This is a genomic window from Streptomyces sp. ISL-43, from assembly GCF_018614195.1.
Taxonomy (GTDB): Bacteria; Actinomycetota; Actinomycetes; order Streptomycetales; family Streptomycetaceae; genus Streptomyces.
On sequence record NZ_JAGGOT010000002.1, the window covers coordinates 1 to 92477 of the forward strand.

The 92477-nt window shown below is 69.9% G+C and carries 69 protein-coding genes and 1 pseudogene; 32 read left to right on the forward strand and 38 right to left on the reverse strand.

Annotation, left to right across the window (positions count from 1 at the left end; genetic code table 11):
* Positions 1–9 precede the first annotated feature (9 nt).
* Entirely contained in the window at positions 10–1029 is a 1020-nt protein-coding gene (locus J7F03_RS00710) for a serine hydrolase (protein ID WP_214946639.1), read from the reverse strand.
* 266 nt (positions 1030–1295) lie between these two features.
* Positions 1296–1523 (reverse strand): hypothetical protein, encoded by a 228-nt coding sequence (locus J7F03_RS00715; RefSeq protein WP_214946640.1) that lies wholly within the window; start codon positions 1521–1523, stop codon positions 1296–1298.
* Positions 1524–2002: 479 nt separating this feature from the next.
* Between J7F03_RS00715 and J7F03_RS00720 the strand changes: the two genes are divergently transcribed.
* Both J7F03_RS00720 and J7F03_RS00725 read left to right on the forward strand, forming a co-directional pair.
* Positions 2003–3214 (forward strand): pyridoxal phosphate-dependent aminotransferase, encoded by a 1212-nt coding sequence (locus J7F03_RS00720; protein WP_214946641.1) that lies wholly within the window; start codon positions 2003–2005, stop codon positions 3212–3214.
* 111 nt (positions 3215–3325) lie between these two features.
* The gene (locus J7F03_RS00725; RefSeq protein WP_214946642.1) at positions 3326–3718 is read left to right on the forward strand and encodes a hypothetical protein; all 393 of its coding nucleotides are present in this window, start codon (positions 3326–3328) and stop codon (positions 3716–3718) included.
* A gap of 184 nt (positions 3719–3902) precedes the next feature.
* Here the strand turns inward: J7F03_RS00725 and J7F03_RS00730 are convergent, their stop codons facing one another.
* Positions 3903–4364, reverse strand: a complete 462-nt coding sequence (locus tag J7F03_RS00730; protein ID WP_214946643.1) for a hypothetical protein — start codon at positions 4362–4364, stop codon at positions 3903–3905.
* Between the two features lie 137 nt (positions 4365–4501).
* Here J7F03_RS00730 and J7F03_RS00735 point away from each other — a divergent pair, with 137 nt between their 5' ends.
* The 4 genes from J7F03_RS00735 to J7F03_RS00750 are packed head-to-tail and all read left to right on the forward strand — an operon-like array spanning position 4502 to position 9004.
* Positions 4502–5581 (forward strand): substrate-binding domain-containing protein, encoded by a 1080-nt coding sequence (locus J7F03_RS00735; protein WP_214946644.1) that lies wholly within the window; start codon positions 4502–4504, stop codon positions 5579–5581.
* Between the two features lie 9 nt (positions 5582–5590).
* The gene (locus J7F03_RS00740; RefSeq protein WP_214946645.1) at positions 5591–6775 is read left to right on the forward strand and encodes a toxic anion resistance protein; all 1185 of its coding nucleotides are present in this window, start codon (positions 5591–5593) and stop codon (positions 6773–6775) included.
* Positions 6772–8385, forward strand: coding sequence for a VWA domain-containing protein (locus tag J7F03_RS00745; protein WP_214946646.1), 1614 nt, complete (start codon positions 6772–6774; stop codon positions 8383–8385). Before J7F03_RS00740 ends, J7F03_RS00745 begins: the two co-directional genes overlap by 4 nt.
* Positions 8372–9004, forward strand: a complete 633-nt coding sequence (locus J7F03_RS00750; protein WP_214946647.1) for a hypothetical protein — start codon at positions 8372–8374, stop codon at positions 9002–9004. The genes J7F03_RS00745 and J7F03_RS00750 overlap by 14 nt, the downstream gene beginning before the upstream one ends.
* Positions 9005–9070: 66 nt before the next feature.
* On the opposite strand, the gene J7F03_RS00755 is transcribed toward J7F03_RS00750, so the two are convergent.
* Positions 9071–10912: a phosphoenolpyruvate carboxykinase (GTP) gene (locus tag J7F03_RS00755; protein ID WP_214946648.1), complete on the reverse strand. Its 1842-nt coding sequence runs from the start codon at positions 10910–10912 to the stop codon at positions 9071–9073.
* Positions 10913–11133: 221 nt separating this feature from the next.
* Here J7F03_RS00755 and J7F03_RS00760 point away from each other — a divergent pair, with 221 nt between their 5' ends.
* Complete coding sequence (locus J7F03_RS00760; protein ID WP_251071230.1) at positions 11134–11820, forward strand: hemolysin III family protein; 687 nt, start codon at positions 11134–11136, stop codon at positions 11818–11820.
* A gap of 47 nt (positions 11821–11867) precedes the next feature.
* On the opposite strand, the gene J7F03_RS00765 is transcribed toward J7F03_RS00760, so the two are convergent.
* Both J7F03_RS00765 and J7F03_RS00770 read right to left on the reverse strand, forming a co-directional pair.
* The gene (locus tag J7F03_RS00765; protein WP_214946650.1) at positions 11868–13943 is read right to left on the reverse strand and encodes a thioredoxin domain-containing protein; all 2076 of its coding nucleotides are present in this window, start codon (positions 13941–13943) and stop codon (positions 11868–11870) included.
* Between the two features lie 825 nt (positions 13944–14768).
* Positions 14769–15212 carry an ATP-binding protein gene (locus J7F03_RS00770; RefSeq protein WP_308378866.1) on the reverse strand — a complete coding sequence of 148 codons (444 nt, stop codon included), beginning with the start codon at positions 15210–15212 and terminating at the stop codon, positions 14769–14771.
* A 145-nt stretch (positions 15213–15357) separates the two neighbouring features.
* On the opposite strand from J7F03_RS00770, the gene J7F03_RS00775 reads away from it, so the two are divergent.
* From J7F03_RS00775 to J7F03_RS00785, 3 genes are read left to right on the forward strand one after another with little or no spacing between them, the layout of a single operon-like run.
* Entirely contained in the window at positions 15358–15612 is a 255-nt protein-coding gene (locus J7F03_RS00775; protein ID WP_214946651.1) for a hypothetical protein, read from the forward strand.
* Positions 15584–16099: a DUF6879 family protein gene (locus J7F03_RS00780; RefSeq protein WP_214946652.1), complete on the forward strand. Its 516-nt coding sequence runs from the start codon at positions 15584–15586 to the stop codon at positions 16097–16099. Before J7F03_RS00775 ends, J7F03_RS00780 begins: the two co-directional genes overlap by 29 nt.
* A 14-nt stretch (positions 16100–16113) precedes the next feature.
* The gene (locus J7F03_RS00785; RefSeq protein WP_214946653.1) at positions 16114–16962 is read left to right on the forward strand and encodes a helix-turn-helix transcriptional regulator; all 849 of its coding nucleotides are present in this window, start codon (positions 16114–16116) and stop codon (positions 16960–16962) included.
* Positions 16963–17394: 432 nt separating this feature from the next.
* On the opposite strand, the gene J7F03_RS00790 is transcribed toward J7F03_RS00785, so the two are convergent.
* From J7F03_RS00790 to J7F03_RS00800, 3 genes and pseudogenes are all read right to left on the reverse strand, one after another.
* On the reverse strand, positions 17395–19053 hold the full coding sequence (locus J7F03_RS00790; RefSeq protein ID WP_214946654.1) for a recombinase family protein: 1659 nt from the start codon (positions 19051–19053) through the stop codon (positions 17395–17397).
* A gap of 55 nt (positions 19054–19108) precedes the next feature.
* Positions 19109–19909 (reverse strand): annotated as a pseudogene (locus J7F03_RS00795) (thioredoxin domain-containing protein); the annotation flags it as partial.
* A 77-nt stretch (positions 19910–19986) separates the two neighbouring features.
* On the reverse strand, positions 19987–20736 hold the full coding sequence (locus tag J7F03_RS00800; protein WP_214946655.1) for a DUF4344 domain-containing metallopeptidase: 750 nt from the start codon (positions 20734–20736) through the stop codon (positions 19987–19989).
* Positions 20737–20860: 124 nt separating this feature from the next.
* On the opposite strand from J7F03_RS00800, the gene J7F03_RS00805 reads away from it, so the two are divergent.
* Entirely contained in the window at positions 20861–24220 is a 3360-nt protein-coding gene (locus J7F03_RS00805) for an ATP-binding protein (RefSeq protein WP_214946656.1), read from the forward strand.
* Between the two features lie 122 nt (positions 24221–24342).
* Here the strand turns inward: J7F03_RS00805 and J7F03_RS00810 are convergent, their stop codons facing one another.
* Both J7F03_RS00810 and mca read right to left on the reverse strand, forming a co-directional pair.
* The gene (locus J7F03_RS00810; protein WP_214946657.1) at positions 24343–24561 is read right to left on the reverse strand and encodes a hypothetical protein; all 219 of its coding nucleotides are present in this window, start codon (positions 24559–24561) and stop codon (positions 24343–24345) included.
* A 2-nt stretch (positions 24562–24563) separates the two neighbouring features.
* Positions 24564–25445 (reverse strand): mycothiol conjugate amidase Mca, encoded by an 882-nt coding sequence (mca, locus tag J7F03_RS00815; protein WP_214946658.1) that lies wholly within the window; start codon positions 25443–25445, stop codon positions 24564–24566.
* A gap of 123 nt (positions 25446–25568) precedes the next feature.
* Here mca and J7F03_RS00820 point away from each other — a divergent pair, with 123 nt between their 5' ends.
* Together J7F03_RS00820 and greA are read left to right on the forward strand one after the other, a co-directional pair.
* On the forward strand, positions 25569–25982 hold the full coding sequence (locus J7F03_RS00820) for a DUF4307 domain-containing protein (RefSeq protein WP_214946659.1): 414 nt from the start codon (positions 25569–25571) through the stop codon (positions 25980–25982).
* A 184-nt stretch (positions 25983–26166) separates the two neighbouring features.
* Positions 26167–26664, forward strand: a complete 498-nt coding sequence (gene greA, locus J7F03_RS00825) for a transcription elongation factor GreA (RefSeq protein WP_214946660.1) — start codon at positions 26167–26169, stop codon at positions 26662–26664.
* Positions 26665–26754: 90 nt separating this feature from the next.
* On the opposite strand, the gene J7F03_RS00830 is transcribed toward greA, so the two are convergent.
* The 3 genes from J7F03_RS00830 to ilvA form a co-directional block, all read right to left on the reverse strand.
* Positions 26755–27612: an ABC transporter permease gene (locus tag J7F03_RS00830; RefSeq protein ID WP_214946661.1), complete on the reverse strand. Its 858-nt coding sequence runs from the start codon at positions 27610–27612 to the stop codon at positions 26755–26757.
* On the reverse strand, positions 27609–28631 hold the full coding sequence (locus J7F03_RS00835) for an ATP-binding cassette domain-containing protein (protein WP_214946662.1): 1023 nt from the start codon (positions 28629–28631) through the stop codon (positions 27609–27611). Before J7F03_RS00835 ends, J7F03_RS00830 begins: the two co-directional genes overlap by 4 nt.
* A gap of 184 nt (positions 28632–28815) precedes the next feature.
* Entirely contained in the window at positions 28816–30048 is a 1233-nt protein-coding gene (ilvA, locus tag J7F03_RS00840) for a threonine ammonia-lyase (RefSeq protein WP_214946663.1), read from the reverse strand.
* A 211-nt stretch (positions 30049–30259) separates the two neighbouring features.
* On the opposite strand from ilvA, the gene J7F03_RS00845 reads away from it, so the two are divergent.
* From J7F03_RS00845 to J7F03_RS00855, 3 genes are read left to right on the forward strand one after another with little or no spacing between them, the layout of a single operon-like run.
* Entirely contained in the window at positions 30260–30781 is a 522-nt protein-coding gene (locus J7F03_RS00845) for a MarR family winged helix-turn-helix transcriptional regulator (RefSeq protein WP_214946969.1), read from the forward strand.
* A 57-nt stretch (positions 30782–30838) separates the two neighbouring features.
* Positions 30839–31318: a sigma factor-like helix-turn-helix DNA-binding protein gene (locus J7F03_RS00850; RefSeq protein ID WP_308378871.1), complete on the forward strand. Its 480-nt coding sequence runs from the start codon at positions 30839–30841 to the stop codon at positions 31316–31318.
* On the forward strand, positions 31315–31566 hold the full coding sequence (locus J7F03_RS00855; protein WP_214946665.1) for a hypothetical protein: 252 nt from the start codon (positions 31315–31317) through the stop codon (positions 31564–31566). The genes J7F03_RS00850 and J7F03_RS00855 overlap by 4 nt, the downstream gene beginning before the upstream one ends.
* An 85-nt stretch (positions 31567–31651) precedes the next feature.
* On the opposite strand, the gene J7F03_RS00860 is transcribed toward J7F03_RS00855, so the two are convergent.
* Positions 31652–32809 carry a cystathionine gamma-synthase gene (locus J7F03_RS00860; RefSeq protein WP_214946666.1) on the reverse strand — a complete coding sequence of 386 codons (1158 nt, stop codon included), beginning with the start codon at positions 32807–32809 and terminating at the stop codon, positions 31652–31654.
* Between the two features lie 103 nt (positions 32810–32912).
* Here J7F03_RS00860 and J7F03_RS00865 point away from each other — a divergent pair, with 103 nt between their 5' ends.
* A complete protein-coding gene (locus J7F03_RS00865) occupies positions 32913–34019 on the forward strand; it encodes a hypothetical protein (protein WP_214946667.1) in 1107 nt (368 codons plus the stop codon).
* A gap of 97 nt (positions 34020–34116) precedes the next feature.
* On the opposite strand, the gene J7F03_RS41845 is transcribed toward J7F03_RS00865, so the two are convergent.
* The gene (locus tag J7F03_RS41845; RefSeq protein ID WP_214946668.1) at positions 34117–38391 is read right to left on the reverse strand and encodes a ricin-type beta-trefoil lectin domain protein; all 4275 of its coding nucleotides are present in this window, start codon (positions 38389–38391) and stop codon (positions 34117–34119) included.
* 782 nt (positions 38392–39173) lie between these two features.
* Between J7F03_RS41845 and J7F03_RS42220 the strand changes: the two genes are divergently transcribed.
* Entirely contained in the window at positions 39174–45995 is a 6822-nt protein-coding gene (locus tag J7F03_RS42220; protein ID WP_214946669.1) for a polymorphic toxin-type HINT domain-containing protein, read from the forward strand.
* Positions 45983–46462 carry a hypothetical protein gene (locus tag J7F03_RS00880; protein WP_214946670.1) on the forward strand — a complete coding sequence of 160 codons (480 nt, stop codon included), beginning with the start codon at positions 45983–45985 and terminating at the stop codon, positions 46460–46462. The genes J7F03_RS42220 and J7F03_RS00880 overlap by 13 nt, the downstream gene beginning before the upstream one ends.
* A gap of 141 nt (positions 46463–46603) precedes the next feature.
* On the opposite strand, the gene J7F03_RS00885 is transcribed toward J7F03_RS00880, so the two are convergent.
* The 7 genes from J7F03_RS00885 to J7F03_RS00915 form a co-directional block, all read right to left on the reverse strand.
* Positions 46604–47899 carry a site-specific integrase gene (locus J7F03_RS00885; protein ID WP_214946671.1) on the reverse strand — a complete coding sequence of 432 codons (1296 nt, stop codon included), beginning with the start codon at positions 47897–47899 and terminating at the stop codon, positions 46604–46606.
* On the reverse strand, positions 47899–48123 hold the full coding sequence (locus tag J7F03_RS00890; protein ID WP_214946672.1) for a helix-turn-helix domain-containing protein: 225 nt from the start codon (positions 48121–48123) through the stop codon (positions 47899–47901). The genes J7F03_RS00885 and J7F03_RS00890 overlap by 1 nt, the downstream gene beginning before the upstream one ends.
* Positions 48123–49568: a zinc finger-like domain-containing protein gene (locus J7F03_RS00895; protein ID WP_214946673.1), complete on the reverse strand. Its 1446-nt coding sequence runs from the start codon at positions 49566–49568 to the stop codon at positions 48123–48125. The genes J7F03_RS00890 and J7F03_RS00895 overlap by 1 nt, the downstream gene beginning before the upstream one ends.
* A gap of 149 nt (positions 49569–49717) precedes the next feature.
* Positions 49718–50503, reverse strand: a complete 786-nt coding sequence (locus tag J7F03_RS00900) for a DUF2637 domain-containing protein (protein ID WP_214946674.1) — start codon at positions 50501–50503, stop codon at positions 49718–49720.
* A gap of 37 nt (positions 50504–50540) precedes the next feature.
* Entirely contained in the window at positions 50541–51953 is a 1413-nt protein-coding gene (locus tag J7F03_RS00905; RefSeq protein ID WP_214946675.1) for a cell division protein FtsK, read from the reverse strand.
* 1 nt (position 51954) lies between these two features.
* Positions 51955–52143 (reverse strand): hypothetical protein, encoded by a 189-nt coding sequence (locus J7F03_RS00910; RefSeq protein ID WP_214946676.1) that lies wholly within the window; start codon positions 52141–52143, stop codon positions 51955–51957.
* Positions 52140–52493, reverse strand: coding sequence for a hypothetical protein (locus tag J7F03_RS00915; protein ID WP_214946677.1), 354 nt, complete (start codon positions 52491–52493; stop codon positions 52140–52142). Before J7F03_RS00915 ends, J7F03_RS00910 begins: the two co-directional genes overlap by 4 nt.
* 163 nt (positions 52494–52656) lie before the next feature.
* On the opposite strand from J7F03_RS00915, the gene J7F03_RS00920 reads away from it, so the two are divergent.
* From J7F03_RS00920 to msrA, 5 genes are all read left to right on the forward strand, one after another.
* Positions 52657–53541, forward strand: a complete 885-nt coding sequence (locus J7F03_RS00920; RefSeq protein ID WP_214946678.1) for a GntR family transcriptional regulator — start codon at positions 52657–52659, stop codon at positions 53539–53541.
* Between the two features lie 599 nt (positions 53542–54140).
* Positions 54141–55388 carry a helix-turn-helix domain-containing protein gene (locus J7F03_RS00925; protein ID WP_214946970.1) on the forward strand — a complete coding sequence of 416 codons (1248 nt, stop codon included), beginning with the start codon at positions 54141–54143 and terminating at the stop codon, positions 55386–55388.
* A 155-nt stretch (positions 55389–55543) separates the two neighbouring features.
* Positions 55544–55879: a hypothetical protein gene (locus tag J7F03_RS00930; RefSeq protein ID WP_214946971.1), complete on the forward strand. Its 336-nt coding sequence runs from the start codon at positions 55544–55546 to the stop codon at positions 55877–55879.
* Positions 55880–56362: 483 nt separating this feature from the next.
* Positions 56363–56830 (forward strand): hypothetical protein, encoded by a 468-nt coding sequence (locus J7F03_RS00935; protein ID WP_214946679.1) that lies wholly within the window; start codon positions 56363–56365, stop codon positions 56828–56830.
* Between the two features lie 2009 nt (positions 56831–58839).
* Positions 58840–59505, forward strand: coding sequence for a peptide-methionine (S)-S-oxide reductase MsrA (msrA, locus tag J7F03_RS00940; RefSeq protein ID WP_214946680.1), 666 nt, complete (start codon positions 58840–58842; stop codon positions 59503–59505).
* Between the two features lie 68 nt (positions 59506–59573).
* Here msrA and J7F03_RS00945 read toward each other — a convergent pair whose 3' ends face one another.
* Together J7F03_RS00945 and J7F03_RS00950 are read right to left on the reverse strand one after the other, a co-directional pair.
* Positions 59574–62327, reverse strand: a complete 2754-nt coding sequence (locus J7F03_RS00945; RefSeq protein WP_214946681.1) for a PKD domain-containing protein — start codon at positions 62325–62327, stop codon at positions 59574–59576.
* Positions 62328–62594: 267 nt separating this feature from the next.
* A complete protein-coding gene (locus J7F03_RS00950; RefSeq protein WP_214946682.1) occupies positions 62595–63644 on the reverse strand; it encodes an NAD(P)-dependent alcohol dehydrogenase in 1050 nt (349 codons plus the stop codon).
* A 162-nt stretch (positions 63645–63806) separates the two neighbouring features.
* Between J7F03_RS00950 and J7F03_RS00955 the strand changes: the two genes are divergently transcribed.
* Positions 63807–64706, forward strand: a complete 900-nt coding sequence (locus tag J7F03_RS00955) for a helix-turn-helix domain-containing protein (RefSeq protein WP_214946683.1) — start codon at positions 63807–63809, stop codon at positions 64704–64706.
* 12 nt (positions 64707–64718) lie between these two features.
* On the opposite strand, the gene J7F03_RS00960 is transcribed toward J7F03_RS00955, so the two are convergent.
* The 5 genes from J7F03_RS00960 to J7F03_RS00980 form a co-directional block, all read right to left on the reverse strand.
* Positions 64719–65696, reverse strand: coding sequence for a GNAT family N-acetyltransferase (locus tag J7F03_RS00960; protein ID WP_214946684.1), 978 nt, complete (start codon positions 65694–65696; stop codon positions 64719–64721).
* 35 nt (positions 65697–65731) lie between these two features.
* Complete coding sequence (locus J7F03_RS00965) at positions 65732–66409, reverse strand: ABC transporter ATP-binding protein (RefSeq protein ID WP_214946685.1); 678 nt, start codon at positions 66407–66409, stop codon at positions 65732–65734.
* A 96-nt stretch (positions 66410–66505) separates the two neighbouring features.
* Positions 66506–68002 (reverse strand): ABC transporter permease, encoded by a 1497-nt coding sequence (locus J7F03_RS00970; RefSeq protein WP_214946686.1) that lies wholly within the window; start codon positions 68000–68002, stop codon positions 66506–66508.
* A 143-nt stretch (positions 68003–68145) separates the two neighbouring features.
* Positions 68146–69420: an Ig-like domain-containing protein gene (locus tag J7F03_RS00975; RefSeq protein WP_214946687.1), complete on the reverse strand. Its 1275-nt coding sequence runs from the start codon at positions 69418–69420 to the stop codon at positions 68146–68148.
* A 115-nt stretch (positions 69421–69535) separates the two neighbouring features.
* Positions 69536–69877, reverse strand: a complete 342-nt coding sequence (locus J7F03_RS00980) for a hypothetical protein (protein WP_214946688.1) — start codon at positions 69875–69877, stop codon at positions 69536–69538.
* Positions 69878–70131: 254 nt separating this feature from the next.
* Between J7F03_RS00980 and J7F03_RS00985 the strand changes: the two genes are divergently transcribed.
* A complete protein-coding gene (locus J7F03_RS00985) occupies positions 70132–70431 on the forward strand; it encodes a hypothetical protein (protein WP_214946689.1) in 300 nt (99 codons plus the stop codon).
* A 116-nt stretch (positions 70432–70547) separates the two neighbouring features.
* Here the strand turns inward: J7F03_RS00985 and hutH are convergent, their stop codons facing one another.
* The 5 genes from hutH to J7F03_RS01010 all read right to left on the reverse strand — a co-directional run bounded on the left by hutH (position 70548) and on the right by J7F03_RS01010 (position 76764).
* The gene (gene hutH, locus J7F03_RS00990) at positions 70548–72089 is read right to left on the reverse strand and encodes a histidine ammonia-lyase (protein WP_214946972.1); all 1542 of its coding nucleotides are present in this window, start codon (positions 72087–72089) and stop codon (positions 70548–70550) included.
* Between the two features lie 279 nt (positions 72090–72368).
* Positions 72369–73541, reverse strand: coding sequence for a GGDEF domain-containing protein (locus J7F03_RS00995; RefSeq protein ID WP_214946690.1), 1173 nt, complete (start codon positions 73539–73541; stop codon positions 72369–72371).
* Positions 73542–73664: 123 nt separating this feature from the next.
* Positions 73665–74447, reverse strand: a complete 783-nt coding sequence (locus J7F03_RS01000) for an enoyl-CoA hydratase/isomerase family protein (protein ID WP_214946691.1) — start codon at positions 74445–74447, stop codon at positions 73665–73667.
* Between the two features lie 89 nt (positions 74448–74536).
* Entirely contained in the window at positions 74537–75748 is a 1212-nt protein-coding gene (locus J7F03_RS01005; RefSeq protein WP_214946692.1) for an adenylate/guanylate cyclase domain-containing protein, read from the reverse strand.
* Positions 75749–75885: 137 nt separating this feature from the next.
* Positions 75886–76764: a biotin--[acetyl-CoA-carboxylase] ligase gene (locus J7F03_RS01010; RefSeq protein ID WP_214946693.1), complete on the reverse strand. Its 879-nt coding sequence runs from the start codon at positions 76762–76764 to the stop codon at positions 75886–75888.
* Between the two features lie 131 nt (positions 76765–76895).
* Here J7F03_RS01010 and J7F03_RS01015 point away from each other — a divergent pair, with 131 nt between their 5' ends.
* The 4 genes from J7F03_RS01015 (at position 76896) to J7F03_RS01025 (ending at position 79774) form a co-directional block, all read left to right on the forward strand.
* A complete protein-coding gene (locus tag J7F03_RS01015) occupies positions 76896–78491 on the forward strand; it encodes an acyl-CoA carboxylase subunit beta (RefSeq protein WP_214946694.1) in 1596 nt (531 codons plus the stop codon).
* 22 nt (positions 78492–78513) lie between these two features.
* On the forward strand, positions 78514–78723 hold the full coding sequence (locus J7F03_RS01020) for an acyl-CoA carboxylase epsilon subunit (RefSeq protein WP_214946695.1): 210 nt from the start codon (positions 78514–78516) through the stop codon (positions 78721–78723).
* Between the two features lie 132 nt (positions 78724–78855).
* Complete coding sequence (gene mmpB / locus J7F03_RS41855) at positions 78856–78990, forward strand: morphogenic membrane protein MmpB (RefSeq protein ID WP_285440370.1); 135 nt, start codon at positions 78856–78858, stop codon at positions 78988–78990.
* Positions 78991–79144: 154 nt separating this feature from the next.
* Entirely contained in the window at positions 79145–79774 is a 630-nt protein-coding gene (locus J7F03_RS01025) for a nucleoside triphosphate pyrophosphatase (RefSeq protein ID WP_214946696.1), read from the forward strand.
* Here J7F03_RS01025 and J7F03_RS01030 read toward each other — a convergent pair.
* Positions 79755–80294 (reverse strand): hypothetical protein, encoded by a 540-nt coding sequence (locus J7F03_RS01030; RefSeq protein ID WP_214946697.1) that lies wholly within the window; start codon positions 80292–80294, stop codon positions 79755–79757. The two genes, J7F03_RS01025 and J7F03_RS01030, sit on opposite strands and share 20 nt — an antisense overlap.
* A 443-nt stretch (positions 80295–80737) precedes the next feature.
* Between J7F03_RS01030 and J7F03_RS01035 the strand changes: the two genes are divergently transcribed.
* Positions 80738–82492 (forward strand): biotin carboxylase N-terminal domain-containing protein, encoded by a 1755-nt coding sequence (locus J7F03_RS01035; RefSeq protein WP_214946698.1) that lies wholly within the window; start codon positions 80738–80740, stop codon positions 82490–82492.
* Between the two features lie 95 nt (positions 82493–82587).
* Here J7F03_RS01035 and J7F03_RS01040 read toward each other — a convergent pair whose 3' ends face one another.
* Positions 82588–83043 carry a hypothetical protein gene (locus tag J7F03_RS01040; RefSeq protein WP_214946699.1) on the reverse strand — a complete coding sequence of 152 codons (456 nt, stop codon included), beginning with the start codon at positions 83041–83043 and terminating at the stop codon, positions 82588–82590.
* Between the two features lie 2 nt (positions 83044–83045).
* On the reverse strand, positions 83046–90326 hold the full coding sequence (locus tag J7F03_RS01045) for a ricin-type beta-trefoil lectin domain protein (RefSeq protein ID WP_214946700.1): 7281 nt from the start codon (positions 90324–90326) through the stop codon (positions 83046–83048).
* Between the two features lie 558 nt (positions 90327–90884).
* On the opposite strand from J7F03_RS01045, the gene J7F03_RS01050 reads away from it, so the two are divergent.
* The coding region (locus J7F03_RS01050; RefSeq protein ID WP_214946701.1) for a DNRLRE domain-containing protein at positions 90885–92477 on the forward strand (1593 nt) is incomplete at its 3' end.

Genomic DNA, 92477 nt, shown 5'->3' on the forward strand with positions numbered 1-92477 from the left:
GCTCAGTCTCTAGGAACGGTTGTGGGCGTAGACCAGCCGGCGCCCGGCGTGCTCGGTGGCGAAGACACCGCTCGACCAGCCCGGGCCGGAGCCCGTCTTGCCCCAGACCGTGGTGCCGGCCGTGTCGAAGCGCATCAGGCCGCCCGCGCTGAAGCATGCCTTCGGTGACAGGCAGGTGTTCTGCGGGGCGTTCGGCACGTCGGGGACCTCGTACAGGTGCCGCTGCTGGGCGGGGGGCAGCAGCCGGCCGCCCAGCAGCGCCGTGATGAAGCGGTCCAGGTCCGCCGCGGTCGAGACCAGGCCGCCCTCCGCCCAGAACCAGGCCATCCTCGGATCCGCCGACAGCCGGGTCTGGCGCAGGCCCAGGGGGCGCAGGACGTGGCGCTGCAGCTCCTGCTCGTAGGTCCGGCCGGATATCCGCTCCACGAGCAGGCCGGCGACGAAGCTGTTCAGCCCGTTGTACTGCTGGACGGTGCCGGGGGCGGGTATGCGGTCCGGGCGGGTGGCCGCGTCCGCCGCGAACGAGGCGAGCAGCACGGCGCGCGGCTCGGCTGGGCCTCCCTCGACGGGCGGCAGGTCACTGGTGTGGTCCATGAGCTGCCGTACGGTCACTTCGGCGTACGCGGCGGGGATCAGGTCGGGCAGATAGCGGCGCACCGGCGCGTCGATCGCTATGCGGTGCTCGGCGGCGAGCCGCAGCACCAGGGTGTTGGTGAATATCTTGGTCACGCTGCCGACCGGCAGCTCCGCGTCCGCGGCCACCGGCCCGGCGGTCCCGGTCCACGGCGTGCGCAGCCCCTCACCGGACACCCGCGCCAGGGCCCCCCGCGAGACCTCGTCGGGCAGCCGGGCCAGCAGCGCCCGCAGGGCGGCGGGGTCGTGAGCGGCCGCCCGCTCGGCGCGGGCCGAGGACGCGGCGGACACGACGGGCGCGGCGAAGGCGGCCGGGGCGCCCACGCCGACGGTGAGAGCAGCCAAGGCGATGCCGGCGACGGCGATCCGGTGGACGGTGCGGGGACGTGCGTTCATCGGTGGCTCCTGGAGAAGGACGACTCGGCGGGCTCTGACACCAACTCTCCGCCACCCTCCGGACGTTGCCCATCGGTGATCACCCTGACCGGACCCCGAAGCCACCCCGACGCGGACCGCCCCGACCCTGGGGGCCTCCCCGTCAGGGCTCCCCCGGGCCCCCCGGGCCCCCCGGGCCCCTTGGACCCCCGGCTCATTCCGCCGCACCCGCCGGTCGCACCCGGCCCGCCACCCACGACCCGCCACCCACTACCCACCCGGCGCGGCTACAGGTACTCCCGCGCGAACTCCACCGCCCACTCGACCGCGGCCACGGGGATGGAGCCCGAGTGCGGGTCGACGGTGAGGCGGGCGGACTCCCAGTCCTGCTCGCGGTGGATGACGAAGACGGCCGGCGCCTCGGCGCCCTGCGGGGTGGCCAAGAACTCGATCGCCCGGTCGTCCCCGTCCGAACCGAGCGCCTCGATCACCATGTCCCCGACCGTGAACTCCACTGCCCCACCCCTCACGTCCTCGCGCCCTCGCGCCCTGATCGGTTCCGGCGCGGCGTCCCCCGGACGCGTGCGCACGCACCACCCTCCATCGGGGCGGGCCGCGCCGCATGAGTGCGCGTACTCAGGCCCGTACTCACGCCCGCGCCGGGGCTCCCGCCAGTGCCCATGCCGTTCCCCGCCGTACCGTCCGCCTGCCGCGCCCCCGCCCTCCTTGATCACCGTCAGGCGCCGCGCACGCCGTACGCCGTCCGGGCAGGACCTGGAATCCGACAGGGTGACGAGCGCAACACCGGTCCGGCCACCTCCCGCACCCCCACCCATTCCGCAGGCCGGAGCCACGCGCCGGCCCCCGTTTCCAAGGGCACTCGGCGCCCGCACCCAAGCATTACGCGAAAGGGGACATATCGGTCCACCGTCCACTCCTCGGATCCGGGGCAAATACCCGAGCGCGCCCGCATCCGGCCCCGTAAGCTCCCGTCATGCAGGTGATCCAGTCAACGAAACTCGCCAATGTCTGCTACGAAATCCGCGGCCCCGTGCTCGAAGAGGCCATGCGACTCGAAGCAGCAGGTCATCGCATCCTCAAGCTCAACACCGGCAACCCCGCGGCCTTCGGCTTCGACTGCCCGCCGGAGATCCTTGAGGACATGCTCCGCAACCTGGGCAACGCCCACGGCTACGGGGACGCGAAGGGGCTGCTCTCGGCGCGCCGCGCGGTGATGCAGCACTACCAGACCAAGGGCATCGACCTGAACGTCGAGGACATCTACCTCGGCAACGGCGTCTCCGAGCTGATCCAGATGTCGATGCAGGCGCTGCTCGACGACGGCGACGAGGTCCTGGTGCCCGCACCGGACTACCCGCTGTGGACCGCCTCCGTATCGCTGGCCGGCGGCACCGCCGTGCACTACCGGTGCGACGAGCAGTCCGACTGGATGCCGGACCTCGCGGACATCGAGCGCAAGGTCACCGACCGCACCCGCGCGATCGTGATCATCAACCCGAACAACCCGACCGGCGCCGTCTACGACGACGAGATGCTGCGCGGGCTGACGGACATCGCCCGCCGCCACAACCTGATCGTGTGCTCGGACGAGATCTACGACCGGATCCTCTACGACGGCACCACGCACACGAACACCGCCGCCATCGCCCCGGACCTGCTGACGCTCACCTTCAACGGGCTGTCCAAGAACTACCGCGTCGCCGGCTACCGGGCCGGCTGGATGGCGGTCTGCGGCCCCAAGAAGAACGCGTCCTCGTACATCGAGGGCCTGACGATCCTGGCGAACATGCGGCTCTGCGCCAACATGCCCGCCCAGCACGCCATCGCCACCGCCCTCGGCGGCCGGCAGTCGATCGTCGACCTGGTGCTTCCCGGCGGGCGGTTGCTCGAGCAGCGCGACACGGCCTACGACCTGCTGACCCGGATCCCCGGCATCACCTGCGTGAAGCCCAAGGGCGCGCTGTACCTCTTCCCCAAGCTGGACCCGTCCGTCTACAAGATCAAGGACGACCGGCAGATGGTCCTCGACCTGCTGCGCGAGGAGAAGATCATGGTCGTGCACGGCACTGGCTTCAACTGGCCCGACCCCGACCACTTCCGGATCGTGACCCTGCCGAACGCGAAGGACCTGGCCGACGCGGTGACCCGGATCGGGAACTTCCTCGACGGCTACAGCCAGCCGTAGGGGGCCTCGCGACGCCCTAGGGGTTGCGTCGACACGCACGAACAGGAATCAGCTCAACTTTAGAACGGATCCAATGTAGGATGGTCTCCTGACCACGCAGGAGGCCTCCGCATGTACGAGCCGATTCGCACCAAGTCGGTCGACCCCCGCATGGGCGGCCACCGCACCGACTACCCCCGCAGCAGCCGTTCCGAAGCGCTGGACATCCAGCTCGCCGGTCACCTCGCCGCGCTGCTCACCGTCACCGACGAGCTCGGCCTCGACGAGGCCGCGGCCCGTATCGCCGTCGAGGTGGCCCGCCTGCGCGGCGCGCAGCCCACGCGCGCGCCCCGGAGTCCCGGCCACGACGCCGAGGCCGCCTCCTCGCTGCACCAGCGCGCCCACGACCTCGCCGCCCGCGCCCTGCTCGTCGCCGCGTCCCGCGCCGACACCACGGTCGCGATCCTCGCCGCCGAGCGCATGGACGCGCACGCCGCCGCGCTCGACCTCGTCGGCGCCCACTGACGGCCCCGGTCCGGGGCCGCGGAGGCTCCGGACCGGGTGCCCTTTCCCCGCGGCGCCGAAGCCGCGACGCACCACCGCCCTGCGGCGCTGAACCCGCACCCGCCCCTGCCCCGCGGCGGCGAAGCCGCAACCCGCCTCACTCCCCCGCCCGGCGGATGAACCCCGCGCGGCGGGGCCTGGCGACCTACGGGGCCAGGGTGAAGTCGGCGGCGGCGATACCGCACCAGGGGACCGTGGCCGGGGGCCAGACCGGCCCGAGTGCCTCGGCGCGCTCCGTCGCGGCCGGGGGGACACCAGGGATCCTCACCAGCGCCTGGGGGCCCCCGGCGACCGAGGCCGCCGGGCCCGGGGTCCGGCCCGCCCCAGCCGGATCCGCGTCCGGCTGCTCGCGGAACTCCACCGTGACGACGTAGGCCCCCTCGCCCGGGAAACGGTTCACCGCCTCGACCGAGGCCGTCACCCGCCGACTTGCCGGATCGATTCGGCAGTCCGTGATCCGTACGTCCTCCCACGCGGCCCCGGCCGGCCGCTCGGCCGGCGCGCCGCCGGCCCATACGTACAGCCCCAGCGGGGCGAAGACCAGCAGTCCCGCCACGACCACCAGGGCGACCAGCCAGCCCTGCCATTTCAACGCACTCACGCCCATGGCACGATCCTCCCGGCCGCCCGCTCCGCTCACCAGCACCCACGGGCCCACACAGCATTTCGAAGTGGGACCGCCTGGTCACCTCCCGTTCACTCAACTCGGCGCGGAATGTGGGTTTCCGCGAGCACTCTGCACCCGTGAGACGCATCCTAGGAATCGCCCTGGCGGCCCTCCTGATCGGCGGCGTTACAGCCGTCATCGTCATGGGGGGCAAGAAGCCGGAGGGCACGGCAACGAAGACCGTGCGTGGCGTCATCGGTTCGGAGAAGTCCGAGTTCTTCCGCGACCCCGACGTCGTCAAGGCCCTTGCGGACAAGGGCTACACCGTGAAGGCGGAGACCTCGGGCTCCTGGGCGATGGACCAACTCGCCCTCAAGGAGTTCGACTTCGCCTTCCCCAGCAGCAGTGAACCCGCCAAGGAGATCGAGACGGCGGCCGGGGTGAAGGGAGCCCAGAACACCAAGCCCTTCTTCTCCCCGCTCGTCGTCATCGCCCGCTCCAACGCCGCCAAGGTCCTCGCCGACCACGGCCTCGTGAAGATGACCGGCAAGAACTCCGGCACGCTCCTCCTCGGCCCCTACCTGAAGGCCGCCGGCGAGGACAGGAAGTGGCAGGAGCTCCAGGGCGGGACCACCGCCTACCCCGAGCTGACCGGCACGGTGTTCATCAAGACCACCGACCCGGCCACCTCCAACTCGGGCGCGCTCTTCCTCGCCACCGCCTCGAACGTGGCCAACAACTCGACCGTCGTCTCCGACGACGCCGGCATCGAGCGGACCGCGCCCCTGATGCGCAAGCTGATCTCCGTGCAGGGCGCCCTGGAGCCGAGCACCGACGACCCCTTCCGGGCCTTCATCAGCGGCAGCGGCGAACCGCTCATCCTCGCCTACGAGTCCCAGGTGGCCAGCCTGCTCCTGCAGAAGCAGCCGCCGGACGACATGGTGGTCCTCTACCCGGACACCACCGTCAACTCCCCGCACACCTTCGTGCCGATCAGCGAGAAGGCCAAGGAGCTCGGCGGCCTGCTGGCCACCGACCCGAAGCTGCGCGAGCTCGCGATCCGCCACGGGTTCCGGCCGCAGGAGGGGGTGGCCGAGTTCACCGCCGCCACCGCGCCGCAGGCCGCGTACCTCAACCCGGGCCTGACCGGCATCCGCCAGGTCGGCGCGCCGACCGTCAAGATCCTGATGGCGCTGGCCGCGCGCGCCAAGGGATAGGGGGACCACATGATGACACCGACACCACCGCAGGACGGCCCGCTCGTCCTCACCGCTCCCGAGCCCGTCGCCCCCGTCAAGCGGGAGCAGGCCGCCGGCCTCGTACCGCTCCAGGACGGGGTGCGCGAGGAGATGGCCCGCCGGGCCGGGGAGTACGTCGGCTCGCTGGCCGGCATCGACAGCCGCTCCCCCGAGTTCGCGACCCGGATCGGGGAGATAGCGGGCCTCGGCTCCGCCGACATCCGGGGCGCCGCCCAGCAGTCCAACCGGATGCTGGAGCGGGCCGTACGCTCCCTCGGCTCGGACGGCGGCGGCGACGCCCAGGCCCGCGTCGCGACCTCACTGGTCGAACTGCGGCGCACCGTAGAGGACTTGGATCCGCGCGACACCCCGGCCAAGGGGGTCCGCAAGTTCCTCTCCAAGCTGCCAGGCGGCAACAAGCTCCAGGACCACGTGGCCAAGTACGCCTCCTCGCAGACCACCCTCAACCGGATCGTCGGCGCGCTGCGCGGCGGCCAGGACGAACTGCGCCGTGACAACGCCGCCCTGCACACCGAGCGCGCCCGCCTGTGGGAGACCATGGGCAAGCTCCAGGAGTACGCGGTGCTCACCGAGGCCCTGGACGCGGCCGTGGAGCAGCGGATCGCCGGGCAGGCCGACGCGCGGCAGGCGGACGCGCTGCGCGTGGACGTGCTGTTCCCCGTGCGGCAGAAGCACCAGGACCTGCTGACCCAGTTGGCCGTCTGCGCGCAGGGCTACCTGGCGATGGACGTGGTCCGGCGCAACAACGACGAGCTGATCAAGGGCGTCGACCGGGCCGCGACCACGACGGTGTCCGCGCTGCGGATCGCCGTGATGCTGGCCTCGGCGCTCGACAGCCAGAAGAAGGTGATCGAGCAGATCAACACCCTGCGCGACACCACCGAGGACCTGATCCGGGGCAACGCGGAAATGCTGGCCACGCAGAGCGGGGAGATCCAACGGATCGCCGCCGACCCGGCGGTCGGGGCGGAGACGCTGCGGACGGCCTTCGCCCAGATCTACAAGACGCTGGACGCGATCGACACCTTCAAGGCGCAGGCCACCGAGAACATGGCGGCCACCGTGGAGTCCCTGACCGGCGAGCTCCAGAACGCCTCGGCCTACCTGGCGCGCACCCGCACCGCGAGCGCCCTGGAAGGCGGCGACCGATGAGCATCCGCAGCGCTGTGATCCGCAGACGGCTCGCCGCGGCGGTGGCGCTCGCCGCCACCCTGCTCGGGGCGAGCGCGTGCATGGCCCAAAAGCATCCGGACCGGCCGGAGCGGTCGGTGTACCAGGAGGGCAAGCTGCGCGTGCTGGCCTCCAGCGAACTGTCCGACATGGACGAGGTGTTGAAGGCGGCGAAGACCGCCACCGGGGTCGGCGTGGAGCTGACCTTGTCGGGCACCCTCGACGCGGTCGAGCAGATCGCCTCCGGCAAGGCGGACGGAAAGTACGACGCCGTCTGGCTCTCCTCCAACGACTACGTGCGGCTGCGGCCCGAGGCGGCGGGGAAGCTGTCGAGCGAGACCCCGGTGATGTCCTCGCCCGTCGCCGTCGGCGTGAAGCCGCAGGCGCTGGCCCGGCTGGGCTGGAAGCCCGGGGAGGTCACCTGGTCGGCGGTGCACGAGGCCGTGGCCGCCGGGAAGCTGACGTACGGGATGGCCGATCCGGTGCGCTCCAACTCCGGCTTCTCCGCGCTGATATCCGTCGCCTCGGGGCTCTCGGGGGCACAGGCGGCGCTGACCGACGCGGACGTGGCGAAGGCGCAGCCGAAGCTGAAGGAGTTCTTCGCCGGGCAGAAGCTGACCTCGGGCTCCTCGGGCTGGCTGGCGGCCGCGTACACCAAGCGCGGGGACGTCGACGCGCTCGTGAACTACGAGTCGGTGCTGCTGTCCATGAACCGGGACGCGAAGACGGACCTGACGGTGATCCGGCCGCTCGACGGCGTGGTCACCGCCCACTACCCGCTGACCCTGCTGACCTCGGCCCCGGCCGGGGCCCGCGAGTCGGGGCGGGTGCTGACCGACCACCTGCGCGGCGCCGAGGCCCAGAAGGCGATCACCGAGAAGACCTTCCGGCGGCCCGTCGCGGCCGGGGTGACCCCGGCCGCCGGGCTGAACGCGGACAAGCGGCGCGAGCTGCCCTTCCCGGGCACCCGGTCGGTCGCGGACGGGCTGCTGGCCAGTTACGAGAACGAGCTGCGCCGGCCCTCGCGCACGGTGTACGTCCTGGACACCTCGGGCTCGATGGCCGAGGGGGACCGGATCGGGCGGCTGAAGGCGGCGCTCACCGACCTGACGGGGAGCGGGACTTCGGGGACCGGGCACCGGTTCCGGGACCGCGAGGAGGTGACGCTGCTGCCCTTCGGCGACAAGGTGAAGAAGGTACTGACGCACGTGGTCGAGCCGGGAAATCCGGGACCGGCCCTGGACGCGATCCGGGGTGACGTGAAGTCGCTGCAGCCGGAGGGGGGTACGGCCGTGTACGGCAGTCTGAAGGCCGCGTACCAGCACCTGGGGCAGGGCAACGGGGACGCCTTCACCTCGATCGTGCTGATGACCGACGGGAAGAGCGGCGACCGGGCGAAGGACTTCGACGCCTTCTACGCGGGGCTGCCGGAGGCGCGGAAGCGCACGCCGGTCTTCGCGGTGCTGTTCGGCGACTCGGACCGCGAGGAGCTCACCCACATCACCGAACTGACCGGCGGCCGGCTCTTCGACGCCACCGACGGCAACGGTTCCCTGGACGGCGCCTTCGAGGAGATCCGTGGCTACCAGTAGGACGGCCGGGAGGGCGCTCGGCGCGGGTCTGCTCACGTACCTGGAGTCGAAGAAGAACCTGGCGGGCAGCGCCTGCGGCGTGATCGGGGTGGGCCTGACGCTGACCGGGGTGGCCGGCACGTACTGGCCGGCCGTGATCGCCGGGCTGTACGCGGCGGGCGCGCTCATCGCCCCGCCGGACGTGCCGCCGCCCCCCGCGGTCCCGGAGCCCGCCGAACAACTGGGCTTCGTACGGGAGGACTTCGCGCGGCTGCGGGAGTACGTCGGCGAGGTGGACCTGCCGTCGGAGCCGGCCGGGGTCCTGGCCGGGCTGCTGGAGCTGTACGCGGCGATGCTGGAGCCGGGCTGGGTGGCCGGCGTACTGGCCACCGAGCCGGAGGCGGTGCACGCGCTGACGCGGGCGATCCGGACGGACGTCCCGGAGTGCGTGGACGCCTACAACCGGACCCGCTGGTGGACCCGGCTCACGGCGGGCGGGGAATCGCCCGAACGCCATCTGGAGCGGCAGCTCTCGCTGCTGCGCGAGGAGGCGGAACGCGTAACGGCGGGCCTCCGTGAAACGGAGGCCCGCCGTCAGCAGACGCACACGACCTATTTGGAAGGTCGTAGGGAATCCTAGGTCGGGACATCCCGCGTCGTTCCTACGGCCGGGGACAGCCGGCCGCCGGTTCTTGGGGGGCTGGGGTCAGCCCAGGCGCTCGACGAGCGCGTCGTACTGGTCCCACAGTTCCTTCGGCGTGTGGTCGCCGTAGGTGTTCAGGTGGGCGGGGACCAGCGAGGCCTCGTCGCGCCAGACCTCCTTGTCGACCGTGAGCAGGAACTCCAGGTCGGCGGCGGGCAGGTCCAGGCCGTCGGTGTCCAGGGACGCGACGGTCGGCAGGATGCCGATGGGGGTTTCGACACCCTCGGCGGTGCCCTCGAGGCGCTCGACGATCCACTTCAGGACGCGGCTGTTCTCGCCGAAGCCGGGCCACACGAACTTGCCCGCGTCGTTCTTGCGGAACCAGTTCACGTAGTAGATCTTCGGGAGCTTGGCCTGGTCCTTGCCCTTGGCCACGTCGACCCAGTGCCCCATGTAGTCGCCCATGTTGTAGCCGCAGAACGGCAGCATGGCGAAGGGGTCGCGGCGCAGCTCGCCGACCTTGCCCTCGGCGGCGGCGGTCTTCTCGGACGCGATGTTCGAGCCGATGAAGACGCCGTGGTTCCAGTCGAAGGACTCGGTGACCAGCGGCACGGCGGAGGCGCGGCGGCCGCCGAAGAGGATCGCGGAGATCGGGACGCCCTTGGGGTCCTCCCACTCGGGGGCGATCGTCGGGCACTGCGAGGCCGGGACGGCGAAGCGGGCGTTGGGGTGGGCCGCCGGGGTCTGCGACTCCGGGGTCCAGGCGTTGCCCTTCCAGTCGACGAGGTGCGCGGGCGCCTCTTCGGTCATGCCCTCCCACCAGACGTCGGAGCCGTCGGGGGTGAGCGCGACGTTGGTGAAGACGGTGTTGGCGTACATCGTCTTCATGGCGTTGGCGTTGGTGTGCTCGCCGGTGCCGGGCGCGACGCCGAAGAAGCCGGCCTCGGGGTTGATCGCGTACAGGCGGCCGTCCTCGCCGAAGCGCATCCAGGCGATGTCGTCGCCGACGGTCTCGACGGTCCAGCCGGGGATCGTGGGCTCCAGCATGGCGAGGTTCGTCTTGCCGCAGGCGGAGGGGAAGGCGGCGGCGATGTACTTCGACTCGCCCTGCGGCGGGGTGAGCTTGAGGATCAGCATGTGCTCGGCGAGCCAGCCCTCGTCGCGCGCCATGACGGACGCGATGCGCAGCGCGTAGCACTTCTTGCCGAGCAGGGCGTTGCCGCCGTAGCCCGATCCGTAGGACCAGATCTCGCGGGTCTCGGGGAAGTGCGAGATGTACTTGGTGGTGTTGCAGGGCCACGGCACGTCGGCCTCGCCCTCGGCGAGCGGAGCACCGAGGGTGTGGACCGCCTTGACGAAGAACCCGTCGGTGCCGAGCTCGTCCAGGACGGGCTTGCCCATGCGGGTCATGGTGCGCATGGCGACGGCGACGTAGGCGGAGTCGGTGATCTCGACGCCGATCGCGGAGAGTTCGGAGCCGAGCGGGCCCATGCAGAAGGGGACCACGTACATGGTGCGGCCCTTCATGGAGCCGCGGAAGATGCCGCCCTCTTCGCCCTTGCCGGCGAAGAGCTCCTTCATCTCGGAAGGGGCCTTCCAGTGGTTGGTCGGGCCCGCGTCCTCCTCCTTCTCGGAGCAGATGAAGGTCCGGTCCTCGACGCGCGCGACGTCGGAGGGGTCGGATGCGGCGTAGTACGAGTTCGGGCGCTTGGCCGGGTCCAGCTTCTTGAAGGTGCCCTTGGAGACGAGCTCCTCGCACAGGGCCTCGTACTCGGCCTCCGAGCCGTCACACCAGACGATGCGGTCCGGCTGGGTGAGGGCCGCGATCTCGCCGACCCAGGAGACGAGCTCCTGGTGGTTCGTCGGGACGTCGGAAGTGGTGGGAGCCGCGTTGTCGCGCGCCACGATTGCTCCTTGTTAATGGTTTCGTTTGGTTTTGTGCCCCGTGGGGGCTGCGACCCGGACGCTTCGCGCTCCGCTCATCCGGTGCCGACCGCACTCATCTGATCATCCGGTGCGTGTGCGCATATGTCCAGGGGGCCTCTCACGTGAGCATTGCCACTCCGGTCAATCTTCCGTAAAGCGCACTAACGGAAACCTACGCAACCGTAGGTAGCATGGTCGGCATGACTTCTGACGCCGCTGCCGTGGCCGCTCCGGTGGTCGAACCGGCCGATCCGGAGGCCAAGCCGCTCATGCGCGGCTGGCTGCACACCGGCATGTTCCCCGCCGTGGTGATCGCCGGTCTCGTCCTCATGGCCTTCACCGACTCGACCCGGGCCCGCGTGGCGTGCGGGGTGTACATCCTCACCGCGTGCCTGCTCTTCGGCGTCAGCGCCGTGTACCACCGCGGTACGTGGGGCCCTCGCGGCGAGGCCGTCCTGCGGCGGCTCGACCACGCCAACATCTTCCTGATCATCGCGGGCACGTACACACCGCTGACGGTGCTGCTCCTGCCGGATTCCAGCGGGCGGACCCTGCTGTGGGCGGTCTGGATCGCGGCCGCGGCCGGCATCGCCTTCCGCGTCTTCTGGGTCGGCGCCCCGCGCTGGCTGTACACGCCCTGCTACATCGCGATGGGCTGGGCGGCGGTCTTCTTCCTCCCCGAGTTCATGCGGACCGGCGGGATCGCGGTCCTGGTGCTCGTCATCGCCGGCGGCCTCCTCTACAGCGCGGGAGGGGTCATCTACGGCATGAAGCGACCCAACCCCTCCCCGCGCTTCTTCGGCTTCCACGAGGTCTTCCACTCACTGACGCTCGCCGCGTTCGTGGCCCACTACGTCGGCATCTCGCTGGCCGCGTACTCGCACTGAACCCGGCGGGGTCCCCGCCGGGTTGGCCCGCCGCCGCCCCGGACCGGTCAGGGGCGGGCCGGGCCCAGCTGTCCGGCCAGCTCGGCGGGGTCCGTCGTGGGGCGCGCGCAGACGAAGTGCCGGCACACGTACGCCGCCGGGAAGCCCTCCACGAGGGTGCGGTCGGCCAGGAGGGGGAACTCCCCGCCGCTGCCGTCCGCCGCGCGCGGCGGACCGGTCGCCACCACCGCCCCGGGAGCCGTCCCCAGCAAGGCGGTGCGGTGCAGACCCGCCGTCGCCGGATCGTCCGGGTGCCCGACGACGGCGACCTCGCGCGGGCCGTCGACGAGCGCCTCGGCCACCGCCAGCCCGTGCCCGATGAAGCGCGGAGCGCGCGGACCGAGCGCGTGCACCACCGCGAGCGCCCGCTCGGCCGCCGTGCGGTGCGGCTCCGAGCCGGTGTGCGCGGCGTACGAGAGCAGCGCGCCGGCGGCGGCGGTCCAGCCGGAGGGGGCGGCGGTGTCGGTCGGATCCTGGGGCCGGCGGATCAGCCGTTCGGCGTCGTGCGCGGTGTCGTACAGCGATCCGTCCTCGGCGGTGAACCGGTCCAGGACCAGGTCGACGAGGAACCCGGCGAATTCCAGCCAGACCCCCTCGCCGGTGACGGCGGCCAGCGCGAGGAAGCCCTCGGCCACGTCCCCGTAGTCCTCCAGCACCCCGGCGTTGGCCCCGACGTGTCCGTCCTTGCTCGTCCGCGCGAGGCGGGCCCGCCCGGCCGCCGCGTCGAAGTGGACCCGTACCAGGAGGTCGGCGGCCTCGGTGGCCCGATCGACCAGATCGGGCCGGTCGAAGAAGGCCCCGCACTCGGCGAGGGCGGCGACGGCCAGCCCGTTCCAGGCGGCGACGATCTTGTCGTCCCGTCGGGGCGCGGGCCGCCCGGCGCGGGCGGCGAGCAGCCTCTCCTTGATGCCGGTGAGCCGCTCCGGCTCGATGTCCGGCCCGTCCGCGGGGAGTTGCAGTACGGACGTCCCGTGCTCGAAGGTCCCCTCCTCGCTCACCCCGAAGCAGGCGGCGGCCAGTGATCCGTCCTCCTCGCCCAGCACCTCCCGCAGCTGCGCGGGCGTCCAGGCGTAGTAGGCCCCCTCCACGTGCTTCCCGGTGACCTGGTCCTCGCTGTCGGCGTCGAGCGCGGAGGCGAAGCCGCCCTCGCCGGTGCGCAGTTCGCGGACCATGAAGTCGGCGGTCTCCAGGGCCACGCGCCGGGCGAGCTCCGATCCGGTCGACCGCCACAGGTGGGCGTAGACCCGGCACAGCAGCGCGTTGTCGTAGAGCATCTTCTCGAAGTGGGGTACCAAAGGCCCATCGCTCTTCGCGCGCAGCACATAGCGATGGAACCCGCCTCCCACCTGGTCGAACAGGCTCGATCGCACCATGGCCTCGCAGGCGCCTTCCGCCATCTCCCTGGCACCTTCGGAGCCGGTCCGGGCATGGTGGCGGAGGAGGAATTCGACGACCATGCTCGGCGGGAACTTCGTATCACCTCCGCCGAACCACCCGCTCGCCGGGTCGTAGTCCCGGGTCAGCTGAAGGAGGGCATTGCCCTGGGACTCGGCGGTCGGCAGGCCCTCGCCCCCTGCTCCGAGTGCACGGCCGGCGAGGTCGCGGGTGATCTTCTGCGCGACCTCGGCCACCTCCTCACGTCGGCCGACCCACGCGGTCCGTACACCTTCGAGCACCTGCATGAACGAGGCCGTCCCGTGCCGGGGCTCGGGCGGGAAGTAGGTACCGAAGTAGAAGGGCTCCCCCTCGGCCGTCATGAAGACGGACATCGGCCAGCCCCCTTGCCCTGTCGCCGCCTGGACCGCCTCCATGTAGACGGCGTCGACGTCCGGCCGCTCCTCCCGGTCCACCTTGATGTTCACGAAGTGCTCGTTCATGTAGGCGGCCGTCAGCTCATCCTCGAAGGACTCGTGCGCCATCACATGACACCAGTGGCACGAGCTATAGCCAACACTCAGGAACACGGGAACACCGCGCCGCCGGGCCTCCTCGAACGCCTCGGCCTCCCAGGGCCGCCAGTCGACGGGGTTGTCCGCGTGTTGGAGGAGATACGGGGACGTGGCCTGCGCAAGTCGGTTGGACATCCCCCCATCCTTGCGCACCCGCCTCCGCCCCGCCCAAGCGCCACGGGGCAGCGCGCGGGTGGGGCTCTGGAGGAGCAGCGTCGACAGGATGGCCCTCTGGACTCCGGCCGGTCAGGCCCAACCGACCGAGAGAGGCCCCAACAGGACCACCTGGATAACGTTGTCCCGGGCCAAGGGGTCAGCTGCCCGCCTCCACGGGATACAACGTCTCCGCCCCCGAAAGGGTCGGCAACGGGTCGCACTACCGCCTCGTGCCAGCCGTCGTGTCCGGGTTCCCGCAGGCACTCGACAGAGTCCCGAGGGGGCCCGTGTACCTGGGCTCACCCCAGAGGCCGCGCCTTAGCGCCCCGATGTGCCCAATGCCCAGGAGCGCCCAGGCTCCGCAGTGGGTTCGTTCTGTCCGGCGGGCAACAAGGGGCACTGCCACTTCGGGACTCCCGTTCCTGGTAGCACCACTTCGAGCATGTGCCGAAGCGTCCGGACGCTGACACCGACCCGTACGGCGATCTCCTCGTGCGTCTCACCGTCCGCCAGGCGCTGCCGGAGCTTCAGTTCATGGCTCCCGATGTACTGGCGCGCCTCCCACGCCTCCCGCGCGCTGAGCCTGGCCATTCGTCACCGCCTCCGCTGACGGGTCAAGACTTGCCGCCACTGCCGTCAGCAGGCCCGGAAGCGCCTGGATGACAGCAGCGGTCAGTTCGTCGTCCGCTCGTACGCCTGCCGTCTGACTGAGGTCCGGGGTAGGGCCGAACCGGCGGGCCAGGATGCGCGTGAGTCCCTCATCGAGGAACGCACGCTCCTTGGGGCCCCACTCCGGGACAGTGCTCACATTCGCTCCGCCGCGAGCTCAACCCAAACCGTCTTGCCGACGACCCGGTCGGTCACTCCCCAATCGGCGGCGAATGCCGTGATGAGCTGCAACCCGTAGCCGCTCTCCCCGGCGCCGGACGACTGGATACGCGGGAGCCTCTCGCCCCGCGCGTCCGTTACCTCCAGACGGAGAACGTCACCGGACATGGCCATGCACAGCTCGAAGTCACGCCCGGAAACGTGCCCGTGCCGCACGGCGTTCGACGCCAGTTCCGCAATGACCAGCCCGGCCGTATCCGAGGCGTCAGAGCCAAGGGGAATGCCCCAGTCAGCCAACTCGATCAGCGCAAACTGCCGGGCGAGGCGGGCACCCCGCGCGGTCGCGCTGAATCGCTGAGCAAAGCCCGTACCAGCGGCAGTCATGGAGCCGTCCCCCTCACGTGGTCCGATGCCGAACACGCTAGGGAGACTGGTCTCACACACTCAAGGAACTTGCATGAGCTTGCACACCAATTTGCTTGGTCTATACGGGTATTGACGCTGCTGCGACAGGTCAGCCAAGCTCGTGCAAGCCCAAGCAAGCACCTCGACCAGGGAGCCGGCCATGGCCGTAGAGTTCGTGGGAATCGACCCCAACACCGACCGGGATCACTGCCCCACCGTATGGGCCGACACGGAAGCTCAGGAGATCCTTTTGCAGGGGTGGAAGCCGAGTCCCGAGACTCAGACCGAGTGCGAGGAAAACAGCCCAGCGAACGGCTCCGTACCGGAGGGTGAAGCCATCGTCAGGATTCCCGCCCGGATGATTCCGATGATCAGGGAGGCGTGCGATGCCGTCGAGCGTGCCCAGCTTCGCTGAGCTGCTTGGCCGGTGCGAACGATCCGCCGTTCACCTGGAGTTGCGCGACTCCTACATGCCGACGGACAGGTTCGAGGCGTGGAAGCGGGGCGAGCGGATCAGGTGGGACGACCGCGCATCCTGGTGGCACCCCTACGATCAATTGATCATGGACACCGTGACTCGGGGCGTGTCGATCCGCAGGGCCCGGGTGGTCTCCGAACCCGTGTCCGAGTACATCCGGTGGGAGCACTACGTCACTCACGCCAACGTCACAGCGGGTGAAGAGGTGCGGTGGCTGCCACGCCGACGCGCTACGGGCATCCCCCTGCCAGGGAATGACTTCTGGCTCTTCGACGGCACGTTGCTCCGGGTCCACCACTTTTCCGGTGACGGTGTGGTGGTCGAGGATGAGATCACGGACGACCCAACGACAGTGAAGCTGTGCTCCACCGCCTTCGAGGCGGTCTGGGAGCAAGCGCTCCCGCATCACCTGTACGAAATCTGACGAAGGCCGGCTCCTTGCCCCCCCATCCCTCTTCGAATGTCCAGAAGGCCCGCGAGGATCTGGCGAGTCGCCTGCGCGAGATCCGGAAGGACGCGAGGATCACCGGACGGGAGCTGGCCGTCCGGTGCGGCTGGTCGGAGTCGAAGTCCTCCCGCATCGAGCACGCCAAGACGCCACCCTCGGACGCGGACATTCGGGCGTGGTGCCGAGCCTGCGGCGGTGACGACCAAATCTCCGACTTGATCGCGGCGAACAGGCAGTCTGACGACGCACACGTCCAGTGGAAACGACTCCAGCGGAGCGGGCTCCGCCGCCTGCAAGAGTCCACAGAGGACCTCTACCGGCAGACCCGCATATTCCGGGTCTACGTCTCGGACGTGATCCCTGGCTTTCTCCAGACACCCGGATACGCCACCGCGCTGCTGTCCTCCATCGCGGACTTCCGGGGGACCCCGGACGACGTGAGCGATGCCGTAGCGGCGCGCATGCGGCGCAACGCGGTGGTGAGAAACAGCGCTCACCAATTCTCCTTCGTGCTGGAGGAGTCGGTGTTGCGGTACCGACTGTGCAGCGCCGAGACCATGGCGGCACAGCTTGGCCACTTGCTCGGAGCCATGGACCTTCCGAACGTCGCCGTGGGCATCATCGGGTTCTCGGCGCAACGGACCGTGTGGCCCATGCCAACCTTCACGATCTTCGACGACACCAGGGTTCACGCCGACTCTCTGGACGCTGCCTCCACGCTCACCCAGCCGAGCCAAGTCGAGCTATACACCCGAGCTTTCGATCGGCTCTCGCACGGCGCGACTCGGAGCGCGGCGACGCGTTCCCTCATCGCAAGTGCACTGGCAGCCCTGGACTGAACGATAGCCGTGACGCCAGGTCGTTTGTCTGGGCTCTCCCTTCGGGACACGTTGACACCAATTTCCGGGCGCTTACGACCCCCTCAGCGGCCCCTATCTGACGCATCCGAAGCGGGGTTTCCCCAGTCGCCCCAGGGGGCGCGTACCCAAAAATGGAGCCGAACCCAGCGCGCGTTCCCCGAGCTGGGGACGGGATCGCCACGAGGAACGCGCAGGAACTTCCGGGCCGCCCCCGCTCGCCGTGAGAGCGGCGGGAAGCGCGAGCGGTCACGGAGTGATGAAGTGGCCCTGAATCCGGGTTACCTCTTATAGATGGTGTTTTTAGTTCTATGCATGGAATAGAAGCAAACCGTCATTCCGTCACTTCGTCACCACGTCGAGAGGCAGGGGGCCCGTCCGCCGGGCCCTAAGGCCTGGCCTTCCGCTTCGAACTCACTTCTCGGTGGTGGTGTCCTTCTTCGACAGCCAGCCGAACTCAAGCCGTTCCAAGATCGGGGTGTGGTCCCCCTGTCGCGCGGCGGGCCTGACCGTGATGCCCTTCTTCCCAAGGGCGCACTTCAGAAGCATCCGCTTGTCCGCCATGTCCGCCGCTTCCCACGCCTCACGCAGGGTGTCGATCTGCGTGAGGGGCGAGAGGTCTGCCTCTGCGTCCAGCGCCTCAAGGGTCGCGGTGGTGCTCTCGATAACGGCGCGCTGCCCCTCGCTCAGCTCCTCGAAGCGCTCTTCGTCCATCTTCCCGTACACGTAGAAGTCGTCTTCGAGCTTCTTCACGCGTCTCAGGGCGGCCTCAAGGGCCTTCTGAGCCTCGTCCTTCATCGCCTGCGTTTCGGGGTCCGCGAAGGCGAGCCACCGGCGGGCTATCTCTACGACCACCGGGTCACCAGGTTCAAGGGCCGTGATGTGGTGGACCCAAGCCTGTCCAACTGCGTGGTCGATGCGGTCGGCAAGGGTCACCACCCCCTCACAGATGGACTTGCCCCGCGTCTGGCGGACCTCACACCGGTAGCGTCCGCCACGGTGACTCATTGACCCACCGCACGATTCAAGCTCTCCCGTGCCCCTCTTGTCCCGCAGACGTCCGCATCGGTAGCTCCCGGTGCCCAGGTACTTCGCTTCCGGCTTCCCCTTCGCCCATCGTTCATCGGTCCGCTCGGCGATGAGTGCCTTGATCTTGAACCACTCGCCTGGCGTCACAACGCCCGTGCCGCACCTGATGGCTTCGCCCTCCTCGTTGCGCAGAGGCTCGCCGTACCCCTCCCAGACGTCCAAGGGGTTGCCGTGCTCGTCCGTCTTGCGCCGACGGATCGGGACCATGCCCGCGAAGAGCGGGGACTGAGCCAGCTTGCTCACCGCCGTGGGCGACCAGGTAGCACCGCTCCGGGTCCGGTGGCCCTCCTCATTGAGTTGATGGGCCGTGTCCTTCGTCGTCTTCTTGTCGAGCAAGAGGTCCGCCAGCCTGCGGGCTGTGCCGTACTCATCGGGATGGGGTTCGACCTTCCCGCTTCCGGGCGCGCTGTAGAGACCGAACGGGGGTCTGCCCGTTCCCCTTCGGCCTTCCGCCTTGTGCGAATCGTGGCCGATCTTCACGCGCTTCGCGATGTCCCTCGCTTCCTCCCTGGCGCGCTCGCTCAGGATCGCGAAGACCATGCGACCGCCCTGTGCCGAGTCCAGCCCTTCGGAAACAGAGACGAGCCGCGATTGCCGGCGGTCGAACTCGTCGAGCATCCGGCCTACCGCCCCCATGCCGCGCCGGTCGAAGCGGTCGGTCTTCCACACACCGAGCGTCTTGGACCTGCCGTCCATGACCGCTTGCGTGGCCTTCTCGAACTCCCGTCGTCGCACGTGCGTCTTGGATGCCGAGAGCTGTTCGAACCAGACGTGTCGAATCTGAAGTCCGTTCGCCTGCGCCCAGCGCGCCACGTCCCGCAAGTGTCCCCGCAGCGTGGCCAGGTCTTCCTTCCTGTTGCTTCGTCGCAGGTAGGCGTCCATGAGTCCGGACGGCTTCGCCGTCGCGGGCTTGCCCAGTCCCAGGGCTTCCAGTTCCTCGGGGCTGAGCCCCAACCCGACCAGCGTCGAGTGATCCTCGCGCACCACAACCCCCTCTGCTCTCAGGGAAAGGGTACGGAAACGATGGACCTTAGACCGCTACTTTCTCGAAGTGCGGTACGACCCACTCCCGGTCCACGGAGTACCGCGCGAACCCGCCGCCGAGCTGGTCGTAGATCCCGCCCCGGGCCATGGCCTCGCACGTCTCGGCGGCCATCTGCAGCGCCCCCTCGGCGCCGGTCCGGGCGTGGTGGCGCAGCAGGAACTCCAGCACCATGGACGGCGGGAACTTCGGCGCACCGCCGAACCCGCCGCGCACGGCGTCGAACTCCCGCGTCAGGCCCAGCAGTGCCTGCGCGAGCTCCTCGGGGCCGGGCGTGCCCGCCTTCCCGTAGTCGAGCTTGCGTCCCGCGAGGTCCCGTACGATCCGCTGCGCGACCTCGGCAACCTCCTCGGGCCGCCCCACCCACGCGGTCCGCACGCCTTCGAGGACCTGCATGAAGGAGGGCATGCCGTGCTTGGGCTCGGGCGGGAAGTAGGTGCCGAAGTAGAAGGGCTCGGCGTCGGGGGTCAGGAACACCGTCATCGGCCAGCCGCCCTGCCCGGTGGCCGCCTGCACGGCCTCCATGTAGACGGCGTCGATGTCGGGGCGCTCCTCGCGGTCCACCTTGACGTTGACGAAGTGCTCGTTCATATAGGCGGCGGACAGTTCGTCCTCGAAGGACTCGTGCGCCATGACGTGGCACCAGTGGCAGCTCGAATATCCGACGCTGAGCATCACCGGCACCCCGCGCTCCCTCGCCTCCGCGAACGCCTCGGGCGACCAGGGCCACCAGTCGACGGGGTTGTCGGCGTGCTGGAGCAGGTACGGCGAGGTCTCGTTCGCGAGGCGGTTCGGCATGGGGACATCCTGCCGCACGGGGTCACCGCGCCTCACGACCCGGCGCCGGTGTCCCGTCGTGGGTCCGGCCCCCTGTGTCATCGCCGCAGGAGCGGGGCCAGGTCACGGGTCCAGGTGTCGCGGGTGCCGGCCCAGGTGGCGGCGCAGTCCGAGCGCGCCGGGGTCGCCAGGTCCTTGTGGCGGTCCGGGGAGTGGCCGTAGACCGCGCAGCGGTGGGACTCGGCGCGGACGGCGTCCGGGGCGTGTTCGTCCGACGGGTCGGGCTCGCGCTCGGCGGCGGCCGCCCGTTCGTAGGCCCGGGCCGCCACCAGGAGGGTGTCGTCGCCCTCGGGGTCGCGGAGCAGCATCACCTGGGCGAAGCGGTCGGCGGCGTCCTCCTCGGCGCGGCCCTCCTCGGTCGGGAGGTCCAGCGCGTCGATGAGGGCGTGGCCCGCCTCGTGGTACAGCGTCTCGCGGACGATCTCGGCGAGTCCCTCGCTGCCGCGGGTGACCAGCTCACTCTGCTCGGTCAGATCGTCGTAGCAGAGCTCGATGCGGCGGGCGTCCGGGTCGTAGCCGGTGCCCTCGCCGTGGCAGGACCGGGCGACGACGGTGACCAGGTGGGGGAGGTCGACGTACGCGTTGAGGTCGGCGACGACGAGTCCGGGGAGGTTCCAGTCCCTCAGGAACCGGTAGTTGAGCTTGTCCGCCGCCACGGGCTTCTCGTAGCGGAGCCCGAAGCCCCGTTCGGGCAGCGGTTCTTCCGGCAGCGACCCGCATCCGGCCACCGCCGGCAGCAGCAGCGCCACCACCACACACGGTCCCGCAGTCCCCCGGAGTCTGCCCACCGGGTCACCCTATGCGACCGGTTGCGCGTCAACTCCCTCTGAACTAGCTCAGATTCCCTCGCGCTCGCGACCGTACCGAAGGACACTTGTGACACGTTTCCGGAACTCTCTGAGGGGGATGCCGATGCGGGACAGCCATCGCGGTGAGGCCGAACGGATGCTGGAACGGGCCGTGGACGAGGAGGCCCGGCGGGGAGCGGGCGGGGCCGCCGGCACTCCGGAGGCCAAGGCGGCGCTGCTCGCACGCGGCAAGGAGGCCCTGGACGCGCTCGCGGCGAGCGCGGCCGCCGAGTACGAGGCGTACGTGCGGGCCCTGGACGAGGCCGCGGCCGGGGACGAGTCGCTGGGCGAGGCCTTCCGGCGCGCGAACACCTCGACGGCGCTGCTGGTGACGGCCGTCGCGGCGGCCGCCGCCATCGGCGCCGACCTGGCCTTCGGCGTGGAGCTCGGCACGGCGCTGACCGCCGGGGCCGTCGCGGGCGTGGCCGGGGCGACGGCGACCGTGGCCAAGGTGACCGCCCTGCACCTGCCGGCGGCGAACCGGCGCGCCGGGGAGCAGGGCCGCCCGGGCGGTCCCGAGCAGCTGAAGCTGACGTGGCTGTCGGCGCTGGAGGTGCGCGGGATACGGCCGTTCCTGGAGCAGCAGCGCAAGATGGCCGCGGCCGCCCGCAGCTCCCTCACCACCCACACCGCGCACACCACCGCGAACGGGAGTGGCGGCGGCGTCCTGCTCCAGACCCGCGCCACCAACCGCAGCGCCGAGGCCCGCCGGCGGAGCATGCTGGAGCAGTCCTTCGGCCAGCTCCCCGAGCTCGACGGGGTGTTCGTGGGCCGGCGGGCCGAGCTGACCCGCATCGCGCAGTGGGTGCAGAGCGCCCGGGCCAGCACCGAGACCCGCCCGGTGGTCGTGGTCCTGCACGGCGAGCCCGGGGTCGGCCGCACCACGCTGGCGCTGCGCGCCGCGCACGCGCTGCGGGACCAGTTCAAGGGCGCCTGCGTGGTGGACCTGCGCGGCGGCGCGGCCGAGACCCCGCTGCCGACCCGCGAGGCGCTGCTGCACCTGATGAACCGGCTCGGTGCCCCCCGCGAGCAGCTGCTCTTCCGGGAGGGCTCCTCGGCGGACCAGCAGGTGCGCAGGCTCGGCGAGCTGTACCACCAGCACTTGCAGGGCACCCCGGTGACGGTGGTCCTGGACGACGCGGTCGATGCCGCGCAGGTACGGATGCTCGTGCCCGAGCGCTCCGAGAGCCTGGTCCTGGTCACGGCGCGGGAGCCGCTGGACCTGCCCGACGATCCGGCGGCCTGGGTGTACCAGCTGCCGGTGTCCCGGCTGACGGAGGAGACCGGCGCCGGGCTGGTCCGGGCGGGCGCGGGGGCCGCGGGGGCCGCGGGGGCCACAGTGACCTCCGGGGCCGCGGGGACCCCGGAGCCCGCCGGCGCCGAGCCGGACGCGGCGGGCGCCGACGGGGCCGCGTACCGCGAGGAGACCTTGCGGGGGCTGCTCGCGCTCGGCGCCGGCCTGCCGCTGGCCCTGCGCGTACTGGCCCCCCTCGGGGCCGGGCGGCGCCCCGAGGGCCTCGGCGCCCCCGAGGACCCCGCGGACTCCTTGGACGCCGCGCTCGACCTCGCCTACGCCGCCCTGCCCGAGGAGCGGCGCCGACTGCTGCGCCGGCTCACCTTGGCCGGCCGGGCCTCGCTCGGAGCGGCCGCGGCCGCGGCGCTGATCGACGCGGACCAGGTGGAGGCCGGGCGGCTGCTGCGCGAGCTGGCCGGGGCCGGCCTGCTGGACCACGTACGCGGGGACCGCTTCCGGATGCACGACGCGGTGCGCTCGTACGCGGCGGCCCGGCTGACGCGGGACGAGGACCGGGCCGGGGCCGCGGCGGCGCACGAGCGGCTGATCCGGACGTACGCGCAGCTCGCCGACTCGGTGATCCGCATGGTCGACGGGAAGATGTCGACGCGCGCCAACCACTTCGGGAGCCACGGCTTCGCCTCCCTCGACGCGGCGCTGCGCTGGCTGGACGAGGAGTCGAGCTTCATCACGGCGGCGCTGCGGCACTCGGAGGGCGTGGACCAGCAGGCGGTGCTCGACCTGCTGGGCGCGCTGTGCGACTTCTGCCTGCTGCGCGGGGACCTGTACCGGCTCGGCGAGATCAACGAACTGACACAGGCCGTCGAGGCGGGGCAGCAGGCACAGACGGGTCAGCAGGGACAGCCCGGGCGCATGGTCCGCTCGGTGCAGTGGCGTACGGGTATCGCGGCCCGCCAGCTCGGCGAGCTCGACAAGGCCCGCACCACCCTGACCTCGCTCGTCGACCAGTACATGGAGGCCCACCAGGAAGCCGGCGCGGGCATGGTCCTGGTCTCGCTCGGCATCACCCTGCACCACCAGGGCAACCTCCCCGAGGCCGCGGCCCGCATCCGCGAGGCGCTCGTACTCCAGGCAGCGGACGAGCTGGCGGGCGACCGGGCGTGGGCGCTGCACGCGCTGGGCGCGGTCGAGCGCGATCGCGCGAACCTCGCGGAGGCGCTGCGGCTGCTGCGGCAGTCCCTGGTCCTGCACCGCGAGAGCGAGAGCGTGCACGGCGAGGCCTGGGCGCACCTCCAGCTCGGCCAGGTGTACCTGCGCCTGGGCGAGGTGGGGCGCGCGGAGGCGGAGCTGCGCCTGGCCCTGGAGCTGTACGGGCGCACGCGCGACGACCGCGGGCAGGCCTGGGCGCTGACCCAGCTGGGCCGGGCCCGGGTCGTCGACGGGGATCCGGGCCCGGCGCTCGAGCGGCTGCGCGACGCGCTGGCCCGGCACCGGGAGGCGGAGGACGCGCGCGGCGAGGCCTGGACCCTGTACTACCTCGGGCAGGCGCTGGAGGAGGCCGGGGAGCGCGACCGGGCGGTGCGGGAGCTGGAGCGGGCCCGCACGATGTTCTCCCGGATGCGGGACGTCTACGGGCTCGCGCACGCCCGCCACCACTCGGGCCGGGTGACGCGCGACCAGCGGGCGGCGCAGACGGGGAACCTGCGCAACTCCGGCTTCGCCCGCCAGCTCCTGATGGACGCCCGGGCGGACTTCCGGAGGATCGGGCTGGCCCACGGGGAGGCCTGGACCTGCCTGGAGCTGGCGGTGGTGGACGCGGGCAACGGACGCGTCGCGCAGGCGGTGGGCCTGTGCGAGGAGGCGGTCCGGCTGTTCATCTCCTACGGGGACCGGCGCGGGGAGGACTGGGCGCGCTTCCTGCGCTGCACGCTCCTGCCGTACGCGCTCCCGGGAGCCGCGGACGAGGCGCGGACGGAACTGTCGAGGCTGGCGGCGGCCCCGCACCCGATGCGGGACGGGCGGCTGGAGGACTGTCTGGAGTCCTACGCGGTGATCCTGGCGCGCGGCGTCGACCCGTCGGAGGGCTGGCAGGCGTGGCGGCTGTCGCTGGTGCCCGATCCGCAGTCGCGGGAGATCATGGGCGTCTCGGTCCCGCTTCCCCCGCACTAGGCGGCGGCTTCCCCGCACGGCGGGCGCCGCCCGGCGGCCGGGGCGCGTGCGAAATCCCGCCGCCCCGCCGTTTCACGGCTGGGCGGCGGTCGCACGAAGCGGCGTAAGGGGGTCGTGGGCCCCTACGGGGCGCGCGTACCGTCCGCCGGGGTGGGCTCGGGGGCTTCCTTGAAGTCGACCCGGCCCATGTGCCGGCTCATCGACTTCATCAGGCCCCACACGCCCAGGGCGAGGGCCGCGAACACGATGAAGCCCAGGATTCCGGGGGTCACCTTGTTCTTGTCGAAGGTGTCACCCGCCAGCGGAAGAAGCTCGTTCAGTGCTGCCTGCGTAGCGCTCATAGCTACGCATTCTCCCGGATGCCCGCGAAGAGGTCGGACTCGGGGAGGGAAGTGTCCACGAGCGACTTCGCCAGCTCGTACTCCTCGGTCGGCCAGACCTCCTTCTGGATCTCCATCGGCACGGTGAACCAGCCGCCGTCCGGGTCGATCTGCGTGGCGTGCGCGATGAGCGCCTTGTCACGGATCTCGAAGAAGTCGGCGCAGGGCACGTGCGTGGTCAGGGTCCGCTCGGCGCGCTGGAACTCCTTCCACCGCTCCAGCCACTCGCCGTAGGGGGACTCCAGGCCGCGCGAGAGGAGGGCCTCGTGCAGGGCGATGGTGCGCGGCTTGTTGAAGCCCTGGTTGTAGTAGAGCTTCTGCGGCTGGTACGCCGGGCCGAACTCGGCCTCCGGGTACTTCTCGGTGTCGGCCGCGCCTTCGAAGGCCACCATGGAGATCTTGTGGGTCATGATGTGGTCGGGGTGCGGGTAGCCGCCGTTCTCGTCGTAGGTGGTGATCACCTGCGGCCGGAAGGCGCGGATCTTGCGCACCAGGCTGCCGGCGGCCTCGTCGAGGTCGGCCAGGGCGAAGCAGCCCTCGGGCAGCGGCGGCAGCGGGTCGCCCTCGGGCAGGCCGGAGTCGACGTATCCCAGCCACTCCTGGTCGATGCCGAGGATCTCGCGGGCCTCGTCCATCTCCTTGGCGCGCACCTCGTGGATGTGCTCCTCGATGTACTTGTCGCCCTGGAGCTTGGGATTGAGGATGGAGCCGCGCTCACCGCCCGTGCAGGTCACCACCAGCACGGACACCCCCTCGGACACGTACTTGGCCATGGTGGCCGCGCCCTTGCTCGACTCGTCGTCGGGGTGGGCGTGGACGGCCATCAGTCGAAGCTGCTCGGTCAAGACAGGATCCTCTTTGAGTCGTCAGGGCGTACGCGTCCTATAGTGACCGAATCGGGGGGCGGAAAAATTCCGGGGGGTCGCCCCGGGATTTCCGGTGTTCGCCCATCTCGAAGGGAACGATCGATGAGCGCGGTGCGCGAAGGACTGCCCGAGGGCCGCTACGGCCGGTCGGCGGACGAGCGGGCCGATCGCAAGCTCAAGATCGTCGGTTCGGTGCTGGGCGTCGGGCTGCTCGGTGTGGTCGGCTGGATCGGCTGGGACTACGTCGCCGGGCAGAGCGTCAGTGCCGAGGTCATCAAGTTCCAGGTGGTCTCCGACAGCGCGGTCGACGTGCACCTGGAGATCCGCAAGGACGCCTCGGTCACCGGGGTGTGCACGCTCAGCTCGCAGGACGAGGAGCACGGCGAGGTGGGCCGCGCCGACTTCACCTTCGCGCAGAAGGACAAGCGCGTGGACGAGCTCGTCACGTTGAAGACCACCGGCCGGGCCACGATGATCGAACTGATCGGCTGCCGGGCGGCCGGCTCCGCGAACTGAGGGGCAACACGCCGGACGGCGGAGTGGTTCCTTCCGGCGGATCCCCGTTTCCAGGCTTCGCCGCCGCGCTCTGACGCACTTCACACACTTCGTGTCCTCCCCCTTCCCTTCCCGAATTGTTAGGCTCGTGGTTTCGTCCGCCGCTGGCGGCTTTTGTAGTCCCCTGTACCGACGAGGAGCACCCGTGACCCAGACGAGCGAAAGCGTCACCTGGCTGACCCAGGCGGCGTACGACCAGCTGAAGGCGGAGCTGGACTACCTCTCTGGTCCCGCACGCACGGAAATCGCGGTCAAGATCGCGGCCGCCCGCGAAGAGGGCGACCTGCGTGAGAACGGCGGTTACCACGCGGCCAAGGAGGAGCAGGGCAAGATGGAGCTCCGCGTCCGCCAACTGACGCAGCTCCTGGAGAAGGCCAAGGTCGGCACCGCGCCCGCGTCCGAGGGCGAGGTCGCCCCCGGCACGCTCGTCAAGATCGCCTTCGACGGCGATGTGGACGACACCATGGAGTTCCTGCTGGCCTCGCGCGAGTACGCGTCCTCGGACTTCGAGACCTACTCCCCGCAGTCCCCGCTGGGCACCGGTGTGATGGGCAAGAAGATCGGCGAGGACGCCGAGTACGAGCTGCCGAACGGCAAGAGGGCCTCGGTCAAGATCCTTGACGTCAAGCCCTTCACCGGCTGATCACCCCCCTTCGCAAGATTTCGCCCCGCCGGGCTGCTGCCCGGCGGGGCGAAGCGCTTTTCCGCTCCTGCGGACCGTGCGGTCAGGAGGTCACGCGGTCGCCGAGCGGTACTTGCGCACCGCCAGGGTCCGGAAGACCACGATGATCAGCACCGACCAGAGGATGGACGCGATGACCGGGTGCTGCATCGGCCAGGCCTCGGGGACCGGGTAGCCCGGCGGCAGGTTGCCGAAGAGCTGGCGGGCCGCCTGGACGGTGGCGCTGAAGGGGTTCCACTCCGCGATGTGCCGCAGGAACGTCGGCATGTTGTCGGAGGGGACGAAGGCGTTCGAGATGAACGTCAGCGGGAAGAGCCAGATCAGCCCGCCCGAGGTGGCCGCCTCCGGGGTGCGCACCGACAGGCCGATCAGGGCGCCGATCCAGGAGAACGCGTAGCCGAGCAGGAGCAGCAGGGCGAAGCCGGCGAGTACCTCGCCGATGTTCGTGTGGGTGCGCCAGCCGACGATCAGCGCCACGACCGCCAGGACGACGAGCGTGAGGGTGGTCTGCACGAGGTCGGCGAGGGTGCGGCCGGTCAGGACCGCTCCGCGGGCCATGGGCAGGGAGCGGAAGCGGTCGATGAGGCCCTTGTGCATGTCGTCCGCGATGCCCGCGCCCGCGCCGGCCGTGGCGAAGGTGACGGTCTGGGCGAAGATGCCCGCCATCAGGAACTCGCGGTAGGCGGCGGGCGAGGTGTTGCCGCCGACGGATATGGATCCGCCGAAGACGTAGCTGAACAGGACGACGAACATCACCGGCTGGATCACGCCGAAGATGATCATCTCGGGGATGCGGGACATGCGGATCAGGTTCCGCTTGGCCATGACCAGGGAGTCCTTGACTCCCTGGACGATCCCGCCGCTCGGTCGGGGTGCCAGCGGCTCCGGGGTCGTGGAGGTGAGGGTCATTTCGTCGCCTCCTTACGGGCCTTGCGGCCGCCCTTGGGCTTCGCGTCGGCGGGGCCCTCGCCGTTCTCTTCGGCCGCCAGCTCCGCCGCGTGGCCGGTCAGCGAGATGAACACGTCGTCCAGGGTCGGCCGGCGCAGACCGATGTCGTCGATCTCGATGCCGCGCCCGTCCAGCTCGCGGATGACCTCGGCGAGCAGCTTGGCGCCGCCGGAGACCGGCACGGTCAGCTTGCGGGTGTGCTCCTCGACGGTGGTCTCGCCCTTGCCGAATCCCGCGAGGACCTCACGGGCGCTCGCTATGTGATCGCGCTCGTGCACGACGACCTCGACGCGCTCGCCGCCCGTCCGGGCCTTGAGCTGGTCGGAGGTGCCGCGCGCGATGACCTTGCCGTGGTCGACCACGCAGATGTCGTGCGCGAGGTGGTCGGCCTCCTCCAGGTACTGCGTGGTGAGCAGCAGGGTGGTGCCGCCCGCGACGAGCTCCTGGATGATCGCCCACAGTGCCTGGCGGTTGCGCGGGTCGAGGCCGGTGGTGGGCTCGTCCATGAACATCACGGGCGGGCTGACCACGAGGGCCGCCGCGAGGTCGAGGCGCCGGCGCATGCCGCCGGAGTACGTCTTGGCGGTGCGGTCCGCGGCGTCGCCGAGGTTGAAGCGCTCCAGCAGTTCGGCGGCACGGACCTTCGCGGCCTTGGCGCTCATCTGGTAGAGCTGGCCGACCATTTGGAGGTTCTCACGGCCGGTCAGATATTCGTCCACGGCGGCGAACTGGCCGGAGAGGCCGATGGCGCGGCGGACTTCGTTGGGGTGCTTGAGGACATCGATGCCCGCGACGACGGCCTTGCCACTGTCGGGCTGGAGGAGGGTGGTCAGGACGCGCACGGTCGTGGTCTTGCCCGCGCCGTTGGGGCCGAGCAGGCCCAGGACGGTGCCTTCGGGGACATCTAGGTCCACGCCGTCCAGAGCCCGTACATCGCCGAAGGTCTTGACCAGACCTTCGGCGTAGATGGCGCCTGGCATATGGATTCTCCCAGTGTGGATCGGGCCAGCAGAATCGGTGCATTCCTACGCGAATCTTATGAGCGCGGGCCTGGGCCCGCCGTCCGGGCGACACCGTAATGCGCTATATCGCGTGCCGCTACGGAATTTCCCGGGCCGCGCGGAGGACCGAGGACCCGCCGGGATTCGCGTGCCCCGACCAGTACTAGCTCATGACCCTGTATCCCGCGCTGTGCAGCGACCGCGCGACCTCCGCGCAGTGCTTCGGCCCCTTCGTCTCCAGGTGCAGCTCCACCTCCACCTCCGTGAGCCCGAGCCGCGGGTCGGTCCGCACGTGGCTCACGTCCAACACGTTCGCATCCACCACTGACAACACCCCGAGCAGGCCGGCCAGCGCCCCCGGCCGGTCGGTCACGCGCAGCCGCAGGGACAGGTAGCGGCCGGCCGCCGCCATGCCGTGGCGCAGGATCCGCTGGAGGAGCAGCGGGTCGACGTTGCCGCCGGACAGGACGGCCACCACCGGGCCGCCGCCGTACAGTTCGGGCTCGCTCAGCAGGGCGGCCACCGGGCTGCACCCGGCCGGCTCGACGACCAGCTTCGCCCGCTCCAGGCAGAGCAGCAGGGCGCTGGAGAGCGCGTCCTCCGACACCGTACGGACGTCGTCGAGCAGCTCGCCGATGATTTTGAAGGGGATGTCGCCGGGCCGCCCGACCCTGATGCCGTCCGCCATCGTGACCGGGTTGTCGATCGACACCGGGTGCCCGACCTTGAGCGAGGGCGGGTACGCGGCCGCGCCCGCCGCCTGTACGCCGATCACCCGGACGTCCGGGCGCAGCGCCTTCACCGCGACCGCCACACCGGCCGCGAGCCCGCCGCCGCCGATGCCGACCAGGATCGTGCGGACCTCCGGGCACTGCTCCAGGATCTCCAGGCCGACCGTGCCCTGGCCCGCGATGATGTCGCGGTGGTCGAAGGGGTGGATGAACACCGCTCCGGTGCGGTCCGCGTACTCCTGGGCGGCGGCCAGCGTCTCGTCCACGACCTGCCCGTGCATCCGCACCTCGGCGCCGTAGTCCTGGGTCGCGGCCACCTTCGGCAGCGGCGCCCCCATCGGCATGAACACGGTCGAGCGGACCCCGAGGAGCGAGGAGGCGAGCGCGACGCCCTGCGCGTGGTTGCCCGCGCTGGCGGCGACGACGCCGGCGGCGCGCTGCTCGGGGCGCAGGCCCGCGATGCGCACGTACGCCCCGCGCAGCTTGAAGGAGCCGGTGCGCTGGAGGTTCTCGCACTTGAAGTGCACCGGAGAGCCCGTGAGCGAGGAGAGGTACCGGCTGCCCTCCATCGCGGTCACCCGGGAGACGCCGGAGAGCATCTTCTGGGCCCCCCGGACGTCGTCGAGGATGACCTGCGGCACGGGCTGCGGCACTCGGTAGTTCATACGGCCAGTCTCTCAGCCCGCGCGGATCGCGGCGCAGGGCGAAAGCCCCGGAGGACGGGCCCGGGCGGTCGATATCCGGCCATCCGGGACGGCCTCTGTCCGGGCTCCCGCACCGGTCGTATCAGTTCTCGTACGAGGAGTACGAGCCGCCGCACGGCCGCGTACTCTGTCCCCCATCCTTGTCGGCCCCATGCGAAGAGAGCTCACGGCCATGCCCTCCACCTCGGCCAGTTCCGACCTGCCCGCGCCGGCCGGCGCGCCCGCCGAAGCCGGTCTCCTCGACGCGCTCCAGCACCAGGTGGCGGTCTTCGCCCGGCGCGCGGAGCAGACCCGCCTGGGCGGGGTCGGCCAGGCCCGCAATTCCATGGACCGGGCCGCGTACCTGCTGCTGAACCGTCTCGACCTGGAAGGTCCGATGGGCGTCAAGGCGCTCGCCGGCGGCATGGGCATCGACTCCTCCACCGTCACCCGGCAGGTCGCGCCGCTCGTCGACAGCGGCCTGGTCAAGCGGACTTCGCACCCGGAGGACGGGCGGGCCGTGGTGCTCGCCCTCTCTCCGCGCGGGCTCGCCCGGCTGGAGGAGGTCCGCTCCTCGCGGCGCGAGCTGATGGCCCGGGTGACGGACGGCTGGAGCCAGGACGAGCGCGAGGCGTTCACCGGTCTGCTGACCCGTTTCAACATCTCGCTGTCCGAACTGATGTCGGCGGGCTCCGAGGCCGGCCCCGCCTCCTGATCCGGGTGCGACCGACCCCTTGACCGGGATGGTCCCGCAGACCGCACTATGTGGACTGTGGACCAAGGGCCGGGCCCCTACGCCGAGTTCGAAGCCTTCGTCGCGGGTGCGGCGGGGCGGCTCCTGCGCGTCGCGATCCTGCTCACGGCCGAGCCTGAGGAGGACGCGCCCGCCGCACGCGGGCTCCTCGGGAGCGCGCTGGCCCGTACGTACGCGAACTGGCGCAGGCTGCGCGGGGACGATCCGTACGACTACACGCGCCAGGAGCTGTGCGCCGCCTTCGCCCGCGCCGGCCGCCGCCACCACGGCGGCAGCGGGGTCCTGGCGCGGCTGGGCCCGCTGGAGCGGCTCGTCCTGGTCCTGCGGATCTACGAAGGGGTCGCGGAGGAGGTCACGGCCGCGCAGCTGGGGCTGCCGCCCGAGCGGGTGCGGGCGCTGTGCAACCGGGCCGTGGCCGGGCTGCGCCCCCGGCACGCGGGCGTACTCGACTCGGGCTCCGACGCCCGGACCGATCCCCATCGGCGGGAGGCCGCATGAGCCGTCCGGATCCCAAGGAAGTCCAGGTCAGGCAGCTCATGGAGGGCCCGTACCCGACGCTGCCGACCGGGTTCGCGGCGGGCGCGGCAGCGCGCGGCGACAAGCTGCTGCGGCGCCGCGCGGTGGTGCGCAAGATCGGCTGGACGCTGCTGGCCACGGCGGTGGTGGCCTTCGTCGTGTGGGCGTCGCTGACGCACGCGTGGACGACTCCGTCGAGCGAGGTCTCCCCGCCCTGGCAGGACTGGTGACGCGGCGCCCTGGCGAAAGACGGACGCCGCCCGGCCGCTCCCCGCAGGGTGCGGCCGGGCGGCGCCGACTACCGGCCGGGGGCCGCTAGCCCAGCGCCTGCGTCAGGTCCGCCAGCAGGTCGTCGACGTTCTCGATGCCGACCGACAGGCGGACGAGGTCCGCCGGGACCTCCAGGGCGGAACCGGCCACCGAGGCGTGGGTCATGCGGCCCGGGTGCTCGATGAGGGACTCGACGCCGCCGAGGGACTCGCCCAGGGTGAAGAGCTTGGCCCGGTCGCAGACCGCGACGGCCGCGTCCTCGCCTCCGGTGACCTGGAAGGAGATCATGCCGCCGAAGTTGCGCATCTGCTTGGCGGCGATCTCGTGGCCCGGGTGCTCGGGCAGGCCCGGGTAGAGGACCTTGTGGACCTTGGGGTGGCGGGTCAGCAGTTCCGCGACCTTCGTGGCGTTCTCCGCGTGCCGGTCCATCCGTACGGCCAGCGTCTTGATGCCGCGCAGCACGATCCACGAGTCGAAGGGGCCGGCCACGGCGCCCATCGCGTTCTGGTGGTAGGCCAGTTCCTCGCCCAGCGCCGCGTCGGCGGTGACGAGAGCGCCGCCGACGACGTCGGAGTGGCCGCCCATGTACTTGGTCAGCGAGTGCACGACCACGTCCGCGCCCAGCGCGAGCGGCTGCTGGAGGTAGGGGGACGCGAAGGTGTTGTCGACGACCAGCTTCGCGCCGGCCGTGCGCGCGATGTCGGCGACGACGGCGATGTCGGTGATGCCGAGCAGCGGGTTGGAGGGGGTCTCGACCCAGATGACCTTGGTCTTCGGGGTGAGGGCTGCCCGTACGGAGTCCGGGTCGGAGGTGTCGGCCACCGACCACTCGACACCCCAGCGGGAGACGACCTTCGCGAAGAGGCGGAAGGTGCCGCCGTAGGCGTCGTTCGGGATGACCACGTGGTCGCCCGGGGAGAGCAGCGTACGCAGCAGGCAGTCCTCGGCGGCGAGCCCGGACGCGAAGGCGAGGCCGCGCCGGCCGCCCTCCAGCGCTGCGAGGTTCTCCTCGAGCGCGGTGCGGGTCGGGTTGCCGCTGCGGCTGTACTCGTAGCCGCCGCGCAGGCCGCCGACGCCGTCCTGCTTGTACGTGGAGACCTGGTAGATCGGGGGCACGACCGCGCCGGTCAGCGGGTCCGCCGTATTGCCCGCGTGGATGGCACGGGTCTCGAAGCTCTGGTGCTCGTGGCTGTCGTCGCTCATGGCCCGATGCTATGCCCCGTCCGGGCCCCGCGCGGCCCTGTCCCCACCATCCCGCCCGGCCCCCTATTGGCCTTTGCGCGGGTACGTCTGGTTCGCTGGGGGCATGGAGATTCTGTGGTTCCTGCTCGCGGTCGGCCTGCTCGTGGCCGTCGTCGGACCGTATGTACGGCGCAGGCGCGGGGGCCTGCGCCTGGTCGCGCCCGGCAGCCCCGACGCCGCCGACCCCTCGGACTACGGATTCGCCCGCCAGGAGGACCTCGACATCCGGATTCCCGGCCCCGACCATGACCTGATGGACGCCCTGGCCCATGTGCAGCACACCGGGCAGTGGCAGGCCGCCTCCCAGCTGCTGGCCGGCACCCCGAAGGAGGGCGAGGTGCGCTGGCAGCGCGTCCAGGCCTTCGCCGGCTCGGCGGCGCTGGAACTCGCCCGGGAGCCGGGGGCGGGCGCCCGGTGGCTGAAGGCGTGGCGGCTGGAGGCGCCGAAGGACGCGGGCGGCGCGCAGGTGCACGCCGAGCTGCTGGCGCAGCAGATGTGGAGGCGCCCGGAGGGCATGAGCGACGCCGACGTCCGGATCGTCGCGGAGGAGGCCCGGGAGTCCTGCCGCACGGCCGCGCTGCTGGCCCCCGGCGACCCGGTCCCGTACATCGTCGAGCTGGCCGTCGCCCGGATGCTGCACTACTCGGAGGCCGAGTACGACGCGCTGTGGGCGCAGGTCATGGACCGGGCGCCGCAGCACATGGGCGCGCACCTGGCCGCGCTGAACTACTGGTGCGAGAAGTGGCACGGCTCCCGGGAGAAGGCCGACGCCTTCACCCACCACGCGGCCGCCCGCGCCCCGCAGGGCTCGCTGCTGGCGGCGCTGCCGCTGTTCGCGCTGTACGAGCACGTCCCCGACGTCGTCCTGATCAGCAGCTTCCACCGGAGCGCGGCCGTGACGCGGGCGGTGGAGGGCGCGCTGTACGCCGTCCACAGCGCGCGGCCCGACGACCCGATGCTGGCGCACGTGCGCCACCTGCTGCTGCTGTTCCTGGTCGGCGGCGAGCGCTGGGCGGAGGCGATGGAACAGGTCCGCCACATCGACGGCTACGTGGGCGCCCTCCCCTGGTCGGCCGACCCGGACCCGGCGGCCTCGTACGCGGTCTACCGCGCCCTGGCGGTCGCCGGCTACGAGGCGAACGGCGGCTCCCCGGCGACCCTGCCGCACTGACGGCTCCGCGCTGTCCAGCGGTTCTACGGCGGCGGCCGCCCCTCCGATGGAGGGACGGCCGCCTTCATGCTGTGGTGGTGCAGGAGGTAGTGGCTGGTCAGGGCGCCGCGTCGAGACTCGGCAGGGGCAGGGGCGCGGTGCCCAGGGTCATGACGGTCCAGCGCTGGGCGCTGGAGGGGTTGCAGTCGAACAGCCAGAGCTGTCGGCCCGGAGTGGTGTCGAAGTTTCCGAGGTCCACGCAGCGACCGGAGACCGGGTTGTAGATCGAGCCGTCGGCACGGGGCAGGAACTTCTGAGCCGGGGTCGGACCGTTGCAGGTCCTCAGTTCGAGCGGGGTGGTGTTGACGGTGCCCGCGTTGGTCGCGCTCACGCACTTGCCCTGGATCCGCAGGGATCCGTCGGCCTTTACCTCGAAGCTCTGAGCGGTGGTGCCGTTGCAGGTCGCGATCTGGATCTTGTTGCCGTCCTGGGTGCCGGCGTAGTCGTTGTCCGCGCACATGCCCGGGGCCTCGGTGAGCGAGATTCGACCCATGGCCCCGGGGGCGGTGGGGGTGGCGGCGTACGAATAGGAGGCGAAGTTGCTGACGCCGCCGTTGAAGACGTCCGAAACCTGCCCGGCGACCTTGTACCGGCCGAAGACGATCGGACCGCTGGGCACGGGGCTGGACGCCGCCGGATGATGGCCGGTGCTGGCGAGGACGCCGTTGACGTAGAGGCTCATCAGGCCGCTGCCGGCGTTGTAGACGGCGGTCAGGCGGGTCCAGGCATCAGGGGTGAACCGGGCCGCCTGATTGGCCACGCCGGTGTGGTCGAAGGGCCACGCGCCGCCCTGGGCGCTGGCCAGGGCGAAGTGCCACTGACCGGTCTTGTGGTCGGCGTAGATCATGAAGGAGCTGTTCTGGGTGCCGTCCTGGCTGACGACCAGGCTGTTCTGGTTCGCCGGGGTCGTGGCAGAGCGCTTGGCCCAAGTGGTGAGGGTGAAATCCTGGCGGGTGTCGATACCCGGACCGCTGGTGGTGATGGTCGACCCGGCGCCCTGGAACGCCGCGTACGTCGTGCTACGGCCTTCGATGGTTCCGGTGGGCCAGGTGATGCCGGCGGTGGTGGCGGGGTGGTTGGTGCCGCCGGCGCTGGGTGTCGTGTTCGTGGTGCCCGTCAGGCCGGTCAGCTTCCACTGATACGTAGGGGTGTTGAGGTTGCCCTGGAGGGTGAAGGTGGGGGCGATGCCGGTGACGGTGGGGTAGGGGATCGTGGTGCCGTTGGGGGCGGTGCCGATGCCGTTGAAGACGACGAGCTGCTGATCCTTGTCGACGGCCCAGAGGTCAGGGATGTTGTCGCCAGTGAGGTCGCCGTCGGAGCCGACGCGGGAGTAGCGGATCCGGTCGATCTTGCCGTCGAAGAGACCGGCGGACGGGTCGGTGAACCCGGTGAGCACGGGGGCCTCAGGGGTGCCCTTGATGCTGAAGGCGTGGAGGGTGCCGTCAGTCTTGGAACGGGCCCACAGAGTGGGAAAGTTCGTGCCCTGGGCCCGGCCGGGGGTGATCAGGTCGTAGCCGTCCCAGCGAGTGTCGTTTGCCGAGAGCAGGATTGCCGTGTCATCGAGCCTGTTGGGTTTGATGCCGGGAAGAGCCAGCCACAGACGCCCGTTCTCCACGAACAGGAGGGAGGTCTGGGGGAGGGAGTTCGGGCTCCCGGGGACGCTGTCACCGGTGAGGGAGCCGAATGCGGCAATCTGAGTGACCTTGCTCCAGTCAGCGCCGAAGTCGTGGGTGGAGCAGGTAATGGCTTTCGCGTCGGGGCCGACGCAGCGGGTGGGCTTGACCACGTTGGTGGGAGCCTGTCCGTCGACCAGTCCGGTGCCGTTGTTGGTGAAGACGTAGAGGTTGGGCTTGGCGGGTTCATGTGCGAAGAGGTCGTCGACGGGCTTGTCGCCGAGGTTTCCGCGGTGGGTGAGCTGGATGCCGCTCCAGCCGTTGCCGCTCAGGCTGGAGCGGGCGAGAGCGACGGGCGAGGTGGCGGGGTCGCCGCCGCCGTTGATCTGGCGAATGTTGCCGGCGGCGTCGGCGAGGACGACGTCGGCCTTGCTGTCGCCGTTGATGTCACCGAAGATCGGGGCGGGGCTCTTGGGGTTGGACGGGACGTAGAAGCTGTAGGCGACCGGCTGGGACATGTTGCCCGCGTTGTCCTGGGTCTGCAGGTAGAGGTAGTTGGTGCCCCAGGCCTGCGGGGTGAAGTTGACCGTCGCCTTACCACCGGTGAGCTTGGTGATCCGGCTGTCGGTGTCGGAGCAGTTCCAGTCGGAGGCGGCCTTGACCGGGTCGGTCGTCCAGCGGGCGCAGGCCAGACCGGAGCTGCGGGTACTGCCGTTGATGGGGGCGTTGTCCGCACCGGCGAGGGTGAAGGTGCCTGGCTCACCCACACGCTTGGGGTGACCGCCGGTCGTACCGGAGGCCGGGAAGTCGACGGAAGTCACAGCCGCCGACGGCGGCGTCCCGTCGACCCGGAAGTAGCAATACGAAGTCTCGGCACTGACCAGAGTCCCGTCCGTGGCGACGGAGGTCCAGCCGTACTGGTGACCGTCGATGAGCTTTCCGACATCCACGACAGCGTCGCCGGAGGAGCCGTTCCAGCCGGTCTGGCTCCACGTGGCGGTTCCCGCGTCGTCGTCCCAGAGCTTGAACGTCGTCTGGAGCTGGCGACCGGTGGCCGAGTTGGTGGCAGACGTCAAGTGGACGTTGGTGTTGGCTCCGAGCCAGCCCGGATTGTCGGAAGGGTTGGTCGTACCGGGAGTGCGGCAGGCGGAGTAGGCGCCAGTGCCGGCGAAGCCGGGGGTGGGGCTGGTTCGGGGGTTCCCGACGGTGGGAGTGATGTCGTACGTGACGACGATGTGGGGGGTGTTGCTGAACCGCTGCCGGTAGTGCATGTTGCCTTCGTCGTCCGGCGCGAAGCCGAAGGTGAAGGTCGGCCAGCGGTTCCAGGCAGCGCTCTTCATCTGGGTGGTGACGTCGTACTCGATTTCACCGGTGCCCGAGATGCTCGCGCCGCCGATCTTGGCGCAGCCACCCATGCGCGAGGCCCGGTCGCAGGGCTGGTTGTTCCACGTAGTGGGATTACCGATCCCCGTGGGGCTGTGGTATAGACCCATCGGCGTGGCCGTGCTCGGACTGGATGAGGAAACGACCGTGGCGTGGAGCCGGGCGTCGATGACCTCGGTACCGTGGATGGTCGAGTTGATCCCGACCTGGAAGTAGGCGCGCTCCCGACCCTTCTTGGTACAGGTCGAGTAGCCGCAGTAGCCGGCGGCCGGCGTGTCCTGGCCGTCCGAGGTCCCGTTGAACTCATTGGTGTCGCTGTAGGCCTCCTGGACCTGCGCCCACGCCTGGTTGGCGCTGTCGGCCGAGGGGTTGACGCCGGGGTCGATGTACCAAGGGCCGGTGCCCTGGCCGAGCAGAGCTGTGTCGGGGATCAGCTCGATGGCGGTCGCGTCGGCCTTGACGGCGAGCGGCTTGACGTTGGCGCCCTCGCCCGGACCATCCGCGCTGGAAACAGCCGGCCGATCGGTGGCGGGTGCCGCGGACCACGCGCTGTCCACGCTCGCTGACTTGCCCGCGAGCGCGGCCGCGGGCGCGGTTGCTGCGGAATCCCACATGAAGGAGGTGGGGCTTGAGAAACGCGCCGTGCCCTGGGCGTCCTTGAAGATGATGTTGCCCGCGGCGTCGGCGGAGGTGCTCAGTGCCGGCGCATCGACATCGAGGCGGATCGTCTTCAGGGCCGGGTTCGCCGCAGCTTCGGCCGTACGCACGATGAGTACCTGGCTCCAACCGCCCAGCTGCGTGGCGCTCAGGCGCAGGTCCACGTCCGGCATGACGTTCTTGTAGAGGGCGTCGTTGCCGTCGAGTGTCGGTTTGGGGAGTGGGAAGGGGGCTTTGACGGCCAGCTTCTTGCCGTCGGCCGTGGTCATCGTCGCCATCGGGCCGGTGCCGCCGCCCGATATGGTGAGCGGGGAGGGAACGGCCCTCGGGGACAACGTGCCGTCGGCGTTCACACTCAGCGCGGTGTCGACCCCGCGCCAGGAGCCGTCCGCCTGCTTGACCCGCTCCGGAGCGGGACCGGCCTCAGTGGTGAGCGTGCCGCCCGGGTTGGCGAACGTCTGCGAGTTTCCAGTCGTCAGGCGGTCGATGGCCACCGGCTTCCCCATGGCCCTGGCCTGCCAGAGCGCCTCGTCCACGGCCTTCTCCAGCGCAGAGGGGGCGGGCTTGGCGGTGGGGGCCGGCCAGCCCTGCGCGGCAGGCTCGTTCCCCGCGAAGGCGGGAGGGGCGACGACCAAACCCGCCGCGAGCGACAGCACAACAGCGCCTATCGCGGGGAGCATCACGGTGACGGATGCCCGACGACGCCGGGGTGTACCCGGCCTGGGAATGAGTGATGAAGATTCTGGCCCCATGGGCGGAAGTCCTCGCAATGCGTCGCATCAGTTAACGGGTAGTCAGCCGCACGTTCCTTGGCGTCCGCAAACTTGTCAACATTTTATAAGATCCATATGTCCCATTCGCCACGCGAACCACCACATTGCCCGACGGGTGACATTGATCATGTGATGGAATGTCAGAAAATCCTGCGCGAATAGACCCGTCCTCCTTAAGGTGCGCTTGATCCGGACCCCTGTCGGTCCGGACTCTCTCGTTCCTTTCCTGTGGGGGGATTTTGTTGTCTCGTCGGAGTCGGTTCCTAGCGCGTTCGCGCGCAGGCCGACCACGTATAGCGATGGTCGCCGCGCTCGCGGTGCTCGTCTCCGGCCTGGGATTGCCCATGGCCGAAGCGGCGGCGAAGCCGCCGAAGGTGTGGGTGCCGCCGAATACGGCACTGCCACAGACAAAGCCCGTCAAGGGTTCGAACACCAAGCCGGACGGCACTAAGGCACCGACCAGTAAGCCGTGGGTCCCCGACGCGAAGGCGAAGGCACCGTCGGGCGTCGCGACGGTCTCGATCGATTCAACTGCGGCCACACGAACTTCCCCTGACACAAGAGGAATTCAAGCCAGCGGACTACCCGTCTGGGTCGCTCCGGCAAATGGAGCGAACTCCTCAGCAAAGCTGTCCGAACTCGCGACCGCACCTTCCGCCGGCAACGACAGCAGAACGTTGCGGGTCGAAGTGAAGGATGCCGAGAAGACCCGCGCCGCCGGGGTCAACGGCGCACTCGTCGCGCTGACCGGAATCACGGGCGGCGCCTCCCCCGGCAAGGTCGAGCTCGGTTTCGACGTGTCGGCGTGGACGAAGGTGACCGGGGCGAACTGGGCCGACCGCGCCCGCGTGGTGCGTCTCCCGAACTGCGCCCTGACCACCCCCGGCGCCTCAGGCTGCACTGCACGCACCCCCGTCGCCTCGCACCGGGACGCATCAGGCAGGCTGATCGCCGAGGTCGATGGCCCGAAGAGCGCTACGACGACCAAAAGCGCCCTGGCCCCCGGGACGAAGTCCACGCCCGAGGCCGCACCGCAGGTCCTGGCCTCAGACCCCGTCGTACTCGGCGTGGAGGCCGGTCCGTCGGGTCCGAGCGGTGACTTCAGCGCAACTCCGCTACTTCCTTCGTCCTCTTGGCAGGCCGGTTCGAACGCGGCGAACTTCACCTACGGCTACACGATGGAGGTTCCGTCTTCCATCGCCGGTGCGGGCCCGAGCATGGGTCTGGGTTACGACTCGTCCTCGATCGATGGCCGGACCGCGTCGACGAACGCGCAGTCGAGCGGGTTCGGCGAAGGCTGGGACTGGAGCCCAGGATCGATCTCCCGCTCGTACAAGGGCTGCAAGGACGCGGGCATCGCGGACTCGGGTGACGAGTGCTGGGCCGGAGACATCCTCTCCCTGAACCTGGCGGGCCACGCCGGCCAGATCGTCCGCGACGACGCCACGTGCGTCTACCACCTCCAGGGTGAGGACGGCACCAAGATCGAGCGCCTCACCGACCAGCGCAATGCGGCTTGGAAGGGTGAGGGCTTCAAGGTCACCACGACCGACGGAACCCAGTACTACTTCGGCTCCAACCGCCTGCCGGGCGGAGACGGCACCGACACCCCGGCCCAGTCCGTCTCCACTGTTCCGGTGTACTTCAACAGCGGCCAGGACAAGTGCCTGGGTGCTGCCACTCCCGCGAACGGCACGTGGCAGCAGCTGGGCTGGCAGTGGAACCTCGACTACGTCGTGGACCCGCACCAGAACCTCGTCTCCTACCGCTACGCGCAGGAGGACAACTACTACGGCCGCGGCGGTGGCCAGAACAACGGTGTCGGTACACCGGAGAAGTACCAGCGCGGCAGCTACCCGACCTGGATCGGCTACGGCCAGCGCCTGCCCGAACAGATCGCGGCGAAGGGTACCGCCAAGCCTGCCGCCCAGATCGTGATCAGGAACGCGGAGCGCTGCGACCCGATCGGAGCCGTCACCTGCACGGACACCGCTCAGCGGATCCCGGCGAACGCCAAGTCCTGGCCCGACACCCCGCTCGACCAGGAGTGCGCGGCAAGCGGACAATGCCTCAACCTCTCGCCGACCTACTTCACGACGAAGAAGTTCACCCAGATCGCCACGGGGGTGTGGTCAGGCACGGCGTGGCGAACTGTCGACACGTACAACTTCAAACACTCCTTCCAGGCCCCGGGTGATGGTTCGTCTCCGACCCTGTGGCTCGACTCGATCGAGCGGATCGGCACCAACGGCAAGACAGCGGCCAAGGTACCCCTGGTCTCGTTCACGCCGACGCAGATCCCCAACCGAGTCGACGGCGTCGTCAAGCGCCCCAACGGTACGGTCGCCACGACCTCCAGTTACCGGCGCCCGCGCATCCAGACGATCACCACCGAGACCGGCGGCCAGATCAACGTCGCTTACAAGGCCCCCGAGTGCTCGCGCCTGAAGGGCACCATGCCTTCCTCGGCGGACACCAACACGATGGCGTGCATGCCAGTCAAGTGGTACCTGCCCGACCAGTCCTTCCCGGATCCTGTGGACGACTGGTTCAACAAGGTCATCGTCGAGTCCGTCACACAGCAGGACATGGTCGGCGGTCAGGTCACCGCGGTGACCGACTACGAGTACGGCGGCGGCATCGCCTGGCACCGCAACGACTCGGAGTTCGCCGACCCCAAGACCCGTACCTGGGACCAGTTCCGCGGCTACTCGACGGTCACCACCCGCACCGGCAACGGCAACGCCGCCGAGGCCCCGCGTACGAAGAGCGTCACGACCTACCTCCGCGGCATGGACGGCGACTTCCTCGCCGACGGCAAGACCAAGCGCAGCGTCACCGTCCCCGACACGCAGGGCGGCACCATCAAGGACGAGAACGTCCTGTCCGGTTTCGTCCGCCAGAGCCAGACCTACGACCGCGACGGCGGCGTGGTGGTCTCCGACGAGGTCACCACACCGAAAATCGGCAAGGTCACCGCAACCCGCGCCCAGGCCGGCGGGATGCCTGCCATCACCGCCCAGGCGGTGAACACCGACAAGGTCACCACCCGCTCCAAGCTCGCCAACGGAACCTGGCGTACGAGCCAGCGTTCCTCCACCTACGACGACACCCTCGCGACACGCCCGATCACGGTGGACGACAACAGTGACGTGTCGCGCACCGACCAGCGGCTCTGTACCACGTTCGAGTATCCGACCGGACCGGGCGGTGCGATCGCCGAGATCGCCTCGCGCACTCTGGTTCTGTCCGGTGCGTGCGGGCAAACCCCAACGGCAGCGAACACGGTCGGGGACACCCTCTCGCTCTTCGACAATCTGCCCCTGGGCCAAGTCGGAGCGACCGCCGACGGTACCGGAACCAAGGTGCTGGAGAAGTACGACGCCGTCGGCAAGGCCGTCTACCGCCTCAACTCCACTTCAACGTATGACGCCTACGGCCGTGTCACCAGCAACACGAACGCGACCCGCAAGGACGCCGCCCACCCCGCCGGCGCCGTGACCAAGACGGAGTACACCCCGGCCACGGGTGTGCTGCCGACCTCGGTGACCCATACCAACCCGCTGGGCTGGAAGTCGGTCACCACTCTCGACTTCGGCCGCTCGCAGCCGCTGAAGACGACCGACGAGAACAACCACGTCGCCGAACGCGTCTACGACTCCCTTGGCCGCGTCGTCTCCATCTGGCAGCCCGGTCAGGACTCCACGAAGGACCTGCCCGTACGTAAGTTCTCGTACGCGATGAACGGCACCAGCGCGCCGTCATCGGTTCTGAGCCAGGCGCTCATGAACGACAAGTCGTACACCTCCAGCTACTCCATCTATGACGGGCTCGGCCGTGTCCGTCAGACCCAGGCCACCACTCCCTCGGGTGTGGCCGGCCGGATGATCACGGACGCGCTGTTCGACTCCCACGGCTGGCAGGTCAAGACCAGCTCCGCCTACTACACGGACCAAGGCTCGCCGTCTGCGGCGCTGTTCCTTCCCAACGGTGGGGTCAATCCCGACAGCAAGATCCCGTCCCAGACCGTTCGGGTCTTCGATGGTCTCGGCCGCACCACCGCCTCCATATTCCAGTCGTTCGGCGTGGAGCAGTCCCGCTCCAAGACCGAATACCCCGGAGCGGATGAAGTCCGTCAGACCCCGCCGGCCGGCGGATTCGCCACGGCGACCATCACCAACGGCACCACCTCGATCCTGCGTCAGTACAAGGCCAATACGCCGACCGGCGCCTACGACGAGACCACGTACCTGTCCAACACCCAGGGCCAGGAGCTGTCGCGTAAGGACTCCGCCGGCAACGAGTGGACGTTCTCCTACGACCTCCTCGGCCGCTCGGTGAAGACCACCGACCCCGACTCGGGCACCAGCACCACGGTCTACGACGACGGCAAGAACCTCGTCACCGCGACGGACGCCCGCGGCAAGAGCGCTACCTCGGTGGCCGACATCCTCGGTCGGACCGTCGCGACGTACGAGGGAACGGCTGTCGACCCGGCCAAGCAGGTCGGCGCGTTCAACTACGACACCAAGATGCTGGGCAAGCCCGACACCACCACCCGCTACGTGGGCGGCAAGACGGGCAGCGCCTACGTATCCGAGATCACCGGCTACGACGGCGGCTACCGCCCGCTCGGCACCAAGGTCACCATCCCTGCCGTCGAAAAGGAACTGGCGGGCACCTACGAGACCACCAACACATACGATGCCTACGGGCAACTGGAGACGACCGTCCTTCCCGGCATCCCCAAGGCCGGTCTCGGCACGGAAACGTTGGGGATCGGCATAGATGTCGCCGGCAACTTGACCGGATTCGCCGGGAAGATCGGACTCACCCGAACCCCGTACCTCGCGGACGTGCGCTACGACCCCTACGGGCGGGCGATCCGCAGCACCGTCGGCGGGTCCGGCATGCAGGTCGTCTCCACTACTGACTACGACGCCGGCAGCGGCCGTCCGGTCCGCTCCACCCTGGACAAGCAGACCGCCGCGACCGCGAGCGTCGATGTCCTGGACTACACCTACAACAAGGTCGGTCAGCTCACCTCGATCGGTGACACCCAGGACGGTGCGGGCCGTGACCTGCAGTGCTTCACGCACGACTACCTGGGTCGCCTCACCCAGGCCTGGACTGACACCGGCACCCAGACCACCGCACCGCAGCCCAGCGTCCGCGGTATCGGCAGTTGCACCAACGCCGGCGGCCCTGCCGTCGACGGCACCGGCAAGCCCAGCGTCGGCGGCAGCGCCCCGTACTGGCAGCAGTACACATACGACAACCTCGGCAACCGTACGAAGCTCGTGAGGAAGGACGTCAAGGGCGCCACCGCCAAGGACGTCACCGTCACCCAGACGTTCGGCCCGAAGACCAACACCCCTTCCACCGACCCGAAGACCGGCGGCGGCACGGGTGGTCCGCATGCGCTGATGACCTCGACCGAGACCGGCCCGGCCGGCACCAAGGTCACCTCCTACACCTACGACGCCGTCGGCAACACGGCGTCCATCACCAGCACTCCCGGCACAAAGACCCTGACCTGGAACGGCCAGGGGAAGCTCGACAAGATCGTCGGTACCGGCGAGAGCGCCGGTACCAGTTACCTGTACGACACGGGCGGCAACCAGCTCATCCGCCGCGACCCCACCAGCACCACGCTCAACCTCGGTACCGACCAGATCACGCTGGACACCGCCAGCGGCAAGGTCTCCAACGTCCGCACCTACGCGGCCCCCGGCGGTCTCTCGATCACCCGCACCACGACCGGAGGCACCTCCACCCTCACCTACCAGGCCTCGGACCACCACGGCACGGGCGGTGTCCAGTTCAAGGCCACCGACCTCGCCCACGTCCGACGCGCGAGCGACCCGTTCGGAAACGAACGCGGCACCCAGCCCGCACCCGGCGCCTGGGCCGGAGACAAGGGCTTCATCGGCGGCACGAAAGAGAAGTCCACTGGCTTCACCCTCCTCGGCGCCCGCGAATACGACCCCACCACGGGCCGCTTCATCAGCCCCGACCCGATCATCGATGCCGGCGACCCACAGCAGTGGAACGCATACGCCTACTCCAACAACGATCCGATCAACAAGTCGGACCCGAGTGGCCTCGCGTGGGAGTGCGGTCGTGGTGAAACCGGTTGCACCCACACCCCCACCGGAGAGGCTCCCGCTAGCAAGACCACCGCTCCGCCGACCGACGGTCCGGACGCGACGGATCTGAACAACGCCAATGCCAAGGTCGATGAAGCCAAGAAGAAGCGCAACAAGCTCATTGACGAAGTCGTCGACATGGTCGGCGATCTGATCGGCTACAACGACGCCCGAGACTGCTTCACCAAGGGCGACGTCATGGCCTGCATCAATACGGCCCTGAACTTTGTCCCCTGGGGCAAGCTCTTCAAAGCCATCAAAATCGGCATCAAGGCTTTCAAGATCTACAAAGAAGTAAACAAAGCCTATGACGCCATCCATGAAGCAGAACGCGGAGCCGCAAAAGCCGCCGAGGCTTACAGCAGCGCGAAGAAGGCGCTAAAAGAAGCCCGCGACGCCGAGGCCAAGGCTGCCAAATCGGCATCAGAGCAAACTGGCAAGGAATCCGTTGAGGACGCCGCCGGCACGGAAAGTAAAGCAGCCAGAGAGACCAGCGGAGCAGAGTCATCGAGTGCTGGCGAAGCCTGCCTGACGAACAGCTTCCCCACCGGCACTCAGGTACGCATGGGCGATGGCAGCTCCAAGAACATGGAGGACGTCCACGTCGGCGATACCGTGATGGCCACCGACCCTCAGACGGGCGAAACCCGCCCACAGAGGGTCACCGACACCATCACGACCCCCGACGACAAGGAATTCACCGACCTCACCCTCACCGATGAGGCCGGCCCTAACGGCTCGTCTGCAAAGATCACCTCCACCTACCACCACCCCTACTGGAGCGAAACCCGCCACCAGTGGGTCGACGCTGGCGAACTCACCGCCGGCGAACAGCTCCGCCAGCCCGACGGGACCACTCTCACGGTCGAGGTGACGCGCAACTACCCCTACGCCGTCACCACACACAACCTCACCGTCGACGACTTCCACACGTACTATGTGCTGGCGGGCGCAACTCCGGTCCTCGTCCACAATTGCGGTACGGTTTATCGCGGCGATTCGCGGTCGCCTATCGAGATCGAAGAGGCTGGTGGGTTCATGCCTCACGACCCGGACGCGGGCACAACTCTCGGGGATTACGCAGAGAACAACACTCACAGCCGTTACGTTGGGACATCTAGGCACAATCAGACTGCTACCGAATTCCCCCAGGGAAGTCGAAGTGGTTACGTCTACGAAATTCGTGGGGCGCCAGGCGGAATCGACGTCAATGCGAGAATGGGCGGCATGAACCCGAACGCCCACGAGGCAGAAATAGCCTTCGACGGCGGAATCCCGTGGGAGTATGTGACTCGAGTCTGGAAGAAGGACGAGTGGGGTGAGATCGACTTCGACTACGATGAGCCAATTTGGCAGAGGTAGCAGTCCATCCCGGTCGATTGGGGAAGAACTTGAAAGATTCAGAGGCCCAGAGACGACTGCTGCGCTACGGCCGTGACATCACTCTTGGCGATGTTACGCGTCTGGAATCGTTCCTCAAGGCGCGAACTGCGCGACTTGCCCAGGCAGAGCGTGGAACCGACGAGCGGCAAATGGCACGCGCCATCAGAACTACCCTGCATCACCTCGTCGTCACACTTCAGCATTCCCTATCTTTTTCGGATGGGGGCAATGAAGCCCAACCGATGGCGCGCTTGCAGGTCCACGTGTCATGGAATGCCTTGTGGGCTCTGGTCTCTTCATGGCGGTGGCATGGAGAGTACGATCAAGAGCGATGGCGTTCTGTCAAGTATTGGGATGAGGGCCAAAAAGAAGAATTCGAAAACCGCCTGGCTAACGAATTCTCCAAGAGTCGACACCCCGACGCCTCCGAGAGTGATGGTAAATAAACTCTGAAGGCGCCACAGCTGTTTAGCTATTAAATCCCGCAAATTTCCCTCAGCTCTGACCAGTGGTGAATTTCAGAAGCCCCGCCGGGTCCGATTCCGGCGGGGCTTCTGCGCGCTTGACGGCAGTAGCTGACGGCAACGTCAGCGGACGGCCAGTGCGCAAGACGGTGGGTCGCCACTGGCATCTGGACCGGTGGAGTTGTGGAGCGTGCGGCCCAGGAGGTCGATGGCGTCCCGCTGGAGCCGGAGCCTTACGTGGGCGTAGACGCTGGCTGTGACGCCAATGTGGGCGTGGCCGAGGAGTTCTTTGATCACGATGAGCTCGACGCCTTGCTCCAGGAGCAGGGTGGCGGTGGAGTGCCGAAGGTCGTGGAAGCGGATGCGGCGGAGCCTGGCCCGGTCTAGGAGAGCGCGGAAGTGGCGATTGAGGTTCGCGGGATCTATCGGCCCTCCCGTCGGCGTTGCGAAGACGAGGCTTCTGCCCTTCCAGCCTTCCGCTGCCGCCTCACGTTCTGCTTCCTGAGCTTCACGGTGTTCTTTCAACGAGTGGATGCACTCGCTGGGGAGAGCGACGCGTCGTTCGGATGCGCGGGTTTTGGTGGGCAGGGCTGTCAGGCCGCCGGTCTGGGTGCGCTGAAGTGTGCGGCGGATGCTGGCAGTGCCGACACTGAGGTCGAGGTCTTCCCACTGAAGGCCGAGAAGTTCGCCCTTGCGGAGGCCGGTACGGAGGGCGAGTTCATACAGCGCGTGCAGGCGGTCGCTTCGGCCGGCGGTGAGGAACTGTCGGGCTTCATCGACGGTGAGGGGTTCGAAGCGCCGAGGTCTCGGGGTGCCAGTGCGGACGTTGCGGGCGACGTTACGCGTGATCTCTTCCTCGCGGACGGCGTGTTCCAGGGCGGACTTGAGGACGGAGTGGATGTACGCCAGCGTCAGCGGTGAGAGCCGCTTGGAACAGCACGTTCCGGCGGCGCAACAGCGGGCCTGATCGCGGCGGGCGTCGATGCCGCGTGCGCAGCACTGGCAGGTGGTGCGGAGCTGGTTGAGCCAGGTACGGACGTCTTTGGCGGTGAGCTTGGCGAGCTTCTTCTTGCCCAGGCCGGGGACGAGGTACTGGTTGACGCAGGCGGTGTATCGGGTGTGGGTGTTCTCGCGGAGTTGATGGACGGCGACCGCCTCCAGCCAGTACGTCAGGTACACGCTTACGCTGCCCTGCGCGGACGGCACAGGGACGCCGCGGTTGCTGGCGGCGATGCTCTCGGTGAGCTTGGTCAGAGCTTCGGTGCGGGTGGTGCCGTAGACACGGACGCGCTTTCGGGTGTTGCCCGGGGCGAGGACGTAGCCGGCGGCTTCCCAGCGTCCGTCTTTGCGCTGGTAGACGGTCCCGTCGCCGTTGGCGCGGACGCGGCGGGAGGGGCTGGGGTCGCGGGGCGTGGTCATCAGGCGGCTTCCTCGTCGAGTCGGGCGTGGATGAAGTCGGTGAGGGCATGGGTGGGGATGCGGCGGGCGCGTCCGAGGGTGATCGAGGCGAGCTGTCGGGTCCGGAGCAGGTCGTAGACGGCGGAGCGGCCGAGCTGGAGGCGGACCATAACCTGGGGCACCGTCAGCAGTTCCTGAGACGTACTGGGCGCAAGGTGGGGCGTGGTGGGCTGGTACGAGGCCATCAGTAGCCCTCTTCCGCTATGAACTGCCGTTCCAGTTCCCTGCGGTGCCAGACGGTGGCAGCGAGGAGTCCGGCGCCGGGGCCGTAGCCCGAGCCGTGGTAGGCCCAGTGGCCGACGATAAGGGTGGTGGTCGGGTCGAGGTCAGGCAGCCCGGCTTGGGCGCGGGCCTGGTCGGTGCGCCAGGCGCGGCGGGCGTCGCGCAGCGCGCCGAGGGTGACGGAGTAGCAGCGGGACTTGGTGGAGAAGTGGCCGCGGAAGCCGAGCATGTGCGCCCACTTCCAGAGCTTCAGGTGTGCGAACTCCGCCAGCTTGCCCAGCTCCCAACACGTGCGGATCATCTGCCGTACGTGACGGGCGACCGCGAGCCGGGGCAGGGGCCGGGCCTGTCCGGTGCCGCCGCAGGCAGTGCATGGGAGCGGGGTCCCATGGGGCAGGAGGGTTGCGCCGCGTCCCTGGCAGGGGCGGCAGAACAGGGCGCGGTCGAGAGTGCCAGAGGCGTCGGCGGACTTGGTGGCGTACTTGGCCACGTACGAGGCGACGGCCTGGTCGGTCAGTTCGGCGTCCGTGCCGAAGGCTGCGATCTCGCGTACGTCGAGCTGTTCGCCCCAGACGAGTTCGCGTTCCCCGACCGCGTCCGACTCGATCGTGACCCGGGCCCGTGAGGCGGCGGCCCGGATGGCGTCGGCGAGCACGGCGACGGTGGCGTACGAGGGTGGGGGCTGGGTATTGCCGTCGGGGCCGTCGAGCCGGATGACGGCGTGGAAGTGGACCAGGCCGCGCTTCTGGTATTCGGCGACCTTGGCGAAGGAGACGCGCAGGACGGCGCGGGCGGCTTTCTGGGTCATGCCGAGTCGGGCGGCGATCTCACGGCGCAGGTAGGTGGTGAAGCGGGCCCACAGTGCGGAGGCATGGGCGTTGAACAGGACCGCGCCCGCGTAGTCGTACGTCGCCGGGTTCAGCGGCGTTCCCAGGAGGGTGTCCGTGGGTTCGTGGAACTTGCGGCAGCGGCAGGGCTGGACATCGCCGCCCGGAGTGGTGGGACGGTTGTGGACGGGGCCGAAGGACGGGGCTGTGAGGGTGGCGAAGACGCGGGGGTGGGTGCGGACGGTGTCGGGGACGGTCTTGCCGCCGGTCAGGCCGGCGCGGATGAGGTGGTAGGTGTCGGCGGCGTAGATGCGGGAGCAGGCCGGGCAGCGGGAAGCACGGCGGTTGCCGCACCCGGTGAGCAGGCTGCCCGTGGGTTCGTCGGACGTGGTGTAGGAGCGCAGTACCTCACCGGTCGTGGTGTCGACGGTGGTGGTGTGGCCGGTCAGGCGGACGGGTTCGGTGCAGCCGCCGAGGTGTTCGATCTGCTGGTGTGCACGGTCGAAGTCGGGCTGGTTGACGAGGTGGAGGAGGTCCCGTACGGCGGGGCTTGCCACGTGGGGCAGGTCCAGGGTGACCATGTCGGGGCGTTCCCTTCTGTCGGGGTGGGTGGCCCCGAGCAGCAACCGGCCAGCGAGGGGGCGGTTGGTGCTGCTCGGGGCATGACGAACCGGGCCCATTGGTGGGCGTGGGGTTGAGGTGGGGTGATCCGGCCGGCGGCTGGAGAGGCTCAGAGCTGAGCGAGCGCGGCGGTTGCTACCGGCAGGGCGACGCCCATGCGTGTTGCCAGCTGGGCGGCGGTGATCGATGTTCCGTGTTCCGCGTCGTGGGTGTCCGCGATGTGCCGGGCTGCGTCGAGCAGTACGGCAGACAGGGAGGGACGGGAGCCGGTTACGGCCGTCTTTGAAGCCGAGGCCGGGGCCGGTGTGGGTGCCTCGATCGACGAGGGCACGACGGCCGGGGCCGGAACGGCCGTGGCGACGGGGAGCGGCTCAAGGGCCGGGTTGACGGGAGCGGCGGGGGCCGGAGCGGGTGCCGGGTCGGGTTCCGGCTCAGTTACGGGGGCTGGTGTGCGGATGGACGTGGTGGTGGCCTCCTGGTGTGGGGTGGGATGGGTCGCGGTGTGGAACTGGGCCAGGAAGGCCGGGCCGACTCGGCCCCAGCCCAGGAGCAGCAGCGGGGCGACGGTGTCGAGGCAGGCACGCCCGTAGTGACCGGTCAGCAGCGGTTCGGCGGTGTTCAGCGCGAGGGTGAGTACGCCGCACAGGTGTAGCAGGCGGGTGCCGGCCTTCAACTCCTGCGCGGGGATGCCGCGCAGGGCCAGGAACCGCAGTACGACCAGGAGTCCGACGACGGACAGGTCCACCATGGGGGCGATCAGAGGCGCGATCGGGCGGGGCACGCCGAGCCGCAGAGCGAGGGCCCATACGTTGCCGAAGGAGAAAACGAAGGCCAGGGCCGCGATGATGGCCATGACCGCGGTCACGGTGTGGCGGGTGAACCGTTCCTCCGCCATGTGCGGGCCTCCTCTCAGGCGCGGGGATCGGGGGCGCTCAGGGCTTGGACGGTGAGACGGGGCCGTCCGGATCGTCGTCGCCGGAGGCGGTCCGGCCGGTGGCGTCGAGGAGGGCGTCCAGGCACAGGGCGGGGTCGGCGGTCAGGTGGGAGGTGGCTTCCGCAACGCGGGCCGCGTCGGCGTCGGAGACGTACGGGGTGCGGATGCGGGTGTAGCCGGGGCGGCCCTGCATCGCCATGACGGCGACGCCGACGTAGGCGGGGTCCTGCAAGGCGACCGGGCTGGCGTCGGGCCAGTTGCGGATGTCGTCGCCCAGCGCGGCCACTGCGGCTTCCACGGTCTTCTGCGCGAAGGATAGTCCGATGGGGCATACGTCGCGGATGAAGGTGGGGATGGCGTCACCGGTGGTCTTCTGGCTGATCAGGATCACCAGGATGCCGACGCTGCGGCCCTTCTTGACCAGGTCCTCCACCAGCCGGGCGTTCTCCGCCGTCAGCGCGGCCAGCCGTTTGGTGGTGGCGTCGCTGCCCTTGTATTCGCGGAAGTACGTGTGCGCCTCATCGATGATCAGGACCGTGAGCGGCCACTCGGGAGAGGGGCCGACGTGCCACATGTTCTTCACGCCCAGCACGTCACGGATGGTCGCCGAGCGCCGCTTGCGCAGCTTTACCAGGCGCTTGAACAGCGCGTTCACTTCGTCCAGGTCGTCCCCACAGAACGCGAACATCCGCTTGACCAGGTCGGCGTAGTCGCCCTCCGAAGCACGTGACACCTTCCCGTCCGCAGTCGCGATCTGCACGGCCGGAGAGGGTGCGAAGTCGCAGACGAACTTGTTGACCCCCGAGGTCTTGCCCGCACCTGGAGTGCCGGCCACGGTCACCCCGGGCACGTTGGCCAGGGACACGCACACCCGGGCGGCGTACTCGTCCACACCCAGCTCCCAACGCGTCAGATCCGCAGGCGGGCGACCGGTGGGCCGGTGGGTGGTCGGCGTGGTCAGCGGGTCGGAGCGGACGCCCCGGATCACCACCTTGCCGGGGCCGTCCGGCAGCACGGAGACCCGTGTGCACCGCCAGGCATCCGCCAGGAACCGCGCCGACTTCTGGTACTCCTCCAGCCCGACCTGCGGGAGCGTCCGCGCTCGTACGATCACCCCGAACTGGTCAGCCTTGACCTTGATCCTCGGAGTCAGCACCCGAGGTGCGGGGGTGGGGCCGTCCTTCTGGGCGGTGATCTGCGCGAGCAGCCCCGGGGTCTTGTCGGTGACCGTCAGCCCCGCCATCCGCGCGAGCCGTACCCAACCCCAACGCACCCGCACGGCCTGCCGCATGCTGACCCGCGTGCCCCCGTCGGCCCGCACGTAGCGCACCACGGTCATCAGCAGCCACGCGCTGACTAGCACGGCGGCGACCAGCAGTGCGTCCGGCGCGTATCCCGTCACGGCTTCCACGTCACGCCCCCTCTTCGCGTATCAGGCGGAGCATGTGGCCCAGGTCGAGGCAGGCCGCGTGCTCCGGGCTCAGGCCGAGCAGATCGAGCACCGCCGCCGAGGCGGCGAACGTGGCCTTGCCCTCGGTCCCCGGCAGAGGCCGGAGCGGGTACAACTCCCGCTGCCGCGCGGAGTTTTCGAAGTGGATCACTGGGCCGCCTCCACCATCACCAGCTCCAGGCGGGCGGCCCGGTAGGCGACGCCGTCGGAGAGCTGACCGTTGAAGATCCGCGCCCACGGGGTGGCGAACAACTCCACCGGCCGCACCATCGCACCCGGCTTGAGCCCGGCCGCCAGGCCCGTCTCCGGGACCGTGATCTTCAGGACCTCGGCCCGGCGGTCCTCCATGAGCATCACGGTCACCGTGTACAGCGGCGCTCCGGTCTCCCGGTCGGTGGCGACCTCCCCGGTCTGCTGGTCCTTGATCTTCAGTACCGGCTCGGTGCCCGCGATGCATACCGCCGACGGCAGCAGGGCAACACGGATTCGAGTCATGGCCATGCCATCACATCCTCGTTCGATGGAGTCGCTTGATCGACCCGCCATGACCATAGCGCTACGCCCGCTACACCCGCAACACTCGATTCGTATCGCTACACACGTGGGCTGAAACGCCGAGGACGCCCGGGTGTGCCCTGAGTGCTGACGCCGCTACCCTCATGCCATGAAGCTGCCACTGGGAGAGGACCCCCGGCCGCCGTACGTCCAGGCCGCCGACGTCCTGCGCGCCGCCATCCACGACGGCGAGCTGCGCCCAGGCGAGCGGCTCCCTGCCGCGCGCGATCTGCAACGGCGCTTCGGACTCGCCAGCTCCACGGTCCAAAACGCTTTGCGGCTCCTCAAGGGCGAGGGGCTGATCTACTCCGTCCTCGGCCGAGGCAGCTACGTGCGCGCGCAGGAGGCGCCGTCCGAAGGGGAGTCGGAGGCCACAGCGGAGGGCGACGAGCCCGATTCCGGCGAATCCGATCCCGCGTACACCGGTCTCGGCGATCTCCAGCGTGGTTGGCAAACCGCGCCCGCCGACGACCCCCGCCCCCCGTACGTGCAGACCGCGGACGCACTCCGCAAGCAGATCCAGGACGGCCGGCTCGCGCCGGGAGCCAAACTCCCATCTGCCCGCGACCTGCAATCCCAATACGGCATCGCCAACTCCACGGCGCAGAACGCCCTGCGGGTCCTCAAGGAGGAGGGGCTGATCTACTCCGTACAAGGCAGGGGCGTCTTCGTCCGCCAGCTCAGCCCGCGCGATCAGTTCCTCAAGCGCTACAACGAGACGCTGGAGGAGATGGCGGCCCAGCATCGGGCCGACGAGGAAGCGGTACGGCTCAGCGGCAAGACTGACGACGAGGTAGCCGCCGAACTCGCCGCCGCCGAGGAACGGTTCGCCAAGGCCAGCACCGAGTTCGAAGCCGCCACCGCCCACCGCGACGCCATGCGCGCCGTCATGGACCAACGCAAGCGCGTCAGCGGCAACTACACGCCCGAAGAGCAGGCCGCCAGCATCCAGCGCCTGCACGACCGGCTGAACGAAGGCAGACGCCGACGCTGAACGCGCCGCACGCGACGGAGCAGCAGGACACACAGTACGAGGCGAGCTGTTCAGAGTTTCTTTACTTGATCAAGGCGGCCCGCTGACGCGGGCCGCGCGCGCTTCGGCCCCTCGGGGCCGCCGCCCGCTCCTGTCTCCGCCCCGCTTGCCGGCTGCCCCGCTGGTCCGGGCGCGCAAGACCACCAGCAGGCACTGTTCTGGGGCTCTGCCCCAGGCCCCGGCCCTCTCTCCGAGGGGGAGGAGGCCGAATGAGGGTGCGGCTCCGTCGTGGTGATGGGTGGTCGGGTCGCGAGAGGGGGCCCTCGTCGCCCGGTCACCGGAGGCGTACCAGGAACCCCCGGGGGCCGCCAAGGCCGAGCGCAAGCGTCACGAGGTGAGCCTTGGCGGCCCCCGGAGAACCCTGGTACGGCGAAGCTGCCCGACCGACGAGGGACCCCTCCCGCTCAGGCCCCGATCCTGCCGGGGCGCCGGCCCTGCACCGTCCGGCCACCTGACCAGCACGGAGCGCGATGGTCAGTCACCGCTTCGGGCGGGTATCTGCCGGATAGCCCTCGGTTGACTCGTCGGACCGGCGTACCGTGGCGCTGGAGGTGGTCAGCATGACTACGGAACTGGCGGACAACGTCCGTAAGTACCGGCGTCGGGCCGGGATGAGCCAGGAAGAACTGGCCCACGCCGCAGGCGTCTCGCCGGGGACGGTGCGCAAGGTCGAGCAGGGTGGCACGGTCCGCATGGAAACCCTTCACGCCCTCGCCCGCGCGCTGAGCGTGACAACGGCAACGCTTCTGGCGCCGGATGCTCCGGAGCCCGTGGGTCGTTCGGAGGACCCGAACCGCGTCAACCTGATCCAACTCCGCGCGGCCCTCACCCCACCAGTGGGACTCACCGACTCGGACGGCGAGAGCGTAGACGAGGAGCCGAACCTGCGCCGCTTCCGCCGAACGGTCCATGACGGTGCGGTGCTCTACCACTCCGACAGCTACAAGAGCGTCGCATCCCAACTGCCAGCGCTCTTGCGGGACGCGAACAGCGCGGTCGCGCACTTCGACAGCGGCGAGGAGCACAGTCAGGCGCTCCTGGCCCGTGCCGAGGCATTGCAGCTGGCCGGGCGGTACCTGACGCAGGTACGGCAGTACGACCTCGCCTACACCGCCCTGGCCGGCGCGATCACCGACGCACGCCAGGCTGGCGACACACTCACCGGGGCATCCGGCGTGATCGGAATGTGCTGGCTACTCCTGCGCCAGGGCCGGCTGGACGAAGCCGAACAGCTCGCCTCCCAGACCGCCGACCTCATCGAACCGAGACTGTCCCGAGCGACGCCGGACGAATGCGCGGCATGGGGATGGCTGGCGCTGCGCGCCGCGGCTGCCGCAGGCCGCAACAACCGGCCCCAGGAAGCCCGCCACTACCACCGCGTCGCGAGCACGGCCGCATCCGCCGTGGGACGGGAGTACACCGGCTCGTTCTTCCGGCACTGGACGACCTTCGGGCCGCTCACCGTCGGCATGAAGGGCGTGGAAGACGACATGATCGTGGGAGACGCTCGCGCAGTCGTTCGCAAATCCGGCGAGGACGCCATGTCACCCAAGGCGTGGAAGAGCACCGGGCGGCCGAGCGGCGAAAACTGGAACCGCCACCGCCTGGACGTGGCCCGCGCCCACGCCCGGACCAACGACCTGTCTGCGGCGATGGATGAGCTGACCGGAGTCCGCCGGGCATCCCCGGAGTGGCTGAGGCATCAGCGGATGGCCGCCGAGACCATGCAGGAGATCCTGAAGAAGCGCAAGCGCACCCTCACCGCCGAGATGCGCGACATGGCCTCCTACCTGGCTGTCGTCGGATAGGTGCCACGCAGCGCGATACTTCCGACACCCTTCGTCACCAACTGGCATGCCTCATAGTTGGAGTGACGGACCGTCGCCCCCTACGGTCGCCGTATTCCATTCGGCGACCCAGGTGGGGGTGCACGGTGAGCACATCCAGGACCGACGCGGACCGCATGCGCCGCAGAGAGCTGCACGACGCGGCAGCAGGAGTGACCGGCCCGCGCTTACTGCCGTGGACGACTCAGGACGGGAACCCCTGCTACCTCAGCACCAACGGCAGGGGCTACCTCTCCTCCCTCGCCGACAGCATCGAAGAAGTACAACTCGACATGGGCGAGGAACTCCTCGGGTACGCCCGCCAGGTCGTGGCCCCCGGAGCCAAGGAACTGTCGGCCGTCGAATACCGGTGGCTCGCCTGCCGGCTGACCGAAGCCCTCACGGACGCGCTCCGGGTCGCCGAATCACGCGGCGACCGCATCCCCGACCCGTCAGAGCCTCCTGGCCTCTGACGGCAGTAGCGACGGCAACAACCACGGATTCCAGCACACAAAAACGGACTCCGACGGACGCCCAAACCCCTCCCCACCTGCATAGAAGCAGCTGAGGGAGGGGCAGCCAGCACACGTACTATGTGCTCGCTGGCAACGCCCCGATCTTGGTCCACAATTGTGACTTGAATACAGACGGGTATCTGTATCGCGGTCTCGGTAAGGGCCACCATAGTTATGATGCTGCCACTCAAGGCCGCGCAGTGCCCCTCGGAACCCGCTCAGACATATCTGATCACGTGGGAGGAGACAACACGGACACCATCTTCACGTCTTGGTCGGACGCTCTCGAAGTTGCCGAAGACCGCGCCCATGAGCTGAACGGAAAATGGGTTGATGAAGGTGTCATAATGCGCATCAGGGTGGCAGACATAGATCCACTCGTGGGCCCGTCGAGGAACATTCAAATCCATGACAGCCAATGGGATAAGTCATTCTTCGAAGATGAGCACCTCCTTGTCGGGGAAATCCATGCCCCAGAAATCAGCTTTGACTTTGGGGAAACCTGGACAAGAGTTGCGGGTGGGTGAGATGGACGAGGTATCCGCAAGCGACCTGCTAGCCGCATTCAAGTTCGACTCTGAGGCCAGCAGTCGGGCCAAGAATGCACTACTTTCAGGAGCACATTTCGACGTCTGGCTCGATCCGGTTCCAGCGGCGAGGCTCCTGGGCATCTGCCGCTCGAGGCTGAGGACCTTGCAGCGGCGCGGCAAGCCGACTGTCGGCGCCGCGGAATGCCTTACGGGCCTTGCTGAAATTGGCGAGAGGGGTCTTCTTGTGGCCTATGTGGACGATCGCAAACGAGCTGGATACTATTTTCGGCTCTACCTCGACCCGCACCCGCTTAAAGTAGTCGGATGCTTCGGAGTCAACATCTCCCCCGAAGATGACCCCATCGCTGATCCCGAATAGGGGGCGGCAGGCGAAGTTGAGGGTGCGCTCTGGATCTCCGCTCTGCAGGGAATGAAGCATTGTCAACCGTCGCATCCTCACAGTGCCCCAGCGGCCCCACCGGATCTTTTCCCGGTGGGGCCGCTGGGGTGTTTGACGGCAGTGGTTGACGGCAACGTCAGCGGACGGCCGTAGCGCCAAGCGGTGGGCCGGTGCTGGCGTCTGAACCGGTGGCGGCTTCGGTGGGGTTGTGGAGAGTGCGGCCGATGAGGTCGCCGGCGTCCCGAGCCGAAGTGAGCACCACGACGAGCTCGACCGAGCTGGCGAGGCGTACCAGGAAGCAGTCAACAAGGGCCGGAAGATCACCAGGGAGCTAGCCCACCGTGGCCAGGTTGGACCCCCTCTCCAGATGACCCGGCAGCCGCTCGCAAGGAGCTGGAGACCAAGCTCTCCCAGGCGAAGAAACGCCGCTGACTCGACAGCGGATCCCAGAATGCTTACGGGCTCAGTCGTCAACGTTGGGTGAGATGTTCAGAGCTTCTCTACTTGATCAAGGCGGCCCGCTGACGCGGCCCGCGCGCGCTCCGGCCCTGCGGGGCCGCCGCCCGCTCCTGTCTCCGCCCCGCTTGTCGGCTGCCCCGCTGGTCCGGGCGCGCAACAGCCAGTAGCGGGGATTGTTCTGGGGCTCTGCCCCAGGCCGCGGCCCTCTCTCCGAGGGGGGAGGCCATTTGCGGGTGCGGCTCCGTCGTGGTGGTGGGTGGGCGGGGTCCTACGCAGGCCGTCTCCTACGGGAGGCCGACCGCGGGGCCAAACCCCGTACGCAGCGGTGGTTGCCGGCCGGCGGGTATCTGCCGGATAAGCCCAGTTGATAGGCCCTTCCGGCGTACCGTGGCGCTGGAGGTGGTGAGCGGACGGCTACGGAACTGGCTGACGACGCCCGCAAGTACCGGCGGACGCCGGGATGAGCCAAGAGGAACTCGCCCACGTACACAGGCGTCTCGTCGGGCACGGTGCACAAAGTCGAGCAGGGCGGGACGATCCGAATGGAGAACCTTCACGCCCCTGGTCCGCGCGCTGGCGTGACCACCGGCGCATGGATGTCGTCCGACGCCCTCGAAACCGTGGCAGCGTTGGAACCGAACCTGCGCGCCTTTAGCCGGGCAGTGGGAGACGCGTGCGGGTCCTGCACTTCTCCGACAGCTACAAGAGCGTCCCGGCCGAACTACCAGATCTGGCGCGAGAAGCCATGAGGGCTGTTGCCTATGACGACAGCGGAGACGGGCTCCGGCAGGCGCTACTGGCCTACGCCGAGGCGCTGCGTCTGGCCGGTACCTCCTCACCCAGGTTCGGCAGTACGACATCGCCTACCCCGCCCTGGCCGGTGCGATCACGGATGCCAGGCAGGCCGGGGACATGCTCGCGGCAGGCACGGCGGTCGACGGTATGTGCTGGCCGCTGGTGCGGCAGGGGCGGCTGGACGGGCGGATCGCCACCCAGAGCATGGCCGCGGTGGAACCGAGTCGATCTGGTTGCCGACGCCGTCCTTACCGCAGCCACCCTCACATACGTCGACGGACCGGACCTCGACCGCCGCACCTCCCCCTTCGCCGCGTCGGCCGGCGTCTCGGGCGTGGCCCAAACGGGCGGTGGGCTGCAGTTGCCCTTGGGGCCGTCGAGGCGGAGCACGGCGTGGATGGGGATCAGCCCGCTCGCTGGTACTCGGCGACCTTGGCATACGAGACCCGGGCGTACCTGGGGAGCAGGCGCTGGGGGGTGCCTGCTGCTGCGGCGCGGACGAAACATGAGGCGGGCCCACAGGGGCTGGTGCGTGGGCGTCCGAGTGCGTGGGCGTCCGAGGCCGGGTCGTCCTCGGTGTGGACGTGTCCGCAGCGGCAGCGTGCGGAGGCGCTGGAGCGCCGGCCGTGGACCGGGCCGTACGAGGGCGGTACTGGTAGCGGACACCCGAGCGGCGGGCGGGGGAATCCCGGCCCGCCGTTCGCCGTTATCGGTAGACCACAAGGAGGGAATCCATGTTCTCGTACCGCCGCACGCCCGAGCTCCCCACCCGCGAGGAAGCCCTGACCGGCCGCGCGGAGCCGCTCTTCGCCCTGCCCGCCGTCCACACCGTGCTGGGCAACCCCCTCGCGGGCCCGTACCCCGCCCACCTGCAGGTCGCGGACTTCGGCCTCGGCTGCTTCTGGGGCGCCGAGCGCAAGTTCTGGCAGACCCCGGGGGTCTGGACCACCCTCGCCGGCTACCAGGGGGGCTTCACCGAGAACCCGACCTACGAGGAGGTCTGCTCGGGGGGCACCGGCCACACCGAGGTCGTCCGGGTGGTCTTCGACCCCTCCCTGGTCTCCTACGAGGCCCTGCTGAAGCTGTTCTGGGAGTCCCACGACCCCACCCAGGGCTTCCGCCAGGGCAACGACGTCGGCACCCAGTACCGCTCGGCGGTCTACACCCACTCCCCCGCCGACCAGGCCACCGCCGAAGCCTCCCGCGAGGCCTACCAGTGGGTCCTGGCCTCCTCCGGCTACGGCGAGATCACCACGGCCGTCCTCCCGGCGTCGGAGCGCCCCTTCTGGCCCGCGGAGGCACACCACCAGCAGTACCTCGACAAGAACCCCGGCGGCTACTGCGGCATCGGCGGCACGGGCGTCTCCTGCCCGATCGGCGTGGCCCGCGCCGACGGCTGAGCCGCGACGGCGAAGTCCCGGCCCCCGCTCGTCGCGGGGGCCGGGGCTTCGGCGTTCTCGGGCCGGGGTCAGCCCTGGGTGAAGTAGCCGAGGAGGTCGGTGATCACGTGGTTGCCGCCGCCGTAGCTGTTGAAGATGTTGACCTTGCCCGAGGCCACCGGGGTGGTGACGTGGTTCGGGACGGTGGCGCCGGGGAGCGTGTTGAGGCTGCTGGCCGCGGGGAGCGTGCCCCCGAAGGCGTACGCCGTCAGGAACCCGGGGGCCGTGGTGTCCGTGGCGGTGATGTTCAGGACCGCGCCGAGGGCGTTCGCCGGGAGACCGGAGACCGTCGTGGTCGCGCCGGGGGCGAGCTTGCCGGTGGTGCGGGTGTCGGCGAGGCGCTTGGGGACGACCGGGGTGAAGAGGGCCTTGCCGTCCTTGCCGTAGTAGCCGACCGCGTCCAGGATCAGGTGGGTAGAGCCCGAGTTGGTGTACAGGGTGATGGTGCCGTTCGGTCCGACCGGGACGATGGCCTGGTTGGACTTGTCCTTGCCCGGCTCCACGTTCAGGTTCGACGTGGTGGGGCGCTTCGCCGGGTCCGGGTAGGCGATCACGTGCGCCTGCTCCGACGCGCCCGTGCTCGTGAGGTTCAGGGCGACCGCGGTGGCGTCGGCCGGGATGCCGTTGACGCCCGCGACCTTCACCGTGCGGGTCTTGCCAGCGGACAGGACGCCGCCGGTCGTACGGGTGTCCATGACCCGGGTCGGGGCGAGCGGGGAGAACCGCTGCCCGATGTTGGGCTGGTAGTAGCCGACGAAGTCCACGATCAGCTCGGCCTTGCCGGAGCCCAGCTGCGCCTGGACCATCCCCAGCACACCGGCCGGGACCGTGACCGTGTTCGACGAGGTGCCGCCCGCGCGGACGTTCACGTTCGAGGTCGCCGGACGCGGCTGGCCCGACGGCCACACGGTGAGGTGGGTGTCCTCCGTGGCGCCGGTGACGGTCACGTTGACGACCGCCGAAGCCAAGCCGGCCGACACGGGGTGGTCCGGTATGTGCGAAGCCGTCGGCAAGGTCACGTCCACCGGCCGGCCGCTCAGGACGGGGGTGCCGTCGATGCGCGAGTCCTTGATGCGGAACGGCTCCGTGGCGACGTACCCGGACGGGGCGTAGTCGACCTTCACGGTCTTGCTGACCGTGGACTTCGCGCCCTTGGAGTCCGAGAGGGTCAGCGTCACCTTGTAGTCGCCGGGAGATGCGTAGGAGTGCTCGAAGGAACGCAGCTCGCTGCCGTGGGCCGTGTTGCCGTCGCCGAATTCCACGTCCGCGCTCAGCACCGGCCAGGGCGCCGCGGTGAGCTCCGTGGGGTCGACGACAACGGTCAGAGGGGAGATCCCCATGACGTTCGGGTCCGACCCGGTGGGCAGGGGTTGCTCGACGGCGAAGGCCGCGCTCAGCGGACCGGCCGGGGTCACCTTGGCCGGGGCGTAGGTGGACCAGACCCGCTCTCCCACACCGTTGACGGCCGTCACCTGGGCCGCGTAGCCGCCCGGCGCGCCGTAGACGTGCTCGACGCTGGACTGCTTGGTGACGACCGGGTCCGTGCCGTCCCCGAAGTCGAAGTGGTAGGTGATGCCGGCCCACCAGTGGCTGTCCGCGACGGCCGTCGCCTTCACCCGCGTACCAACTGGCGCCCAGCTCTCGCTCAGCGAGAGGGTAACGCCGCGCAGGTCGTCCTGGGTCTCGTGCGCGCCGCGGTCGATGTACCCGCCGTTCTTGCCCGTGTTGGGGACGCGCGGGTCGTCCGCGATCGGGTCCCCGACCCAGTCCAGGGGAATCACCCCCGGGGCCGTGGGGTCGCCCGAGTCGACGGTGGGCGATTCGTCCCACGGGCCGATGCCGTCGAGGGACGGGCTCAGGAGGTCGTGCGCACCCTGGCCGCCGGCGGCCAGGAACGCCGCCACCGTCTGGTAGTTGGTGCCGGCCCAGTTGTAGGGGGAAGCCACGGTGCCGGGCTGGCCCGCGATGAGGTTGTAGTCGACACGGGTGCCGGCCGTCGCGATCTTCGCCACCGCGATGCCGACCCGCGGCTCGGCGGCCGCGCACGTGCTGGGGGTGCTCCGGGTGTGGACCACGTTGTTGAACAGTGCCGAGCCGGTCGAGGTCCCGCCGACCGACACGGCCGCCCCGCATCCGCCGAGGATGGTGTTGTTGGTGAGGACGGTGCCGGGCGCGTCCAGCACCGTCGCGGCCGCCCGGCGGTCGTCCTCGATCATGTTGCGGCTGAGGACGGTGCGCTGGGCGCCTCCCTCGATCCGGACGGCGTCGAGCGTGCTGCGGATGACCCGTACGTCCGTGCTCGCCCCGCCCACCACGAGGGCGGCGGGTTGGGGGCCGGAGACGCCGAGCTTCTCCAGCACGACATCGTGGGAGGCGCCGATGCGCACCCCTCCCTCGACCTGGAGTCCGCGGACCACCACGTGGGAGGCCCCGCTGATGGTGAGGCCCTTTTCCAGGAAGGCCTGGTAGCCGACGACCCCTTCCTCGCCGAAGGCGAAGGTGATCGGCTTGCCCGGCTCTCCCGAGCGGTCGATCGTGACCGCATCGGGGTAGCGCGTCTGCGGGGCGATCCGCACGGTCTGGCCCGGCTTGACCACCTTCGCCGCCGCCGTGATCGTGCAGTACGGGGCGGACCGCGAACCGGCTCCGGCGTCGGAGCAGGAGCCCGAAGTACTGTTCACGAACAGGTCGGTCGGGGTCTCGGCGGCGGCCGCGGTGGCCGGTATGCCGAGAAGGGTGACGAGGCCTGCGGTGAGCAGGACCGTCGCACGAGTAGGACGCACCAGCGGAATTCCTTCGACACAGAAGCGGCGGGGTACGACCGGGGCGCGGCGCCGCGCGACGTCGCCCGACCGCTTCCCCCTTGCGACGGTCGGGCACACACGGAACCCAGGTTCTGCGGTCATCATCACACTGGCCCGGTGCGGGCGTAGGACCGGGGCACGGGTCGCGTGGGCGTCCTGCGCCGGACGTGCGACGGCCCCCGGTGCGCGCTCGTGGCGCGCCGGGGGCTGTCGGTGGGACGGGGCCCGACGGCCGGGGCCGTCAGGTCATCGGATCGTCGAGGTGTCGATGACGAAGCGGTAGCGGACGTCGCCCGCCTGCACGCGCTCGTAGGCCTCGTTGACCTCCTCGGCCCGGATCACCTCGATGTCCGCGCCGAGCCCGTGCTCCGCGCAGAAGTCGAGCATCTCCTGCGTCTCGGCGATCCCGCCGATCATCGAACCGGCCAGCGTCTTGCGGCCGCCGATGACGGAGAACAGGTTCAGCGAGACCGGCTCCTCCGGGGCGCCGACGTTCACCAGCGCGCCGTCCACCTTCAGGAGCCTCAGGTAGGCGTCGAGGCCGAGCGGCGCGGAGACGGTGGACACGATGAGGTCGAAGCGGCCGGCCAGCTCGTCGAAGGTGGCCTCGTCGTTCGTTGCGTAGAAGTGGTCGGCGCCCAGCTTCAGCCCGTCCTCCCTCTTGCGCAGGGTCTGCGAGAGCACGGTGACCTCGGCGCCGAGCGCGTGGGCGATCTTGACGCCCATGTGGCCGAGCCCGCCGAGGCCGACGACCGCGACCTGCTTGCCGGGGCCGGCCTGCCAGTGCTTCAGCGGGGAGTAGAGGGTGATGCCGGCGCACAGCAGCGGGGCGGCGACGTCGAGGGCGAGGGCCTCGGGGATGCGGACGGTGTAGTTCTCGTCGACGACCACGTGCGTGGAGTAACCGCCGTACGTGGGCTCGCCGTTCTTGTCGAGGGCGTTGTACGTGCCGGTCATGCCCTTGGCGCAGAACTGCTCCTGGCCGGCGAGGCACTGCGCGCACTCGCGGCAGGAGTCGACGAAACAGCCGACGCCCACGCGGTCGCCGACCGCGAACTTGGTGACGTCCGGGCCGACTTCGGCGACCACACCGGCGATCTCGTGCCCCGGGACCATCGGGTAGATGCCCTCGCCCCAGCCGTCCGTGACCTGGTGGATGTCGGAGTGGCAGATGCCGGCGAACTTGATGTCGATGAGGACGTCGTGCGCGCCGACCGGGCGGCGCGGGACGGTGGTGCGCTCCAGCGGGGCCTTGGGGGCGGGAGCGGCGTAGGCGGCGACCTGGGTGACGGACACGGTGGGGCTCCTCGGAAGACTGCTGTGCGGGACTGCTCGCCAGCTTGCCCGCCCGCGCGACGGACACCCATCCCCCTGTCCTGCCTAGGACTGGCGAACCTACCCTTGGCGGGGTCAGGCACAGCCCCCCGGCCTGTCCGCGTACCCGGGGATACTGGGGTAATGGACCAGCTTGATCAGCGAGCCGAGCTCGGCGAGTTCCTGCGATCCCGGCGCGCCCGGCTGCGCCCCGAGGACGTGGGTCTGCCCGACTACGGCCGCCACCGCCGGGTCCCGGGGCTGCGCCGCGAGGAGCTGGCGCAGCTGGCGGGGGTGTCGGTGGCGTACTACACGCGGCTGGAGCAGGGCCACGGGCAGAACGTGTCGGCGGAGATCCTCGACGCCATCGCGCGGGCGCTGCGCCTGGACGGCACGGAGCACGCGCACCTGAGCCGTCTGGCCGCCCCGAAGCCCCGCAGGCGCCGCCAGGCGGAGCGCCCGCAGCAGGTCAGGCCGGAGCTGCGGACGCTGCTGGACGCGATGGACGGCGTACCGGCGTACCTGGTCGGGCGGCGTCAGGACGTCATCGGCTGGAACCGGCTGGCGGCCGCGGTCTTCGGTGATTTCGGGGCCCTGCCGGCGCAGGAGCGCAATCTCGTCCGACTGGTGTTCCTGGACCCGGCGACGGCCGAGCTGTACGCGGACTGGGAGTGCCGGGCGTGCGAGGTCGTGAGCAATCTGCGCCTGTACGCCGGCCGGTACCCCGACGACGAACGCCTGACGGCCCTGGTCGGGGAGCTGTCCGTGAAGAACGAGGAGTTCCGCCGGCTGTGGGCGGCGCACACGGTGGCGGACGACAAGACCCACGGCCTCAAGCGCCTGCGCCATCCCCTGGTCGGCGAGCTCCTGCTCTCCTTCGAGACCCTGGCCCTGCCGGACGACCCGGCGCAGTTCCTGGTCACCTACCACGCACCGCCGGGCTCACCCTCCGCCGACGCCCTGCGCCTGCTCTCCTCCTGGTCGGCGCCGGGGCCGGCGGCCCCGGCGTCCGCCCCGTACAAGGCCCCGGCCTCCGGTCAGTGAGGGCTCACCGGCTCACCCCTCCAGCTGCAGCTGGAAGTACCCGGCGGCGCGTTCGCGGCGGTAGCCGAGCGCGGTGTTGACCGCGATCATCGGCGTGTTGTCGTCCGCCACCGACGTGTCGATCCGGCGCAGGGCCGGGTGGCGGGTCGCCGCCTCGGCGAGCATGCGGAGCTTGACCGCGCGGCCGAGGCCGCGGCCGCGGTGGCCGGGCAGCACCGCCGTGTCGTACTGGAGGGCGCGCGGGCCCTCGGGGTCGGTGAGGACGAGCTCCGTGTACGCCGCCACCTCGCCGTCCGGGGTGACCGCGGCGACCGTGGTCAGCGCGCCGCCCCGGGCCAGGATCAGCCGGTGGGCGGCGTGCAGGTGCTCCGCCGCCCAGGTCTGGATCTGCTGGTCCAGGTCCCCGTTCGGCGCGTCGTCCATCGCACCGTGGGCGGCGGCCGCGGCCCCCGCCCAGGCGTCGGGCACGAGGCCGGGCCAGCACAGCAGCTCGTAGCCGGGTGCGGGCGCGGCACCGCCGAGCCGCTCCCGGGCCTCCTGGACGTCCTGTACGTACCAGGCCATCGGCAGGACGTTCTCGAAGCCCAGCGACTGAGCGAACGCCTGGCCGGGGCCGCCCAGGTCCACCTCCGCCGCGACCGAGGTCCGGCCCTGGGCGAGCAGCTCCTCGCGGACCCGCTGCCACAGGGCCGAGCCCACGCCCCGCCGGCGCGCGGCCGGCTCCACCGTCAGCACGTCCAGGAAGGCGGTGTGGTCGTTGCTGCCGTCCGTGAAGAGGAGCAGGGAGGCGACCCCGCCCTCGGTGGCCCAGTGCACGGACCGCCCCCGCACCGGCGGCACCCGCAGCCGTCCGGCCACCTCCCCGGCGGAAGGGGCCGCGAGCTGCGGCAGGTCGGCGTCCCGGGCGGCGGCCAGGACCGCCCGCCAAGCCTCCGCCTCCGCGTCGGACGGGGGTACGGACAGCTCGGTGACCTGCTCGGCGTTCGTCATGATCCGGACCCTAGACGGGGACCCGGGCCCGGCGCTCACACGTTTTCGGTGATCGTCACCCGGCCCCGCCGGATCGTCGCCAGGCGCGGTGCCCGCTTCGCCAGCGCGCTGTCGTGCGTGACCATCACGAAGGTCAGGCCGTGCTCCTTCCACAGCCCTTCCAGCAGGTCCATGATCTCGTCGCGCATCGATTCGTCGAGGTTGCCGGTCGGTTCGTCGGCGAGCAGCACCTTGGGCCGCTTCACCAGCGCCCGGGCGATGGCGACGCGCTGCTGCTGGCCGCCGGACATCTCGCCGGGCAGGTGGCCCATCCGCTCGCCGAGGCCTACGGAGTCCAGTGCCTCGGCGGCCCGCTCGCGCCGGTCGCGCGCCTTGAGGCCGAGCGGGACGAGCGCCGTCTCGACGTTCTCCTGCGCGGTGAGCGTCGGGATCAGGTTGAAGGACTGGAAGACGAAGCCGATGTTCTCCGCCCGGACCCGGGTGAGGCGGGCCTCGGAGACCGTGGCGAGGTCGAGCCCGTCGAGGATGATCTCTCCCGCCGTCGGCCGGTCGAGGGCGCCGAGCATCTGCAGCAGGGTGGACTTGCCGCCGCCGGTGGGACCCTGGATGACGAGCCGGCCGCCGTCCTCGATGGTCAGGTCCACGCCGGCCAGCGCGTCGATGGATTCCTTGCCGCGCCGGTAGCGCTTGGTGACACCGGTGAGTTGGTACATGTCGTTCCTTCGCTCGCTCAGAAGTACGTACGGTCGGCCGCGCGGGCGGCCGGACCTGCGGTGCGGACCCGCAGGCCGGGCCCGCGGCGCGGACGGTTATTCGACGCGTCGCAGGGCGTCCGCCGGCCGCAGCCGGGAGGCGCGCCAGCCGCCGAAGCCGCCCGCGATCAGTCCGCCCGCGACGGCGAGTGCGACGGCCAGAGCGATGGTGGAGAGCGAGACGGGCGCGGTGAGCGCGATGTCGAGGGCCTTGCCCGCGCTCTGCCGGGCGGAGCGCATCATCCCGCCGCCGCCACCTCCGCCGGCGCCGCCGCTGCCGCCCGCGAGCTGCGCGGTGAGCTTCGGGCTGATCGCGGTGATGGCGTAGGCGGCGCCGAGCCCGAGGCCGATGCCGAGCGCCCCGCCGATCAGGCCGTTGACCAGGGCTTCTCCGGCGACCTGGCGGGTGACGCGGCCGCTCTTCCAGCCGAGCGCCTTGAGGGTGCCGAATTCGCGGACGCGCCGGGAGACGGCGGAGGAGGTCAGCAGGCCGGCGACGAGGAAGGCGGCCAGCAGGACGGCGTAGGAGAGCCACTTGCCGACGGTGGAGGCGAGGGAGGCGGCGGTGGAGAGCGAACCGGAGACCGTGTCGGCCAGGTCGGCCGAGGTGGTGACGGTGGTGTCCGGGACGTTCTTCTGGATGGCCTGCTTCACGGAGCCGATCGCCTGGGAGTCCTTGGCCTGGACGTAGACCGTGGTGATCTTGTCCGGGGTCCCGGCGAGGGTCTGGGCCTGCTTGAGCGGGACGTAGACGTTGGCGGCCGCGTCTGCGCTGTCGGCGGTGGCGATGCCGACGACCTTGAACTTGGCCGTCTTGATGGTCACTTCGGAGTCGACGGCGAGCTTGTTCTTCGTGGCGTAGGCGCTGTCGACGACGGCGACGGCCGCGTCGGTCTCGCCGGCCTGGAAGCCGCGACCCGAGGTGATCTTCGAGGTGGTGAGCGGGCCCAGTTCGGGCCGCGTGACGTCCGCGCCGTACACGGAGAAGGAGTTGACGTCGAAGTCGGCGCCGCCGCCCTCGACCTTGCCCGTCGTGCCGCCCGCGGCACCGCCCGTACCGCCGCCGGTGGCGCCGGGCTTGGCGGCGGCGCCGCCACTCGCGGCGCCCTCCGCCCGCTTGAACTCACCGCGCTTGAACTGCCCGTTGACCTTCATCACCTGAAGGCTGAGCCCGCCGACGGCCTGGGCGACGCCTTCCTGGCCGGACACCTTGGCCACGGTCGCGGCGTCGAGCGTCTGGAAGCCCTGCGGCATGACGAGGTCGCTGCTCTGCTCGGCCTCGGCGTCCGTGTCGCCCTCCCCCTTCGCGTCGAACTGGAACCGGGGGCGGGCGGCCGTGTCGCCCTCGGCCGGCGGGGTCTGGGCCTTGGTGACGGTCATGTCCGTCCCGAGGCCGTAGAGCGACTGGAGGACCTTGCCCTGCGCCTGCGCCATCCCGGCCGAGACCGAGGTGACGACGATGACGAGGGCGATGCCCAGGGCGAGTCCGGAGGCGACGACGAGCGCCGCCTTCCTGCGGCGGCGCAACTCGCGCCGGAGGTAGGTGAAGAACATGCGGCCGAACCTAGGCAGCACCTCTGATCGCCGGATAAGCCGCGGGTAAGAGTCGGATGAGAAGACGAACGGCGGGGAGCCGCGCCGGGTTTCACCCCGGGGGCTCCCCGCCGTCGTCGCGAGGGTTCCGTTCTATCGGCGCGTCAGAGGGCCGCGCCGGCCTTCCAGTCCGCCCAGCTCATGTTCCAGCCGTTGAGGCCGTTGTCCGGCTTGATGGTCTTGTCCGGGGAGTTGACGACCGTGACGACGTCTCCGATGAGGGAGTTGTCGTAGAACCAGGCCGCCGGCTGGTTCGGGTCGTTCGCACCCTTGGCATCGTTCAGGCCGACACAGCCGTGGCTGGTGTTGACGCTGCCGAAGATCGAGTCCGAGCCCCAGTAGTTGCCGTGGACGAAGGTGCCGGAGTTCGACAGCCGCATCGCGTGCGGAACGTCCTTGATGTCGTACTCGCCCTTGCCGTCGTCGTCGGTGAAACCGACGGTGGCACCGTTCATCCGGGTCTCCTTGAACTTCTCGGAGATCACCATCTGGCCGTTGTACGTCGGGTTCTCCGGGGAGCCCGCCGAGATCAGGATGGTCTTGAGGACCGCGCCGTCCCGGGTCACCGTCATCTTCTTGGTCTTCGCGTCGACCGTGGAGACCTGGCTACGGCCGATCTTGAAGGTGACGGTCTTGTTCTGCACGCCCTGGATGCCGGGGCCGCCCTGGACGCCGTCCAGCGCCAGCTTCAGCGTGACGGTGGAGTTCGCCTGCCAGTACTTCTCCGGGCGGAAGTCCAGTCGCTGCGCGCTGAACCAGTGGCCCACGACTTCCTGGCCGCTGGTGGAGGTGACGGTGATGCCCGCCTGGACGGCCTTCTTGTCCTTGATCGGCTTGTTGAAGGTGATCGAGACCGGCATGCCCACGCCGACGGTCTTGCCCTCGTCCGGTATGAAGGAGCCGACGAAGCTGTTCTCCGGGGAGACGGTGGTGAAAGAGGCGTTCTCGTGCGCCTCGCGGCCCGCCTCGTCCTTCGCGGTCGCCGACAGCGCGTACTTGGTCGAGCGCTTCAGCGCACCGTCCGGCTTCCAGCTCTTGCCGTCGTCGGCGATCTTGCCCGCCACCGCGGCGCCGTCGCTGGCCTTCAGCTCGACCTGGGTGAGCGTGCCGTCGACGACGGTCACGTTCGCGGCGTCGTTCAGGCCGACGTTGGCGGCGCCGTCCTTGGGAGTGATGGTTATTCGCGCCTTGGAGGCGTCCTTGGCCGCCGCCGCGTCGACATCGGCCTTGGCCGAGGCCTCCCCGTCGGCCTTCGGCGCGTCCCCCCCGCCACCCGCGTCATTGCATCCCGCGAGCACCAGTACGCCACCGAGTACGGCGGATATGGCCACCAGGGACCTTCTCCGACGCTTGCTGTCCGTCCTCACACGCCACTCCATCGTTGCGGAACCCCGTTCCCCGGACAGGGGGGCATGACCCCCCTGCCTCGTCCTGACAACGCGTTGACACCCCGAGTCGCTTCCACATCCCATTCGAATGTGGTCAACCCCACCGTCAGACGCTGTCAGCCTCTTCGTCGATGTCCCCATCTTCCTCGTCCAGGTCCCACTCCATGGACTCGGGGTCGTATTCCACGGGCTCGCTGCTCCAGGAAGCCTGCGCGAGCTCCACTCCGGGGATATCCGCGACCAGGTCGGTCGGGTCCACCAAGTAGGCCAAAGCCTCCGATTCGTCCTCCCGGACCGCGGCCTCCGCGTGGGCGCGCTCCTCGTCCGGCATGAACTCGTCGGCCTTGATGTGCGCGAGCGCGGCTCCGGTGAGCGCGTCCACGTCGGGTACTTCGAGTACCAGATCCACCCGAAGTCGTACATAACGTGATGTCTCAGAAGGGTTCATACGACGGAGGGTAATCCCGCGCAATCCCCGGGTTTCCCACGACCCGCCCCTTTCCCCGACATCCACGCACCCGGCGAGCGGGGCATTTACTCCTGATGTCCAAAAATGAGCGATATTCACCGAGATGGGGCCGACCCCCCTCCCACCGGCGCCTTCCCGCCGGCTTCTTCGCCACCGGGCCGAAGCCCGGAGCGCACCGGAGGTACCATCACCGGACACGGCCAATTCGCTGCTGCCACAAGGGGGATCGCACCGTGTCCGCACGTCGATCGACACTCACCGCTCTCGGAGCGACCACCCTCCTCGCCGCTCTGTGGTTCGTCCCGTCGGCCAACGCCACCGCCCCCGGGCACGCGACCGCCGCCGCCGGCGCGTCCGCCGCCGAAAGCGCCCGGGTCCAGGCCGTATCGGCCGTATCGGGCGCCGGCGTCTCGCTCGAGCTCGCCGACAGCGGCGGCATCGACACCACCCCGTACCTGCTGGGCGGCACGCTATGCCTAGGCCTCGGGGCCGGCTTCGTGGCCTTCTCGATCCGCAGCTCGCGCACGCGGTAGCGGCTGGCGCGGCAGGCACGGGCCCCGCGCTCCCGCACGGGTTCCCCGCACGGAAAAGGGCCGCGGCCCGGGGTGGTGCCCCGGGCCGCGGCCCTTGCCCGTTCCACGGGAGGCGATCAGGCCAGGGGGCCCGTCACGGCCTCCACGGCGGTCACGAGCGCACCCGACCGGACGAACGCGTCCGCGGCGGCCAGGTCGGGCGCGAGGAACCGGTCCGGCCCGGGACCCTCCACGCCCGCCGCGCGCGCGGCGGAGATGGCGGCCTGGCTGGCCGGCGCCGGGGTGAGCCCGTGGCGCAGCTCGATGGCGCGGGTGGCGGCGTACAGCTCGATCGCCACGATCCGGGTGAGGTTGTCGACGGCGGTACGGAGCTTGCGCGCGGCCGACCACCCCATGGAGACGTGGTCCTCCTGCATGGCGGAGGAGGGGATCGAGTCGGCGGAGGCCGGGACCGCGAGCCGCTTCATCTCGCTGACCAGGGCGGCCTGCGTGTACTGGGCGATCATCAGACCGGAGTCCACGCCGGCGTCGTCCGCGAGGAACGGCGGCAGGCCGTGGCTGCGGTTCTTGTCGAGCAGCCGGTCGGTGCGCCGCTCCGCGATGGAGCCGAGGTCGGCGGCCGCGATGGCGAGGAAGTCCAGGACGTACGCGACCGGGGCGCCGTGGAAGTTGCCGTTGGACTCCACGCGCCCGTCGGGCAGCACCACCGGGTTGTCGACGGATGCGGCCAGCTCGCGCGAGGCCACCAGGGCGGCGTGCGCCATGGTGTCGCGGCCCGCACCGGCGACCTGCGGGGCGCAGCGCACGGAGTAGGCGTCCTGCACGCGCGGGGCGGACTCCTCCTGGAAGTGCCCGGTGAGCCCGGAGCCCTTCAGGACGGCGGCCATGTTGGCGGCGGAGGCGCCCTGGCCGGGGTGCGGGCGGATGGCGTGCAGCTCGGGCTGGAGGACCTTCTCCGTGCCGAGCAGTGCCTCCAGGGTCAGGGCGGCGGTGATGTCGGCGGAGGTGTACAGCTTGCCGAGGTCGGCGAGGGCCATGACCAGCATGCCGAGCATGCCGTCGGTGCCGTTGAGGAGGGCGAGGCCCTCCTTCTCGCGGAGCTCGACGGGGGTGATCCCGGCCTCGGCGAGCAGCTCCCCGGCGGGCCGGACGACCCCGTCGGGGCCTTCCGCGTCACCTTCGCCCATGAGCGCGAGCGCGCAGTGCGACAGCGGGGCGAGGTCTCCGGAGCACCCGAGGGACCCGTACTCGTGGACGACGGGGGTGATCCCGGCGTTGAGGACGTCGGCCATCGTCTGCGCGACGGACGGCCGCACGCCGGTGTGCCCGGAGGCGACGGTCTTCAGCCGCAGGAACATCAGCGCGCGCACGACCTCGCGCTCGACGCGCGGGCCCATGCCGGCGGCGTGCGAACGGACGATGTTGCGCTGGAGCTGCGCACGCAGCTCGGGGCTGATGTGCCGGGAGGCGAGTGCGCCGAACCCGGTGGACACCCCGTAGACGGGCTCGGGCTTGGCGGCGAGCGCGTCCACGATCGCGCGAGCCCGCCCCAGCGCGGCAACCGCCTCACCGGAAAGCTCGACGCGGGCGTTGCCGCGAGCGACCGCGATCACGTCCTCGGCGGTGGTCCCGGACGTTCCCACCACGACAGTTTGCATATCCATATTCAGCACCCTACGGACTGAATCCCTTCATGTCACCCCTCGAATCCACCAGGCGGCGGACTCACCCGGCGCAGGCCAAAACCCAGCCCCGCCGACGTTTGAGGCGCGGGACCCGGGGCGAAGCCCAGGCGCCCTTTTTCAGCCCGCCCGGCGCGCTTGAGGCCGTGGCCGTGCGAAGCCCGCGCCCGTCCGGCGCTTGCCCCCGGGGTCCGGGCAGAGCCCGGAGACACCCCCCGGCAGCCGGCGCGGCGCGGCGCGGCGCGGCGGCGACGGCTACGCCCGCCCCCGAAACCGCCGCCGCTCCCCCGCATCCCGCTGCGCCGCATCCGCCAGCCGGACGACCGCCGTGTCCCGCCCCGCCACCACCGGCTTCGGCGATCGCGCGGCCTTCGCCTTGTACTGCGCCGCGTCCGCCAGCCGGAACAGCCGCCGCGAGGACTTCACCGGGCCGATCGGATCCCCGGTCGACGCGACCCCGCAGGCGACCCCCTCGCCCAGCTCCAGTTCGGCGGCGCGCAGGCACACCTCCTCGGTGACCCGCACCACCTCGTCCGCCGAAGGCCCGACGCTGACCAGGCAGAACTCGTCCCCGCCCAGCCGCGCGACCAGAGATCCCGGCAGCATCGCCCCGCACAGGCTGAGCACGGAGCCGAAACGTTCCAGCAACCGGTCGCCCATCGCATGGCCGAGCGTGTCGTTGACCTTCTTGAGGCCGTTCAGGTCACAGACGACCAGGCTGACCACGGTCGCCGGACCGCCCGCCCCGCCCGCCCCGCCCGCATCGCCCGCCCCGGCCGCCCCGGCCGCCACGCTCCTGCGGTGCTCCTCCAGCGCCTCGTCGAGCCGCATGTCCACGGCCCGCCGGTTGGCCAGCCCGGTCAGCGGATCGGTGAAGGCGAGCCGCCGGGCCTCCTCCAGCCGGTCGTTCTGCGCGAGCCCGGCCGCGACCACCGCCGCCAGGACGGTCGCGAACTCCGCGTCGTCCTCGTCGAAGTCCGGCAGCCCCTCGTCCCTGGCCACGTACAGCTCGCCCCACGCCCGCCCGCTCAGCACGATCGGCGCGACCACGCACGTCCCGCGCCCGCGCCCGCGCAGCGCCTCTCCCCTGCGGCCCGGCCGGTCCCCGACCGCGCTCTCCACCCAGGCGTGGGGTCCGCCACCGCCCACCCAGCGCTCGTGCAGGAACTCCGTGATCTCCGGAAAGTCGTGGACGGGGTACGACTCGTCCTCGGGGAACTCCTCCTCCCCGGCCCGGCGCTCCCCCTCGTTCACGAGCACCCGCAGGCGCCCGCGCTCCCGCTCCCACGCGGAGATGGCGGCGAACGACCCGTCCATCGCCAGCCTCGCCCCCCGCGCCGCGGCCCGGACACTGTCCCGCGGCGCGCACGCGGCCGCCATGGCCTGCGCGAGGCCCACGACGGCTCGAAGCCGCCCGTCAACACCCATCACCCCAGGTTAGAGGTTTTGTCCGATTTGGTGACAATTGACGCGACATTCGGTGGCACCAAGATCACGCCTGGTGACGGGAAAACGCGGGCGCCGCGAACCCACCCCGGGCAACAGGGAAGGTCACACCCCCGGCCACACCGGCCTGCGCTTCTCGTTGAACGCCGCCACGCCCTCCGCCCGGTCCCCCGAGAAGGCGGCCGAACGCCACGCCGCGTCCTCGATCTCCAGCCCGGCCGTCAGGTCCATCCCGTGCCCGAGCCGCAGCGCCCGCTTCGCCGCCCGCAGTCCGACGGGGGAGTTCGCCGCCATCCGCGCGGCCAGGGCGAGCGCCTCTTCCCGGTCCGACCCCGCCGGGACCACCGAGTCGACCAGCCCCAGGGCCAGCGCCTCGCCGGCCTCCACGCGCCGCGCGGTGAAGATCAGCTCCGCGGCCCGCGCCGCCCCCACCCGCCGGGGCAGCAGCTGCGTCCCGCCGCCTCCGGGGATCACGCCGACCGACACCTCGGGCAGCCCCACCACCGCGGTCTCGTCGGCCACGATGACGTCGCACGCGAGGGCCAGCTCGAAGCCGCCGCCCAGCGCGAACCCGTGCACCGCCGCGATCGTCGGCATCGGCAGCTCCAGCACGCCCCCGTACGCGCCCCGCGTGGTCGGCCGCTGCCGCACCAGCTCGGCGTCCGACAGGGAGTTGCGCTCCTTGAGGTCCGCGCCCACGCAGAACGCCCTCCCGGCGGTCGAGGAGAGCACGACGACCCGTACCGACGCGTCCGCCGCGAGCGAGGCGCAGGCGGAACCGATCGCCCGCGCCATCTCCGTGGACACCGCGTTCATCGCCTTGGGCCGGTCCAGGACCAGCTCCACGACACCGCCGTCATGCCGGCGCACGGCCACGAATTCCGACACGGGCGATGCATCCGATACGGGCGATGCAGGCGATTCGGGTGATGCAGAGACAGGCTCGGACACAGGGCGACCCTCCCGGTTAACGAACGTTACCCGGGGATCTTAGGGTTCCGCCGCGTCAGCGACCAGGGCTCCACGAGACCCAGCCCGCGCACCGGCCGCTGCCACATCGGCTGGAGCGCGAAGCGGTACACGCCGCCGCCCTCCTCCGCCTCCGCCTCTTTCTCCGATACCGGCGCCGCGCCCGTCCGCCCGAGCTCCTCGGCCATCGCGCCGTCGACCAGCACGGCGTCCTTCGGCGCTATGGACGTGAGCCGCGAGGCCAGGTTCACCGTGGTCCCGAAGACGTCGCCCATCCGGGTCGTCACGGTCCCGAAGGCGATGCCCACCCGCAGCTCCGGCATCTGCGGATCGGCGCCCATCGTCTCGATCAGCCGCAGCGCGATCTCCGCCGCCGTGCCCGCGTCGTCGGCGCAGTACAGCACCTCGTCGCCGAGCGTCTTGATCAGCCGGCCGCCGTGCGCCGCGACCAGGTCCGCCGCCGTGGTCTCGAAGGCCTCGACGAGCTCGCCGAGCTCCTCCTCCTCCAGCCGCCGCGTCAGACGGGTGAAGCCCACCAGGTCCGCGAATCCCACCGCGAGCCGCCGGTCGACCATCTCCTCGTCGTCCGCCACCTGCACGACCCGCCCGGTCGCGGCCGCCAGCTGGCGCCGCCACACGTAGACGAGGAACTCCTCCAGCTCCGGCAGCAGCAGCTCGACCAGCGGGTACGTGACCTCCGTACGGGTCATTCCCGGCTCCGGCGGCTCCGTCAGCCCTTCCAGGAAGGAGTCGATCTGCCACTCCGCGAGCCGTGCCGTGGTCTGCCCGGTGGACCGTGCCACCTGCACCGCCATCGGCTCGCTGAGCAGCCCGGCCTCGACGAGGCCGGCGAGCCGGCGCAGCGCCAGTACGTCCGCCTCCGTCAGGGCCTTGGCCTGGCCGATGTCCGCGAAGCCCATGGCCCGCCAGAAGCGGGAGGCGAGCTCCATCGAGACTCCGGCGCTGCGGGCCGCCTGGAAGGGGGTGTACCGGCGCTCGGCGCCCAGGATCAGCTGCTCCAGGCGGATGGCGAGCGGGTCGGCCGTCGGCTGGGCCGTGTGGTCGACCTCGTGGTGGGGAGTGTGCTGGTCGCGGCCGATCGGGGTGGCCGGGCTCGCGGCCGCGCCGGAGGCCGGCGCGGTTCCGGAGCCCGACGCGGTTCCGGAGGACGGCGCCGTTCCGGGGGCGGGCGCGCTGGACTGCGGGTCGTCGACGGTCAAGGGCCGCCTCCTGTCCATATCCGTGCGCACTGCCCAACCGGTTGATCACCGCAAGGACCGGGATCGCCTAAACCATACGGCAGGTGTGCCGTAGCTCACTCCCCTGCTCCGTCACCCGGGGGCGGCTGCCCGGCGGCTTACCGGACCGACCGCAGATGGACCACGTCCCCTGCCCCCACGGCCTCCCGCTCCCCGTCCGCCGTCCGTACGACGAGCCGCCCGTCCGCGTCCACCGCTTCGGCCGTCCCGGTGAGAGTGCGCCCGCCCGGGAGCTCGGCCCGCACGTGCTTGCCGAGGGTCGCGCAGCCCGCCGCGTACGTCTCCTGCAGACCGCTGGCCGCCGGATCGCCCCCGGCCGCGCGCCAGTCCCCGTACCACTGCTCCAGCGAGCGGAGCACGGCCTTGAGCAGCGGGTTCCGGTCGGTGACGGAGGCCTTGGCCAGCAGCAGCGATCCGGCGGTCTCCACCGGCAGCTCGTCGTCGGTCATGGTCACGTTGAGCCCGATCCCGATGACGACCCCGTCGTCGACGCGCTCGGCGAGGATCCCGCCGGTCTTGCGCTCCTCCCCGTCCACGGCGACCAGCAGGTCGTTGGGCCACTTGAGGGCGGTGTCCACCCCGGCGGCCCGCGACAAGCCGGTCGCGGTGGCCACCCCGGCCAGCAGGGTCAGCCACCCCCACCGCTCCGGCGGCACCTGCGGCCCGGGCTTGAGCAGTACGGAGAAGAACAGTCCGGACCGCGCCGGGGCGATCCAGCTCCGGTCCAGCCGCCCGCGCCCGGCGGTCTGCTGCTCGGCGACGAGCACGGCCCCCTCGGCCAGCTCCCCGGCCCGCGCGGAGAGGTCGCTGTTGGTCGACCCGGTGGACCCGACCACCTCCAGCGAGGTCCACAGCCCCTCCCCGGTCACGAGAGCCCGCTGCAGCGCGGCGACGTTCAACGGCGGCCGGTCCAGGTTCGACCAGCGGCCCGCGGAAGCTCCGGTCGAAGCCCCGCCTGATGCATCTGATGGCGTCATGCAAGCCAGATTAGGTGTGTCAAACGCCGCACTGCCGAGCGCCATGCCCGCCGATACGCTACGCACCAGTAGCTAGTAGTAGTCACGTAATTTGCCAGGCCGTTGACACCACGCAGGGAGCCGCGACCCCGATGTCACAACCGTCAGAGCCGATCGACATGCACACCACCGCGGGGAAGATCGCGGATCTGCAGCGCCGCGTCGAGGAAGCCACCCATGCCGGGTCCGGGCGGGCGGTGGAGAAGCAGCACGCCAAGGGAAAGCTGACGGCGCGTGAGCGGGTGGCCCTCCTGCTGGACGAGGGGTCCTTCGTCGAGCTCGACGAGTTCGCCCGGCACCGGTCGACGAACTTCGGGCTGGAGAAGACCCGCCCGTACGGGGACGGCGTCGTCACCGGCTACGGCACCGTCGACGGGCGTCCCGTCGCCCTGTTCTCGCAGGACTTCACCGTGTTCGGCGGAGCCCTCGGCGAGGTCTACGGCCAGAAGATCATGAAGGTGATGGACTTCGCGCTGAAGACCGGCTGCCCGCTGGTCGGCATCAACGACTCCGGCGGCGCCCGCATCCAGGAGGGCGTCAGCGCGCTCGGCATGTACGGCGAGATCTTCCGCCGCAACGTGCACGCCTCCGGAGTGATCCCGCAGATCAGCCTGGTCGTCGGGCCCTGCGCCGGCGGGGCCGTGTACTCCCCCGCCATCACCGACTTCACGGTCATGGTCGACCAGACCTCGCACATGTTCATCACCGGTCCGGACGTCATCAAGACCGTCACCGGCGAGGACGTCGGCTTCGAGGAGCTGGGCGGGGCGCGCACGCACAACAGCACGTCCGGCGTCGCGCACCACATGGCGGGTGACGAGAAGGACGCCATCGAGTACGTGAAGTCGCTGCTGTCCTACCTCCCGTCGAACAACCTCTCCGAGGCCCCGGCCTTCCCCGAGGAAGCCGACACCGAGGTCTCCGAGACCGACCGCGAGCTCGACGTACTGATCCCGGACAGCGCGAACCAGCCGTACGACATGCACACCGTGATCGAGCACGTGCTCGACGACGCGGAGTTCCTGGAGACGCAGTCGCTGTTCGCGCCTAACATCCTCACCGGCTTCGGCCGCGTCGAGGGCCACCCGGTCGGGGTCGTCGCCAACCAGCCGATGCAGTTCGCCGGCTGCCTGGACATCGACGCCTCCGAGAAGGCGGCCCGCTTCGTACGGACCTGCGACGCCTTCAACATCCCGGTGCTGACGTTCGTCGACGTGCCGGGCTTCCTGCCGGGCACCGACCAGGAGTACAACGGAATCATCCGGCGCGGCGCGAAGCTGATCTACGCGTACGCCGAGGCGACCGTCCCCCTGATCACCGTCATCACCCGCAAGGCCTTCGGCGGCGCCTACGACGTCATGGGCTCCAAGCACCTGGGCGCCGACCTAAACCTCGCCTGGCCGACCGCGCAGATCGCGGTCATGGGCGCGCAGGGCGCGGTGAACATCCTGCACCGCAGGGCCATCGCCGAAGCGGAGGAGGCCGGCAACGCCGAGGAGACCCGGGCGCGGCTCATCACCGAGTACGAGGACGCGCTGCTGAACCCGTACACGGCCGCCGAGCGCGGTTACATCGACGCGGTGACGATGCCGTCCGAGACCCGGGCACACGTGGTGAAGGGGCTGCGGCAGCTGCGCACCAAGCGGGAGTCCCTGCCCCCGAAGAAGCACGGCAACATCCCCCTCTAGCCGGCACCACGAGGAGCTCGCAGTGATGATCAAGGTCGTCAAGGGGAACCCGACCCCGGAGGAGCTGGCCGCCGCACTGGCGGTGGTCCAAGCGCGCGCGGCGGCGCTGGCATCGGTGCCGCCGGGCGCGCAGCGGGTGGCGGACGCGTGGGCCGCGCCGGTCCGGGTGGCCCGGCGGACGCTGCCGCGGCCCGGTCCGGGCGCGTGGGGGCGTACGTACTGGCCCTCCTAGGCCTCCCAGGCCTCCTGGGCGCTCTCCGGGCCGCCTCCTGGCCCGGGCCGGCCGAAGAATGACGCAAACCGGCGTGGCGCCTGAGTACCCGTACTCAGGCGCCACAGCCGTTGCCGGGGCCAGGATCGGGGAATGCTCTGGTCAGACCCTGAAGACGAGCCGCCGAAGGACATGCGCGAGGCCCAGGCGATGGTCCGGCGGATGACGGTGGTCGTCGTCATCGCCATGATCGTCGTGGTGTACGTGCTCGGCCTGGGCGGATTCTAGATCGCCTCCCGGCGGCCGCCCGGTGATCGCCGCCCGGCCGCGGCCCACGCACCCCGCGTGCCGGCTGCGGCTGCCCGGAGACCCCCTCCCTGCGGCGGCGAGCCCGGACGCCCCCTCCCGGGCTGTGGCAGCCCGCCGCCCGGGCCGCCCTACGATGGCGGACATGACTGCCGAACACCGCCCCGACGCCCGCCACTCGCTCGTCCTCGCCTCCGCCTCGCCCGCCCGGCTGAACTTGATGCGGCAGGCCGGGCTCGCCCCGCACGTGATCGTCAGCGGCTTCGACGAGGACGCCCTGACCGCCGACTCCCCCGCCGAGCTGGCCCTCGCGCTGGCCGAGGCGAAGGCGGCCGTCGTGGCGGCCCTGGACGAGGCCGCGGGCGCCCTGGTGATCGGCTGCGACTCCGTGCTGGAGCTGGACGGCGAGGCGCTGGGCAAGCCGGCGGACGCCGAGGAGGCGACGGCCCGCTGGAAGTCCATGCGCGGGCGCGCCGGGGTGCTGCGCACCGGGCACTGCGTGATCGACACGGCGACGGGCCGCCAGGTCTCGGCCACGGCGTCGACCACGGTCCGCTTCGGCGAGCCGACGGACGCGGAGGTGGCGGCGTACGTGGCGAGCGGGGAGCCGCTGCACGTGGCGGGGGCGTTCACCCTGGACGGGCTGTCGGCGCCGTTCATCGAGGGCATCGACGGGGATCACGGCAATGTGATCGGGATCTCCCTGCCGCTGCTGCGCTCCCTGCTGGCCGAACTGGGCGTGTCGATCACGGACTTGTGGGCTTGAAATCCCCGAAGTCCCCGAGCAGCGGGTGACCCGGCGGCGCGTCCTGGACCTCGGGGCCGCCGCCGGCGCCGTCCGCGCCCCGGGCGCCCGCGTCGGCCCCGCGCGCGTCCTTGGCCGAGTAGAGCATCAGGCTCGCCACCAGCAGGCACAGGATCGCCATCATCACCCCGAAGGCGGGCCAGCCGACCAGGCCGACGACGAGGGCGCCGAGCAGTCCGTGGGTGACGGCGGCGGTGACGAGGAGCACACGGGCGAAGGTTCCCGGCGCCCGGTCGCGGATCGCGGCGACGGCGAGGAAGACGGCACAGAGCAGCAGGAAGCCGCCCATGCCGGCGCCCATCGCGTAGGTCGCCTTGGACATGACGGACGGATCCATGCCCGCGATGGACATCGACTGGTTCGCGGTGGTCCGGCCCAGGACGAGGTGGACGAAGGCCAGCACCGCCCCCTCGGCGACCAGTACGACCGCGGTCGCTCCGGCCACGGATCTCCGCAGCACCACGCCACCCACACCAGCCACGACGCCCCCATCCCCCACAAGCACAAGCCTGTTCGACGCCAGGAGGCTACTAACGGGTAATCCTGCCGACAAGGGGCCGGGACCGCTTCGTTACGGTGGGGCTCCCACCCGATGACCGCCCGGCATCGGCGTGGCGTCGGTCCGGCGTCGGTCCGGCATCGGCGCGGGTCTCCTCACGGCGGTCACGCAAAGAATGAATGGGCCGTTCGTAGGGACTCGACAAAGAATCACCCGGGCCCGCTGACCTGGCGGACAGAGACCAGGACCGCGCGACAGGGTTACTGTGCAGTCGGGGATCCCCCTGACTTGGGGCGCCGCATGGGTTTTTTCGACTCCAGTCAGACTCGAATCACACTGTGTGTGGGCAAGGTCACCTCTGGGGAAGGGTCGAAAGGCCGTGTGGGCTGTCCCTAAACTCAGCTTGTTTCAAGGAGGGAGCCATCGTGCGCAAGGTGCTCATCGCCAACCGTGGCGAAATCGCAGTCCGCGTTGCTCGGGCCTGCCGGGATGCCGGGATCGGGAGCGTAGCCGTCTACGCCGATCCGGACCGGGACGCTCTGCATGTCCGCGCGGCCGACGAAGCTTTCGCGTTGGGCGGTGACACCCCGGCCGCCAGCTACTTGGACATGTCCAAGATCCTGCAGGCCGCAGCCGATTCCGGTGCGGACGCCATCCATCCCGGATACGGCTTCCTCTCCGAGAACGCCGACTTCGCGCAGGCCGTCATCGACGCGGGCCTGACCTGGATCGGCCCGCCGCCGCAGGCGATCCGCGACCTCGGCGACAAGGTCGCCGCCCGCCACATCGCGCTGCGCGCCGGCGCGCCGCTCGTGGCCGGCACGCCCGACCCGGTCTCCGGGTCGGACGAGGTCGTCGCCTTCGCCAAGGAGCACGGGCTGCCGATCGCGATCAAGGCCGCTTTCGGCGGTGGCGGTCGCGGTCTGAAGGTCGCCCGGAACCTCGAAGAGGTGCCGGAGCTCTACGACTCCGCCGTGCGCGAGGCCATCGCCGCCTTCGGTCGCGGCGAGTGCTTCGTCGAGCAGTACCTCGACAAGCCGCGGCACGTCGAGACCCAGTGCCTGGCCGACTCCCACGGCAACGTGGTCGTCGTCTCCACCCGTGACTGCTCGCTGCAGCGCCGCCACCAGAAGCTGGTGGAGGAGGCCCCCGCGCCGTTCCTGAGCGACGCGCAGAACGCGGAGCTCTACGCCGCCTCGAAGGCGATCCTGAAGGAGGCCGGCTACGTCGGCGCGGGAACCGTCGAGTTCCTCGTCTCCGCCGACGGCCTCATCTCCTTCCTCGAGGTCAACACCCGCCTGCAGGTCGAGCACCCGGTGACCGAAGAGGTCGCCGGCATCGACCTGGTGCGCGAGATGTTCCGCATCGCCGACGGCGAGGAGCTCGGCTACGGGGACCCGGTCATGCGCGGCCACTCCTTCGAGTTCCGCATCAACGGCGAGGACCCGGGCCGCGGCTTCCTCCCGGCGCCGGGCACCGTCACCAAGTTCGCCGCCCCGTCCGGCCCGGGCGTCCGCCTCGACGCGGGCGTCGAGAGCGGCTCGGTCATCGGCCCCGCGTGGGACTCCCTGCTCGCCAAGCTCATCGTTACGGGCGCCACGCGCGAGCAGGCCCTGCAGCGGGCGGCGCGCGCGCTGGCCGAGTTCGACGTGGAGGGCATGGCCACGGCCATCCCGTTCCACCGCGCGGTCGTCGCCGACCCGGCCTTCACCTCCGACCCGTTCACGATCCACACCCGCTGGATCGAGACCGAGTTCGTCAACGAGATCCCGGCGTTCGTGGTTCCCGCCGTGGACGACACCGAGGACGAGCCGGGCCGCGAGACCGTGGTCGTCGAGGTCGGCGGCAAGCGCCTGGAGGTCTCCCTCCCGTCCTCGCTGGGCATGACCCTGGCCCGCACCGCCGCAGCCGGCGGCGCGAAGCCCAAGCGTCGCGCGGCGAAGAAGTCCGGCCCGGCCGCCTCCGGCGACACGCTGGCCTCGCCCATGCAGGGCACGATCGTCAAGGTCGCGGTCGAGGAGGGCCAGCAGGTCAACGAGGGCGACCTGATCGTCGTCCTCGAGGCGATGAAGATGGAACAGCCGCTGAACGCGCACCGGTCGGGCACGATCGTCGGCCTGTCGGCGGAGGTCGGCGCGTCCCTGACGTCCGGCGCGGCCATCTGCGAGATCAAGGACTGACCTCCGCGGCTCCAGCGACACGAAAGACGGCCTGTGCACCCCTTCCGGGGCGCACAGGCCGTCTTTACGTCGTGCGCGGACGACCGCTCAGCGGGTCAGCGATCAGCAGGCCCTTCGAGCTGATCATTCTCGAAATGAAGCTGATCGACCACGTCGAGGTCTCCCTCGGTAGTGACGACCACGATCCACGACCTGTCCACGGCGAGGAAGTAGTGGTGCTCGGGGATTTCAAGCAGTTCGGCGACGACCGGGGCGCAGACGGCCTCGGAAAAACGTACCCCGTAGGGGGAGAGTCCGTCTCCGACGTGGTCGACCGTCGAGTCCGGGAGAGTGCGCAGAGCCACTTCCCTCACCGTCATTTCAGCAAGCTGCACTTCATCGGAAACACTCCAGTGCGCATGCTGTCCTTGCACGCGGGACCAGTCGATTTTCGATCCCGCGACCGGAAACCGAAGGTCCAGCCAGTCGAAGACGACCGAAGCATCGCAGCGCTCCAGACCTTCGAGCGGCGGGGCCCCGTACACGGTGTCCGCCCAGTAGTTTTCAGTCATCATCAGCATCCAAACCGGCTCTGGATCCTCGTCACGGTCGACTCGGTCGCTTTGAACTCATAGTGCGGACCCTTTTCTTTCCCGCTCCATACGTTGATGTGGGCGCCACTACGCTCGTCAAACTCGATCCGGAAGCCCGTCTTACCGTCACCGGTCTGCATTCCGATGGGCTGGCCCTTGATCGTGCCGAACTTGCCGATCGTCGGCTTTTCGGCATTGAACCCACGCGCCTCAAGCCATGCCAGCGCCTTGTTCATCGCCTGGTTGTAATCATCCTCGCCGCCACCGGCATTGTGCACGAGTACCGGCGTGGCGCCTGCCAGCACATAGTACGTGTGGAGGTCTGCGACGGTCAGGTTGTACGTCTTGTCGGCCGCCTGGTAGACGAGCGTGCGAGCGACCGTGACGGTCGCGCCCTCGTCCGTGCGGAGCGTTGTGCCCGGCTTCAGCTGATCGGCGTCGAGCCAGGCCCGATCGGATTCCGACCAGAACGGGTGGTGGCCCGTGGTGGTGATGTCGCGAATTCCGTCAGGAGTGGAGACGGAGATGTCTACGTAGGTCTTGTCGTCTTCGGTGAGGATGGTGGCGGTGACGGATTTCGCCGCGGTCTCACCCGATTCGGGATCCGTCGCGAGGACCCGGTCCTCGGGTTCGAGTTCCTCGATCGGCTTCGTGGAGCCGTCGGCCATGAGGACTTCGGTTCCGGCGACGAAGCTGTTCGTCGCGCAGAACCGGGGCCTTTCCTTGCCCCCGGACCCGATACCCGCGCGCCCTGCCGCGTACCCGAGCCCCTTGGCGATCTCCTCTCCCACGAGCTCGGATTCATTGGGCTCGTAGAGGGGGCTGTCGATTCCCTTGCCGGAGACCGCCGCCTCGTCCCACGTGCTGCACGTCACGAAGTCGCAATAGTGCTCGCTGAAGTACTCGACCTCCTCGACGGAAGCCCCGTACATCCACATCTTGTACGCGACCTGCTTGGGGACGCTGTGAGCGGTCGGGTCGTACTTGACCTGCATCTTGTGCAACTCTTCCTTGGAAGTGTTGCTGGTGTTGCGGACGTACTTCTGACCCTCGGTGAACATGTCCACGGCGCGGTCGTAGGACTGCTGCGCCTGCCCGACCACACCGGAACCGTAGTGCTGGGCGTATTGGCGGTTGATGGACTGCTGCCGCTGGGCGGCCAGGTTCTGCGAGACGATCTCGTCGTACCGCCTGCCCTTGCTGACGGGCTGGGTACCCCGGTTGGTGCACACGTACATGCCGCTCATGCACTCTTCGAGTGCCATGCCCGTCGGGTCCCAGTTGGTGAGGGGATTGCCGTTGGCGTACGTGTAGCCGTTCATCTGGAGCGGGTCGGTGATGTCGATGAGCGGGTCCACCGACAGGAAGCGACCCGTGACGGGGTCGTACTCACGGGCCCCGATGTGGGTCAGGCCGGTCGAGGAGTCGTCGACGCCCGTGCCGAGGAAGCCACGGCTGCCGGGCCAGCCGTTCACCACGGCGCCCCGGGTGTTGCCGTACGGGTCGGTCTTGCGCCGGGTGATCTTTTGTCCGGCGGACTGGTCGACGGAGGCGGTGGCCGTGTTGTGGTGGTCGGCCAGCAGGACGTTGAGCTTGTGGCCGGTCGGCTTGCCGTACGTGGTCCGGACGGTGGTGGCTCCGGGGCCACCGTAGTGGCGGACCGCGTCGATGGCCCGGCCGGTCTTGTCGACGGTGATCTCGGCTTCACCGAGGTACAGGGTCCGGGAGCTTCCGGTTTCCTCGATCAGGCGGTTGCCGGCCGCGTCGTAGATGGAGGTGGTGGTGGTGTCGAAGCTCCACTGCTGGGCCGGGACACCGCCCGCGGCACACGCGTAGATGTGGAGGTCGTTGCCGTCCGCGGGGTTGTCGTTGGGAACGGTGACGCAGGCGTTCGCCGCCGCGTTGTACAGCGTCTTGTCGGCGGGACGGTACGTGAACGCCTGCTTGGTGCTCCCGTCACACGTCGCGAGGCGGGCGTACAAGCCGTCGGCCGTGAGGCACTTGCCCAGGGCCCGTACCGTGTCACCGCTCAGCTTCCACTGCTGCGCCTTGGTCTCGTTGCACGGGTATAGCTGGACGGGCGTGCCGTCCGCGGTGGAACCCGACTGGACGTCCAGGCACTTGCCCGCCATGCCGATGACCGAGACCGCGCCGATACCGGGGCTGCTCGCCGTGGTGAGCTGGTTGCGTCGGTCCCAGGTCAGGTTCTGGGTGTCACCGTCGATCTTGCGGCTCTTGGTGTTGCCGGAGGCGTCGTACTCGTAGGTCGCGAGCGAGTTGACCGTGGAGTTGGCCGTCTTGAGGGTCTTCTCGGCCTTGGAGAGTGCGTGGGGCTGGATGGTCGTGGGCGGCTGGGTGCCGTTGGCCGCGACCTTGACGCCGTAGGTGTACTTGGTCTCGTCGTCCAGGGCCGCGTTGGTGAGGTCGTGGTCGACGAGCTTGGTGCGGTTGCCGATCAGGTCGAACTGGTATTCCTGCCAGTAGCCGTCACCGTCCGGACCGGGGGTGACCTCGGTCAGGCTCGGAGCGGGGCAGTTCGCGCTCTTGCCCGTCCAGGCCTTGCTCAGCTGCCCGACCGCGTCGTACGCGAAGCACTGGCGGTCGACCCGGCCGCCGGTCTGGGTGTCCGTGATGGAGGTCGGGTTGCCGACCGTGTCGTAGGTGTAGGAGAGGGCCGAGATCCGGTTCGGGTTGGCGGTCTGGCGGTCGCTGATCGACTGCTGGACACGGCCCGAGTTGCGGTCGTACAGGTTGGTGGTCCACACCCGGTTCGGTGCGTTGCCGGAGGCCGTCCGCAGCACCTCGCCGTACGGGCTGTAGACGATGTCGGCCGTGTACCAGGAGAGGCCCGAGAAGGTCTTGGGCATGCCGTCCGCGTCGTAGCGCGTGATCAGCTTCTCGGCTGCCAGACCGCCCGGCGTCGCGGGAACCGTCGTCGACTGGACCTTGCCCCGCGGGGTGTAGGTCGTGCTGTAGGCGTAGGTGCCGGCCAGCCCCTTCGTGGCGGGCACGTCGGGGATGGTGATCTTGCTGCCGGTGGGACGGTACTCGGCGTCGTAGCCGGTGACCTCGCTCTTGTACTCCACCGCACCCTCGTAGTGGGTGGACGCCACGGGCAGTCCCTTGGCGCCGGTCAGGGAGTCGAACGTCCAGGAAGCCACCAGGGGGCCGTCCGCCGCGTTGTCGCGCAGCTCGGTCGTGCGGCCCAGTGCGTCGTACGTCGTGAACTGGGTACGCCCGGCGGAATCGGTGACGGAGACCTTCTGGTCGAGGTTGTTGTACGTGTAGGCCGATGTTCCCGTGTCGGGGTCATCGACCGCGGTCGTCCGGCCGCGGGCGTCGTAGGCGTAGGCCCACTTGTTCCCGGCCGGATCGGTGACCTTCGCCAGCTTGCCGCGCTGGTCGTAGCTGTAGGAAGTGTCCTTCCAGGTCGTGAGGTCGGTAGCCGTGTAGTCCTGGACCAGCGAGGGCCGGCCGGACGCGTCGGTCCAGGTCTTGACCGCACGGCTGCCCGGCAGCGGCGCGGTGCCGTCGGCCGACATGCCGGTACGGGTGAGCGTCCAGTCGCCCTCGTACCTGTTCGTGTTGGAGTACTGCGCCACGTCGGCGTACAGGGTCGTCACACGGACCGGGCGGCCGACACCGTCGTAGGCCGTCTTCGTGGAGTTCGGAACGTGGAAGACGGTCTCGGGGACGAAGATCTTGTTGTCCGGCTTGCCCTCCGCGTAGTAGCCGTTGTTGGTCTGGCTGACCGTGCCGTTCTGGTTGTAGAGGGAGTCGGTGATCAGACGCCCACCGCCCAGGGCGTCCTCCTGGGTCTGGCGCGGTCGCAGGCGGCCGTCGTAGATGGTCACCGAGCTGGCATAGGTGCCGTTGTCCCGCAGGGTCCGGCTGGTGACGACCGGGGTCTGCTGCTCCGCGATCTGGTAGTCGAACGTCTGCGAGGCGGGGTCGGTGACCTTCTGCGAGGACGTCCAGACGGCCGTGGTCCTGCCCAGGCCGTCGTAAGCCAGGGTGGTCTTGCGGCTGTTGGTGTCCGTGGTCTCCAGAACGGTGCCGCGGCCCGGATCGGCCTTGACGGTGTTCGTGTGCCCGGCGGGGTTGGTCGTCTTCGTGCTGAACGGGACGCCGGTGGCCGGGGTGAACACGGTGCTGGTCACGTTGCCGGCCGGGTCGTAGACCTTGACGTTCCGGCCGAGCGCGTCGTACTCGGTGCGCGCGGTGGGCGTCCAGCCGGTACCGGCCGCGTCATTGCTCTCGACCTGGACGGGCAGGCCCTTCACCGGGGCGGTCCCGAACGCGTTGAGCACGTCGTACGAGGTGCGCAGGTCGGAGAGCGTCGCGGCGGTGCCCGCCTGGGCGCAGTCACCCGCGGTGGCCCGTACCCGCTGGGGAAGGCCGATCAGGTGCTTGGCCGCATTGTGCACGTAGGACGTGACCGTGCAGCTCTGGTCGGCGACGACCGAACCGCCGGCGCCGTCCTCGGCCCGGGTCTCGGTCTGGGCCGACTGGAGGAGACCGTAAGTGGCCTCGAAGGTGTTCAGAGACCTGGCCACGCGGAAGGCGCCACCGCTGACGGACTGGATGGTGTCCGTACGGGACACGTTGCTCCGGTACGCCTCCAGCGGGGTGGTGCCGTCCCGGGGCCGGGTGGCGGTCTTCTGGCTCCAGGGCCAGGTCAGGACGCGCTTGTCGACGCTGCCGCCCGCCTGGGTGTAGGTGATGGCCTCCGCAGGGCTGCCCTGGTGCTGCGGCAGGTCCTCGCCGAGCGTCTCCTTGTCGGTGGAGTCCTTCAACATGATCTTCGGACGTCCCGCGTCGCCGGACATGCCGCGGAAGAAGCGGGTGCGGGTCTGGGACTGGACCGTCGCGTCGCTCTTGCCCGTGTTGGCCGTCACCCCGCCCTTGGTGAGCACCGACGCGTAGCCGCGCCACTGTCCGTACGTGCGCAGTTCGGGCTTGGTGAACTCGTCGGTTTCCTTGGCCCAGGCCGGGTCACCCTCGTAGGTGTAGCTGGTGACCACGTCGGGCTGGCGGGCGACCCGGTCCTTCTCGACCACGCGCTCGACGACGTACTTGTTGAACCAGGCCAGCGGGGGCTTCTCCAGGTCGGTGTCGGGCGACCAGTGGACGGGGAAGCAGCGGGTGGTGTTCTCCTCCGGCTTGGGGTGCGTAGTGCCGACCGCGCACGGGTCGGAGTAGTCCACGTAGACGTCGCCGCCGATCTCGGTGCGGATGGTCTCCACACGGAGGCGGTCGAAGTCCGGGGTGGCGTCGTTGGGGCCGGTGGCGACCCGGTTGGGCATGTCCTGGAGGTTGGCCTGGAACGTGGTCGGCGGCAGCGTGATGCTCCGCTGGTTGCCCGCTTCGTCCTTCTGGGTGCCGTAGCCGGTGCGCGTGACGGACTCAAGCCACAGGGGCGGGTGTGTGTCGGTGCGCTGCTTGGGGAACGACTGGGTGAGGCTCCAGCGGTCCACCATGGAGAGGGCGGTGGAGCCTTCGGTTCGCTGGCCCCAGGTGGTGACCGCTGTCAGGCGCTTGCGGGTCCAGAAGCTCGGCGAGGTAGTGAAGCAGTCCTTGGCGTCGACCTTGCAGTGCAGGGCCGCCGGGGTGTCCCACCAGGGCTGCTTGTCACCGTAGTTCTTCGACTCGAACTCGGTGTCCGTGCACTTCGCGGAGCCCTCTTTGATGCAGCGCTCGTCGATGGTGAACTCGACCTTGGCCGCCGGGGCACCGGAGAGGTTGCTCGCGCGCAGGCCGTAGGTGATCTGGCTCGGGTAGCCGCCGCGGGTGTAGGAGACCTTCGCCTGGAACTTCTCGTTCTTGGCGTAGTGGTTGGTCTCCTTCTTCCAGTCGACGATCATCGCGTTGCCGTGGAGGTCCTCGACGTAGTCGAGGTTCCAGCGCCAGCCCTGGGTGCAGGAGGAGTCCGCGAACGCGGCCTGGTAGCAGGGCTCACCCGAGTGGTTGCCGAAGACCGGGACGGTGAAGACCGAGTCGGTCACCGCGCGGGTGCCGGCGCCGTCCACGTCGTGGCGGCCGAAGAAGTACCGGGTGCCGTCAGGGGTGGTGACGACCCAGTACTCGCCGTCCTTCGCGCCGTTGACGACGGTGGCATCCGTCTGGCGCTCGACCTTGGACCCGTCGTCGGACGCGGGAACCCACTGGCCGGAGGTGGCGTCACGGACCAGCTCGGTGGTGCTGCCGCCGAGCGACATCACCATGTTGTCGCCGGCCCAGCAGAGGTCGCCCTTCTTCTTGTCCGTGGTGTTGTCGTTGTTCGGCTTGCTCGGCACGGCCTTCAGGTCGGCCGAGCAGGTGCGGTAGCGGCGCTCGATGTAGCCGGGTTCGTAGCCCCAGCCGTCACCGATCCAGGAGGCCTGGCTGTTGGCCACGGACGTCTTCCCGTCGACGGACTGCGACGAGTAGGTGAAGGCCAGCTTCGGAGCGGGCCCGGCGGGAGCTTCGGGGATGCCGAGCGGGTAGGACCACGAGAAGTCGCCGCTGTTGCCGCCTGCGGACCAGCTTCCGGAGGGCGCGAGCGGGGTCGCGCCGTACGTTCCACCCGGGCCCGAACCGGAGTCGGACGCGGCGAGGACCATCGGCCCGCCGCCCCCGAGGGCCATCGTGCGCATGCCCTGGCCCGGAGTGGTCGCCGGGTCGACCGTCGCACGGACGGTGCCGGTCGCCGGGTCGTTGGTGCTGGGCACCGTCTTCGTCGTATTGCACTCCGGGAGCAGCGGAGTGGTCAGGAAGCACTCGGGGAGCTGCTTGATCTCCAGGCGCGTCGCCCAGTCGGTCCCGTAGAGGTCCTTGAACTGCTTGTAGTCCAGTTGGACGTCGACCGGAGTGGAGGCGTCGGCGGGCGGCGTGACCGTGATGAGCGCGCCGTCGATGTTGGCGGCTTCGGTCGCGGCGCGGGCTTCGACCGCCACCGACCAGGTACCCGACGGGGCGGGCGGGGTCGGGTTGCTCTCGGTCGGCGAGGCCTTGCCGATGCTGACGGGGAGGGACCCGGCCTGGACGAGTTGGTCGCCGGCCAGGGCGACGTCCACCGTTCCCGCGGCGGGCGGGTTCAGTTTGGACGGTTCGTAATCGGCGGGCGGCTGGGCCGGATCGCCGGACCACCCTTCGAGTTTGGCGGCCTCGATCTTGTCGAGCTTGGCCTTCAAGTCCACTTGCAGGCCCGGCAGGTCGACCCCGGTGCGGCTGCCGGGTGGCGCGGCCCAGGACTGGGAAGGCAAGAGAGATGCGACCAGCATCACGGAGACCGTGATGCCTACGCGCCCGGCAAGGCGAGCGCGTTGAGCGCGCGCCTTTCTGTTTCCGGGCAGGCGAAAACTGTCCGCCGACAACGGCGACATTGAACCCCCCACGCTCTGCCGCCACAGCAAAGCGCGTGCGCGGCAGGAGACTGACAAATAGCCAGCTGATTCTGTGGCCACTCGATCGGAAACACCATCTCCACCATCTTTATGTGCCCTTTATCACTCGATCATGTGCGCATCCTGGAGTAATGGGCGGAAATCCCCCTCATTGGGCAGGGGGTGTGTCGGTTGCGGGGCGTGCCGTTCGGCACCGGATAGCCCATGCTCAACTCGCGCGTCGATCGCGTGACGGGCGAGCGGGGAGCGGACCTTTCACTCAGGCGACGGCCGAAGTCGTTTTGTGACTGCCGAAGGCTGCGGAAGTGCAGACCCAAGGAGGGGAGAGGAAGAGTCGTGAGTTTGAATGATTCCGTAGGCGAGAGCTCGCCAACAGCCGGCGCGGATACCGCTGTTGACGCACCTGACCGTCGTTGGTTCCAGCGTCGGAGGGCAATGGGTGGTCTGGCCGCTCTGCTGGCGGTGGCCATCGCGGTACCGGTTGCCGTACAGGTGGGCGGTGGCGCCGGGCGGGAGAAGAAGCCCGCCGCCGAGGGGGCCGGGGCGCCGGTCACCGCTTCCGAGGCGCGCAGGCTGGCCGCGGAGTCCGGGAAGGACGTCGAGGTCACGGCGGAGCGCAGTCCCAACACGACGACGTGGGCGCAGTCCGACGGTCTGTTCAAGAAGCAGATATCCAGCTCGGCGGTGCGTGCCAAGGTGGGTGACCAGTGGAAGCCGGTCGACACCGACCTGGCGAAGGCCGAGGGTGGCTACGCCGCGAAGGCGGTGAACGGCAGCGTGGTCTTCAGTGCCGGGACCGCCGGTGCCGCGGTCGGTGACCGGGCTTCGCGTGGCGTGGTGCGTTCGGCTCTGACGGTGGACGCGCCCGGCCAGGTGTGGACGGAGCTGGTCCGGCTGGGTGTGGATGGGCACGAGATGACGGTGAGCTGGCCGGGCGTGCTGCCCGAGCCGGTCATCGACGGTCCGCGCGCGCTGTACGAGAACGTGCGCCCCGGTATCGACTTGCTGATGACCGCGCAGGACGGCGGCTACTCGCACCTCCTGGTCGTCAAGGACAAGACGGCCGCGGCGGATCCGCTGCTGGCCGAGCTGAACTACCGCCTCGCCTCCCCCGATCTGTCGTTCCAGTTGGACGGAGAGTCCGGTTCGCTCAGCGCGCGTGACGCGAAGGGCGAGGAGATAGCTGGTTCGCCGTCCCCGCTGATGTGGGATTCGTCGGGGAAGGTAGCCACCACGGACGATGCGCCGGCGTGGAAGCCTTCGGCGGCCGCGAAGAAGCATCCGACGCTCGGTCTGGCGGGTCTGGCCGGTGCGGAGGGCGCGCACCTTTCGGTCGCCGCGGCCTCCTTCGCCGGCAACACGCTGTCGCTGAAGCCTGACGCGGCGCTGCTGAACGCGGCGGACACGGTGTATCCGGTGTTCGTGGACCCGTCGTTCAAGGGTCACAAGCGCGCCTGGTCGCTGCTGTACAAGACGGCCGGGAATTCGAGTTTCTACAACGGCCAGAACTACAACGCGAGCGGCACGAACGAGGCCCGGATCGGCTACGAGTCGACGTCGGGCGGCACGTCCCGCTCGGTGTTCAACTTCGACTTCGGCAGCGAACTCCACGGAGCCGGTATCCAGTCGGCGAGTGTGCGGGCCCTGCAGACGTACTCCTGGTCCTGCACGCGGAAGGATATGGACATCTACTCGACCCCCTACGTGGGTTCGTCGAGTACGTGGAACAACACGACCGGCTGGTGGGGCAACAAGGTCGCCACCGAGAACGCCGGTTACGGCTATAACAGTTCCTGCCCGGACAACTGGGTCGCCCCGGACATCAAGGGACTCGTATCGCAGGCTGCCAGCGGCCGTTGGGGTGCGCTGTCGCTCGGTTTCAAGGCGCCGAACGAGTCGGATTCGTACTATTGGAAGAAGCTCCTCGCCAACGGTGAGAGCGCCCCGTACATCGAGGTCGTCTACAACACTCCGCCGGACGTCCCGCTCGCGCAGAACATGAGCACCTCCCCCGGTGGTCCGTGCCTG

Bases quoted from the DNA above. Each gene is read 5' to 3' on its own strand.
- J7F03_RS00710 (WP_214946639.1), bottom strand. From the start codon at position 1,029: ATGAACGCACGTCCCCGCACCGTCCACCGGATCGCCGTCGCCGGCATC.
- J7F03_RS00720 (WP_214946641.1), top strand. From the start codon at position 2,003: ATGCAGGTGATCCAGTCAACGAAACTCGCCAATGTCTGCTACGAAATC.
- J7F03_RS00725 (WP_214946642.1), top strand. From the start codon at position 3,326: ATGTACGAGCCGATTCGCACCAAGTCGGTCGACCCCCGCATGGGCGGC.
- J7F03_RS00730 (WP_214946643.1), bottom strand. From the start codon at position 4,364: ATGGGCGTGAGTGCGTTGAAATGGCAGGGCTGGCTGGTCGCCCTGGTG.
- J7F03_RS00740 (WP_214946645.1), top strand. From the start codon at position 5,591: ATGATGACACCGACACCACCGCAGGACGGCCCGCTCGTCCTCACCGCT.
- J7F03_RS00745 (WP_214946646.1), top strand. From the start codon at position 6,772: ATGAGCATCCGCAGCGCTGTGATCCGCAGACGGCTCGCCGCGGCGGTG.
- J7F03_RS00760 (WP_251071230.1), top strand. From the start codon at position 11,134: ATGACTTCTGACGCCGCTGCCGTGGCCGCTCCGGTGGTCGAACCGGCC.
- J7F03_RS00765 (WP_214946650.1), bottom strand. From the start codon at position 13,943: ATGTCCAACCGACTTGCGCAGGCCACGTCCCCGTATCTCCTCCAACAC.
- J7F03_RS00775 (WP_214946651.1), top strand. From the start codon at position 15,358: ATGGCCGTAGAGTTCGTGGGAATCGACCCCAACACCGACCGGGATCAC.
- J7F03_RS00780 (WP_214946652.1), top strand. From the start codon at position 15,584: ATGCCGTCGAGCGTGCCCAGCTTCGCTGAGCTGCTTGGCCGGTGCGAA.
- J7F03_RS00805 (WP_214946656.1), top strand. From the start codon at position 20,861: ATGCGGGACAGCCATCGCGGTGAGGCCGAACGGATGCTGGAACGGGCC.
- J7F03_RS00810 (WP_214946657.1), bottom strand. From the start codon at position 24,561: ATGAGCGCTACGCAGGCAGCACTGAACGAGCTTCTTCCGCTGGCGGGT.
- J7F03_RS00820 (WP_214946659.1), top strand. From the start codon at position 25,569: ATGAGCGCGGTGCGCGAAGGACTGCCCGAGGGCCGCTACGGCCGGTCG.
- J7F03_RS00830 (WP_214946661.1), bottom strand. From the start codon at position 27,612: ATGACCCTCACCTCCACGACCCCGGAGCCGCTGGCACCCCGACCGAGC.
- J7F03_RS00835 (WP_214946662.1), bottom strand. From the start codon at position 28,631: ATGCCAGGCGCCATCTACGCCGAAGGTCTGGTCAAGACCTTCGGCGAT.
- ilvA (WP_214946663.1), bottom strand. From the start codon at position 30,048: ATGAACTACCGAGTGCCGCAGCCCGTGCCGCAGGTCATCCTCGACGAC.
- J7F03_RS00845 (WP_214946969.1), top strand. From the start codon at position 30,260: ATGCCCTCCACCTCGGCCAGTTCCGACCTGCCCGCGCCGGCCGGCGCG.
- J7F03_RS00855 (WP_214946665.1), top strand. From the start codon at position 31,315: ATGAGCCGTCCGGATCCCAAGGAAGTCCAGGTCAGGCAGCTCATGGAG.
- J7F03_RS00860 (WP_214946666.1), bottom strand. From the start codon at position 32,809: ATGAGCGACGACAGCCACGAGCACCAGAGCTTCGAGACCCGTGCCATC.
- J7F03_RS00865 (WP_214946667.1), top strand. From the start codon at position 32,913: ATGGAGATTCTGTGGTTCCTGCTCGCGGTCGGCCTGCTCGTGGCCGTC.
- J7F03_RS41845 (WP_214946668.1), bottom strand. From the start codon at position 38,391: ATGCTCCCCGCGATAGGCGCTGTTGTGCTGTCGCTCGCGGCGGGTTTG.
- J7F03_RS00885 (WP_214946671.1), bottom strand. From the start codon at position 47,899: ATGACCACGCCCCGCGACCCCAGCCCCTCCCGCCGCGTCCGCGCCAAC.
- J7F03_RS00890 (WP_214946672.1), bottom strand. From the start codon at position 48,123: ATGGCCTCGTACCAGCCCACCACGCCCCACCTTGCGCCCAGTACGTCT.
- J7F03_RS00895 (WP_214946673.1), bottom strand. From the start codon at position 49,568: ATGGTCACCCTGGACCTGCCCCACGTGGCAAGCCCCGCCGTACGGGAC.
- J7F03_RS00900 (WP_214946674.1), bottom strand. From the start codon at position 50,503: ATGGCGGAGGAACGGTTCACCCGCCACACCGTGACCGCGGTCATGGCC.
- J7F03_RS00915 (WP_214946677.1), bottom strand. From the start codon at position 52,493: ATGGCCATGACTCGAATCCGTGTTGCCCTGCTGCCGTCGGCGGTATGC.
- J7F03_RS00920 (WP_214946678.1), top strand. From the start codon at position 52,657: ATGAAGCTGCCACTGGGAGAGGACCCCCGGCCGCCGTACGTCCAGGCC.
- J7F03_RS00925 (WP_214946970.1), top strand. From the start codon at position 54,141: ATGACTACGGAACTGGCGGACAACGTCCGTAAGTACCGGCGTCGGGCC.
- J7F03_RS00930 (WP_214946971.1), top strand. From the start codon at position 55,544: ATGCGCCGCAGAGAGCTGCACGACGCGGCAGCAGGAGTGACCGGCCCG.
- J7F03_RS00935 (WP_214946679.1), top strand. From the start codon at position 56,363: ATGAGCACCTCCTTGTCGGGGAAATCCATGCCCCAGAAATCAGCTTTG.
- msrA (WP_214946680.1), top strand. From the start codon at position 58,840: ATGTTCTCGTACCGCCGCACGCCCGAGCTCCCCACCCGCGAGGAAGCC.
- J7F03_RS00955 (WP_214946683.1), top strand. From the start codon at position 63,807: ATGGACCAGCTTGATCAGCGAGCCGAGCTCGGCGAGTTCCTGCGATCC.
- J7F03_RS00960 (WP_214946684.1), bottom strand. From the start codon at position 65,696: ATGACGAACGCCGAGCAGGTCACCGAGCTGTCCGTACCCCCGTCCGAC.
- J7F03_RS00965 (WP_214946685.1), bottom strand. From the start codon at position 66,409: ATGTACCAACTCACCGGTGTCACCAAGCGCTACCGGCGCGGCAAGGAA.
- J7F03_RS00970 (WP_214946686.1), bottom strand. From the start codon at position 68,002: ATGTTCTTCACCTACCTCCGGCGCGAGTTGCGCCGCCGCAGGAAGGCG.
- J7F03_RS00975 (WP_214946687.1), bottom strand. From the start codon at position 69,420: ATGGAGTGGCGTGTGAGGACGGACAGCAAGCGTCGGAGAAGGTCCCTG.
- J7F03_RS00980 (WP_214946688.1), bottom strand. From the start codon at position 69,877: ATGAACCCTTCTGAGACATCACGTTATGTACGACTTCGGGTGGATCTG.
- hutH (WP_214946972.1), bottom strand. From the start codon at position 72,089: ATGCAAACTGTCGTGGTGGGAACGTCCGGGACCACCGCCGAGGACGTG.
- J7F03_RS00995 (WP_214946690.1), bottom strand. From the start codon at position 73,541: ATGGGTGTTGACGGGCGGCTTCGAGCCGTCGTGGGCCTCGCGCAGGCC.
- J7F03_RS01010 (WP_214946693.1), bottom strand. From the start codon at position 76,764: ATGACGCCATCAGATGCATCAGGCGGGGCTTCGACCGGAGCTTCCGCG.
- J7F03_RS01015 (WP_214946694.1), top strand. From the start codon at position 76,896: ATGTCACAACCGTCAGAGCCGATCGACATGCACACCACCGCGGGGAAG.
- mmpB (WP_285440370.1), top strand. From the start codon at position 78,856: ATGCTCTGGTCAGACCCTGAAGACGAGCCGCCGAAGGACATGCGCGAG.
- J7F03_RS01025 (WP_214946696.1), top strand. From the start codon at position 79,145: ATGGCGGACATGACTGCCGAACACCGCCCCGACGCCCGCCACTCGCTC.
- J7F03_RS01040 (WP_214946699.1), bottom strand. From the start codon at position 83,043: ATGACTGAAAACTACTGGGCGGACACCGTGTACGGGGCCCCGCCGCTC.
- J7F03_RS01045 (WP_214946700.1), bottom strand. From the start codon at position 90,326: ATGCTGGTCGCATCTCTCTTGCCTTCCCAGTCCTGGGCCGCGCCACCC.